The sequence below is a fragment of the Burkholderia sp. Bp9140 genome (assembly GCF_003853425.1).
GTDB lineage: Bacteria > Pseudomonadota > Gammaproteobacteria > Burkholderiales > Burkholderiaceae > Burkholderia.
The window spans coordinates 1-93363 of sequence record NZ_QTPQ01000034.1 but is presented as its reverse complement, the minus strand read 5'-3'; the positions used below and the strand labels follow the sequence as shown (position 1 = coordinate 93363).

The following is a 93363-nucleotide window of genomic DNA, read 5'->3' as shown; positions in this document are numbered from 1 at the left end:
ATCGGCTCGCGATTTACGCTCCACGCTTCCTCCCCACACTCGGTCACCCTCATGCAGTTGCGCTTCACTTCACTCGCTGTGACCAGCTCATCGCGGGACTTACACCCGCAGGAATGCGCCCATGCTGGGCGCACCACACGAACGGGCGCCATGCGGCGCCCGTTTTGCCTTTACGCGGCGTCCGCCGGCGCGCCGTCCGCGAACGCGCGCAGCGCATCGCCCGCGAGCCGGTAGCGCACCCATTCGCTCTGCGGCGCCGCGCCGACGCTTTCGTAGAAGCGGATCGCCGGCTCGTTCCAGTCGAGCACGCTCCATTCGAACCGCCCGCAGCCGGTGTCCACGGCGATGCGCGCGAGCGCCTTCAGCAGCCGCAGCCCGGCGCCCGCGCCGCGAAAGCGCGGCGATACGTACAGATCCTCGAGATACAGCCCCTGGCGGCCGAGCCACGTCGAATACGAGAAGAAATACACGGCGAAGCCGGCCGGCTCGCCGTCGACCTCGCAGATCAGCGCGCGCGCGGGCGTTCCTTCGCCGAACAGGCTGCGCTCGAGCGACGCGGGTGTCGCGACCACTTCATGCTCCGCCTTCTCGTAGATGGCCAGCTCGGTGATGAAACGCAGGATCTGCGGCACGTCCGCGACGGTGGCGGAACGGATGTCGATTTGCACGGTAGGGAGCCCTCCTTCGGCCCGAACTGAAAATGGAATGCGATGCCGCCCGCGCAAATGCGCGTAGCGTCGCCCGGATCGACATGCTACGTTCGTGGCTCAACTGCAGGAAGTGCAGTTTATTCATCCTGACATGAACATGATGCATCCCGACCTGCGCCGTCTCGACCTGAACCTGCTGCTCGCATTCGACGCGCTGTACCGCCACCGGTCGGTCGCCGCGGCCGCGCACGAACTGGCGATGAGCCCGTCCGCGCTGAGCCACGCGCTCTCGCGGCTGCGCGAAGCGATCGGCGACGCGCTGTTCGTGCGGCTCGGCAACGAGATGCAGCCGACCGTGCGCGCCGACGACATCGCCACCTGGGCCGGCGACGCGCTCGACACGATGTCGAAGGGGCTCGCGCGCGCGCCGCTTCGATCCCGCGCAAAGCGACCGTACGTTCGTGTTCGCCGCGAGCGACTACACGGCGTTCGCCGTGCTGCCGGCGCTGCTCGCGCGCATCGGGCAGGTCGCGCCGCGGCTGCGGATCCGCGTCGTCCATTCCGACCGAAAGATCTCGATCGACGAACTCGCGGCCGGCCGCATCGATTTCGCGCTCGGCTATCACGAGGAATCGGCCGCCGACGCGCCGGGCATCGAGGATTTCGACTGGTTCTCGGACGACTACGTGGTGATCGCGAGCGCCGCGCATCCCGACATCCGCCGGCGGCTGACGCTCGACCAGTATCTCGCCGCGCGCCACGTCGTCGTCACGCCCTGGAACGAGTCGCGAGGCGTCGTGGACTACGTGCTCGACCGGCTCGGCCTCGCGCGGCAGGTCGCCGTGCAGCTGCCGAGCGTGCTGGCCGCGCCGTTCGTGATCGCGGAATCGGCGTTGCTGATGACGGTGCCGAACCGCGCCGCGCAGGCACTGCGCCACGCGACGCCGATCCGCATCTTCCCCGCGCCGTTCGAGATCCCGCGCTATACGGTGAAGGTCTACTCGCACGCGAAGCACGCGCGCACCGATGCGCACCGCTGGATTCGCGCGCAGTTGCTCGAAGCACGGCCGGCGCCCGGTTGAGCAGCACGCTCATGGGCCCGCACGGCGTGCGGTGTCCCTTGTCGGGCTGGCGTTTCCGGCGCATTCGGGCGACGGCGACAGCCGCCCGATCATTACGAAATGCTGACTAATTCCGTCTCCCCGGTGCCTACGCCGGCGCCCCCGGCGACGTCAATAGTGGCAATCCTTGACCCATGACCGCCGAATCCATGTCTCCCTTGCTGGAGAAGGGTTTTCCGGGAGCCGGCTCCTTCTCGGGCACCTGCTGCGTACTCTGTTGCATGGCAATTTGGCGACACGTGTTAGTCAAACAACGATTTCCATCGCCACAAAATTGTATTTTTGCTAAATTAGTAACCAAAGTAGCAAAACGAAGTTCGTGAAATGTAGTTTAGCTTCACGACACAACAAGGAGACCCGCAAGCCGACCCGGCAGCGCGGGACCGCTCAACGGTGTTCCGTCCGCTTGCCCGCGTGCCACGCTTACCGGCCCTGCACGAGGTCTCCCTGGTTATCCCGCTTTTCGCTTTTGCCCGGCGCTCGCTGCGCCGGGCATCTCGTGCAGTCTGGGTTGACTTTTTGACAGGGTATGGAGGAGATGATGAAGAAAGCTTTGGTCGCGGCCGCGCTGATGGCTGCTGGAGTGGTAACGGCGCACGCGCAGAGCAGCGTCACGCTGTATGGTCGCCTGGATGCCGGCCTCGAGTACATGAACGGCCTGCAGGACGGCCATCGCTACCGCGCGGAGAGCGGCGACTGGGGCACGAGCCTGTGGGGCTTGAAGGGCAGCGAGGACATCGGCGGCGGCAACAAGATCCTGTTCCACCTGGAAGGCGCGTTCAACACGATGAACGGTGGCCTCGGCACGAGCGGCTCGATCTGGGATCGTTTCGCGACCGTCGGCATTACGAACGACCGCTACGGTACGCTGCTGTTCGGCCGCGAACTCGCGATCGCGAACGGCGTGTGGGACTTCGATCCGCTGGGCCAGTCGAGCTGGTCGTCGGCATCGCTCGTGCGCGGCCGCAACTGGAACAAGACCAGCAACAACGTGTCGTACCAGTCGCCGCAGTTCTACGGCCTCGACTTCTACGGCCAGTTCGCCTTCTCGAACTCCACCAGCTTCAACGGCAACACGACGGCCGGCCAGCCGGGTCGTGCGGCCGGCGCACAGATCACGTACACGAACTCGCTGTTCCAGTTGCGCGGCATCTACGACGAAACGCGCGACAGCAACGGCCGCTTCTCCGACGTGTTCAACTACTCGCGTGAATACTTCGCGGGCGCGAACGTGTTCCTCGGCCAGTTCAAGCTGCAGGCCGCCTACCAGGCGTCGCACGCGGACGGCAGCGGCGGCCCGGCCGTCAACAACGGTATCACCGGCACCCAGCAGGTCTGGGGCGGCGTGACGTGGCAGGCAACGCCGGCAGCAGCGCTGATCGCGGCCGTCTATCACGTGAACGCGAACCACGGCGGCGGCAACGCGAACATCTACACGGTCGGCGGTTCGTACAACATCTCGAAGCGCACGCTGTTCGACGTGCAGGTCGCGACGGTGCGCAACAGCAAGACCGCGAACTTCGGCCTGAACGCGAACGGTGCAGGCACCGCCGTGTCGACGGGCAACCCGCATGCGGGCGGCAGCCAGACCGGCGTCTACGCCGGCATCCAGCACCTGTTCTGATCAGGCGCCGTCCAGAGAACGATTCGACAACACTTTCCACGCTGCTGCGAGAGGCGCGTATCGGTGCGGTACCCACCCGGGTATCCGCACCGTTTTTTATTGGCGGGCGGGAATCGTGCGGCCCGCGGCCGAATCTGCCGCGTCCGCCGAATGGCCGGTTGCGGCGCTCAGACCGCCGCTTCGTTCTCTTCGCCGGTGCGGATGCGGATCACGCGCTCGACGTCCGACACGAAGATCTTGCCGTCGCCGATCTTGCCCGTGCGGGCCGCGCCGATCACCGCGTCGATCACCTGGTCGACCTGCGCTTCCGCGACGACCACCTCGATCTTCATCTTCGGCAGGAAGTCGACGACGTATTCGGCGCCGCGATACAGTTCCGTGTGCCCCTTCTGGCGGCCGAAGCCCTTCACTTCCGTCACGGTCAGGCCCGTGAGGCCGACTTCGGCGAGCGCTTCGCGGACTTCGTCCAGCTTGAACGGCTTGATGATGGCGGTGATGCGTTTCATGATGGTTGTCCCTCAATGCTCGTTTGGATGCAAAATCGCGATCCCGATTGTAAGCCGGCCAGCCGCGTACGGCCCAGCACGGCTCAGTCGAGACGTTCGGTAAAGCGTGACGTGATCGGGTAGCGCCAGTCGCGCCCGAACGCGCGATGCGTGACGCGAATGCCGATCGGCGCCTGGCGGCGCTTGTATTCGTTGATCTTGATGAGCCGCGTCACGCGCGCGACGTCGGCCTCGGCATAACCGGCCGCGACGATCTCCGCGAGCGGCCGGTCCTCCTCCATGTACATCCGCATGATCGCGTCGAGCACGTCGTACGGCGGCAGGCTGTCCTGGTCCGTCTGGTTCTCGCGCAGTTCGGCCGACGGCGCGCGCGTCAGGATCCGCTCGGGGATCACGTCACGCAGTTCGTAGTCGGCGGCCGCGTTCCGATAGCGGCACAGCCGGTAGACCAGCGTCTTCGCGATGTCCTTGATCACCGCGAAGCCGCCGGCCATGTCGCCGTACAGCGTGCAGTAGCCGACCGCCATCTCGCTCTTGTTGCCGGTCGTCAGCACGATCGAGCCGAACTTGTTCGACAGCGCCATCAGCAGCGTGCCGCGGATGCGCGCCTGGATGTTCTCTTCGGTCGCGTCCTCCGCGCGGCCCGCGAATTCGCCCGCGAGCGCCGCGCGGAACGCGTCGAACATCGGCGCGATCGCGATCTCGTCGTAGCGCACGCCGACGCGCCGCGCCATCTCCGCCGCATCGGTCGTCGAGATGCCGGCCGTGTAGCGCGACGGCATCATCACCGCGCGCACGCGCTCGGGCCCGAGCGCGTCGCATGCGACCGCGAGCACCAGCGCGGAATCGACGCCGCCCGACAGCCCGATCAGCACGCCGGGAAAACCGTTCTTGCCGATGTAGTCGCGCACGCCGGTCACGAGCGCACGATAGACCTGCGCGTCGGTCGGCAATTCGGGCGCGATCGCGCCGGGCAGCGGCCGCGCACCGTCGAATTCGACGATCGCGTGCCCTTCGTCGAACTGCGGCATCTTCGCGACGAGCGCGCCCTGCGCGTCGAGCACGAACGAGCCGCCGTCGAACACGAGCTCGTCCTGGCCGCCGACGAGGTTCACGTACACCATCGGCAGCCCGGTTTCGCGGATTCGCGCGCGCAGGATGTCGATGCGCAGCGCTTCCTTGTTCATGTGGTACGGCGAGCCGTTCGGAATCAGCAGCACCTGCGCGCCGGCGGCCTTCGCGATCTGCGCGGCCGACGCATGCCATGCGTCCTCGCAGATGATCACGCCGAATTTCACGCCGTTCAGCGCGAACACGAGCGGTTGGGTGTCCGTCGCGAAATAGCGCTTCTCGTCGAACACGTCGGCGTTCGGCAGATCCTGCTTGCGGTAGGTGCCGACGATCTCGCCGCCGACGATCAGCGACACCGCGTTGTAGGTGTCGGTCGGCGGCACGCCGCGCTCGATCGGGCGGTTTGCATTACCATCGACGGCTGGCGCGTGCGCATCGCCGCCCGCGCTGCGCAGCGGATGGCCGACCAGCACCGCGAGCCCGTCGAACGCGCGCAGCGCATCGGCGAGCGCGGCGAGCGCGGCGGCCGCCGCCGTGTAGAACGCGGGCCGCAGCAGCAGGTCTTCCGGCGGATAGCCGGACAGCGCGAGTTCGGGGGCGATCATCAACTGCGCACCATCGTTGTGCGCGGCGCGGGCGGCCGCGACGAGGCGCGCGACGTTGCCGGCGAAATCGCCGACGGTGACGTTGATCTGGGCGAGAGCGAGTCGGGTCTTCATGACGGGATCGGCGCAGCCCGGCGGCGCGCCCTGAACGGCTGACGAAATCGTCCCGGACGCGGGCCACGGCGGCACGCATCCGGCGGCATCCAACAATACGGATTCACGCTTGAAACACGAACGCATCGATTATCGCACGGGCATCCTGTCGTCCCCCGCGGAGGTGCCGGCCGACGAATGGAACGCGCTGCTCGAGCGCGACGCGCAGCCGACGCCGTTCCTGCGCCACGAATTCCTCGACGCGCTGCAGGTCGCGCGCTGCGCGGTCGACGATACCGGCTGGTCGCCGCACTTCGTCACGCTGAGCGATGCGCGCACGGGCCGTCTGGCGGCCGCCGCGCCCGTCTATGCGAAGCAGCATTCGTACGGCGAATACGTGTTCGACTGGGCATGGGCCGACGCGTACCAGCGCAACGGCCTGTCCTATTACCCGAAGCTGCTGTGCGCGGTGCCGTTCACGCCCGTGCAGGGCACGCGCCTGCTCGCGGCCGACGACGCCGCGCGCCGCCAGCTCGCCGCGACGCTGCTCGCGTTCGCCGAGCAGAGCGACGTGTCGTCGCTGCACGTGCTGTTCCCGACCGGCGACGAAGCGCGGCTGCTCGAATCGATGGGGATGATGCTGCGCGAAGGCGTGCAGTTCCACTGGCTCAACGACGGCTACCGCGACTTCGACGACTTCCTCGGCACGCTCGAGCAGAAGAAGCGCAAGAACATTCGCGCGGAACGGCGCAAGGTGCGCGATGCCGGCATCACGTTCCGGCGGCTCACCGGCGACCGGATCACCGATGCCGACTGGCGCTTCTTCTCGCGCTGCTACCGGCAGACCTATCGCGAGCACTATTCGAGCCCATACCTGAATCTCGACTTCTTCCGCGCGATCGGCGCGACGATGCCGGAGAACCTGCTGCTCGTGATCGCGGAAGCCGACGGGCAGCCGATCGCGAGCTCGCTCGCCGTGTACCGGCGCGGCGCGAACGGCGGCGGCACGCTGTACGGCCGCTACTGGGGCGCGCTCGAGCACGTGCCCTGCCTGCATTTCGAAACGGCCTACTACCAGCTGCTCGAATTCTGCATCGAGGCCGGGCTCGACACGTTCGAGGGTGGTGCGCAGGGCGAGCACAAGCTCGCGCGCGGCTTCCTGCCGACCGTCACGCATTCCGCGCACTGGCTCGCGCATCCGGCGTTTTCCGATGCGGTCGCGCACTTTCTCGAACGCGAGACCGAGCATATTCACACGTACGTCGACGAGTTGCGCGAGCACGATCCGTTCCGGCGCGCCGGATAACACCGGCCCGCCGGCGCACCGGCACGCGGCGACGGTCGAACGCCCCGCCGCGTGCCATCCGGTCGTCCGCTTCAGTGAGCGGCGAGCGTCACCGTCCGCGACAACGCCTGCGGGTCGCGCGACGACGCGGCCGCCGACAGCCCGTAGCTGCCTGCACCGATCCGCCATGCGTGCGCATCCGCATCCCAGACCGCGAAGCGCTGCGCGGGCACCGCGATGCTGACCGTGCGCGCCTCGCCCGGCTGCAGCGCGACCTTCGTCCAGCCGACGAGCCGCTTCGGCGGCTCGCCGAGCGAGGCGGGCAGCGCCGCGTAGATCTGCACCGTTTGCGTGCCGGCCCGCGCGCCCGTATTCGTCACCGTCACGCCGACCGTCACGTTGCCCGATGCGTCGGCCCGCGCGGTCATCGCCGACAGCGCATACGTCGTGTAGGACAACCCATGGCCGAACGGGAACAGCGGCTCGATCGCCTTCGCGTCGAACCAGCGATAGCCGTACGCGAGCCCTTCCGCATAGACGGTCTGCGCGTTCGACGGATCGATCGCCGGCTGCGGCAGGTCGGCCTCCTGCCTCGGGAACGTCAGCGGCAGCCGGCCCGACGGATTCGCATCGCCGAACAGCAGGTCGGCGATCGCCTGGCCGCCCTGCACGCCCGGATACCATGCGTCGAGCACGCCGTGCACGTTCGCGAGCCACGGCATCAGCACCGGACTGCCGTTCTCGAGCACGACGATCACGCGCTTCGCCTTCGCCGCCACTGCCGCGATCAGCGCGTTCTGGTCGTATTGCTGGTTGTACGGATCGGCCTTCGCGTCGGGCAGCGACAGGCTCGCGAGGTCGAGCCCTTCCGTCTGCCACTGCGTCGCGAACACGATCGCGACATCGGCCTGCGCGGCCGCGGACGCGGCGGCCGTCGCGTCCGTCCCGTCGACATAGCTGACCGACGCGTTCGGCGCCTTCGCGCGGATCGCCGCGAGCGGCGCGGACTTGTACCAGGTCGCGCAGCCGCCGAACAGCATGTCGGCCGGCTGCCGGCAGGTCGTCACCGCATTGCCGTCGATCGCCGGCACCGCGCCCGAGCCGCCGCCCGACAGCACGCCCGCGTCCGCGTGCCCGCCGATCACGACGACCGACTTGAGCGCACCGGCCGCGAGCGGCAGCACGGGCTGCGCATCGCCCGGCGCGGCCGCGTTCTTCAGCAGCACCGCCGATTGCCGCGCGATCGCGAGCGCGTCGGCGTTGCCGGCGGCTTCGTCGATCGCGCCGCCCGGCTTCGGCGGCGCATCCATCACGCCGATGCGGATCAACGTGCGCAGCTTGCGCTGCACCATGTCGTTCAGCCGTGCGACCGACACGCTGCCGGCCTGCAGCGCCGCGCGCAGCTTCGTATTGAAGTACGAGCCGAGCGGCGCGTTGCCGTCGTCGGCCGCGCCCGGCTGTTCCTCGTCGAGCCCCGCCTGCACGGCCGCGACCGTCGAGTGCGTCGCGCCCCAGTCCGACTGCACGACGCCCTTGAAGCCCCATTCGTTCTTCAGCACCGTCGTCAGCAGGTACGGGTTCTCGCACCCATACACGCCGTTCAGCTGGTTGTACGAGCACATCACGTTGCCCGGCTGGCCGTCCTTCACGCCGATCTCGAACGCGAGCAGTTCGGCCTCGCGCATGGTCCGCTCGTCGACGACCGAATCGATCGTCATCCGGTTGGTTTCCTGGTCGTTGAATGCGAAATGCTTGATCGTCGCGATCACCTTCCGCGCCTGCGTGCCCTGCGTGCGCGCGGCGCTCAGCGTGCCGGCCAGCACCGGATCCTCGCCCATGTATTCGAACGTGCGGCCGTTGCGCGGCTCGCGCGCGAGGTTCACGCCGCCGCCGAGCCCTTCCGCGAAGCCGAGCGCGCGCAATTCGAGCGCGATGCGCGTGCCGTAGGTGCCCGCGAGCGCCGGATCCCACGTCGCCGCGAGCGCGATCGGCGCGGGCAGCGCGGTCACGCGCGCGTTCTTCACGTTCACGCCGCCGGCCGAATCGGCGCTGCTGACGGCCGGAATGCCGAGCCGCGGCACGCCCGGGATGTAGCTCGCGCCGTTCAGCGCGTCGGCCGGAAACGGGCCGCCCAGGTCGAGCGCGGGCATGCCGGTGCCGTGCACGAGCTGCAGTTTCTCGTCGGTCGTCAGTTGCGCGACGAGCGCGGCCGCGCGCTGGTCGGCCGCGGCATCGAGGTCGACCGGCGCGGCCGGCCCCGCATGGATGTCGTCGCCGCCGCACGAGGCGAGCAGCACCGTGAGCGCGCACGCGGACGCAATCGTCGAACACCGGAACAGCGAAGTTTTCATTGATCCTCCTGAGTCGATCTGTTGTACTTGTCGCCACACTCCAGCGTCCGAGTCTATAAATCGACCGGTCACCATGCTTGACCGGCAGGAGCATGCGTTGACCTCTCGCAGCGGGGACAAACCCGAACGGCATGACGACAGGGAGACAGACATGGAGTTGCGACAGAAATCGGTATCCGTCCGGATCTACCGCGCGCTGTGCGAAGACGCGCGCGCGAACGGCATCGATCTCGCACCGCTTTACGAATCGCTCGGCATCGGGCCGGCCGAGCTCGCCGACGACACGCGCCGCATCGCCGGCGACCGCCACGTCGCCGCGATGCGGCTGACGAGCGGCTGGCCGCTGTCGTGGCCTCGCCCGCCGCGGCAGGCCGTATCGTGGCTCGTGCCGTTTCCCGAGCTCGCCGGCGTCACCTGCAACGCGGCCACGCTGCGCGACGCGCTGCGTCGTTACGTGCACTATCGCGAGCTGATCGGCAACGTCGACTGGGTGCTTGCGCGCGAGCACGGCGATGCGATCGCGTTCGAATACGTGAACGAAGGGGATGGCCGGCACGGGAGCAGCGCGTTCGCGAACCTCGCGATCCTCGCCGCGCTGGCGCGCCTGTACGATCCACGGGTGCGCGTCGACGACGCCGAATTTGCCGGCCGCGCGTTCGCGCCCGCGGCAGTGCTGCGCGACACGCTCGGCACGCCGGTGTCGTTCGATGCCGCGCGCAATCGCATCGTGCTGCGCTCCGCGCACTTCGACACGCCGTTCGAGCGCTACAACGCGCCGCTCGCGGAGATCCAGCGTCATGCGGCCGACACCGCGCGCGATCGCGTGCGCATGCGCTCGACCTTCGGCGCGTCCGTCGCGCAATGCGTACGCGACTGGCTGCGCAGCGCCGACGACGTCGACGTGCCAACCGACACGCTGATGCAACACGTGTGCACGCGCTTCGCGATGTCGCGCTGGACGCTGCGCCGGCGGCTGCATCGCGAAGCCGTCGGTTTTCACGCGCTCGTCGCGCAGGCACGGCTCGGCGAGGCCCGCGACCTGCTGCTGCATACGCAATTGCCGGTCGGCGAGATCGGCGTGCGCGTCGGGTTCCGTTCGACGAGCGCCTTCACGCGCTTCTTCACGCGCGAACTCGGCGCGGCGCCCAGCCGCTTTCGCGACGGGCACGGCGATCGGTGGCGTTGACGCACGCCAATTCTGAGACACTGACGGCTTCGCATCCCGCCGCCTTCCCATGTCCTGGTTTCTGTATCTGATCGAGTGCGCCGACGACAGCGTCTACACGGGCATCACGACCGACGTCGCCGCGCGCTTCGACGAGCACGCCTCCGGCAAGGGCGCGCGCTACACGCGCTCGCGCAAGCCGCGCGCGGTGCTCGCGTCGTTCCCGCTGCCCGACCGGTCGATCGCATCGCGTGCCGAGTACTGGGTGAAGCGGCTCACGGCCGTGCAAAAGCGTGAACTGGCGGCCGGGATCCGGACGCTCGAGTCGGTGTTGCCGGCCGGGATGTCGATCGACGGGAACGTCGAGGCGGCCGGGCTGCAGGACGGCACACGCGGAAAGAAGAAGGTGAAGGCGAAGCGCGCCGACATTGCGGCTCAGCCGGCCGAAACTGAAGAGGCCGGCGGGAAAGCCGCGAAGACCGGAACTCCCGGAAAAAAGTCCGGGTCCACGAAAACCGCGAAGCCCGCGAAACCCGCGAAACCCGCGAAACCCGCGAAGCCCGCACGAGCCGCAACGGCGCCAAAGTCGGCAAAGGCCGCGCCTGCCGCCTCGAAGCGTGCCAGGACTGCGGACGACGCGGAAGGAAAACAGGCGGCCTCGCGCGGCGTGCCGGCAAAACGGGACAAGCCGGCCACGAACCCGGCGCCGAAACAGAAAACGCCGGCAACCGGCGGCAAGCCCGCCGCGAACGGACTCGCCGCCCCCGCTTCCGCACCGGCGCGCGGCCGTCCGTCGGCAAGAAAGGCCGCCGCCGAACTCATCGAGGCCGCCCCTGTCCCTGCGCGCCGCGCAACGGGCGCGAAACGCGCGAAGGCCGCGCCGAATGCGGGCACCGTGCCCGCTCCCGCCCGCAAGAAAACCGCCGCCCGCGCCGCACCGCGCACAAAACAAAACCGCGCGGCCTCCTGAGGAGACACGCGCGGTTTGCGTTCCGAACGCACCGGCCGCGAGGCCGGCCAGCCGGCTTACTTCTTGTAGTTCGCGGCGCCGTCGGCGATTTCCTTGTGCGCGGCATCGATGCCGGCCCAGCCTTCGACCTTCACCCACTTGCCCTTCTCGAGCGCCTTGTACTGCTCGAAGAAGTGCTTGATCTGGTCCTTCAGGTACTCGGGCACGTCGTCGATCGACTTCAGGTTCGCCGTCATCGGGCAGACCTTGTCGTGCGGCACCGCGACCAGCTTCGCGTCGACGCCCGACTCGTCGGTCATCTGCAGCATGCCGAGCACGCGCGAACGCACGATCGAGCCGGCCAGCAGCGGGAACGGCGTGATCACCAGCACGTCGACCGGATCGCCGTCGCCCGACAGCGTCTGCGGGATGTAGCCGTAGTTCACCGGGTAGCGCATGCCGGTACCGATGAAGCGGTCGACGACGAGGAGACCCAGCTCCTTGTCCGCCTCGTACTTCACCGGATCGCTTTGCGCGGGGATCTCGATGATCACGTTGAAATCGTGCGGCAGGTCCTTGCCGGCCGGAACATGATTGAAGCTCATAGCGCTCTCTGTTGGTCGATGGGAATTCGGGACAGGGCGCCGCGGCCGATGCACCGCCGCGGGCGTCCCCGCAGGGAATGCGCCATTATAGCCAATCGACCGGTGGCGTCCGGATGACGATCGGCGCGATAATCGTTCCGGATGTCCGGCCACCGAACCATCGAACGACAGGGCCGCGTTGCACGTCGACCGCGAAGCATGGGACCCGAGCAAGCGCTGAAGCGCCAACTCGGGTCGACCGCGAAGCATGGGACCCAAGTAAGCGCTGAAGCGCCAACTCGGGTCGACAGGAGCAGGCATGGAAGAAGCGAAGCACTTCATCGCGGGCGAATGGACGTTGCCCGCGCAACTGGAGACGATTCCGGTCGTCGATCCCTCCGACGGCCAGCCGTTCGCGACGATCGCGCGCGGCACCGCGCCCGACATCGAGCGCGCGGTCGCCGCGGCCCGCGACGCGTTCGCGGGCCCGTGGGGCGCGGCGAGCGCCGCCGAGCGCGGCCGCGTGCTGATGCGGCTGTCGGCGCGCATCGCCGATTGCCTGGAGGAACTCGCGACGATCGAGGCGCGCGACACCGGCAAGCCGCTGAAGCAGGCGCGCGCCGACGCCGCCGCGCTCGCGCGCTACTTCGAGTTCTACGCGGGCGCCGCCGACAAGCTGCACGGCGAGACCCTCCCCTATCAAGCCGGCTACACGGTGCTGACCGTGCGCGAGCCGCACGGCGTCACCGGCCACATCGTGCCGTGGAACTACCCGATGCAGATCTTCGGGCGCAGCGTCGGCGCGGCACTCGCGGCCGGCAATGCGTGCGTCGTGAAGCCTGCCGAGGATGCGTGCCTGTCGGTGCTGCGCGTCGCCGAGCTGGCCGCCGAAGCCGGGCTGCCGGCCGGTGCGCTGAATATCGTCACCGGCTACGGCCATGAAGCAGGCGCCGCGCTCGCGCGCCACCCCGGCATCGACCACATCTCGTTTACGGGCTCGCCCGCGACCGGCAAGCTGGTCACGCAGATGGCCGCCGAGAACCACGTGCCCGTCACGCTCGAGCTCGGCGGCAAGTCGCCGCAGATCGTGTTCGCCGACGCCGATCTCGATGCGGCGCTGCCCGTGCTCGTGTCGGCGATCGTGCAGAACGGCGGGCAGACCTGCTCGGCCGGCAGCCGCGTGCTGATCGAGCGCGCGGTCTACGAGCCGCTCGTCGAACGGCTCGCCACCGCCTTCAACGGGCTGCGGGTCGGCCCGAGCCGCGCGGATCTCGACTGCGGCCCGCTGATCAACGCGAAGCAGCAGCAGCGCGTGTGGGATTTCCTGTCCGACGCGCAGCACGACGGCATTCCGATGGCCGCGCACGGCCAGGTCGTCGCCGACGCGCCGGAAAGCGGCTTCTACCAGGCCCCCGCGCTGCTGCGCGACGTGCCGCCTTCGCACCGGCTCGCGCAGGAGGAAGTGTTCGGCCCGGTGCTCGCCGCGATGCGTTTCGTCGACGAAGACGAAGCGGTCGAACTCGCGAACGGCACGCCGTACGGTCTCGTCGCGGGCATCTGGACCCGCGACGGCGCACGCCAGCTGCGCCTCGCGCGGCGCCTGCGCGCAGGCCAGGTGTTCATCAACAACTACGGCGCGGGCGGCGGCGTCGAGCTACCGTTCGGCGGCGTCGGCCACTCGGGCCATGGCCGCGAGAAAGGCTTCGAGGCGCTGTACGGCTTCACCGCGCTGAAGACGATCGCGATCCGGCACGGCTGAACTGGCTGAACGCGGCCGGCGACGACCGGCCGCGCACCGAAACACCACGCACTCTTCCAACACAGGAGACACACCATGCGGTTGAGCGGCAAGACGGCCATCGTCACGGGCGGCGGCTCGGGCTTCGGCGAAGGCATCGCGAAGACCTATGCGCGCGAAGGCGCGAACGTCGTCGTCAACGACCTGAACGGCGCGGCGGCCGAGCGCGTCGCGAGCGAGATCGCGCTGGCGGGCGGCAAGGCGATCGCGGTCGCGGGCGACGTGTCGCAGGACGCCGACTGGCGCGCGCTGCTGCAGGCCGCGCTCGACGATTTCCATGCGGTGCAGATCGTCGTGAACAACGCCGGCACCACGCACCGCAACAAGCCGGTGCTCGACGTGACGGAAGCCGAGTTCGACCGCGTGTACGCCGTCAACATGAAGAGCCTGTTCTGGAGCGTGCAGACCTTCGTCCCGTACTTCCGCACGCAGGGCGGCGGCGTGTTCGTGAACGTCGCGTCGACGGCCGGCGTGCGGCCGCGCCCGGGCCTCGTCTGGTACAACAGCACGAAGGGCGCGATGATCACCGCGAGCAAGTCGCTCGCGGCCGAGCTCGGCGCCGACCGGATCCGCGTGAACTGCATCAACCCGGTGCTCGGCGAGACGGGCCTGATGACCGAGTTCATGGGCTGCGAGGACACGCCGGAGAATCGCCGCCGGTTCCTGTCGACGATTCCGCTCGGCCGCTTCTCGACGCCGCAGGACATCGCGAACGCGGCCCTGTACCTCGCATCCGACGAAGCCGAGTTCATCACCGGCGTCTGCCTCGAAGTCGACGGCGGACGCTGCATCTAGCCGCACGACCGTGCTTGCGCCGCGCCGGCAGCGCCGGCCGGCACCGCATCCACGCATTGACATTGCTTCGCACGACACCGGATCGGGCGCCAACGCGCCGGCGCCGGCCCATGACAAGACAAAACAAGGATTGGAGACAACATGGCAACATCGACGCAGTCGCTGCCGGGCTCGTCCGGCGCATTCGAGGAAGCAACCTACCGCAAGGTGTCGTGGCGGCTCACGCCGCTCCTGCTGCTGTGCTACGTGGTCGCGTATCTCGACCGCGTGAACGTCGGCTTCGCGAAGCTGCAGATGGCGAGCGACCTGAATCTCAGCGACACCGTCTACGGGCTCGGCGCCGGGATCTTCTTCTTCGGCTACTTCCTGTTCGAAGTCCCGAGCAACATCATCCTGCACAAGGTCGGCGCGCGCGTCTGGATCGCGCGCATCATGGCGACGTGGGGCGTGATCTCGATCCTGACGATGTTCGTCACGACACCCGCGATGTTCTACGTGATGCGCTTCCTGCTCGGCGTCGCCGAAGCCGGCTTCTTTCCCGGCGTGATCCTGTACCTCACGTACTGGTATCCCGCACACCGGCGCGGCCGGATGACGACCTTCTTCATGACCGCCGTCGCGCTGTCCGGCGTGATCGGCGGACCGATCTCGGGCTTCATCCTGAAGGCGTTCAACGGCGTGAGCGGCTGGCATGGCTGGCAATGGCTGTTCCTGCTCGAAGGGATCCCGTCGGTGCTGGCCGGCGTGCTCGTGTTCTTCGCGCTCGACGACCGGATCGCGAAGGCCAAATGGCTCACCGACGAGGAAAAGGCGCTGCTCGCGCGCAACGTCGACGCGGAGGAAGCGACCAAGGAAGACCTGCCGCTCGGCGCGGTGATGTCGAGCCCGCGCGTGTGGCTGATGGCGCTCATCTACTTCTCGTTCGTGATGGGGCTCTACGGCGTCGGCTTCTGGCTGCCGACGATCATCAAGGCGACCGGCGTGACCGACACGTTCATGATCGGCCTGCTGTCCGCGGTTCCGTATGCGGCGGCGGTGGTCGCGATGATCCTGATCGCGCGCAGCGCGGACAAGCGCCGCGAACGACGCTGGCACCTTGCGATTCCGGCCGCGTTCGGCGCGCTCGGACTCGTGCTGTCGGTGATCTGGGCGCACCAGACGGCGCTCGCGATGCTCGGCCTCACGCTCGCGACGATGGGCATCCTGACGACGCTGCCGCTGTTCTGGAGCCTGCCGACCGCGTTCCTCGGCGGCGCGGCGGCCGCGGCCGGCATCGCGATGATCAACTCGATCGGCAACCTCGCGGGCTTCCTGAGCCCGTACCTGATGGGCTGGCTCAAACAGGCGACGGGCGCGAACGACGCGGGCATGTATATGCTCGCCGCGTTCCTCGTGCTCGGCGGGCTGCTCGCGCTGTCGGTGCCGAAGCGGCTGGTCGACAAGTGATGCACGACGCATGAATGCGCCGGCCGCACGGCGGCCGGACCGATCCTCGACGAGCAAAAAAATGCCCCGAAGGCCATCCGGCGTTCGGGGCATTTCCGTGTATGGCGCACGAGCGCCGCCGCGTCAGACCACGGTGATCGCGAGCGCGCTTTCGCGGTAGTGCTTCGCCGCCTTGTCGGTTTCGCCGAGATGCTCGAACAGGCGCGCGAGCGCACGGTGCGCACGCACCTTCAGCGCCTCGTTGTCGGCCTGCTTCAGCGCCGCCTCGAGGAACGACTGAGCCTTGCCCCACAGCTGCTGCTGCTGGCAGAGACGGCCGAGCGCGAACAGCAGGTCGGCATCGTCCGGGTGATCCTTCTTCCACCCTTCGGCCTTCTGGATCAGCGGCAGCGCATCGCCGCCAGCGGTATCCGGATAGCGGCGCAGCAGCCGCGCATCCCAGTTGTGCGCGAGCGCTTCCTCGACGATGCGGCGCGCCTCGGTGCGGCGCTCGAGCAGCACCAGCAGGTCGGCAGCGAGATCGGCGAGGCGCGGCGACTGGCGCTCGAGCGGCGACAGCGACTGCCACACCTCGAGCAGCGCGTCCGGGTCGTGCCGGCGTTCGCGCAGCAGGTTCTCCGCCGCCTGCTGGCGCAGCCGCACGGCCGCGGCCGGATGCAGCGCCTCGCGCTTCTCGAGCGCCTTCGCGAGCTTCAGCACCTCGGCCCAGTTCTTCAGTTGCTGCTGCGCGCGCAGGGCGACCTGCTGCGCATGGATGCGCTTGCCGCCCGCCTGCAGGTCGGCCAGCGCGGCGAGCGCGCCGTCCGCATCGCGTGCATCCGCGCGCATGTCGGCCGCGGCGAGCAGCCGGGCATCCTGCCATTCGGGCGCGTCGACCTTCGACAGCCAGTCGTCGCGACGCGTGTACTCGTGCATCCGGTGCGCGGCGGTCGCCGCGACGAGACTCGCGGCGCCCTGGTTCGCATCGACCGCGAGCGCGTCGCGCGCGGCCTTCTCGGCGCGCGAGAAGCGGCCCGCGTACAGGTTCGCGATCGCATCGCGCAGCGACGCCTGCGCCTTCTCGTTGCGTGAACGCGCGCGATACGCGGCGACCCGCTGCGGCATGCGCCAGATGTTGCGCACGATGCGCAGCAGCGCGTACACGACGATGAACAGCACGACGATGGCGATCACGAACAGGTTCAGCGACACGTCGATCCGGTACGGCGGATAGACGAGCAGCACCTGTCCCGCGTCGAAACGGCCGACGGTGGCGAGTGCCGCGGCGATCGCGAACAGGATCGCGAGCCAGACGATTCCTCGAAGCGTCATCGTTACCCCCGGCTCTTGAACTGCTGAACGGCGTTCAGGCTCGTGTTCAGGTTCGGCACCGCGACCGTCAGCGACGCGCCGTCGACCTGCTTGAGCAGATCCTCGACGGATTGCGTGTCCTTCGATGCCTGGTCGAAATACTTGCCGAGCGACGCCTGCGCGGCGTGCAGGTCGGCCTTCATCGCGCCGTCGTTGCGCGCGAGCAGGGACAGCCGCGCGGTGAGCAGGCGCAGCTTCACGTTCTCGCGCACGAAGTAGCCCTGGTCGGGCGATGCGAGCATCGCGTCGGCATTGTCGATCCTGCGCACCTGCACGAGGCCCTTCAACTGCTGGCCAAGCCCGGCCGAGAAGTCATGCCACCACACCTTCCAGCGCGGCGTATCCGCTGCGACCGGCGATGCGGCGTCGGCCGGCGCGGCCTTCGGCGCCGCGTGCGGGACGATCGCCTCGCCCGACAGCGGCAGCGCGTCGATCTTCGCGATCGCGTCGTCGAGCTTGATCGCGAGGCCCGTGAGGTCGGCCGACGGTGCGGCCTTCAGCTTCTCGATGTCCTGCGCGAGCGCCTTGCGCACCGTGACGGCCTGCGCGCTCTGCGACGTCGCGAGACGCGCATCGGCATTCTGCAGCGCGATCAGCGCAAGCTGCGTGTTGCCGGTCAGCTGCAGCTGCTGGCTCGCGCTCGACAGCATCTGGTCGACTTCCTCGAGCATCCAGGCATCGCGGTTGCGCGACAGGTCCTGGTATTGCTGCTGCAGCGCCTGTTGCGCGCTCTGCGCATCGGCGAGCTTGCCGTCGAGCTGCGCGAGCTGCGTGTCGACCTGGTGCGTGCTCGCGAGCGCCTGCTCGGTCTTCATGCGGGTCTCGGCCGTTTGCGTGTCGAGCGCCTTCTGGCGTGCGACGAACGAATCGTCGAGCCGGTCGACCTTGCGGTTCAGCGCGTAACCGCCGACGCCCGCCGCGCAGCCGAGCACGACGACGACGAACCACAGCGCCGCGCTGCCGCCGCGGCGTGCGGGCGGTTCGGCGCCCATATAGGCAGGACGGGACGGCGGTGCGGATGCAGCGGCCGGCTGGGAAGCGACGCTTTTGGAATCGTTGGTATCTGTCATGCGTTTAGTCACCGGTGCGGCTGTCGCCGGTTGGACGGCCTCGTCGGCCATCGTTCGAAACGCGCGGACGATGCGCTCATCGCCCGCGCCGGTCAGCGTAATCCTATCAAAACCCAATGCGCGCGCGGTCTGCTCGATGCGCGGGTGCGGTGTCACGAGCGGCGCATGCTTCAGCGCCTCGATCTCGGCGTCGTTCAGGTGCGCGCGCGCGAGTTCGTGCAGGTTGCGCACGCCTTCCGAGCTCGTGACGAGCCACGCGTGCGGCGCGCCGGCGAGCAGCGCATGCACGCGCTCCCATGCGACGATGCGCGGCTCGGGCACGACGCGCCGGTACGCGGCGACCAGCGTGACGTCCGCGCCGGCTTCGCGCAGCCGCTCGGCGAGCCATTCGCGCCCGCCGTCGCCGCGCACGATCAGCACGCGCTTGGCCGCGAGCGCCTGCGCGCCGCCGAACGCGGCCTCGATGCTCGCGAACAGGCTTTCCGAATCGTAATGCGGGGCGCCGCCGTCGGCGGGCGCCTGCGGCGCGATCACGCGATGCGCGGGCGCCGCGATCCCGTGGCGCTCGAGCGCCGCGACGCTGCCGGGGCCGACCACGCCGACCGGCAGCGCATTCGGCCAGATCGCGCCGTACTGCGCGAGCGCGCGGTCGATCGCGTTCGGCGACACGAAGATCACGAGCGCATAACGCCCAAGCGCCGCGAACGCGGCGTCGAGCGGCGCCGGATCGTCGAGCGGCGCGATGTCGATCAGCGGGAATTCGAGCACGTCGCAACCGGCCTCGGCCAGCTGGGCCGCAAGCGCGGCCGACTGGCCGTCCGGGCGCGTCAGGACGGCGGTGAACGCGCGCGCGCCGCTCGCCATCAGGCGTCGCCCTTGCCGGCCTGCGAGCCGGCGAGCAGTGCATTGACGATGTCGAGCGCGCCCTGCGCCTCGAGTTCGTCGGACACCGCGCGGCCGAGCGCGAGCGCGTCGGCAACGGTCATGACGGCGCCGCACTCCTCGGCGGTCAGCACGCGCTGGCCGTCGGTCGTCGACACGCGGCCCGTCAGGTACAGCTCGCCCGCTCGCCACACCGCGTGCGCGGCGAGCGGCACCTCGCAGCTGCCGCCGAGCGCGCGCGACACCATCCGCTCGGCCTCGACCGCGAGCGCGGTCCGCGGGTCGTGCAGCGGCGCGAGCCACGCGGCGACGTCCGTGCGGCGCGCGGCGATCTCGATGCCGAGCGCGCCCTGGCCGGCGGCCGGCGGGCTGTCCTCGACGTCGATCAGTGCACGGATGCGCGCGTCGAGACCGAGGCGCTTCAGGCCCGCTGCCGCGAGGATGATCGCCGCGTAGTCGCCGCGATCGAGCTTCGACAGGCGCGTGTCGAGATTGCCGCGCAGCGGCAGCACGTTCAGGTGCGGATAGCGCGCGCGCAGCATCGCCTCGCGGCGCAGGCTCGACGTGCCGACGACGGCGCCGGCGGGCAGCGCGTCGAGCGATGCGTAATCGTTCGACACGAACGCGTCGCGCGGATCCTCGCGCTCCATGATCGCGGCGAGCGCGAAGCCGTCGGGCAGCGCCATCGGCACGTCCTTCAGCGAATGCACGGCCAGGTCGGCGCGGCCGTCGGCGAGCGCATTCTCCAGCTCCTTCACGAACAGGCCCTTGCCGCCGACCTTCGACAGCGTACGATCGAGAATCTGATCGCCACGGGTCGTCATCCCGAGGATTTTCACGTCACAAGCTGGATATAATTTGCGCAGCGCATCACGCACGTGTTCGGCTTGCCACATCGCCAGGCGGCTTTCGCGCGAAGCAATCGTCAGCGTTGCAGGGGCTTGTGCCGATCGCGGCCCGGCCGAAAAGGTCTCGGAATTCATTGCTGGAACATCGAAGGACGGGATTGAAGATCGAACAATGGTAGCACGCACGCCCCAGCCCGCCCGGGCCCGGAGCCTGCGCCCGCCGCGCTTCGGCGCGGGCGGCGACATCGATGCGCGGATGTGCCGCACGTAGCTGGTTGCTTGACCGCAGTTCCCGTAGTTTCCGTAGTCCCCGCAGTCCCTTTTTGACTCGAGCTTTCCCAAGGAAACCCATCGTGAAGTCTTCCGGATCGGCGCGTACGGCGCGCCGCAATGCTGCCTTGCCCTCCCCCGACGCCCAGACGGGCACCGTCGCCACCGCCGCGAACGGCCGTGCGAAAACGGCAACGAAACCGAAAGACCCGATACGTCAGACGAAACGCGCGATCAAGACCGCCGGCCCGGCTGCCCGCGCGGCGAAGCCCGGCACGCGCACGCGCGAGGACAAGGACGGCCCGCTGTTCGAGGACATCCGCTTCCTCGGCCGCCTGCTCGGCGACGTCGTGCGCGAACAGGAAGGCGACACCGTGTTCGACGTCGTCGAAACGATTCGCCAGACCGCGGTGAAGTTTCGCCGCGAGGACGACAGCGAAGCCGCGCAGACGCTCGAGAAGAAGCTGCGCAAGCTGACCCCGGAGCAGACCGTGAGCGTCGTGCGCGCGTTCAGCTATTTCTCGCACCTCGCGAACATCGCGGAAGACCGCCACCACAACCGCCGCCGCCGCATCCACGCGCTGGCCGGCTCCGCACCGCAGCCCGGCACCGTCGCGTACGCGCTCGAACAGCTGAAGACGACCGGCAACGCGTCCAAGCGCCTGCTGCAGCGCTTCTTCGACGATGCGCTGATCGTGCCGGTGCTGACCGCGCACCCGACCGAAGTGCAGCGCAAGAGCATCCTCGACGCGCAGCACGACATCGCGCGCCTGCTCGCCGAACGCGACCAGCCGCTGACGGCGCGCGAACGCTCGTACAACGAATCGATGCTGCGCGCGCGCGTGACCGCGCTGTGGCAGACCCGCATGCTGCGCGACTCGCGCCTGACGGTCGGCGACGAGATCGAGAACGCGCTGTCGTACTACCGCGCGACGTTCCTCGACGAACTGCCGGCGCTGTACGGCGACATCGAGGCCGCGCTTGCCGAACACGGCCTGTCCGCGCGCGTGCCCGCATTCTTCCAGATGGGCAGCTGGATCGGCGGCGATCGCGACGGCAACCCGAACGTGACCGCCCCGACGCTCGACGAAGCGATCAACCGCCAGGCCGCGGTGATCTTCGAACACTATCTGGAACAGGTGCACAAGCTCGGCGCCGAGCTGTCGGTGTCGAACCTGCTGGTCGGTGCGAACGATGCGGTGAAGGCACTCGCCGCCGCATCGCCCGACCAGTCGCCGCACCGCGTCGACGAGCCGTATCGCCGCGCGCTGATCGGCATCTACACGCGGCTCGCCGCGAGCGCGCGCGTGCGTCTGGGCGAAGGCACGGTGCCGGTGCGCAGCGCCGGCCGCGGCGCGCCGCCCGTGCGGGCGATTCCATATGCGGATTCCGAAGCGTTCGTCGCCGACCTGAAGGTGCTGACCGCATCGCTCGAAGCGCACCACGGCGCGTCGCTCGCCGCGCCGCGCCTCACGCCGCTCGTGCGCGCGGCCGAGGTGTTCGGCTTCCACCTCGCGAGCATCGACCTGCGCCAGAGCTCCGACATCCACGAAGCCGTGGTCGCCGAGCTGTTCGCGCGTGCGGGCGTCGAGGCCGACTACGCGGCACTCGCCGAGGAAGACAAGCTGCGCGTGCTGCTCGCCGCACTCGCCGATCCGCGCCCGCTGCGCTCGCCGTACATCGAATACTCGGCGCTCGCGCAAAGCGAGCTGGGTGTGTTCGAGAAGGCGCGCGAAGTGCGTGCGCAGTTCGGCGCGCGTGCGGTGCGCAACTACATCATTTCGCACACCGAGACGGTCAGCGACCTCGTCGAAGTGCTGCTGCTGCAGAAGGAAACCGGGCTGCTCGAAGGCGCGCTCGGCGCCGCCCATGACGGCGCGCGCAACGGCCTGATGGTGATCCCGCTGTTCGAGACGATCCCCGACCTGCGCGACGCCGCGCGCATCATGCGCGAATACTTCGCGCTGCCGGGCGTCGACGCGCTGATCGCGCACCAGGGCGCCGAGCAGGAAGTGATGCTCGGCTACTCGGACAGCAACAAGGACGGCGGCTTCCTGACGTCGAACTGGGAGCTGTATCGCGCCGAACTCGCGCTCGTCGACCTGTTCCGCGACCGCAAGATCACGCTGCGGCTGTTCCACGGCCGCGGCGGCACGGTCGGCCGCGGCGGCGGCCCGACCTACCAGGCGATCCTGTCGCAGCCGCCCGGCACCGTGAACGGCCAGATCCGCCTGACCGAACAGGGCGAGGTGATCGCGAGCAAGTTCGCGAACCCCGAGATCGGCCGGCGCAACCTCGAGACGGTGGTCGCCGCGACGCTCGAGGCATCGCTGCTGCCGCAGTCGAACGCGCCCGCGCAACTGCCCGCGTTCGAAGCCGCGATGCAGACGCTGTCGGACGCCGCGATGGCGTCGTATCGCGCGCTCGTCTATGAAACGCCCGGCTTCACCGACTACTTCTTCTCGTCGACGCCGATCACCGAGATCGCCGAGCTGAACATCGGCAGCCGCCCGGCCTCGCGCAAGCTGCAGGATCCGAAGCAGCGCAAGATCGAGGACCTGCGCGCGATTCCGTGGGGCTTCTCGTGGGGTCAGTGCCGGCTGCTGCTGACGGGCTGGTACGGCTTCGGCAGCGCGGTGAGCGCGTATCTCGACGGCGCGCAGGACGCGGCCGAACGCACGAAGCGCGTGACGCTGCTCAAGAAGATGAACAAGACCTGGCCGTTCTTCGCGAACCTGCTGTCGAACATGGACATGGTGCTCGCGAAGACCGATCTCGCGGTCGCGTCGCGCTACGCGCAGCTGGTCGCCGACCGCAAGCTGCGCAAGCACGTGTTCGAGCGGATCGTCGCGGAATGGGAGCGCACGGCGCAGGCGCTCGCGGAAATCACCGGGCACGAAGGCCGCCTCGCGACCAACCCGCTGCTCGCGCGCTCGATCAAGAACCGCTTCCCGTATCTCGATCCGCTGAACCACCTGCAGGTCGAGCTGATCAAGCGTCACCGCGCGGGGGACACGAACGCGCGGCTGCGCCGCGGGATTCACCTGACCATCAACGGGATCGCGGCCGGCCTGCGCAACACGGGCTGATCCGCGCGCGGCGCGAGCCTGCCCCGCTCCGCGCCGGCATCGCGAAACGAAAGCCGCGATACGCAATTCACGCGTATCGCGGCTTTTTTCATCGAGAGGCGCGAAGGCACCGGCCGACGCGCCGCGTGCTCACTGCGCGTCGATCAGCAACGCATCGTGCTCGAACGATCCATCCGGCTGCACCGCGTAGTAGCCGCGCACCTCGTCGGGCGCATGCGCCCACAGCGCGCGGATGCCCGCGACGCTGTCGGCCGGCGTGCGGATCCGCTCGACCCACGTATCGAAATCGATCGGCAGGCGCCAGCGGCTCTGCACGTGCGCGTCGAAACCGGCACCGCGAAACATCGCGAGCCATTCGTCGGCGCGGTAATCGCGCACGTGCGACGCGTCGCGCAGCACTTCCGCGGCTTGCAGATACGTGTCGAGCAGCGGATGGTCGTTGCCCGCGATGTCGATCATCAGCACGCGGCCGCCCGGCTTCAGCACGCGCCGCACCTCGGCAAGCGCCGCGCGCACGTCGTGCCAGTGGTGCGCACTCATCCGGCTGACCACCCAGTCGAAGGTGCCCGCGTCGAACGGCAGCCGCTCGGCCGGGCCCTGCTGCGTGCGGATGTTCGCGTGCCCGCGCTCGCGCGCGGCGGCGTCGACGGTCGCGAGCATCGGCGCGGCGAGATCGTAGGCGACCACGTCGCGCACGTGCGGCGCGACCGCGAAGCTCGCGTGGCCCGCGCCGCAGCCGAGATCGAGCACCGCGCCATCGGGCGTCGCGCGAACGGCGTCGGCCAGTGCCTGCAGATCGGCGCCCGTCGCGTGGACCGTGCTCGTCAGGTAGGCGGCGGCCGTCGTGCCGAATGCGTCGGCGACCTGGTCGTGGTGTTTCATCGTTGGCTCCTTCCTTGGGTGGGGCGCGCGCTGCCTGCCAGCGCGTGAATCGCTACAATAGGGCCGCGCTTGTACCAGTACAAGTTAAGCAGTTATTCTGGTATTTGTTACACCTACCTGATCGCTGACCCGGTCCTCGCCGCGCATCCCGCGCCCCTTTTTGTCGTTTCAGCCGTTTTCCGCATGAACCAGCCGTCCTCCGCCCCCACCCCGCCGCTCGACGCCACACCCGCCCGCGCGCTCGGCGAATTCATCCGCGCGCACCGCGAACGGCTGTCGCCGCAGGCCGTCGGCCTGCCGCCCGGCCCGCGCCGCCGCACACCGGGGCTGCGCCGCGAGGAAGTCGCGCAGCTGTGCGGCGTCAGCCCGACCTGGTACACGTGGATCGAGCAGGGCCGCCCGGTGTCGGCGTCGGCCGACGCGCTCGCGCGGATCGCCGTCGCACTGCAGTTGTCGAAGGCCGAGCGCGCGTACCTGTTCGAGCTGGCCGCGCAGCGCGATCCGGCCGAGCCCGACGTCGCGGCCGGCGACCTGCCGCCGACGCTCGCGGCGACCGTCGCCGCGATCGCGACGCCGGCTTACGTGCTCGACCGGCAATGGAACGCGCTCGCCTGGAATGCGCCGGCCGCCGCGCTGCTCACGGGCTGGCTCGACGGCGAGCACGACCGCAACCTGCTGCGCTTCACGTTCATGGCGCCGGCCGCGCGCACGCTGATCGTCGACTGGGAAACCCGCGCGCGCCGGCTCGCGGCCGAATTCCGCGCCGACTCGATCCGCCACCTCGCCGACGCGCCGACCCGCGCGCTGATCGACGCGCTGATGGCCGGCAGCGATGCATTCGCGCAGTACTGGGCGTCGCAGGACGTGTTCGAGCGCGAAGGCGGCCTGCGGGAATTCGACCATCCGGCCGACGGCCGCGTCGTGTACCAGCAGATCACGCTGAAGCCCGCACATCGCGAGGACCTGAAGCTGGTCGTGCTCGTGCGCGACTGACGCCGGTTCCCGCCGACAAGGAAACCGGCGCCACGGCCGGCCCGCGCCGGCGAGGGCCGGCGGCCAGCCGCGCGAATGTTAGAATTCAAGGATTCCCTCGGCGGCGCACGCCGCCCAACTCCCCTTCGAAGAATCGCCATGACGTCCCAACTGCACAAAAAGGGCGAGGCCTGGTCGGCCCGCTTCTCGGAACCGATGTCGGAGCTGGTCAAGCGCTACACGTCGTCGGTGTTTTTCGACAAGCGCCTCGCGCTCGTCGACATCGCCGGCTCGCTCGCGCACGCGAGCATGCTCGCGGCGCAGAAGATCATCAGCGCCGACGACCTCGCCGCGATCGAACGCGGGATGACGCAGATCAAGGGCGAGATCGAGCGCGGCGAATTCGAATGGCAGCTGGATCTCGAGGACGTCCACCTGAACATCGAGGCGCGCCTGACCGCGCTGATCGGCGATGCCGGCAAGCGCCTGCACACGGGCCGCTCGCGCAACGACCAGGTCGCGACCGACATCCGTCTGTGGCTGCGCGGCGAGATCGACCGCATCGGCGGCCTGCTGAACGACCTGCGCGGCGCGCTGATCGACCTCGCGGAGCAGAACGCGGACACGATCATGCCGGGCTTCACGCACCTGCAGGTCGCGCAGCCGGTCACGTTCGGCCACCACCTGCTCGCGTATGTCGAGATGTTCACGCGCGACGCCGAGCGCATGCGCGACTGCCGCACCCGTGTGAACCGCCTGCCGCTCGGCGCGGCCGCGCTCGCCGGCACCAGCTACCCGATCGACCGTCACGCGGTGGCGAAGACGCTCGGCTTCGACGGCATCTGCGCGAACTCGCTCGACGCGGTGTCGGATCGCGACTTCGCGATCGAATTCACGGCGGCATCCGCGCTCGTGATGACGCACGTGTCGCGTTTCTCCGAGGAACTCGTGCTGTGGATGAGCCCGCGCGTCGGCTTCATCGACATCGCCGACCGCTTCTGCACCGGCAGCTCGATCATGCCGCAGAAGAAGAACCCGGACGTGCCCGAGCTCGCGCGCGGCAAGACGGGCCGCGTAAACGGCCACCTGATGGCGCTCCTCACGCTGATGAAGGGCCAGCCGCTCGCGTACAACAAGGACAACCAGGAAGACAAGGAACCGCTGTTCGACACGGTCGACACCGTCGCCGACACGCTGCGGATCTTCGCCGAGATGGTCGCGGGCATCACCGTGAAGCCGGACGCGATGCGCGCGGCCGCGCTGCAGGGCTTCTCGACCGCCACCGACCTCGCCGACTACCTCGTGAAGCGCGGGCTGCCGTTCCGCGATGCGCACGAAGCCGTCGCGCACGCGGTGCGGATCTGCGACGACCGCGGGATCGACCTCGCCGACCTGACGCTCGACGAAATGAAGCAGGAACTGCCGAACGTCGCGCACCTGATCGGCGACGACGTGTTCGGCTACCTGACGCTCGAAGGTTCGGTCGCAAGCCGCAACCACCCGGGCGGCACCGCGCCCGATCAAGTGCGTGCGGCCGTCAAGGCCGCCCGCGCCGCGCTCGGCAAGTAAGCCTGTCGTCACGGACGGACGCCTTCGGCGTCCGTTTTTCATTCGGGCGGCCGCTGTGCCGCCCATCGCCTTCCCCGCTTTCCGGATACCGCCGATGACCTTCTCCGCCGCGCTCTTCGACATGGACGGCCTGCTCGTCGATTCCGAGCGGACCATCATGAACACGTGGATCGACGTGTCGAACGCACACGGCGTCGTGCTGACCGAGATCGACTACCTGCAGATCGTCGGCCGCTCGTTCGCCGAAGGCCAGGTCATTCTCGCGCGGCTGATCGGCGACGCCGACACGTTCGACGCCGTGCGCATCCGCGTGCGCGAGCAGCTCGCGGCGCCCGAACCCCATCCGAAATTTCCGCTGAAGTCCGGTGCGCTTGCGCTGCTCGAGGCGCTCGCGCAGGCCGGCATCCCGTGCGCGGTCGCGTCGTCGTCCGCCCGCGACGTGATCCGTGCGCGGCTCGACGCGGTCGGCGTGCTGCCGTTCTTCCGCGCGATCGCGGGCGGCGACGAAGTCGCGCGCGGCAAACCCGACCCGGCCGTCTACCGGCTCGCGGCCGAACGCCTCGGCGTGCCGGCGCACGCGTGCGTCGCGTTCGAGGACAGTGACTTCGGCGCGCAGTCGGCCGCCGGCGCCGGCGCATCGGTCGTCACCGTGCCCGACCTGAAGGCGCCGACGCCCGAGATCGTCGCGCTGAGCCTGCACGTGCTCGGGTCGCTCGACGATGCCGTCGCGCTCGTGCCGTCGTGGTTCGGCCGTCTGGACACGCAGCAACCCGCGTAGCCGCCGCACGCGGCACGCGACACGCCAAAAGCAAACGGGCACCGTCGGTGCCCGTTTCGCGTTGCCGCGCCGGAACGCCGGCGTCGCGGCGATCCTTACTTGTTGCCGGCCGTCTCCGACAGCCGCTTCATCGTCGCGATGCGCGCACCGATCAGATCGACGCGTCCGTCCTCGCCGACGAGCGGCGCCGTCGCATCGCGGAACGCCACCCACGCGCGTTGCGCGCGCACGAGCGTCGCGGCCGAATGCGCGGGCATCTTGCGACGCAGCTTCTGGTAATAGCGGTTCAAGTCGAACAGCGCGTGCTCGCACGCGGCATCCTGCTCGCACGGCCGCACACGGCGGATCGCCGGATCGCGCGACGCGTTCGCCGGCTTGCCGGCGGCCGTCACGGCAGCGCCCGGCGCCACGCCCGCACCGCCCTGCGCATCGCTCGCGGCTGCCACCGGCACGGCGGCAGGCGGCGGCGCATAACGGTCGGCCGCCGCGCGCAGCGCGAGCGCGCGATCGCGCACCGGCTGCAGCTGCATGTCGGCGCTCGCCATCGTATACGCGGTGCCGCGCGTCGTGTCGTACACGGCCTTCAGCAACTGCACTTCATCCTTGCGCCACGTGACCCAGTGGCGCTGGCTGTCCTGCCAGCCGCGCTTCGCGTCGGCCGGCGCATCGTCCGACAGGCGCTGATACGCGCCGTCCATCACGGCCTGCCACTGCTGCTGCGCCTCCCCCATGCACTGGATCTGGCCGGCCGTCGACGACCGGTCGCGCCGCGCGAGACACTGCCGCATCGCGACGTCGATCGGGTCGGCCGCGGCCACTTCCGCATGCGCGGCATTCAGCCCCGCCGGCCCGGCCGACCACGCCGCCCAGGCGACGAGCGCGGCCAGCGCCGCGCGCATCGTCCGGATTCGTCCGTGGGTCGCCATCAGTCGCGCACGCAGTCGACGAAGTACTCGACGCGGCCGTTCACCTCTTCCGCGACGAGGCCGTGGATGTCGGTGTGGAAGCCCGGGAAGCGCTCGTTGAAGTCGCGCGCGAACCGTAGGTAGTTCACGATCGTCTTGTTGAAGCGCTCGCCCGGGATCAGCAGCGGAATGCCCGGCGGGTACGGCGTCAGCAGGATGCTCGTCACGCGGCCTTCGAGCTCGTCGAGCGGCACGCGGTCGATCTTGCGGTGCGCGAGCTTCGCGAACGCGTCCGACGGCTTCATCGCCGGCTCCATGTCCGACAGGTACATCTCCGTCGTCAGGCGCGCGATGTCGTTCGCACGGTACACGTCGTGGATCTGCGTGCACAGGTCGCGCAGGCCGACGCGCTCGTAGCGTGGATGCTGCGCGACGAACTCCGGCAGCACGCGCCACAGCGGCTGGTTGTTGTCGTAGTCGTCCTTGAACTGCTGCAGCTCGGTCACCATCGAGTTCCAGCGGCCCTTCGTGATGCCGATCGTGAACATGATGAAGAACGAGTACAGGCCGGTCTTCTCGACGATGATCCCGTGCTCGGCCAGGTACTTCGTGACGATCGCGGCCGGAATGCCCGTCTCGCCGAACTCGCCGTCGACGTCGAGCCCCGGCGTGATGATCGTCGCCTTGATCGGGTCGAGCATGTTGAAGCCTTCCGCCAGCGGGCCGAAGCCGTGCCAGTGGTCGTTCGGCTTCAGCATCCAGTCCTCGCGCGAACCGATGCCTTCTTCCGACAAGTCGTCCGGGCCCCACACGCTGAAGAACCAGTCGTCGCCGTACTCGGCGTCGACCTTGCGCATCGCGCGGCGGAAGTCGATCGCCTCGGCGATCGACTCCTCGACGAGCGCGGTGCCGCCCGGCGGCTCCATCATCGCGGCCGCGACGTCGCACGACGCGATGATCGCGTACTGCGGGCTCGTCGACGTGTGCATCAGGTACGCCTCGTTGAAGCGGTGCTTGTCGAACGTGCGGTTCTCGGAATCCTGCACGACGATCTGCGAGGCCTGCGAAATGCCCGCGAGCAGCTTGTGCGTCGAGTGCGTCGCGAACACGAGCGCGCCCGTGCGCGGGCGGCCGTCGCCGATCGCGTGCATGTCGCGGTAGAAGTCGTGGAACGTCGCGTGCGGCAGCCATGCTTCGTCGAAGTGCAGCGTGTCGAGCAGGTCGCCGAGCAGGTCCTTGATCATCTCGACGTTGTAGACGACGCCGTCGTACGTGCTCTGCGTGATCGTCAGGATGCGCGGCTTCATCTCCGGGTTCTGGCGCATCGCCTCGCGCGCGAACGGATTCGCCTCGATCTTCTTGCGGATGTTCTCCGGCTTGAATTCGTCGCGCGGGATCGGCCCGATGATGCCGAAGTGGTTGCGCGTCGGCGTGAGGAACACCGGGATCGCGCCCGTCATCGTGATCGCGTGCAGGATCGACTTGTGGCAGTTGCGGTCGACCAGCACGATGTCGCCCGGTGCGACCGTCGCGTGCCAGACGATCTTGTTCGACGTCGACGTGCCGTTGGTCACGAAGAACAGGTGGTCCGCGCTGAAGATGCGCGCGGCATTGCGCTCGGACGCCGCGACCGGGCCCGTGTGGTCGAGCAGCTGGCCGAGTTCGTCGACCGCGTTGCAGACGTCCGCGCGCAGCATGTTCTCGCCGAAGAACTGGTGGAACATCTGGCCGAGCGGGTTCTTCAGGAACGCGACGCCGCCCGAGTGGCCCGGGCAGTGCCACGAGTACGAGCCTTCGTCCGCGTACTTCACCAGCTCCTTGAAGAACGGCGGCGCGAGCGAGTCGAGATAGACCTTCGCCTCGCGGATGATGTGGCGCGCGACGAACTCCGGCGTGTCCTCGAACATGTGGATGAAGCCGTGCAGTTCGCGCAGGATGTCGTTCGGCAGATGGCGCGACGTGCGCGTCTCGCCGTACAGGAAGATCGGGATGTCCGCGTTGCGGCGGCGCACTTCGGTGACGAACGCGCGCAGCTCGATGATCGCGGTCGCCAGCTCGGGCAGCTCGCCGTCCGGGCCCGTCTCGCCGAGCATGAGTTCGTCGTCGTCGATCGACAGGATGAAGCACGACGCGCGGCTCGATTGCTGCGCGAACGACGTCAGATCGCCGTAGCTCGTGAGGCCGAGGACTTCGACGCCCTCCTTCTCGATCGCTTCGGCCAACGCCCGGATGCCGGAGCCCGAGATGTTCTCGGAGCGGAAATCTTCGTCGATGATGACGACGGGGAAACGAAACTTCATGGGCGATTCTCCAAAAAGAACGACCGCGGCGCGTCACGCGCAGCGGTCACCCGGAAACCGGTGAGACGTTATGCAACCAGATCAGGTTTTCGGCAGCGTGACACCGCGCTGACCCTGATACTTGCCGCCGCGATCGGCGTACGACACATCGCACACTTCGTCGCTTTCGAAGAACAGCACCTGCGCGACACCTTCGTTCGCGTAGATCTTCGCGGGCAGCGGCGTGGTATTCGAGAATTCCAGCGTGACGTAGCCTTCCCACTCGGGTTCGAACGGCGTCACGTTGACGATGATCCCGCAGCGCGCGTACGTCGACTTGCCGAGGCAGACCGTCAGCACGGTGCGCGGGATGCGGAAATATTCGACGGTGCGTGCCAGCGCGAACGAGTTCGGCGGGATGATGCACACGTCGCCCTTGAAATCGACAAACGAACCCTCGTCGAAGTTCTTCGGATCGACGATCGTCGAGTTGATGTTCGTGAAGATCTTGAATTCGTCCGCGCAGCGGATGTCGTAGCCGTAGCTCGACGTGCCGTAGCTGACGATCCGGCGGCCGTCCTCGGACGCGCGAACCTGATCGGGCACGAACGGCTCGATCATCTTGTGCTCTTCGGCCATGCGCCGAATCCACTTGTCGGACTTGATGCTCATGCCAGCCTCCGCCGGGCCGTCCCAAGGGCGTAGCAGGGAATTCGCAGAGCATCGCTCTGCGCCTGCGCAGCCGGCCGGCTTTGCAAAGCCGGCCGTGGGCGGCTGGCCGTCCCGTCGGGGGACAGCGAACGAAGTGAGCGTTGGGGTCGTTTCATATCGGGGCGCCTGGAAACGCTGCGTGACAGTCGGTGAGGGCCGCTCGCGCGAGGCGGCAACCCGGAAAGGCGCACATTTTACGCGATCATCGGCCTACGCACGCGGCGGCCGTCAACGGATCACGCCGCAGGCGAGCGCGGGCCCCGCGCCATGCTGCGGAAACGCGGGATCACTCGGGTCGCGATGCACCAGCGCCGAACGGTTCAGCGCGGAGCGCACGCCGTCGAGGGCCAGATCGGGCGCGACGATGAATCCGGCCGCGACGCCGTTCGCATCCGCATGGATGTTGCCGAGATCGCCGGCGACGCGCGCGCCCGCGCGCAGCCGGTCGGCGGCCGGCGCGAACACCTGGCCGGCGCTCGAGCCGTCACCCGCGTTGCAGTCGCCGCGCTCGTGCACCTGCAGCGCGTGATCGCTGTTCGGCGGCAAGCCGACCAGGTTGTACGTGACCTGGACGCCGTCGGGACGTTCGACGAACGTCACCGCGCCGCGTGCCTGCGAGCCGACGGTCGGCTGCAGTTGCGCGTCGGCGCGCTTTTCGTGCGACGAGGAAAAGGAGGTACAGCCGGCCAGCAGGCCCAGCGCGGCGGCGGCCAGCAGCGCGCGCCGCGCGCGGCCGGCGCGCACGCCGTGATGTCGTTGGTTCATTCGATCCTCATGCCGGCTGGCGGCCGTTTGACACGGCGGCCATGCCGGGCGGGTAAAGGGACCCGGGAAAAGTCGCCATGATACCGCGCCTCGCGACGCCGTAAACAGCGTGAGGCCCCGCCCCGCAAGGGTTTTACGTATTTTGAACAACGATCGACGGGAACTTCGACGTCATGTCGCGCGCGCGCTCGGCGATCGCCAGCGCGACCCCGCGCGCGATGTCGCGGTAACGCCGCGCCAGTGCGCCCTCCGGATCGGCCGCGACCGTCGGCGTGCCGCCGTCGGCGCGCTCGCGGATCGCGATGTCGAGCGGCAGGCTGCCGAGCACGTTCACGCCGTAGTCCTGCGCCATCCGCTCGGCACCGCCCGCGCCGAAGATGTGCTCCTCGTGGCCGCAGTTCGAGCAGATGTGAATGCTCATGTTCTCGACGATGCCGAGGATCGGAATCCCGACCTTCTCGAACATCTTCAGGCCCTTCTTCGCGTCGAGCAGCGCGATGTCCTGCGGCGTCGTCACGATCACGGCGCCGGTCACCGGCACGCGCTGCGCGAGCGTGAGCTGGATGTCGCCCGTGCCCGGCGGCATGTCGACGATCAGGTAGTCGAGCTCGCGCCAGTTGGTCTGCCGCAGCAACTGCTCGAGCGCCGACGTCGCCATCGGACCGCGCCACACCATCGGGTTGTCTTCCTCGATCAGGAAGCCGATCGAGTTCGCCTGCAGCCCGTGGCCGACCAGCGGGTTCATCGACTGGTTGTCCGGCGACTCGGGGCGCTGGCCGTGAATGCCGAGCATGGTCGGCAGCGACGGGCCGTAGATGTCGGCGTCGAGAATGCCGACCGACGCGCCTTCCGCGGCGAGCGCGAGCGCGAGGTTGACGGCCGTCGTGCTCTTGCCGACGCCGCCCTTGCCCGACGCGACCGCGACAATGTTCTTCACGTTCGGCAGCAGCTTCACGCCGCGCTGCACCGTGTGCGCGACGATCTCCTGCGACACGGTGACACGTGCATCGCGCACGCCCGGCACGGCCTTCAGCGCATCGGCGATGCGCGCGCGCACGTCGTCGTGCTGGCTGCGCGCGGGATAGCCGAGCACCACGTCGACCACCACGGCGTCGCCGTCGATCGCGACGTTGCGCACGCCCTTGTTCGCCGCGTACGGACGGCCGGTGTTGGGGTCGACGACAGCCGCCAGCGCGGCGTCGACTTGTGCCCGGTCAATGCTCATCGAAACTCCGTGAAAACGTTTTTCTCTCGCGCAAACGTCAAAAAATATCAAATTACGCAGCGAAAATCGGGAAAAGTGAAAGAATCTGTTGCACGCCATTGCGCGAACGCGCGCGGCGGCGCAATCTTCGCGTGCGGCATGCTATGGGGCCAAATGGGCCACCATCCGCCTATATTGTAGAGGCTGACGCGTCACCCTGTCCGGAACAGCCACGCTGGCGAACGGGGCATGCGGCCGCCTCGGCGGCTGCCGCGAGCACGGGCCTGCCCTCCTTTTTCGGGCGCCCGTGCAGGGAGCCGTAACTGTTGTTTGTCGTCGTTGTCGACTCGTTCAACCAAGAGAGGAATCCAAGATGAACATGAAAATCGCGACCCGCTTGTCCGTCTTCGCATTGGCCGGCGCCTTGCTGGCAGGCTGCGCCACGCAGCAAGGCAGCAACACGGCCGTCGGCACCGGCGCGGGTGCGGCGCTGGGCGCGGGTATCGGCGCACTGGCCGGTGGCGGCAAGGGCGCGGCGATCGGCGCGGGCGTCGGCGCCCTGGTGGGCGGCGTGACGGGCTACAACTGGCAAGCGATCAAGAACAAGCTCGCGCCGTCGGCAGCGAAGACGGGTACGCAAGTGACCGAGCAGCCGGACGGCTCGCTGAAGCTGAACGTGCCGAGCTCGGTCACGTTCGCGACGAACCAGTACACGATCACGCCGGCCTTCACGCCGCTGCTGAACGACCTGGCGACGACGCTGAACCAGAACCCGCAAGTGACGGCCTCGGTCGTCGGCTACACGGACAGCACCGGCTCGGCGCAGCTGAACCAGACGCTGTCGCAGAACCGTGCGCAGAGCGTCGTGAACGCGCTCGCGCAGCGCGGCGTCGCCGGCGGCCGCCTGTCGGCACAGGGCATGGGCCCGTCGAACCCGATCGCGGACAACGCGACCGAAGCCGGCCGCGCACAGAACCGCCGCGTCGAGATCTACCTGCGCGCGGCGCAACAGTAAGCATCGCATCGACAGGGAACGGGGGCGCGCGCCGGGCGCACGGCCCCGCCGCACAAGGCTTGCGGCGGGACCGGTAACAAATCGAAAAATTTTTCGAACTTCTGCCGCGGGCCGTGGTCTCTCTTTACGGTACGCGGCTGGCGCTGCCGGCGCGTCACCATTCTCCTCTTGTCGTTGTTGCTCCGGGGCCGTATCCGCCCCGGTTTTTTTTGCCCGCGAAAATTGTGCTGCATTGCAGCATGACGTCGCCTGGCATGCCGCCCCGACGGCCCCGCCCGTTCCGGCGCCCGATCCATGGCGCCCGCCCCGACTGGCCGGCCCGCGCCCCTGCTAGAATCGCAGTTTCCGTCGTTTCCGCCGTTCTTCTACAGACCCTATGTCCGCATCCGACCTCACTTCCGTGCAGGCCGCGGCGCCGCAAGGCAGCCGCCAGATCCTCGTTACGTCCGCACTGCCCTATGCCAACGGCCAGATCCACATCGGCCACCTGGTCGAGTACATCCAGACCGACATCTGGGTGCGGACGCTGCGAATGCACGGCCACGAGGTCTACTACATCGGCGCCGACGACACGCACGGCACGCCGGTCATGCTGCGCGCGGAGAAGGAAGGCCTCACGCCGAAGCAGCTGATCGACCGCGTGTGGACCGAGCACAAGCGCGACTTCGACAGCTTCGGCGTGTCGTTCGACAATTTCTACTCGACCGACTCGGACGAGAACCGCGTGCTGAGCGAGAACATCTACCTCGCGCTGAAGGAAAACGACCTGATCGCCGAGCGCGAGATCGAGCAGGCGTACGACCCGGTCAAGGAAATGTTCCTGCCGGACCGCTTCATCAAGGGCGAGTGCCCGAAGTGCCACGCGAAGGACCAGTACGGCGACAACTGCGAAGTGTGCGGCTCGACCTACCTGCCGACCGAATTGCTGAACCCGTATTCGGTGGTGTCGGGCGCGACGCCGGTGCGCAAGACGTCCAAGCACTACTTCTTCCGCCTGTCCGACCCGCGCTGCGAGTCGTTCCTGCGCAAATGGGTCAGCGGCCTCGCACAGCCCGAAGCCACCAACAAGATGCGCGAATGGCTCGGCGACGCCGGTGAAGCCAGGCTCGCCGACTGGGACATCTCGCGCGACGCGCCGTACTTCGGCTTCGAGATCCCGGGCGCGCCCGGCAAGTACTTCTACGTGTGGCTCGACGCGCCGGTCGGCTACTACGCAAGCTTCAAGAACCTGTGCGACCGCAAGGGCATCGACTTCGACGCGTGGATCCGCGCGGGCTCGACCGCCGAGCAGTACCACTTCATCGGCAAGGACATCCTGTACTTCCACACGCTGTTCTGGCCGGCGATGCTCGAGTTCTCGGGCCATCGCACGCCGACCAACGTGTTCGCGCACGGCTTCCTGACGGTCGACGGCGCGAAGATGTCGAAGTCGCGCGGCACGTTCATCACCGCGCAAAGCTACATCGACACGGGCCTGAACCCCGAATGGCTGCGTTACTACTTCGCCGCGAAGCTGAACGCGACGATGGAAGACATCGACCTGAACCTCGACGACTTCCAGGCGCGCGTGAACAGCGACCTCGTCGGCAAGTACGTGAACATCGCGAGCCGCGCGGCCGGCTTCCTGATCAAGCGTTTCGACGGCCGCGTGCAGGACAGCGCGATGAACCATCCGCTCGTCACGAAGCTGCGCGATGCGATCCCCGCGATCGCCGCGCACTACGAAGCGCGCGAATACAGCCGCGCGCTGCGCCAGACGATGGAACTCGCTGACGAAGTGAACGCGTACGTCGACGGCGCGAAGCCGTGGGAACTCGCGAAGGATCCTGCCAACGCGGTCGCGCTGCACGAAACCTGCAGCGTGAGCCTCGAGGCGTTCCGCCTGCTGTCGCTCGCGCTGAAGCCGGTGATGCCGCGCGTAGCCGAAGCCGTCGAGGCCTTCTTCGGGATCGCGCCGCTCGCGTGGGCCGATGCCGCGAAGCCGCTGTCGTCGGCGCAGCCGATCAAGGCGTACCAGCACCTGATGACGCGTGTCGATCCGAAGCAGGTCGACGCGCTGCTCGCCGCGAACCGCGATTCGCTGCAGGCCGACGCCGCCGGCGCCGCAGCCGCCGGGGCGACCGCGGCCAATGCCGCAAAGGACGCGAAGAACGCCAAGGCGAACGCAAAGGTCGCTGCCGCGAACGGCGCCGACGACGGCCCGATCTCGATCGACGATTTCGCGAAGATCGACCTGCGCATCGCGAAGATCGTCGCGTGCCAGGCCGTCGAAGGTTCGGACAAGCTGCTGCAGCTCACGCTCGACATCGGCGAGGAAAAGACCCGCAACGTGTTCTCGGGCATCAAGTCGGCCTATCAGCCCGAGCAGCTGGTCGGCAAGCTGACGGTGATGGTCGCGAACCTCGCGCCGCGCAAGATGAAGTTCGGGCTGTCCGAAGGGATGGTGCTCGCCGCGTCGGCTGCCGACGAGAAGGCCGAGCCGGGCCTCTACATCCTCGAGCCGCACAGCGGCGCGAAGCCCGGCATGCGCGTGAAGTAAGCGGCACACACCGCCGCCCGCGCAGGAAGGCCCCGCACGATGCGTGCGGGGCTTTTTTACGTTCGTGCCATGGGACGCGCGACCGGACAGGCGGGCCGCGGCAACGATCCCGATGCGCGCGCGGTACGCGCCGCCATCACCGCTGCCCGAACCACCGATCGAAGCGCCGCGTGTAGTTCAGGTCGACGCCCTGGAACGTGCCGCCATACGCGGACACCGACCAGAAGCGCGTCAGGTTGATCGTCGCCTTGAACGCGTTGCTCGCCGATTGCAGCCCTTGCTCGTAGCCGAGCACGAAACGCTCGTTGATCGCCTTCGAGATCTGCACGACCTGCGGATCGGTCAGGCCGACGTCGCTGCGGCCGATCGAAAATTCGTCGAGACCGATGCTCTGCGCGACGCGCTTGCCGGTCGCGCTGCCGAGCAGCGCGAGCGCGGCGGTCATCGCGTTCTGCTGGCCGACGTTGTTGCCCTGGTCGGTGCCGTGCCCGAACAGCAGCCACGACAGCTTCTCGTTGTCGGTGACGTTCGGCTCGGACACGAGCTTGACCGTCGGCGACTGGATCGTGCCGACGACCTGCACGCCGGCCTCGACCTCCTGGTTGCGCCGCATCGCGAGGATATTGATGCCCGGATTCGACACCGGGCCGTTGAACGTGAAGAAGCCGTTCTCGACCGCGAGCTTGCGGCCGAACGACGTATACGTCGATCCCTCCGTCACGCGCACGTTGCCGACCGCGCGCAGCGGCACGCCCGGCGCGCTCATCACGGTGATCGTGCCGCGCAGGCCGAGATCCGCGCCGTGGCCCTTGAAGCGGAAGTTGTTGCCGAGGCCGATGTCGATGTTCGCGCGCGGCGCGAGCGACGGCGCCGGCTTGTCGGTCGCCTTCTGCGGCTTCGCGACGGTCGTGCCGGTCGGCGTCTCGCCGCGCACCGTCCCGTCCGGCCGCACCACGACGACATCGTCGGACAAGTGCGGCGCCGCGTCCTCCGGCAGGTCGAACAGCGCGCGGTCGACGACGAACTTGCCGTCGATCGACAGCGCGCCGCGCGGCCCGTCGTTCGCGACGGTCGCCTTGCCCGACAGCGACAGCTTGCGGTCCGGCGCCGCGAACAGCTCGAGCTTGTCCGCGACGATGCTCGCGGTCAGGTCCGGCGCCTCGCCGTCGAGGCGCACGCGGCCAAGCGCGCGCAGCGTGCCGTCGCCGCCGTGGAACTCGACCTGCTGGAATTCGACGAGGTTCTCCGCGAGCTTCACGCGCACGATGCCGTCCTTCAGCTGCACGCCCTGGTCGACGAGCGTCGCGGACAGCTCGTCGCCCGTCAGCATCCCCGACACGTTCGGCTTCACCGGCGTGCCCGCGACCGTCAGCTTCAGCGCCGCGCGCCCGCCGAGCAGGTAGCTCGGACCGAACAGGTTGCCGGTCGCCTTCAGCGACGGGATGTCCGCGTCGATACGGCCCGACAGCGGGCCGTCGTCCACGATGCCGAACACGCCGTCGCGCAGTGCAAACGGCACGGTGACGTTCGCGTCGAGCGTGCCGATCCGGTTCGCCTTCGCGAGCGCCACCACGTTGAGCCGGTTGCCCGGCGCGAAGCTCGCGCGCGCGGACAGGTCGGTCAGCCCGAGCGACGCGATGCCGCGCCCGGACTCGATCGTCACGTCGCCGCCGCGCCGTTTCACCTGCACGTAGCCGGTCGCGTTCGCGCCAAGCGAGAAGTCCCAGTCGGCATCGAGCACGACGTCGGTGCGAATCGGCGGCCGCTGGCCGGTCAGCTCCTGGCGGATCTCGAGGAAACGCGCGACCGATGCGTCGCGCACGGAGCCCGCCGAGCGCATCTGGCCGTGATCGAACACGAACGACTTCAGGTCGATCGCCGCGCCTTCGAGCGTGAGCCGCGTCGCGCCGAGCGTCACGCGGCCGGCACCGGCCGACACCGTGAGCGGCGAGCGCAGCGCCACCGCCGGCGTGCCGCGGTTCGCGAGACGCGTGATCGTGCCGTCCCAGCGCATCCCGTCGCGGTTTTCGACCACGCCGCCGTTCGCCGCGAGCGTCAGGTCGACCACGCGGCCGCCGGCCGTCCCGATCGCCGACGCGTCGAGCGTGTGCTTCGCGCGCGTGCCGTCGAGATTCGCGCGCAGCGATTTCAACTGCAGCGAGCCGAGCGCGACGTCGGTCGCATCGACCGTGAACACGAGCGCGCCATGCGCGCCGTCGCGAATGTCGGCGCGGCCCTGCGCGGCGCCGATCCGGTTCGAGCCGACCACGACGTGCTGCGCCTTGTAGGTGGCCGTCACGTTCGGATGCGCGAAGCTGCCGGTCAGGTCGCCCTGCGCCTGCACGAGGCCCTGCATGCCGAAACCGAGCCGATCGAGCTCCGGCGCGTCGATCACGAAGCGCAGCCGGTCGCCAGGCGCGCCGAAACTGCCGCGCAGGTCGACGTGGTTGCCCGCGATCGACAGGGTCGCGTTGCTCGGCAGGATCCGCGAGCCGGCGAGCTGCACGACGCCGGCGCCGGTCAGCGGCACGCCGTCGTACAGGCTGTCGCCGAGCTTGAAGGTCGCCTTCGTCGACACCTGCGGCGCGAACGCGCCGGAGGCCGTCAGCGTGCCCGACACGCGCGTCTCGCCGCGCCTGGCCGGCGCCTTGGCCGCTGCCTTCGCCGCCTTGGCAGCCGGCTTGCCGCTGCCCGCGCTCGGCGCGTTCAGCGCGGCGAGCAGCAACGGATCGAACGCGGTCAGCGTCGCCTTCGCGTCGTAGCTCGAATGCGCGTCGTGACGGAACACGCCGGTCAGGTCGATGCGGCCCTTGCCCGCCGTCACGCGCGCATCGGTCAGCACCGTCTGCTGCGCCGTCAGCGCGACCTTCGCGCGGGCGCCGAGCGCGAGCTTCGGATCGTTCAGGTTGAAGTCGACGGTCGTCACGTCGCCGGCGAGCGTCACGCCGAGGGGGCCGCCGAGGCGCATCGGCCGCAGCTCGGCGACGAATGCATTGAGGTCGAGATTCGCGACCTTCAGGTCGAAGCGGCCCTTGCCGCCCGTCAGCGTGCCGCTGCCGGTCACGCTGCCGTCGCGGATCAGTTTCAGCGCGAGGCCGTCGATCCGCTGCGCGTGCGCGTCGAGATTGACGGTCGCATGCGCGTCGACGACCGGCAGCAGGTGCTCGCCGAGCGTGCCGGGCTTCGCGTTGACGATCGACACCGGGCCCGTCACCGCGAATCCCTGCGCCGGTGCGGCGCCGGCCGGCGCGCTCACGGGGGCCAGCTCCGCGCGCACCGCGAGATCGGCGGCCGGCGCGCCCGGCGAAATCGCCTGCGGGTTCACGTGATCGAACGCGAGCGACGCGCGCGTGAGCGGCACCGCGCCGAACGGCGCGGCCTCGACGTGCGCGCGCCCGTTCAGCTTCATCCCGCTCGCGGCGACGTCGGCGACGAGCGCTTCGAGCGAACCCGATACGTTCGCGCTCGCGTTGACCGGTTCGTCGGCGAGCTTGCCCACGTAGGTCGCATTGCCCGTCAGCGCGAACGGCTTCACGCCGTCGAGCTTCGCGCGCGCGGTCAGCGCGCCGTACGGCGTGTCGACGCCGTCGAGCGCGAGTTCATGGTGACGTCCGTCGCTGCGGCCGTTCAGCGCGAGATGGTCGAGCTGCGTCGTCGAGCCGCCTTCGTGGATCGCCAGGTGATCGACGCGCAGGTCGTCGATCCGCAACTGCAGCGGCAGGCTCAGGTCCTGCGGCGTCGTGGCCGGCGTCGACGGCCCCGGCGCGATCCGCACGTCGATCGTGCCCGCGCGCAGGTACGCGACCGACAGCCGCCACGGAGCACGGGTCAGCGCCCAGCGGCCGTCGAGCCGGTCGATCCGCACCTCGGTGCCGGCGCCGCCGGGGCTCGTCCACGCGAAGCCGCGCAGCCGCACGCCGGTCGCGAGCGCGCCGCCCTCCAGCGTGCCCGTCAGCCGGCCGCCCAGCACGCGCACGGCCGCCTGCCACGCGAGCCGCGTGCCGCGCTCGGTCGTCGCGGCGGCCAGCACGAGCCCGGCCGCCAGCACGACGAGCAGCACGACCGTCGCGAGCGTCCACGCGACGACCCGGCCCGCCCGAGCGCGGCGCGGCGCGCGCGGCGGCGCGTCGGGCGCGCGCTCGGGCGAGTCCGGATCGTGAGGCGGCGGCGTGTCGTTCGGGTCCTTCGTCATGCGATTCGTCGTGGATCGTGCAATAAGGTCAGAAAGCGATGCCGAGCGTCAGGTACGGGCGCACGCTGTGGTTGCGCAGCCCGTACGCGACGTCGACGTTGATCGGGCCGACGGGGCTGCGCCAGCGCGCGCCGATGCCCACGCCCGGATAGAACACCTTCTCGCCCCACGCATCGGTCGCGGTGCCGATGTCGAAGAAGGTTGCGGCGCCCCAGTCGCGGTTGAACCAGTGCTGGTATTCGGCGGTGCCCGTCATCAGGTATTTGGTCGGCAGCACGGAGCCGCCGACGCTGTTGCCGATGCTCTGGTAACCGTAGCCGCGCACGGAGTTCGAGCCGCCCGCGCGGAACAGCAGCGATGCCGGCACGCCGGTCGAGCTGCCGCTCGTGAACACGCCGCCGAGCTCCGCGCGGAACACGAACAGGTCGCGCTTGCCGACCGGCACGTACTGCTGGCCGCGCGCGTAGCCGCGGATGAAGGTCTGGTCGGTCAGCACGCCCTTGATGGCGAAGCCGGCCTCCGCATGGATCAGGTTGCCCGAACGCGGGAACAGCGGATCGTCGACATTGCGGCGCGTCCATGCCCACTGCGGCACGAGCGCGCGGCTCGTGGTCGGGCCGGCGCTGTTCTGGTCGAGCCGGTCCTGGTAGAACATCAGCGAGTACGCGTAGTCGATGAACTGGCCCGTGCGCGTGCGCTGCACGCCGACCCGCGCGCTGTAGATGCGCGTGTCCGACACGTTGGTGTTCGTGTACGACGCGAGCACGCTGTTGGTCCACCCTTTCTGGCCGGGCGGCATCGACAACTGGACCTGGCCGTACTGCTGGATCTGGTCGAGCCGGCCCGACACGGTGAGCGGCCACGCTGCGCCGAAGGTGTCGAGGTACGTGTACGAGCCCTGCACGTGCGGGCCCGTATCGGTCGCGTAGCCGACACCGCCGCGAATGTTGTTGTACGGGAACTCGCTGACCTTCACGTGCACGGGCGTGCGCTCGGGCTTGGCCGTATCGTCGCCGACGTCGATCGCGACGCTCGCGTAGTACGGCGTGTTCTGCAGTTGCCGCTGCAGCTCGGTGATCCGCCGCGCGTCGTAGATCTCGCCTTCGGACAGCGGATTGACGTTCGTGACGATCTTCTCCGGATAGCGGCGCACGCCGTCGACGTCGACCTTGCCGATCGTAAACGTCGGGCCGCTGTCGAACGCGACGGCCAGCGTCGCGCGCTGCGTGCGCGGATCGATGCGCGCCTCCGACGACACGATCTTCGCGCCCAGGTAGCGGCGCGACTGCAATTGCTTGAGCGCCGCCCCCTTCGCGCCGTCCCAGTCGGACTGCGTGAACGGGTCGCCCGGCTTCAGCGAGAACGCGAAGCGGGTCGCGGCCTCCTGCTTCGGATCCTCGGTGTCGACCGGGCCCTTGAACGTCAGGTCGACCGTCGACACGACGGTCTGCGGCCCCGGATCGACGGCGACGCGCACGTCGCGCTTGCCGTCGCGCGTGCGCACGTCGGTGCGCACGACCGGCGAGAAATAGCCGGCCGTCGCGGTCAGGTCGCGCACCTGCTGCGGCGTGGCGGTCACGAGGAAGTCGAACTGGTCGTCGCTGATGTCGTCGCGCTTCGCGAAGCGCGCGATGTCGAGATGGGCCTTGAGGAGCTTGCGGATCGAGCTCGGCGCGTCGATGGAGACGTCGTACTTCGCGTAGGCCGGCAACACGACGCACGCGGCGAGACAGCCCGCGAGGGCGGTCCGGGCCGCGGCACCGGCGCCGCGTCGTGCGCGATCACCGGGGTCACGGGCCGCGCGCGGATTGGCCTCATGCGCCGGATGTGCTTGCTGGTTCGCCTGACCCGCCAAATATGACCTCGCCCTCGGTTGTCTTGGTTCCGTGGAAAACCCTGTATTTGACCACAGGGCGCCGGCCGCGAAGCTTAATGTTTGTAAACCGCGCGCGGGCGGACATGACCGCGGCGCACCGCCTGCCGGCACCCGCTCTGGCGCCGGATGTGCCCCGGCCAGCGGATTCGACGCGTGATTGCCGCCGGCTGTTCCCCGCGATGCGGTAAAATCCCGCCATCGAGAATCCGGCGCACCGTGCGCCGCCCGAAACGGAAAGCCAAGCCATGCCGTATCAGTCCGACGTCACGCAATTCCTGAACCAGCTCAAGCAACAGAAGCCGACGCTCGAGGAAGAGCAGCGCAAGGGCCGCTCCCTGCTGTGGGACAAGCAGCCGATCGACCTCGACGAGCGCACCGAGCAGCAGGAATCGCGCGTGAAGCAAACGTCCTACGTCTACTACCAGAATTTCTGACGACGTGAGCGCCGCCGACGAGGCCAGCGCCGCCCGGCAGGACGACGCGATCGCCGCGCCCGCGGGCGCCGATTCGACGCCCGACACGGTAGACGGTGTCGCGGCGTTCGCACGCCTGTACGGCGAGCCGCTCTTCAAGCTGCCGCAGGACCTCTACATCCCGCCCGATGCGCTCGAGGTGTTCCTCGAGACGTTCGAAGGCCCGCTCGACCTGCTGCTGTACCTGATCCGCAAGCAGAACTTCAACGTGCTCGACATCCCGATGGCGCAGGTCACCGCGCAATATCTCGGTTATGTCGACCAGATCCGCACGTCGAACCTCGAGCTGGCCGCCGAATACCTGCTGATGGCCGCGATGCTGATCGAGATCAAGTCGCGGATGCTGCTGCCGGTCAAGAAGGCCGATACCGGCGAGGAAGCCGAGGATCCGCGCGCGGAACTCGTGCGCCGCCTGCTCGAATACGAGCAGATGAAACTCGCCGCGCAACGCCTCGACCAGCTGCCGCAGCTCGGCCGCGACTTCCTGCGCGCCGAGGTCTACATCGAGCAGAGCATCACGCCGCGCTTCCCCGACGTGAACTCGGACGACCTGCGCGCCGCGTGGGCCGACGTGCTCAAGCGCGCGAAGCTCGTCCAGCACCACAAGATCTCCCGCGAGGAGCTGTCGGTGCGCGAACACATGAGCCTGATCCTGCGCCGGCTGCAAAACGCGCGCTTCATGGAATTCGCCGACCTGTTCGACACGTCGCGCGGCGTGCCGGTCGTCGTCGTGAACTTCATCGCGATGCTCGAACTCGCCCGCGAATCGCTCGTCGAGATCACGCAGGCCGAACCGTTCGCGCCGATCTACGTACGCCTCGCTTACCTGCCCGCATAACGCGCGCCGCCGCGCCCGCGTCCCTCCCGCACACCGCGACACACCGCATTCCGCCGCCGGGCGCGCCCGCGCGGCTCGCCAGCGGCACGCCGGATTAAAAAGTGAACGATCGTTCTTTTTTCGATGCGTCCGGCGGCCAAATCCTCTACAATCCGCCGACGCCCGATGCGCCGCCCGCGCGCCGGCGTTCTCCGCTTCGACCCCGACGCCGCTGCTGCGGCGCCAACGCGCGCATGCGCGAGGAACCCGCTACCCGATCATGAAAGTCATCAGCTCGATCCAGGAACTGCGCGACCAACTGCGCGGACAGAACCGCACGGCGTTCGTGCCGACGATGGGCAACCTGCACGAAGGTCACCTGTCGCTGATGCGCCTCGCGCGCCAGCACGGCGACCCGGTCGTGGCGAGCATCTTCGTCAACCGGCTGCAATTCGGCCCGAACGAGGATTTCGACAAATATCCGCGCACGCTGCAGGACGATATCGAGAAGCTGCAGAAGGAAAACGTCTACGTGCTGTTCGCGCCGACCGAGCGCGACATGTATCCGGAGCCGCAGGAGTACCGCGTGCTGCCGCCCGACGACCTCGGCGGAATTCTCGAGGGCGAATTCCGCCCCGGCTTCTTCGCCGGCGTGTGCACGGTCGTCGCGAAGCTGATGTCCTGCGTGCAGCCGCGCGTCGCGGTGTTCGGCAAGAAGGATTACCAGCAGCTGATGATCGTGCGCCGGATGTGCCAGCAGCTCGCGCTGCCGGTCGAGATCATCGCGGCCGAGACCGTGCGCGACGAGGACGGCCTCGCGCTGTCGTCGCGCAACCGCTACCTGACGACCGACGAGCGCAAGGAAGCGCCCGAACTCGCGAAAACGCTGCAGCGCGTGCGCGACAGCGTGCTCGGCGGCGAACGCGACCTCGGCAAGCTCGAGCAGCACGCGTGCACGCACCTGGCCGAGCGCGGTTGGACGCCCGACTACATCTCGATCCGCCGCCGCGCGAACCTGATCGCGCCGAGCGCCGCCGAACTCGAAGCCGGCGAGCCGCTCGTCGTGCTCGCGGCCGCGAAGCTCGGCGCGACGCGCCTGATCGACAACCTGGAAATCTGACGGGCTGCCCGCCCTCGCCTCACACGCATCACGGAGATACCATGCAGCGTCATATGCTCAAATCGAAGATCCACCGCGCGGCCGTCACGCACTGCGAGCTGCATTACGAAGGCTCGTGCGCGATCGACGAAGACCTGCTCGAAGCGGCGAATCTCGTCGAAAACGAACGGATCGACATCTGGAACATCAACAACGGCGAGCGCTTCTCGACGTACGCGATCAAGGGCGAGCGCGGCAGCGGGATGATCTCGCTGAACGGCTCGGCCGCGCGCCGCGCGCAACTCGGCGACCTCGTGATCATCGCGGCATTCGCGATGGTCGACGAAGCCGAGCTGCAGGCCGGCTGGAAGCCTAAGCTCGTGTTCATCGACGAAGGCAACAAGATCAAGGGCCACCGCGATCACGTGCCGACGCAGAACTGGACCTGACGCGGCCGCCCGCCGGCGTGTCTCGACACGCCGGGTCGCTGTCGCGGCGCCCCGCGCGTCGTGACGGCCGGCATCGCGCAGCCGTATAAAAACAAAGGGCCTGATCCGGCGCGATGCCGGACCAGGCCCTTTGTTATTCACCCTGCCTTGCACGACCGTGCCCGGCTTGGCCCGGTTCGGCCAACGCGGGTCAGGACGCCTTGGCGACCTTCTCCGCTTTCGGCGCGCGACGCTCGGCCCATTCGACGATCGGTCGCCACTGTTCGAGATCCTTGTCGACGCGGCTCTTCGCGACGTCCCACAGCGTCAGGCCGTGCGCGGCGATCTGCACGTAGTTCTGCGTGTCGCGCACGTAGCCGAGCACCGGCAGCCCGAGCCCTTCGACGAAACGATGCAGCTGGTCGGACGAGCGCGTGCGCGCATCGACCCGCATCCCGACGATCCCGACCTCGACGTTGCCCTTGCGCACGGCTTTCTCGCCGGCGAGACGTTCCAGAAACTGCTGGGTCGCGAGGATATCGAACATCGACGGCTGCAGCGGCACGATCACCTTGTCGGCGAGCTGCAGCGCGACGTTGAGCCGGTTGCCGTGCAGGCCGGCCGGCGTGTCGATCACCGCATATTCGAGACCGCGCGGCGGCTTCGTCGGCGCGTCCGGATCGAGATCCCACGCCTCGATCGCCGGCAGCCCGGCCGGCCGCAGGTCGAGCCACGCATGCGCGGACTGCTGCCGGTCGAGATCGGCGAGCGCGACCCATGCGCCCTGCGCCGCGAAGTAGCCGGCAAGATTGGTGGACAGCGTGCTCTTCCCCACGCCGCCCTTCGGATTCGCCACCACGATGACCGTCATGAATTCCCCCGGAAAGGCCGCGCGGCGCGTGCCGCGTGGCAGGCGCCGCTCGATTGCGGATACAGGGAGCGATGATATCGGCAAACGGGGTGTCACCGGAACGGGTTGCGCCGATGCCCGCCCCCGTTCATGCGGTTCGCGTCGCGGCGCGCGGTGCGCCGATTGCGAATGCGCCGCCGCCCAGCAGCGCCTGCACGGCCAGCGTGACGGCCCAGAACGCCGGATATTCCCAGCCGCCGTGCGGCGACGCGAAGCCCCAGCCGTTCGGCAGATGCGCGGACACTGCGCCGAGCATGAACGGCAGCAGCACGAGCGCGGCGATGCGCACGCGGAAGCCCGTGAGCAGCGCGAGGCCGCCGGCCAGTTCGACGAAGGCCGTCAGGTACGCGAGCCAGCCGGGCAGGCCGATCGACGCGAAGAACTGGGCGGTGCCGGGCAGCGTGAAGACGAACACCTTCTGCGCGACGTGCGCGAGGTACAGCACGCCGAGTGCGACGCGCAGCAGCGTCGCGCCGAGATCGTTCAGGCGATGGGGGTTCATGGCGAATTCCTTCGTGAGTGGATGAGAATGGACCGCACTCTATTCGAATCGATTCGGCCAATAAACACGCGAACAGGCTTTAACTGATTCCCAACAAGAACGAATCGGGTCGTAAAAAAGGGGCATGACCGATCATGCCCCGATACCCGTACCCGATACGAACCTCAGCCGCCGCTCTTGCCTTGTGCGGCGTCGCCCGAGCCGGCCGGGCCGCCGCCCGGTGCGTACGAGTCGCACGCGTGCGCGGCCGCCGACGCGCCCAGCAGCACCGCGAGCAGCACGCTCAACCACCATCGAGCCTTCATCGTCGCGCTCCTTCGGGCGGACCTCCGCCCACCTGAGTTGTACGCGATCCGCCGCAAAATGCCAGACCGGCCGCGCCGCGCGTCAGCGGAACTCGGCGTAGAGCGCGCGCAGGTCGAGATGCGCGGCGAACGAATCGGCCAGCCGCTCCAGCGACGCCTCGCGCAGCGCCGGATAGTCGATGCGTTCCGCGCCGTCGAGCCCCGCCCACGCGAGCAGGGCCGCGCAGGCGTCGGGCGCGTCGAACAGCCCGTGCACGTAGGTCGCGAGGATCTGCCCGTCGGCCGACACCGCGCCGTCCGTGCCCGCGCCGCCCGGTGCGTCGCCCGCCGCCAGTTCCAGCGCGGGCGCCACGAGCGCGGGCCCGCGCGTGTCGCCCATGTGGATCTCGTAGCCGTGCACGGCGGCCGCGCCGGGCAGTGCGAGATGCCCGGTCACGTTCCTCAGCGTCTTGTCCGGCTGCAGCGTCGTGTCGAAGTCGAGCAGCCCGAGCCCCGGCACGCTGCCGGGCGCGCCCTCGAGGCCGAACGGATCGTCCAGCGTGCGGCCGAGCATCTGCATCCCGCCGCAGATGCCGATCACCTTGCCGCCATAGCGCAGGTGCCGGCGGATCACCGCATCCCAGCCCGCGTCGCGCAGCCACGCGAGATCGCGCTGCACGCTCTTCGAGCCGGGCAGGATCAGCAGGTCGGCGTCCGGCACCGGGCCGCTCTTCCAGTACGTGAATTCGACCTGCGGATGCGCGCGCAGCGGATCGAAATCGGTGTGGTTGCTGATGCGCGGCAGCGCGGGCACCACCACGCGCAGCACGCCGCCGCTGCCGCGCGCGGCGGCGCTGCGCGCCTGCGACGGCAGCATGTCCTCGGCGTCGAGCAGCAGCCCGTGCAGGTACGGCAGCACGCCGAATACCGGCTTGCCCGTCTGCGCGCGCAGCCAGTCGAGGCCCGGCTCGAGCAGCTTGAGGTCGCCGCGAAAGCGGTTGATGACGAAGCCGCGCACGCGCGCGCGCTCGCTGTCCGACAGGCACGCGAGCGTGCCGACCAGGTGCGCGAACACGCCGCCTCGGTCGATGTCGGCCACGAGCACGACCGGGCAGTCCACGCGTTCGGCGAAGCCCATGTTCGCGATGTCGCCTTCGCGCAGGTTGATCTCGGCCGGGCTGCCCGCGCCTTCGACGAGCACCGTGTCGTAGCCGGCGCGCAGCCGCGCGTACGATTCGAGCACCGCGTCGAACGCGACCGGCTTGTAGTCGTGGTACGCACGCGCATCGAGGTTCATGCGCGCCTTGCCGTGAATGATCACCTGTGCGCCGCGATCGCTCGTCGGCTTCAGCAGCACCGGGTTGAAATCGGTATGGGGCGCCACGCCCGCGGCAAGCGCCTGCAGCGCCTGCGCGCGGCCGATCTCGCCGCCGTCGGCCGTCACCGCGCTGTTCAGCGCCATGTTCTGCGGCTTGAACGGCGCGACACGCGCGCCCGCGCGGCGCGCGAGGCGGCACAGGCCCGCGACGAGCGTGCTCTTGCCGGCGTCGGACGTGGTGCCCTGGATCATCAGCGTGCCGCGCGGCTGCGGTTCGGGTGCGTTCATCGTATGCAAGGTCGTGGCGAGGCAAAGGCCGCATTATCGCCCGCGTGCGGCCGCCCGCGCCGTTACAATCACGCGATGATTCCGCACGACCTCACCTTCGTCCTCGGCGGCGCGCGCTCGGGCAAGAGCGCGCACGCCGAGCGGCTCGCCGCCGACAGCGGCCGCCCCGTCACCTATATCGCGACCGCGACGGCGACCGCCGCCGATGCCGAATTCGAACGGCGCATCGCGCATCACCGCGCGCGCCGGCCGGCCGACTGGGGCTTCGCCGACGCGAGCGTCGACCTCGCCGGCACGCTCGCGCGGCTCGACGATCCGCGCGCGTGCCTGCTCGTCGACTGCCTGACGCTGTGGCTCACGAACCTGCTGTGCCCGTTCGAGGGCGAACCGCTCGACGATGCGCAGTACGCGGCGCAGGTCGAGCGGCTCGAGCACGCGTTGCGCGGCGCGCGCGCGCAGGTGATCGTCGTCAGCAACGAAATCGGGCTCGGCGTCGTGCCGCTCGGGTCGGTCACGCGCCGCTACGTCGACGAGCTCGGACGCCTGAACCAGCGCATCGCCGCGCTCGCGACGCGCGTGACGCTGCTGGTGGCCGGGCTGCCGCTCGAGCTCAAGGCCGGGGCGCCGTCATGCTGATGCTGTCGCTGCCGGTCGTCGCGATGCTCGCGGTCGCGGCCGCGCTCGTCGATCGCATCGTCGGCGAACCGGCCGGCTGGCATCCGCTCGTCGCGTTCGGCCGGCTCGCCGCACGTATCGAAGGCGCACTGAACACGGGACGGCGCGGCCGCGCGGTCGGCGTCGCCGCGTGGGTCGCCGCGGTGGTGCCGCCGGTGGCCGTCGCCGCGTGGCTCGCGGCCGTGCTGCCCTGGCCGCTCGCGGCCGCGCTGCACGTCGCGCTGCTGTGGTTCGCACTCGGCGCGAAGAGCCTTGCCGACCACGTCGCGCCGATCGCCGCCGCGCTGCTGCGGCACGACCTCGACGCCGCACGCACGCTGACCGCGCGGATCGTATCGCGCGACACGAGCGAAGCCGACGAAGGCGCGCTGTCGCGCGCGGCCGTCGAATCGGCGCTCGAGAACGGCAACGATGCGATCTTCGGCGCGCTCTTCTGGTTCGTCGTCGCCGGCGGCCCCGGCGCGCTGCTGTTCCGGCTCGCGAACACGCTCGACGCGATGTGGGGCTACCGCACGCCGCGCTTCCTGACCTTCGGCTGGGCCGCCGCACGCCTCGACGACGCGCTCAACTGGATTCCCGCGCGCCTCACCGCCACGAGCTACGCGCTGCTCGGCGACACGGCCGCCGCATGGCGCTGCTGGCGCACGCAGGCGCGCCACTGGGACAGCCCGAACGCGGGCCCCGTGATGGCCGCGGGCGCCGGCAGCCTGAACGTGCAGCTCGGCGGCCCGGCCGTCTATCACGGCGAAATCGAAGACCGTCCCGCGCTCGGCACCGGCGCACCCGCGACGGCCGTGCACGTCGTCGCCGCGCTGTCGCTCGTCACGCGCACGCTCGCGCTGTGGCTCGCGCTGCTCGTCGCGAGCGGCGCACTCATCCTCGCTACCCATCATGTCTGACGCACGCATCCCGCACGGCGGCAACCTGCACGAAGCCGCGCGCCGCCACGGCATTCCGCACGACGCCTGGCTCGACCTGTCGACCGGCATCAACCCGGTCGGCTATCCGGTGCCGCCGGTCCCTGCCGATGCATGGCGCCGGCTGCCCGACGACGGCGACGCGCTCGCCGCGTGCGCGGCCGGCTACTATCACGCGCCCGATGCCGCGCACGTGCTGCCGGTCGCCGGCAGCCAGGCCGCGATCCGCGCGTTGCCCGCGCTGCTGCCGACCGGCGACGCCGGCGTCGCGGCGCTCGCGTATGGCGAATACGCGCCTGCCTTCGCGCGCCACGGCCATCGCGTCGTGCCGCTCGACATCGACGCTGACGTGCTGCCGGCAACGCTGCGCCACGTCATCGCCGGGAATCCGAATAATCCGACCGCCGAATGCGTGCCGGCCGAACGGCTGCTCGACTGGCACGCGCAGTTGTCGGCACGCGGCGGCACGCTGATCGTCGACGAGGCCTTCGCGGATACGGGCGCCACGCCATCGCTCGCGCAGTACACCGATCGTCCGGGTCTCGTCGTGCTGCGCTCGGTCGGCAAGTTCTTCGGGCTCGCCGGCATTCGCGCGGGCTTCGTGCTCGCGCATCCCGACCTGATTGCCGCACTGCGCGACACGCTCGGCGCATGGACCGTCAGCGGCCCCGCGCGTCATGCGGTCGCCGCCGCGTTCGCCGATCGCGCATGGCAGGCTGCCGCGCGCGATCGGCTCGCGGCCGACGGCGCACGACTCGCCACGCTCTTGCGCACGCACGGCTTCGCGGTGCACGCGACACCGCTCTTCAGCTGGACCGACGACCCGCGCGCCGCCGCATTGCATGCGGCGCTCGCCGCGCGCGGAATCTGGACGCGGCACTTCGCTCGACCGTCGAGCGTACGGGTCGGCCTGCCGGGCAGCGAAGCCGAATGGCAGCGCGTTGCCGACGCGCTCGCGCAGTGCGTCCCGACGCTGCAACGGGCATCGGCATGAACGTCCGCCTGTTCCGCCGGCTGCCGTTGCTCGCGACGCTGGTCGCGCTCGCGCACGCGCCTTTCGCTCACGCCGAGGTCACGACCCGCGACGATGCGGGCAATACCGTCACGCTGCCCGCGCCCGCGCAACGCGTGATCAGTCTCGCACCGCATGCGACCGAGCTGGTCTACGCGGCCGGCGGCGGCGCGAAGCTGGTCGGCACCGTCACGTACAGCGACTACCCGCCCGCCGCGCAGGCCGTGCCGCGCGTCGGCGACAACAAGGCGCTCGACCTCGAGCGGATCGCCGCGCTGAAGCCGGACCTGATCGTCGTCTGGCGGCACGGCAATGCCGAACGGCAGACCGATGCGCTGCGGGCACTGCACATCCCGCTGTTCTTCAGTGAACCCAAGCATCTCGACGACGTGGCGACGTCGCTGCGCCGGCTCGGCACGCTGCTCGGCACGGAACCGGTCGCCGACGCGGCCGCGGCATCGTTCGCGCGCGACATCGCGGCGCTGCGCGCGCGTTACGCGACGCGCCCGCCCGTCGCGATGTTCTTCCAGGTATGGGACCGGCCGCTGACGACGCTCAACGGCGCGCATCTGTTCAACGACGTCATCGCTCTATGCGGCGGACGCAACGTGTTCGCCGCGCTGAAGCCGCTTGCGCCGACCGTCACCGACGAGGCCGTGCTCGCGGCCAATCCGGAAGCGATCGTGACAACGAGCGCCGGCGCGACGCGCTCGGACGCGCCGCTGCCGAGCCTCGCGCGCTGGCGTGCATGGCCCGCGCTGACGGCGGTGGCGCGCAACAACCTGTTCGCGATCGACGGCGACCTGCTGACCCGTCCGTCGCCGCGGATCGCGCAAGGCGCGGCCGCGCTGTGCGAGGACCTCGACGCGGCGCGGGCGCGACGGCCGGCACGCTGATTCCGGGCTTCGGCGCCCTTCCGCGCTTCGGGCGCGAACGCGATCGCCTACGCGTCCCAGTGGACGACTTCCCACGAGCGCGCGGCATCATCCATACGCAGCCACACGACGCCGCCCGTCGGCACCGGTCGCGACAGCAGCGTATCGAGCGGCACGCGCAACGCGTGCGACGCGAGCGCGCGAATCACGCCTGCATGCGTGAGTGTCCATTGCGGCGCGTCGGTCCGCGCGACCGCGTCCGCAATCCGTGCGACACGCGCGGCGAACCGTGCGACGCTTTCGCCGCCGTGCGCGCACGCATGCATCAGGTCGGCCGCCCACGCATCGAGCGCGGCGCGGTCGATATCGTCCCAGCGCTGCAGTTCCCACGCCCCGAAGTCCATTTCCTGCCAGCCCGCATCGCGCCGCAGCGGCACGCCGAACGCCTGCGCGAGCCGTTCGGCGACCGACGCGCAGCGCGTCAGCGGGCTCGTCCAGACCTGCGCCGGCAACGGCGCCCCGAGCGCCGCCAGATGCTCGCGCACGGCCCGCGCGCCCGCATCGGCCGATGCGGCGAGCGGCACGTCGCTGCGTCCGTAGCAAACGCCCGGCTCGATATCGACGGCCGGATGGCGAATCAGGACGAGATCCATCCGAGCACCGAGAAGTAGATCGCCAGTTCGCCCAGTTGCTGCGCGAAGCCGAGACAGTCGCCGGTATAACCGCCGATCCGCTTCACGAAATAGCGGGCGACCGAGGCACGCACGAGCACGAGCGCGACGAAGGCCGCGGCGCCCGCGCGCCAGTCCGGCCAGAACAGCCACGGCAGCCCGAATGCGGCCGCGACCCAGGCCGAGCGCGCGCCCATGCGCTGCGCGACCGGCTTCGCCTTGCCCTCCGGCCGGACGTAGTCGAGCGACATCAGCAGGCTCACGGCCGCCGCGCGGCTTGCCGCGTGCGCGGCGATCATCGTCCACGCGGCGCGCAGCGGCGGCATGGCCGCGAGCGCCTGCCATTTCAGGCCGAGCGCGATCACGAGCGCGACCGCGCCGAACGTGCCGATTCGCGAGTCGTGCATGATGCGCAGCACGTCGTCGCGCGTATAGCCGCCGCCGAACGCATCGCAACTGTCGGCCAGGCCATCCTCGTGAAACGCGCCGGTGGCGAGCAGCGTCGCGGCCATCGACAGCCCGACCGCGATCGACGCGGGCAGCAGCCGCAGCGCCGCGAGATAGACGAGCGCGCCCCACGCGCCAACACATGCGCCGACCAGCGGAAAGTAACGCGCGGCCTGGTCGAGATCGCCGGCCGCGTAGCCGATCGCACGCGGCACCGGCACGCGGGTGAAATAGCCGAGCGCGACGAAGAAGTAGCGCAGTTCGGCGCGTACGCCGCGAGCACGCTCAGGCGTCACGATCGTCGACGCCCGCGGATTCGAAGCTCGCCATCTCGGTGAGGAACGCGGCCGCCGCCCGCACCAGCGGCAGCGCGAGCGCGGCGCCCGTGCCTTCGCCGAGCCGCAGGTCCAGCGCGAGCAGCGGCTTCGCGCCGAAATGCTCGAGCATGCGCCGGTGGCCGGCCTCGTGCGACGTATGCGAGAACACGCAGTAGTCGCGCACGCCGGGCGCGATGCGCTCGGCGACGAGCAGCGCGGCCGTCGCGATGAAGCCGTCGACGAGGATCGTCATTCGCTCGCTCGCGGCCGCGAGATACGCGCCCGTCATCATCGCGATCTCGAAGCCGCCGAACGTCGCGAGCACGTCGAGCGGCGCGATCGCATGCGAATGCCGGACGAGCGCGCGGCCGAGCACCGCGCGCTTGTGCGCGAGCCCCTGGTCGTCGAGGCCCGTGCCGCGCCCGACGCACGCGTCGATCGGCACGTCGAGCAGACGGCTCATCAGGCACGCGGCCGACGACGTGTTCGCGATCCCCATTTCGCCGAAGCCGATCACGTTCGTGCCGAGCGATGCATGAAGGCGCACGCGCGCCGCGCCGGCGGCGAGCGCCGTCCTCGCCTCGTCGTGCGTCATCGCGGGTTCGACCGCGAAGTTGCGCGTGCCGCGCGCGACCGGCAGCGACACGAGCCGGTCGGACACCGGCAGCGGCGACGCGACGCCCGCATCGACGATCTCGAGCACGCTCTGCGCGACGCCCGAGAACGCATTGATCGCCGCGCCGCCGGCCAGGAAGTTCGCGACCATCTGCGCGGTGACCGCCTGCGGATACGGGCTCACGCCCTCGGCCGCGATCCCGTGGTCGCCGGCGAACACGATCGTCACGGGACGCTGCACGTGCGGCCGCTCGGTGCGCTGGATCAGGCCGATCTGCAACGCGATCGCCTCGAGCTGGCCGAGACTGCCGGGCGGCTTGGTCTTGTGATCGATCACATGCTGCAGGCGCTTGCGCAGCGTGTCGTCGAGCGGCGCGATCGCGGGCGGGAAGTCGGTCGGTTTCGTCATCGGAAGATTGCCTCGCTGGCGCGGCCGGTGCCGCGCATCGAAAGAAGAAGGTTCATCGTCGCTCGGGCCACGCGGGCAGCAGCGCGTCGCGGCCGTTCTCGCGGATCAGCACGAGCGGGTAGCCGAACGCGTCGCTCGCGCGCGCCGGCGTCAGCACGTCGTGCACGGGGCCCGCCCACGCATGGCCGCGGCCATCGAGCAACAGCGCGTGCGTCGCGAAACGCCGCGCGAGATTCAGGTCGTGGCACGAGAACAGCACCGTGCGCGGGCCCGCGTCGAGCCATGCGCCCAGCGCGGTCAGGCCGTCGACCTGGTGATGCAGGTCGAGATGGGCGAGCGGCTCGTCGAGCAGCATCAGCGGCGCGTCCTGGCACAGCGTCGCGGCCAGCGCGACGCGCTGCCGCTCGCCGCCCGACAGCGACAGCACGTCGCGCGACGCGAGCGCGGCCAGCCCGAACGTCGCGAGCGCGTCACGCGCGGCCGCGCGGTCGCCGTCGCGCTCCCAGCCCCAGCCGCCGAGATACGGAAAGCGGTTGAGCAGAACCGTGTCGAATACCGTCGCGCTGAACGCGTCGTGCAATTGTTGCGGCATCAGCGCGCGGCGCCGTGCGAGCTGTTCGGGCGGCCATGCGGCGAGCGGCCGGCCGTCGATCTCGACCTGGCCGCCGGCCGGCCGCTGCAAACCCGCGAGCGTCGCGAGCAGCGTCGTCTTGCCTGCGCCGTTCGGTCCCGCGACGCACCAGATCTCGCCAGGCCGGAACGCCTGCGTGAAGCCGTCGAGCAGCGTCCGTTCGCCGGCCTTCAGTGTCAGGTCGAGCGCCGCGCAGGTCATGTCGCCGGCGGCATGCGGTGCGGCGTGGGTCATCGCATCGGTCTCCTCAGCAACATCCACAGGAACACCGGTACGCCGATCAACGCGGTCATCACGCCGACCGGCAATTGCGCGGGCGCGATCGCGGTGCGCGCGAGCAGGTCGGCCGCCATCACGCCGCCGCCGCCCGCGAGCATCGCGGCGGGCAGCAGCATGCGCTGGTCGTTGCCGAATGCGAGCCGCAGCGCGTGCGGCACGACGAGGCCGACGAAGCCGATCGTGCCGGCCGTCGTCACCGCCGCCGCGGCGGCCAGCGACGCGACGAGGTAGATCCGCATGCGCAGCCGCGCGACCGGCACGCCGAGCGCGAGCGCGGTCGCGTCGCCGCGCAGCAGCACGTTCAACTGCGGCGCGGCCGGCAGCGCGACGCCCGCGGCCAGCAGCAGCGCGCCCGATGCGAACCACGGCGCCGTCACGCCGTTCAGGTCGCCCGTCAGCCAGAAGAGGATGCCACGCAGCCGCGCATCGGGCGCGAGCGACAGCAGCAGCGTGACGAGCGCGCCCCATCCGGCCGCGATCACGACGCCCGTGAGCAGCAACCGCGGCGACGCGTCGCGTGAATCGGCGCGCCACAGCTCGCGGCGGGCTAGCCCGAGCACGAGCGCGACCGACACGAGCGCGCCGGCGAACGCGGACGCATCGACGAGCCACCAGGCGGCGCCCGCGATCATCGAGACGAGCGCGAAGCCGGCCGCGCCGCCGGACACGCCGAGCACGTATGGCTCCGCGAGCGGATTGCGCAACAGCACCTGCAACAGCGCGCCGGCAAGCGCAAGCAGCGCGCCGCACGCGAAGCCCGCAAGCGCGCGCGGCAGCCGCAGCGTGCGCACGATGTCGGCGAACAGCGCATCGCCACCGTGCGGCACGAGCGACGCGAGCGCCTGCCATGGCGACATCGGCACGCTGCCGATCGACAGCGACGCGACGAACAGCAGCGCGACCGCGGCCGCGAGCACGGCCCAGATCGCGGCGGCACGCGCGGCGCTCATGCGGTGCGCGGCATCGTGCACGATGCGCGACACGCCGGCTGACCGCTGTTGCGGGCCGAGTGCGGCATGGGCGTCGCGCCTCGGCGCGTTGTAGGCATACGCAAGCTCGTCATCCTTGTCGAACGGGTTGTTGCGCCGCGCGCCGGCCATACCGGCATGCGACGGCCGCGCCCCCTCGGGCCGCACCTTCGCGCAGCGGGCGTTCTGCGCAATATAGTGGAAGGCGCCGCATCGGGTCGATCGGCTTCCGCCGCAGTCTGCGCGACGGCGGCAAGCGGTGTGCCGCGGCGGGCGCCGAGCGCCGTGCGGACGATTGGGGTCAGCATCGAAGACAAGTCCCGTGAAACACTGCGCGCCCCGCTTCCCCGCAGGCCGCGCGTCATGAAGCCGTGCAGGCTCCTCGCCTCGGCCGGTATCCGGGCTGGCGGCGTACCGGCTCGCCTTCCCGCGCGTTTCACGCGCAGTGGCCCGCGCCCGCGTGCGACCTGCACGCGAAACGCGCCCGAGCCGGCCTGCATCATGCGACGCGGCCGCTTACCGTTGCGGGGGCAGCGCAGGTTGGCGATCTCCGGGCGGAGCGCGCGCCCTGCTTCCCGTTTAACCGCGCGACGCACGCGCGAGCACCGAGGCGGCGCCAGTTTAGGAGCGGGCCGCACGAGCGTCAAGAAAGCGGCCGGACGCGTGCCGGAAGCGCATCGCGCACGCGCCGGACCCGCGCATTCGCAGCAAGAAGCCGGGGTGTTACGACTGGAAACGTTACAGATGTCGGAATGCGCGTTATTCCGCGCTAAAATGCTGGGTCTTTAGAGGACGCAGCAAATGCTCAACGAACTCGAAACCTTATCTCAAAATATTGGCCGTCTGATCTCGCTGAACAAGCGCTATCACTCGGAACGGCTCGCGCTCGAGGAGCAGGTCGCGCAAATGCGCGCGGAAGCGGACACCGTCCGCGCGGAACTCGCGCAACTGCGCGACGAACGCAATGCGCTCGCGGCCGAGCGCGACACGCTGTCGGCAAAGATCGACGACGCCCAGGTCAAACTGAACGCGATTCTCGAAAAGCTGCCGCGCACGAAGAGCGTGGAGCAAGCCGACAACCAGCTCGACCTGCTGGATGCGCAGGCGCGCACGGATAGCGACGACGCGGCCAGCCACGGAGAACATGCATGAGCACCAAGCAGATCGAAGTCTCGATTCTCGGTCAGCCCTATCGGCTCGCCTGTTCGGCCGAGACCGAAGCGGCGCTGCTCGAGGCCGTCGCGCGCGTCGACGCCGAAATGTCGAAGATCCGCGCGAACAGCTCGGTGCGCGGCACCGATCGCATCGCGGTGATGGCGGCACTGTCGCTCGCATCCGAATTGCTGCGGCTGCAAACGAGCGTGCGGCACGGTGAAGCATTTCCGGCGGAAGAAATCCGTCGTACAATGCACCAGATGAACGAACAGCTCGGCGCGGTGCTCGCACAGCACGAGACGCAGTAAGGTTTGATCGATGCGTCGATTCCCCTTGATCTCGGCGATCAACGGTGGTCAAATTGGCGCAACGAAACACAGTTCAGTCAGCTTCCCTGCCTGGTTCGCCAAGGTCATATATTCCTTGAACCAATGCCATGTGCACGGTTGCGGAAATTTGTAGCACGGGCGCGCGCGTCACTCTGTCTGATGTACCCGATGTGCTGCTAACTGCGACCAATTCTGAACCTCAGGTTCAGGATGCCGGCCTAGCGGCCAAGGCGGGGACCTATTCAACGGCATCGGGCGAGTCCCGATGCCGTTTCCTTTTGCAGCGGCCCTTTCTGCGTCGATCACGATCCATGCAATACTGGCTGATGAAGTCCGAACCGGACGAAGCAAGCATCGACGATCTCGCGCACGCGCCGCAGCACTCGCTGCCCTGGACCGGCGTGCGCAACTATCAGGCGCGCAATTTCATGCGCGATACGATGACGGTCGGTGACGGCGTGCTGTTCTATCACTCGAGCTGCCCCGAGCCGGGCATCGCGGGCCTCGCCGAAGTCTCGTCGACGCCCTACCCCGATCCCACCCAGTTCGATCCGAAAAGCCCTTATTACGATCCGAAGTCGACGCAGGAAGCACCGCGCTGGCTGCTCGTCGACGTGCGCTTCGTGAAAAAGTCGCCGCTCGTGCCGCTCGCCGCGCTGCGCGAACACGACGAACTCGCCGACATGCGCGTGCTCGCACGCGGCAACCGGCTGTCGATCACGCCCGTCACGCGCGCCGAATGGCGCTTCATCACCGAAAAGCTGATGAAGTAGGCGCACGCGGTAAACGCACGCCAAACGTCAAATCCGGTCAACACGCGCCACCGCCACGGAACTCGCGGCGCGTTCGCGCGGCCTAAGCAACCGCTGTCGTCCGATCGGGCCGACGGCCGTTTTTTCGTCGCGCGGTACGCCCGCGTCGCGCACGCGTGATCCGCGTGCGCGCCCTCGCACAAGGAGTCCAACAATGACCAAGAAATCCGCACTCGCGCTGTCGCTCGCCCTCGCCGCCGCCATGCCCGTCGCGCTGACGCTCGCGTCGCCGGCCGCGCACGCGCAGACCGCGAACCCGCACTTTCCGGAGCCGGCGGGCGTGCTGTCGCTGTCGTCGCAGGCCAGCGCCGACGTGCCGCAGGACATCATCCACATCACGCTGTTCTACGAACAGCAGGCGAAGGATCCGGGCAGCCTGACGTCAGCGCTGAACCAGCGCGCCGATGCGGCGCTCGCTCAGGCGAAGGGCGTATCGGGCGTCAGCGCGCATACCGGCGCGTTCTCCGTGTATCCGAGCACCGATCGCGACGGCAAGATCTCCGCATGGCGCGGCCGTACCGAAGTCGTGCTCGAATCGCGCGATTTCGCGGCGGCGTCGAAGCTCGCGGGCCAGTTGTCGAACCAGATGCAGATCGCGAACGTCGAGTTCTCGCTGTCGCCCGAAGCGCAGCGCGCGGCCGAGCAGAAACTCACGACCGAGGCGATCAAGTCGTTCCGCGCACGCGCGGACGAAGCCGCGAAGGCCTTCGGCTACAGCAGCTACTCGATCCGCGACGTGAACGTCGGCGGCGGCCGCAACGTGCAGCCGTACCCGCGCATGATGGCGATGGCCGCGGCGCCGATGGACAGCGCGAAGATGAGCGCGCCGATCTCGGTCGAAGGCGGCAAGGCGACCGTGTCGGTCACGGTCAACGGCTCGGTGCAGATGAAGTAACGCGCATCGCGCTGCGCACGGCAGATGCGAAAACGCCGGCCCTCGGGCCGGCGTTTTTCGTTCGAGATTCCGCGATCGATGCACATGCCGATCTTGCGCATCGGCATCGCATCATGCGTCACGCGTCAATCACGCGTCATGCAGCTCGCGCATGACGCAACCGCATCACGCGGCCGCAGTCGCCGCGCGGCGGCGATACGCCCACACCAGCAACCCGATGCCCGCGAGGATCATCGGCAGCGACAGCCACTGCCCCATCGACAGGCCGAGCGCGAGCAGGCCGAGGAAGTCGTCCGGTTCGCGCGCGAATTCGACCGTGAAGCGCGCGAGCCCGTAGCCGATCAGGAACAGCGCGGACACCGCGCCCATCGGCCGCGGCTTGCGCGAGAAGAAGAACAGCACGAAGAACAGCGCAATGCCCTCGAGCGCGATTTCGTAGAGCTGCGAAGGATGGCGCGGCAGCATCTGGTACTGCATGAACACGTCGGCGAGATGCCACTTCTCGACGAGCGCCGGATGCTTCGGCAGCCATGCCGCGTCGTCGCGCATCGCGCCCGGGAACAGCATCGCCCACGGCGCGTTCGGATCGGTCACGCGGCCCCACAGCTCGCCGTTGATGAAGTTGCCGAGCCGGCCGGCCGCGAGCCCCGTCGGCACCATCGGCGCGACGAAATCGGTGACCTGCAGCCAGTGGCGCTTGCGCTGCCACGCGAACAGCGCCATCGCGAGCGTCACGCCGAGGAAGCCGCCGTGGAACGACATCCCGCCCTCCCACACCTTGAACACGTCGAGCGGATGCGAGAAGTAGAAGTCGGCCTTGTAGAACAGCACGTAGCCGAGGCGGCCGCCGAGCACGGTGCCAAGCACGCCGTAGAACATCATGTCGTCGATGTCCTTCGCGGTCCAGCCCTGCGCCGCGACATGCGGCAGCTTCAGGCGGATCCGGCCGACGACGATCGCCGCGATGAAGCCGACGAGATACATGAGGCCGTACCAGCGCACGGCCAGCGGCCCGAGATGGATCGCTACGGGGTCGAAATTCGGGTGAATGATCATGGGTTAGCGATGAAGTTTTCGAATGCGGTATGGCGCTCGCACCGGCGCCGCACCGCGCATTGGACGGCGCCGGCGCGCCATCGTTCGCATCACGCGGCGAGACCGTGCGCGCGCACGACGTCGATGAAGCCGGCGAGCACGGGGCTGACATCGCCCGTGCGCCACACGAGGCCCGTCTCGACGACCGGCGCGCCGCCGGCGAGCGGCCGGTAGACCACGCCGGTGCGCCGCAGGTTACACAGCGACTGCGGCACCAGTGCGACGCCCATGCCAGCCGACACGAGGCTGACGATCGTCTGCATCTGGATCGCCTCCTGGCCGATGCGCGGGGTTTCGCCTGCCGCGCCGTAGCAGCCCGTAATGATGTCATAAAAGCCGGGCGCCAAACGGCGCGGGAAGATCACGAGCGGCAGCGCGGCCACGTCGGCCAGATGCACGGGTTCGTCCTCGGGCAGGTCGGGCGCCGCGGCCGCCGGCATTGCGACCACCAGCGGCTCGCGCACGACCGGCAGGTACGACAGCCCGGCCGCGTGCCGCGGCGGCACCGGCGGAATCACGAGCCCCGCGTCGATACGGCCCGCGACGAGTTCGTCGATCTGCACGTCGCTCGTCGCCTCCGCGAGCTGCAGCCGCACCTGCGGATAGCGCGCGCCGAATGCGCGCAGCAGCGACGGCAGCAGTCCGTAATCGGCCGTCGACACGAACGCAAGCGACAGCGAGCCGGCTTCGCCGCGCGCGAGGCGCCGCGCGAGCGGCGGCAGCGCGTCGGCCGACGCGAGCAGCCGGCGCACGTCAGGCAGCAGCGCCGCGCCGACCGCCGTCAGCGCGACCGAGCGCTTGGTGCGCACGAACAGCGCGACGCCGAGCGCATCCTCGAGCGCCCGGATCGCCTGCGACAGCGGCGGCTGCGTCATCGACAGGCGCTCGGCCGCACGGCCGAAATGGCGCTCGTCGGCAACGGTCACGAAATAGCGCCACTGGCGCAGGTCGGGCGTCGGGTCGGCCATGCCTCACTCATTCGCAAAACGACTTAATAAGCGACAAATAATATATTGGACATTCCAAACGGGAAACTCCATTCTTGATTGATCCGAACCGGCGCGCCGTTCGCGGGCGTCGCCAATACAACGATGGAGTCCCCCATGCCGTACAACCGCCGCTCGAAGCACATCACGCAAGGCGTGGCCCGTTCGCCGAACCGCTCGATGTATTACGCCCTCGGCTACCAGAAGGACGATTTCGACAAGCCGATGATCGGCATCGCGAACGGTCACTCGACGATCACACCCTGCAACTCCGGCCTGCAGCGGCTGTCGGACGCGGCCGTCGCGGCGGTCAAGGCGGCCGACGCGAACCCGCAGATCTTCGGCACGCCGACAATCTCCGACGGCATGTCGATGGGCACCGAGGGGATGAAGTACTCGCTCGTGTCGCGCGAAGTGATCGCCGACTGCATCGAGACCTGTGTGCAGGGCCAGTGGATGGACGGCGTGGTGGTGGTCGGCGGCTGCGACAAGAACATGCCGGGCGGGATGATCGCGCTCGCGCGCCTGAACGTGCCGGGCATCTACGTGTACGGCGGCACGATCCGCCCCGGCCACTGGAAGGGCCGCGACCTGACGATCGTGTCGTCGTTCGAGGCGGTCGGCGAGTTCACCGCGGGCCGGATGTCGCAGGAGGATTTCGAAGGGGTCGAGCGGAACGCGTGCCCGACGTCGGGGTCGTGCGGCGGGATGTATACCGCAAACACGATGAGCTCGTCGTTCGAGGCGCTCGGCATGTCGCTGATGTACTCGTCGACGATGGCGAACCCCGACCAGGAGAAGGTCGATTCGGCCGCCGAATCGGCGCGCGTGCTGGTCGAGGCCGTGAAGCGCGACCTGAAGCCGCGCGACATCATCACGAAGGCGTCGATCGAGAACGCGGTGTCGCTGATCATGGCGACCGGCGGCTCGACCAACGCGGTGCTGCACTATCTCGCGATCGCGCACGCGGCCGAGGTCGACTGGACGATCGACGACTTCGAGCGCATCCGCAAGCGCGTGCCGGTGATCTGCGACCTGAAGCCGTCGGGCCAGTACGTCGCGACCGACCTGCACCAGGCCGGCGGCATCCCGCAGGTGCTGCGGATCCTGCTCGATGCCGGGCTGCTGCACGGCGACTGCATGACGATCACGGGCCGCACGATCGCCGAGGAACTGAAGGATGTGCCGGGCGTGCCGCGCGCGGACCAGCAGGTCATCTTCCCGATCGATCGGGCGCTGTACAAGGAAGGCCATCTCGCGATCCTGAAGGGCAACCTCGCGGAAGATGGCGCGGTCGCGAAGATCACCGGCCTGAAGAACCCGGTGATCACGGGCCCGGCGCGCGTGTTCGACGACGAGCAAAGCGCGATGGACGCGATCCTCGCCGACCGGATTCGCGCGGGCGACGTGCTGGTGCTGCGCTATCTCGGCCCGCAAGGCGGCCCCGGCATGCCGGAAATGCTCGCGCCGACATCGGCGATCATCGGCAAGGGGCTCGGCGAATCGGTCGGTTTCATCACGGACGGCCGCTTCTCGGGCGGCACCTGGGGAATGGTGGTCGGCCACGTCGCGCCCGAGGCGTTCGTCGGCGGCACGATCGCGCTCGTGCAGGAAGGCGATTCGATCACGATCGATGCGCACCGGCTGGTGCTGCAGCTGAACGTCGACGACGCCGAGCTCGCGCGCAGGCGCGCCGCGTGGAAGCAGCCGGCGCCGCGCTACACGCGCGGCGTGCTCGCCAAGTATGCGGCCCTGGCCCGCCCGGCGAACAAGGGTGCCGTCACCGGCTGATGCGGCGCGCGGGGCATGCGACCCCATTGCGGACGGCCGCCGCGGAAACGCGCAAAACGCGCGTTCCCTTTGCTTTTATAATGCGCGGACCGTGAAGCCGGCCGTCCCCGCCGGCGGAGAACTGCATGAAACAGACGATATTGCGCGCGCTGCTCGCGACGCTGCTGACCGGCAGCACGGCGGCCGCGCACGCCGACCCGGCCGGCGACGGGCTCGCGCTCGCGCAGCGCAAGAACTGCATGGCCTGCCATGCGGTCAGCAAGCCGCTGATGGGCCCGTCGTTCCACGACATCGCCGGCAAGTACGCGGCGCGCGCCGATGCGGCCGACTACCTCGCGCAATCGATCGTGAAGGGCAGTGTCGGGGTGTGGAGCAGCGTGCCGATGCCCGCCAATACACAGTTGACGAGCGCCGAAGCGCGCACGCTCGCGCAGTGGGTGCTGTCGCTGCATTGAACCGGATGAGCGGGCGCGTGCACGCGCGCTGCGCTTGTTCGCCGGGCTCGGCGCCGCGCGCCTCGATATGACCGGGTCGGCGAGCGTCATCGACGGTGACCGGAGCCGCGTCCGCGGTTCCGGCGCACGAAACGATCGTGCGCTCAGCCTGAACGACCGGTCCGGCGGCGCGCGATCTCTTCGTCGACCGCGTCGCGAACCCATTCCATCACTTCGGTTTCGAGTGCCAGTGCCACTTCGCGCGTGATCTGGCCGACCAGCCAGGCCGTATGGTCGTGCAGCGCGTCGCGGCAGCGGGCCTCGATGGCCTCGCGCCCTTCTCCGGTCAGATAATTCGTCAGCCGATTGCGCAGACGCTCGGCGATATGCTGCGCGTCCTCCGGCGTCAGCGCGGCGGCCGCATGCGTGGCCTGTGATGCACGGGCGAGGTGATCCACGACCAGTCCTTCGGCAGCCGGGACGATCGCCTGGGGCAGCACCGCTTCCTCGGCATGGCCGGCCGGCCCGGGCGGCGCCGCGGCAAAGCCGGAATCCTGCGCGTCGTCGTCGGACAGCGCGGAGCGCAGCGGCGCCTGCATCTCCGCCGACTCTTCGGCGACGACGTGCCCGGCGGCGCCGGGTTGCGCCGGCGCGTCGCTGTCGCCCGGCAGTTCGACGGTCGGGACGTCCGGCGTCGGTACCGGCTCGACCACCACGAATTCGGGGTCGGTTCCCGCCTGTTCCGATGCAGCCAACGCCGTGGCCGGACGGTCCGGCGCGACCACGTCGGTCAGCACCGGCACGGCGGCATCGTCGCGCGGCGGCGCATCGGGCGCGGACGAACGCGCCGGCACCGGCTTGCCCGGCACCAGCACGTCGGTCAGTGTCGGGATCGAGGATGATTCGGCTTGTGTCACGGGAAGGCTCCGTCGACGGTTGCGGCTAGCTGCCCTGCTTGTAGTTGTTCAGCGCGTAACCGCGATCGCGGTAGAAGCGGTAGCGGTCGCGGCCCGCGGCCAGTTCGTCCGGCGCGTTGCCGACCACTTCGAGCAGGCGCTCGAAGCGGGCGAACTGCGCGGGCACGGCCGCGCCGAGGTTCAGCAGCACGTGATGATGCGGCGTCTGGTCGAGATCGGCGGCCAGCACGATCGGCGTGCCGGCCGCGTGCGCGCTGTCGACGCCGCAATGCGGGATGAAATCGAGCGGCGAGAACGTCCAGAGCCGCTCGTCGAGCGCGCGCAGGCGCGCGGGTTCCGCGAGCACGACGACCGGCTGCCCGGCCAGGTAGGCCTTGCGCAGCAGCCGGCATGCATACGCGAGCGAATCGCCGACGTTCGAATGGAAATCGATTCGCGTCATTGCCCGCGGTCCCGCATCGTCGTGAGACCTGCCATCACTGGCCGGCGCGGTCGATCAGGAACTGCGCGAGCAGCGGCACCGGACGGCCGGTCGCGCCCTTCGCCGCGCCGCCCTTCCATGCGGTGCCGGCGATGTCCAGGTGCGCCCACGGATAGCTGTCGGTGAAGCGCGACAGGAAGCACGCGGCCGTCACGGCACCGGCCGGACGCCCGCCGATGTTCGCGATGTCCGCGAAATTCGACTTCAGCTGATCCTGGTACTCGTCGTCGAGCGGCATGCGCCATGCCGGATCGTTCGCTTCGCGCGATGCGTCGAGCAGTTCGCCCGCGAGTGCATCGTCCTTCGAGAACAGGCCGCTGTTGTGGGCGCCGAGCGCGACCACGCAAGCGCCCGTCAGCGTCGCCACGTCGATCACCGCGGCCGGCTTGAAGCGCTCCGCATAGGTCAGCGCGTCGCACAGGATCAGGCGACCCTCGGCGTCGGTGTTCAGCACCTCGATCGTCAGCCCCTTCATGCTGGTGACGATGTCGCCCGGCTTCGTCGCGTTGCCGCCCGGCATGTTCTCGCAGGTCGGCACGATCGCGACGACGTTGACCTTCAGGCCCATTTCGGCCACGGCACGCATCGTGCCGAGCACCGAACCCGCGCCGCACATGTCGTACTTCATCTCGTCCATGCCCTCGCCCGGCTTCAGCGAGATACCGCCCGTGTCGAACGTGATGCCCTTGCCGACCAGCACGACCGGTGCGGCCTTCGCGGCGGCGCCCTGGTAATGCAGCACGATGAACTGCGGCGGCTCCACCGACGCGCGCGCGACCGACAGGAACGAGCCCATCTTGAGCGCCTGGATCTGCTTCAGGCCGAGCACCTCGACCTTCAGACCCCAATCCTTCGCAATCTTCTTCGCGGTGTTGCCGAGATAGGTCGGCGTGCATACGTTGCCCGGCAGGTTGCCCAGGTCGCGCGTGAGATCCATCCCGTTCGCCAGCGCGACGGCCTGCTTGACCGCCAGCTTCGCCGCCTTTTCATCGGCCGGATCGACGCTGAACACGACGCGCTTGAGCGTGAGCGATGCCGGCTCCGGCTTGCTCTTCATCTGCGTGAAGCGGTAGGTCTCGTTGCGCAGCGCGAGAATCGCCGCACGCACGCCCCAGTCGGAGCCGCGCTCGTCGACCGGCAGCTGCGCGAGCGTGAACGTGACCTGGACGATCCTGGTCGCCAGCAGCGCGCGCCACGCGGCCGTCACTGCGTCGTTGTAGGCTTTCTGATTGAAAGCATCCTGCTTGCCGAGCCCGACGAGCAGCACGCGCGACGCGCCGATGCCCGACACCTCGTGCAGGAACAGCGTCTTGCCGCGCTTGCCGTCCATGTCGCCGGCCTTCACCACGCGCGCGATCAGCCCCTTGGTGGCCGTGTCGATGTCGAGCGCCGCGCCCGAAAGGGTCTGTGCCTCGAAGATGCCGAGCACGATGCAATCGGACTTCCCGGTCAGGAACCCCTTGGCCTCGCCTTTGCTCCAATCACAGCCTTTTATGCTAAAGTCCATCGCGCTTGTCCTCGGATAAAATCTGGGCTAAGGATGAAAGCCGCAATTATCCGCTATTTTTCCCGTGGCGGCGCGAGCGCTCCACCACGCGTGCGCAGCCTCCCGCCCTCTTCTCATCAAGAATGATCTTCGAACGCTCCCTCCAGCGCGAGCTTGCGTATACGGCTGGTGCCGTGTTCATGGTGCTGCTCACGATCATGCTCACGACGATGATGATCCGCATCGTCGGCTATGCCGCGTCCGGTGAAATCGATCCGAAGGACGTGCTCGTGCTGATCGGCCTGACCGTGATCGGCTATCTCGCCGTGATGCTCGTCGTCACGCTGTTCGTGTCGATCCTGTTCGTGCTGACCCGGTGGTACCGGGACTCCGAAATGGTGGTCTGGCTCGCGTCGGGCGTGAGCCTCACGCGCCTGATCAAGCCGATCGGCGTGTTCGCCACGCCGATCGTCCTGCTGATCGCGTTCTTCGCGTTCGTCGGCTGGCCGTGGTCGAACCAGCAGAGCAAGATGATCAAGGCGCGCTTCCAGCAGCGCGACGAGATCTCGCTGCTCGCGCCGGGCCAGTTCCGCGAATCGGCGTCGAACCACCGCGTGTTCTTCATCGAGAAGATGACGCCCGACCAGAGCAAGGTGCAGAACGTGTTCGTCACGTCGACCGAGAACGGCAAGGTCAATATCGTCGTATCGCGTACGGGCCACACGGAATCGAAGGACGGCGACCGTTTCGTCGTGCTGGAGGACGGCCGCCGCTACGACGGCACGCCCGGCCAGCCGAACTTCAAGATCATGGAGTTCCAGCGCTACGGCGTGAAGATCACGAGCACGCCGGTCACCAACGTGCCGACCACCAACAGCACGCCGACGCCCGACCTGCTGCGCAACCCGACGCGCGACAACCTCGCGGAATTCGCGTGGCGCGCGGGTCTGCCGCTGATCGCGATCAACCTGATGGTGCTCGGCATCCCGCTGTCGTACCAGAACCCGCGCCGCAGCCGCACGATCAACCTCGTGATGGCCGTGCTGATCTACCTCACGTACTCGAACCTGCTGAACGTCGTGCAGGCGCAGATCGAGCAGGGCAAGATGTCGTTCGTCGTCGGCCTGGTCGGCCTGCACCTGGTCGTCGCGGCGATCGTCGCGGTCATCTTCTGGTTGCGCGTGCGCAATCGTCCGCTGTTTACACGCGCGCTGTTCGGCCGCTCGGGAGCATGATCGATGCGGCTCTATGAAAAATACTTCGCGCGGCAGATCTACGTCACGTTCGTCTTCATCCTGTTCGCGTTCTCGGGCCTGTTCTTCTTCTTCGACCTGATCAGCGAACTGAACTCGATCGGGCACGGCAACTACAAGTTCGGCTACGCGGTACTGCGCGTCGCGCTGCAAACCCCGTCGCGCTTCTACGAGATCATCCCGGTCGCCGCGCTGATCAGCGCGATCTACGTGTTCGCGCAGATGGCCGCGAACTCGGAATTCACGATCTTCCGCGTATCGGGCCTCGCGACCAACCAGGCGTTGCGCTCGCTGCTGAAGATCGGCGTGCCGCTCGTGATCGTCACCTACCTGATCGGCGAATTCGTCGGCCCGTACGCCGACCAGCTGTCCGAACGCGTGCGGCTGCAGGCGCTCGGCGCGTCGGTGTCGTCGAACTTCCAGTCGGGCGTGTGGGTGAAGGACACGCTCGCGGCCCGCGAGAACGGCGAGCAGGTCACGCGCTTCGTCAACGTCGGCAGCCTGTCGCCCGATTCGACGATCAGCAACGTGCGCATCTACGAGTTCGACTCGAAATTCCAGCTGCAGAACGTGCGGATCGCGCAGACGGGCCGCTACGAGCCGCCCGGCCACTGGCTGCTCAAGGGCGTCACCGAAACCGAACTGACGCCGATCAAGCCGATCAGCGGCGCACCGGCCGACGCGCTGAACCCCGTGTACCGGTCGCAGCAGGTGACGCTGCCCGAATACCGGCTGCGCTCGGACCTGACGCCGCAGATCCTGTCGGTGCTGCTCGTGTCGCCGGAACGGATGTCGATCATCAACCTGTTCCGCTACATCCAGCACTTGCGCGAGAACCAGCAGGACACGCAGCGCTACGACATCGCGCTGTGGCGCAAGCTGCTCTACCCGTTCGCGGTGTTCGTGATGCTCGTGCTGTCGCTGCCGTTTGCCTACCTGCATACGCGCGCCGGCGTGGTCGGCGTGAAGGTGTTCGGCGGCATCATGCTAGGCATGAGCTTCCAGCTGCTCAACACGCTGTTCTCGCACATCGGCACGCTGAACACGTGGCCCGCGCCGCTGACCGCGGCGACGCCGGGTCTCATCTATCTCGCGCTCGGCCTGTTCGCGCTCAAGTGGGTCGACCGGCACTGAGCGCCGCGACGACGGAGGCTTCGACATGAGTTCGCACGGCATCGTCCTGTTCGGCCACGGCGCACGCGATCCGCGCTGGGCCGAGCCGTTCGAACGGCTGGCCGCACGGCTGCGCACGACCGGCGACCCTGCCCCGCATGTGTCGCTCGCGTTTCTCGAACTGATGACGCCGTCGCTCGACACAGCCGTCGCCACGCAGGTCGCGGCCGGCTGCACGCGCATCACCGTGGTGCCCGTGTTCTTCGGCCAGGGCGGCCATGTCCGTCGCGACCTGCCGCAACTCGTCGATGCCTGCCGCGCCGCGCATCCGGGCGTCGAGATCCGTTGCGCGACGGCCGTCGGGGAAGACGACGGCGTGCTCGACGCGATCGCACGCTACTGCATCGACCAGATCGGCCGCGACGCGTAAGCGAATCGGCAGGCCCAAACAAAAAAGCGCCGGCTTCCGAAGAAGCCGGCGCTTTTCATTTGGCACGCGGACCGACGGCAATCGACACATCTCTTGCCGCCAGGACCGCTACCGAGACTCAAGCGGCACTGCGCAACGTATCGCCCTCTTTCGCGAGCCGCGCGCGTTCGGCGAACGCATCGCCGATCATCAGCAGGCTCGGCTCCGCCGGATCGAGCCACGCCTGCGCACCACCCGCCGCCATCTGCCCGAGCGTCAGCGTCAGCGTGCGTTCGCGCGCGGTGCTGCATGCCTCGACGATCGCCACCGGCGTCGCGGGCGCACGGCCCGCGTCGATCAGTTCCTGCGCGATGCCGGGCGCGCTGTCACGGCCCATGTAGTAGACGATCGAATCGGCGCGCGCGGCCTCGCGAATCTCGTCGCTGCCCGGTGCGCGGCTGTGCGTCGCGAACGCGACGCTGCGCGACACGCCGCGCAACGTCAGCGAGCGCTTCAGCGTCGCCGCGCCGGCCAGCGCCGCGGTGATGCCCGGCACGACCTCATAGTCGATGCCAGCCGCCTCGAGCGCGCGCATTTCCTCTTCGGCGCGACCGAACAGCATCGGGTCGCCGCCCTTCAGCCGCACGACGCAACCATGCTCGCGCGCCGCGTCGACGATCTGCTTGTTGATGAAGTGCTGCGCGGTCGAACGCTGCCCGCAGCGCTTGCCGACCGCGATCTTCCGCGCGTTCGGCGCGCAGTCGAGCATCGCCGGCTCGACGAGCGCGTCATGCAGCACCACGTCGGCTTGCTCGAGCAGCCGGGCGCCGCGCACCGTGATGAGGTCCGCGGCGCCCGGCCCTGCTCCGATCAGATACACCTTGCCCATGATTGTCGCTTCGCTTGTCCTGCTCGTGCGGACGGCGGCCGGCCCGCGCCGCCGCGAGGGCGGCGCGGAATGCCGGTTACGCCGAGAATGCCCGGATCATGCCGGCGGCGACCGTGTGGTGCGTCGCCTCGTCGATCAGCACGAACGCGCCCGTGCCCGGATGCGCGTCGTACGTGTCGCAGACGATCGGCTTCTGCAGCGTCAGCGCGACGCGGCCGATGTCGTTCATCTTCAGTTCCTGGCGGTCGGTCGCGTGCGACAGCGTATGCACGTCGAGCACTTCCTTGACCGCGCCGATCTTCGCAAACACCGTGCTGGTGGTCTGCTTGAGCAGGTACTTGCGCTGCGGCGACAGCGGCGTCTCGTCGAACCAGCACAGGTCCGCCTCGAGCTTCTTCGCCGGCTCGACCGGCTCGGCGGTCGTGACGAACATGTCGCCGCGCGACACGTCGACATCCTCTTCGAGACGAATCGTCACCGTCTGGCCCGCGAATGCGTGCGCGACCGACGCGGTGCCGCCCGGCACCGGCGCGACGATCTCGGCGATCGTCGCGGTGCGGTTCGACGGCAGCACGACGATCGCGTCGCCGACCTTCACCTCGCCCGATTCGATCCGGCCCATGTAGCCGCGGAAATCGTCGGCCGAGCTGCCGTCCTGGCGTGCGACCCACTGCACCGGGAAGCGCAGCGCGTCATGCGCCTGCGTCTCGACCGGCAGCGATTCGAGCACGTCGAGCAGCGGCTCGCCCGCGTACCACGGCATGCGCTCGCTCGCGCCGACGATGTTGTCGCCCTTCAGCGCCGACACCGGCACGAAACGCACGTCTTTCAGGCCGAGCTGCTTCGCGAGCGCGACGTACGCGTCGCGGATCTCGTTGAAGCGCGCTTCGCTGTAGTCGACGAGGTCCATCTTGTTGATCGCGACGATCACGTGCTGCAGCGCGAGCAGCTTCACGATCGCGCTGTGACGCTTCGTTTGCGGCAGCAGTTGCGCGACGCCATTCTCGATCGTCACGCGCGTCGCGTCGACCAGGATGATCGCCGCGTGCGCGGTCGATGCGCCCGTCACCATGTTGCGCGTGTACTGCTCGTGGCCCGGCGTGTCGGCGATGATGAACTTGCGCTTCGCGGTCGCGAAGTAGCGGTAGGCGACGTCGATCGTGATGCCCTGCTCGCGCTCGGCCTCGAGCCCGTCCGTCAGCAGCGCGAGGTCGAGCTCGTCGCCGACCGTGCGCTTGTTCTTCGCGCGCGACAGCGCGGACAGCTGGTCGGACAGCACGGCCTTGCTGTCGTACAGCAGGCGGCCGATCAGCGTGCTCTTGCCGTCGTCGACGCTGCCCGCGGTGATGAAGCGCAGCACGCCGAGGTCTTCGGTGTTCTCGATGATGCTCATGATGTGATTGTCCTCGTGTGCTTCAGAAATAACCTTGCTTCTTGCGCTGTTCCATCGCGGCTTCGGAGGCCTGGTCGTCCATCCGGGTCGCGCCGCGTTCGGTGATCTCGGTCACCGCCGTCTCGGCGATGATCTTCTCGACGTCGTCCGCGTCGCTCTCGACCGGGCACGTGCAACTGATGTCGCCGACCGTGCGGAAGCGCACCTGCGCGAGCTCGCTGGTCTCGCCGTCACGCATCGGCGTGAGCGGCGTGACCGGCACGAGCAGCCCGTTGCGGCGCACGATCTCGCGCTGGTGCGCGTAGTAGATCGACGGCAGTTCGAGGTTCTCGCGCGCGATGTACTGCCACACGTCGAGTTCGGTCCAGTTCGAGATCGGGAACACGCGCAGGTGCTCGCCCTTGTGCAGGCGTGCGTTGTAGAGGCTCCACAGTTCCGGGCGCTGCGCCTTCGGATCCCACTGGCCGAATTCGTCGCGGAACGAGAAGATCCGCTCCTTCGCACGCGCCTTCTCTTCGTCGCGGCGCGCGCCGCCGATCAGCGCGGTGTAGCCGTGCTGTTCGATCGTCTCGAGCAGCGTGACGGCCTGCGCGGCGTTGCGCGAATCGGTTTCGCGGCGCAGCACGACCGTGCCGCGCTCGATCGAATCCTCGACGTGGCCGACCACCAGCTCGGCGCCGAGCTCTTGCGCACGGCGGTCGCGGAAGTCGATCACTTCCTCGTAGTTGTGGCCCGTGTCGATGTGCACGAGCGGGAACGGCAGCGTGGTCTTGCGGTTCGCGCCGAGGCCGAACGCCTTCAGGGCGAGGTGCAGCACGACGACCGAATCCTTGCCGCCCGAGAACAACAGCGCCGGCTTGCTGCACTCGGCGACCAGTTCGCGCAGGATGTGGATCGACTCGGCTTCGAGCCAGTCGAGGTGGCCCATGCGGTTATCGGCACCGGTGGGCGGGGCAAAGGCGGATTGCTCGAGCGTCGTGCTCATGATTTCAGTCCTTCTCTTCTGGGTTCGTGCCGCCCGCTGTCGCGGGCGGCGCAATATTCGGTTTCTTGTCGGCTGTCAGTGCGCGGCGCCGGCATCGGCCGCCGCGGGAATCGGCGTGATCGTGATGTGCAGCCCGCATTCCTTCGTGTCGCGCGACTCCCACCACCAGCGGCCCGCCCGGCTGTCTTCGCCGGGACGGATCGCGCGCGTACAGGGCTCGCAACCGATGCTCGGGTAGCCGCGCGCATGCAGCGGATTGACCGGCACGTCGAACGCCTTCAGGTACGCCCACACGTCGGCTTCCGTCCAGTCGGCGAGCGGGTTGTACTTCACGATCCCGCGCGCTTCGTCCTGTTCTTCCTCGTGCAGCTCCGCACGCGTGACCGACTGCTCGCGGCGCTGGCCCGTGACCCACGCGCCGACGTCGGCCAGCGCGCGGTTCAGCGGCTCGACCTTGCGGATGTGGCAGCACGACTTGCGCAGCTCGACGCTCTCGTAGAACGCGTTCAGGCCGTGCTCGGCGACGTACTGGTCGACCGCGTCCTGCCGCGGGTGGAACTGCTCGATCTCGTAGCCGTAGCGCTCGCGCACGCGATCGATCATGCCCAGCGTTTCCGCATGCAGGCGGCCGGTGTTCAGCGAGAAGATGCCGATCGACACGCCCTTCGACAGGATCGCGTGCGTGAGCAGCATGTCTTCCGCGGCGAGGCTGCTCGCGAACTTCACCTTCTCGTGACGCGCGCCGATCTGCGCGAGCAGCGCGTCGAGGCGCTCGACCTTCGCGGCGAGCTCCGGCGTCAGTGCGGCCGCGGTGCTCATGCGCTCACCTTGGCGTCTGCCGTGGCGGCACGGCGGCGGAACAGCGGCGCCGGCTCGTCGAACGCGCCCTGGTAACGCTGCGTGAACTCGCCGAACGCGTTCAGCGCGTCGTGGATGTCCTTGTCGGCACGCACCGCGAACGCGTCGAAACCGCAGCGCGACATGTACAGCAGCTGGTCGCGCAGCACGTCGCCGATCGCGCGCAGCTCGCCCGTCCAGCCGTGGCGCTCGCGCAGCAGGCGGCCGATGCTGTAGCCGCGGCCGTCCGCGAAGCGCGGGAAATCGACCGCGATCAGCGAGATCGCGCCGAAGTCGGCCACGAGATCGGCCGGCTCGCTGTCCGGCGCGAGCCACACGCCGAGTTCGTCCTTCGTCTTCGCGGCGACGAGCGCCGCGCGCTCGACCTGCCACAGGGTGAACGGCACCAGCACCTTGCCGGCCGGCAATGCGTCGACCGCGGGCAGCGCACCGTCTTCCGCCGCGCGCACGACCTGCCATGCGTCGTCGATCACTGCGCGGTTCTTGATAATCGAAGCCATCTGCAAATTCCTTCTACCCGGTTGGTTACGCGTTCACTGCCTGGCGCGCCGCATACACGCGCTCCTTGAACGGTGCGATGCCGATGCGGTCGTACGTGTCGATGAAGCGCTCGCCGTCGATGCGCGCCTCGACGAACGTGTCGATCAGCTTCGCGATCACGTCCGGCACTTCTTCCGCCGAGAACGACGGCCCGATCACGCGGCCGAGGCGCGCGCCGTTCCGGCCCGTGCCCTGCTCGCCGCCGAGCGACACCTGGTACCACTCGGCGCCGTCCTTGTCGACGCCGAGGATGCCGATGTTACCCACGTGATGATGACCGCACGAGTTCATGCAACCGGAAATGTTCAGCGACAGGTCGCCGAGGTCGTACACGTAGTCCAGATCGTCGAAACGCTGCTGGATCGCCAGCGCGATCGGGATCGACTTCGCGTTCGCGAGCGAGCAGAAGTCGCCGCCCGGGCACGCGATGATGTCGGTCAGGAGGCCGACGTTCGGCGTCGCGAAGCCGGCCGCCTTCGCCTTTTCCCACACCGCGAACAGGTCGCGCTTCTTGACGTTCGCGAGAATCAGGTTCTGCTCGTGCGACACGCGCAGTTCGCCGAGCGAGTACGCGTCGGCCCAGTCGGCCACCAGGTCCATCTGCGCGTCGGTCGCATCGCCCGGCGCCACGCGGTGGTCCTTCAGCGACAGCGTGACGGCGGCATAGCCCGGCACCTTGTGCGGTGCGACGTTGCGCTCGACCCAGCGCGCGAACGCCTTGTTCTCGAGCAGGTGCTGCTCGAACGACGCGTCGGTGTCGGCGAGCTTCTCGTAGACGGGCGGCAAGAAGTACTGCGACACGCGGTCGAGCTCGGCCTGCGTGAGCGTCGACGGGCCGTCCTTCAGGTGCTGCCACTCTTCCTCGACCTGCTGCGCGAACTTCGCGGGCGACAGCGCCTTCACGAGGATCTTGATACGCGCCTTGTACAGGTTGTCGCGGCGGCCGTAGCGGTTGTACACGCGCAGCACGGCTTCGCAGTACGTGATCAGGTGCTGCCACGGCAGGTCTTCCTTGATCACCGCGCCGACGATCGGCGTACGGCCGAGGCCGCCGCCCGCGAGGATGCTCGCGACCACTTCGCCCTGCTCGTTCTTCTTCAGGTACACGCCGAGGTCGTGGATCTGCACGGCCGCGCGGTCGTCCTTCGAGCCGGACACCGCGATCTTGAACTTGCGCGGCAGCCATGCGAATTCGGGATGGAACGTCGACCACTGGCGCAGGATCTCGGACCACGGACGCGGATCGATCTCTTCGTCCTGCGCGACGCCGGCGAACTGGTCGGCCGTGATGTTGCGGATGCAGTTGCCCGACGTCTGGATCGCGTGCATCTGCACCGATGCGAGCTTCGCGAGAATCTCGGGCGTGTCTTCCAGCTCGACCCAGTTGAACTGGATGTTCGAGCGGGTCGAGAAGTGGCCGTAGCCGCGGTCGTGCTCGCGGGCGATGCGCGCCAGCATGCGGAGCTGTTCGCTGCGCAGGTTGCCGTACGGAATCGCGATGCGGTGCATGTACGCGTGGCGCTGCATGTACAGGCCGTTCTGCAGGCGCAGCGGACGGAATTCGTCTTCGCTCAACTCGCCCGACAGGCGGCGGCGCACCTGATCGCGGTACTGTGCGACTCGCTCGTCGACGATCGTCTGGTCGTACTGGTCGTACTGATACATTCGGGGACCCCAGGGGTTTTCGTGGTGACCGCGCGACGTCCTAGCCACGTCGCGCCCGAATCTCCGTTCCGCCGCCACCGCCGGCCTTCCGCTGCCCGGCTGGATTGCTAATGACGAAAACAGATATCCATATTTGAAAAACTCCGGTGAATCGTAATAAACTCGCCTTATATTTCAAACGACTAAAAAATTCTGTTGATATGCGGAAGGGTTATAAATGAACCTGCACCAATTTCGCTTCGTGCGCGAGGCCGTCCGGCAGAATTTCAACCTCACCGAGGCCGCCAAGGCGCTGTACACGTCGCAGCCGGGGGTGTCGAAGGCGATCATCGAGCTCGAGGACGAGCTCGGCGTGGAGATCTTCACGCGGCACGGCAAGCGCGTGCGCTCGCTCACCGAGCCGGGCCGGATCATCCTCGCGTCGGTCGAGCGGATTCTTCAGGAGGTTGAAAGCCTTAAAAGGGTCGGGAAGGATTATGCCGCACAGGATCAGGGCAACCTGACCATCGCGGCGACCCACACGCAGGCCCGCTACTCGCTGCCGGCCGCGATCGCCGAGTTCAAGAAGCGCTTCCCGAAGGTGCATCTGTCGATCCTGCAGGGCAGCCCGACGCAGGTGGCCGAGATGGTGATCCACGACCAGGCCGATCTCGCGATCGCGACCGAGGCGATCTCCGACTACAAGGAACTCGTGTCGCTGCCCTGCTTCCAGTGGCACCACGCGGCCGTCGTGCCGGCCGACCATCCGCTGCTCGAACGCAAGCCGGTCACGCTCGACGATCTCGCGCAGTACCCGCTGATCACGTACGACGATGCGTTCGCCGGCCGCAAGAAGATCAACCATGCGTTCGCGCTGCGCGGGCTGTCGCCGGACATCGTGCTCGAGGCGATCGACGCCGACGTGATCAAGACCTATGTCGAGCTCGGCCTCGGCGTCGGGATCATGGCCGACATCGCGTTCAACCCGGAGCGCGACCGCAACCTGCGGCTGATTCCGGTGGGCCACCTGTTCGGCAGCAACGTGACGCGCGTCGCGCTCAAGCAGGGCGCCTACCTGCGCGGCTATGTGTATACGCTGGTCGAGCTGCTGTCGCCGACGCTGAACCGCAAGCTGATCGAGCAGGCGCTCAAGGGCGAATCCGAATCGTACGAGCTTTGACCCGCGTGTATAAACGACGGGGCGCATATCGCGCCCCTTTTTGTTGCCCGACGGAGATTCCCGCATGACGCTTCCCGCCCTGATGCGCCGCGCCGCCGGCGCCGCCCTCGTGCTCGCCTGCGCGGCCGCGCATGCCGACCTGAAGGTCGGCGTCGACCTGTCGTCGACCGGCCCGGCCGCCGCGATCGGCATCACCAGCAAGAACGCGATCCTGATGTGGCCGAAGACGATCGCCGGGCAGCCGGTGCAGGTGACGGTGCTCGACGACGCGTCCGACCCGGGCACCGCCGTGCGCAACATCCGCAAGCTGGTCGACGAGGATCACGTCGACGTCGTGGTCGGGCCGAACATCACGCCGGCCGCGCTCGCGGCGCTCGACGCGGTGGCGGCCGCCCAGACGCCGATGATCACGCTGGTCGGTTCCGGCACGATCGTCGAGCCGCAGGAAGGCGCGCGGACCTGGGCATTCAAGATGGCGCAGAGCGACAGCGCGATGGCCGACGTGATGACGCGTTACATGGCCAACCACGGCGTGAAGACGGTCGGCTTCATCGGCTTCGCGGACAGCTACGGCGATAGCTGGCTGAACGAATTCACGCGCTTCGCGGAGGTGCGCAAGATCCGCGTGATCGCGACCGAGCGCTTCAACCGCACCGACGCGAGCGTCACCGGCCAGGCGCTGAAGCTGATCGCGGCGAAACCCGACGCGATCCTGATCGCGGGCTCGGGCACGCCGGCCGTGCTGCCGCAGCGCACGCTGATCGAGCGCGGCTACAAGGGCGCGATCTACCAGACGCACGGGATCGCGACGCCGGAATTCATCAAGCTCGGCGGCAAGGACGTCGACGGGACGCTGTTCCCGACCCAGCCGGTCGTCGTCGCGCGCACGCTGCCCGCCGACCATCCGGCCCGCAAGGCTGCACTGGCATTCGTCGATGCATATGAGACGAAATACGGTGCCGGCACCGTCACGCAGTTCGCGGGCGACGCGGCGGGCGTGTACCCGCGCCTTGCCGACGCGGTCGGCCGCGCGCTGAAGACCGCGCAGCCCGGCACACCGGCCTTCCGCGCGGCGCTGCGGCGCGAACTCGAACGCGCACGCGAACTCGTCGTGCCGAACGGCATCGTCAATACGAGCGACAGGGATCACGTGGGACTCGACCAGCGTGCGAGCGTGATGGGGATCGTGAAACACGGCCAGTTCGTCTATCTGAGCCAGTAACGCACGGGCGGTCGCCGGACAGCTTGCCCGGTGCCCCGTTTTCCGCCATAATCCGCGTTTCGCCGCGCGCAATCGTATGTGCGGCCAGGATCAAAGCCCAGGTGGTGAAATTGGTAGACGCAGGGGACTCAAAATCCCCCGCCGCAAGGCGTGCCGGTTCGATTCCGGCCCTGGGCACCAGTCTTTCGCAGCGTCATGTGCTGCACCTGTCGAAACCCGCGCAAGCTCGCCGCTTCGCGGGTTTTTTGTTTTTGCCGCGCGCCGGGCACACCGCAACGCGCACCTCCCCCCGGCGGTCCAAGCATCAGGACACGCAAGCACGGAGGCCGCCCATGTCCACGCGCGTCATTTCAAGCCGGATCTGTCGCGGCGTGCTCGCCGCGTTGCTGTCGCTCATGCTGGGCGGATGCGACCTGCTGAGCGAGCCGCCCGTGCCCGACTGGCCGGGGCCGCATGCGCCCTACCCGTTCCCGGACAACATTCCGCACCGCACCGAGTGATCCGGCGGCGGCGTGCCGCCCGTCACGCTCAGGCCATCAACTCGCGGACGAAGTCGAGAAACACCCTCACCTTCGCGGCAACGAGGTTCGACGCGTGGTGATACGCATAAAGCGGGAAGGTCTCGTCCGTCCATTCCGGCAGCAGCAGGACCAGCCGCCCGTCGGCGAGGATGTCCCGCGCATAGAGTTCCAGCAGTTGCGCAATGCCGACGCCACCGAGGCAGGCGCCGAGCAGCCCGCCCGTGTCGTTGACCGTCAGCCTGCCAGCGGCGTCGACCGGCACGACCTCCTTGCCCCGGTGAAATTCCCATTCGTACGGCCGTCCGGTCACGGGATCGCGGATCAGCACGCAACGGTGCCCGTCCGCGAGATCCCGAGGGTGGCGCGGTTCGCCATGACGCGCGACATAGGCCGCCGACGCGCAGGTCAGCACGCGTGTCTCGAGCAGCAGCCGCGCACGGTATGACGACGGTTCCGGCACGCCGAAACGCACCGCGACGTCGAACCCGTCGGTAACGAGATCGCCCATCCGGTCGCGCACGCTGATCTCGACGGACAGTTCGGGGAAGCGGTCGAGGAATTCGGCCATCCTCGGCGCCAGCACGTAGTGGCCGAAGGTGCCGTCCACGTTGACCCGCAGCCGCCCCCTGACACGCGCCCGGGAACGGCCGGCGTCGACCGCCGCCTCCTCGATGCCGGCCAGCAGCGGCGCGACGGCCTCGTAGAAGCGCCGCCCTTCGTCGGTCAACGTGATCGCGCGCGCCGTCCGGTTGAAGATCCGGATGCCGACGCGCTCTTCGAGCCGCGCGACCGCGCGGCTCACCGCCGGCTGCGTCAGCCCCATCGCCTCGCCCGCGCGCGCGAAGGTACCGGCCTCGATCACCGCCGAGAGCACGCCGATACCGCTCAGGAGCCTGCTGTCAAAGGCCATGAGACATACTTTCAGTCATTCTTGATCTGATCATTATTCATTATTTTTATTTACCGAGGAAGCCTACATTTGTCCTGTCGCCGGATCGCCCGGCACTCACGAACCAAGGAGCAGGACATGAGCACATCGGAAAAGGTCGCCCTCGTCACGGGCTCATCGCGCGGCATCGGCGCGGAAATCGCCCGCCGTCTCGCCCGGGACGGCTTCCGGGTCGTCGTGAACTACGCGGGCGGCGCGGGCCCGGCCCGGGAGGTGGTCGACGCGATCGCCGCCGACGGCGGCGAAGCCATCGCGGTGCAGGCTGACATCGCCGACCCGGCGGCGGTCGCCGCACTGTTCGACGCGGCCGAGCAGGCGTTCGGGCGCATCGACGTGGTCGTCAACAGCGCGGGTGTCATGAAGCTCGGGGCGATCGCCGACTATGACGACACCACGTTCGACCAGACCGTCGCGATCAACCTCAAAGGCACCTTCAACGTCAGCCGCGAGGCGGCAAAGCGCGTGCGCAACGGCGGCCGCATCGTCAACCTGTCGTCGACGATGGTCGGCGTGCGCCTGCCTACCTACGGCGTGTACGTCGCGACCAAGGCAGCCGTCGAAGGACTGACGCAGGTCCTCGCGCAGGAGATGCGCGGCCGCGGCATCAGCGTGAACGCCGTCGCGCCGGGGCCGGTCGCGACCGAGCTGTTCCTGGAGGGCAAGAGCCCCGAACTCGTCGATCGGCTGGCAAAGATGAATCCGCTCGAGCGGCTGGGCCAGCCCGGGGACATCGCCGGCGTCGTCGCATTCCTCGCCGGCCCCGACGGCGCGTGGGTCAACGGCCAGATCCTGCGCGCCAACGGCGGCATGTGCTGACGGACACCGATGAATCGCGCGAACAGGCCGCCCGCCGCGGCTCGCGCCAACCCGCTCGCAGGAGATCGATCATGAAGGAAGTCATACTCGTCACGGGCGCGTCCAGCGGCTTCGGCCTGCTGACAGCCCAGGCGCTCGCCCGCGCCGGCCATACGGTCTACGCGTCGATGCGCGAGAGCGCCGGCCGCAACGCGCCGCGCGTCGCCGCCATCGCCGACTACGCGCGGGAGCACGGCGTCGACCTGCGCACCGTCGAACTCGACGTCGGCGACGACGCATCCGTCGCTGCCGCGATCGAGCGCGTGATCGCGGACAACGGCCGCCTCGACGTCGTCGTCCACAATGCCGGCCACATGGTGTTCGGCCCGGCCGAAGCGTTCACGCCCGAACAACTGGCGCAACTCTACGACATCAACGTCGTGTCGACCCAGCGCGTGAACCGCGCTGCGCTGCCACACCTGCGCAGCCGCGGCCGCGGCCTGCTCGTGTGGGTATCGTCCTCGTCGGCGCGCGGCGGCATGCCGCCGTTCCTTGCGCCCTACTTCGCCGCGAAGGCCGCGATGGATTCGCTCGCGGTGTCCTATGCGGCCGAACTCGCGCGCTGGGGGATCGAAACGTCGATCGTCGTGCCGGGCGCGTTCACCCGCGGCACGAATCATTTCGCCCACGCGGGCAAGCCGGCCGACGCGGCGGTGCAGTCAGCGTACGACGACGGCCCGTACGCGGGCGTCGCCGAGCACGCGCTGAAGGGCCTTGCCGCACTCGAGCCCGCGGATGCCGATGCCGCCGCCGTCGCGACGGCAATCGTCGACATCGTCGGCGCGCCGTCCGGCACGCGCCCGTACCGCGTGTTCGTCGATCCGTCGCAGGACGGCGCGGAGGAGGTATTCCGCGTCGGCGATCGCATTCGCCGCGAGATGTTCAGGAACATCGGACTCGCCGACCTGCTTGCGCCCCGCATCGGCAACTGATCCGCCGCGCGCCGGGCCGGCCGGCGCGCCTCAGTCTCGCTCGCAGAACCCGAGGATTGCCGCCGCGACCGCCGCCGGCGCCTCCCGCTGCGGGAAGTGCCCCACACCGTCCAGCACCTGTCGCGCGTAGCGCCCCGTAAAGAACCGCTCGCGACCGGCCGAGCCGTCCGGGTGATTGCAGGTATCCGCGCCGCCATGCAGCACGAGCGTCGGCACCGCCAGCACCGGTGCCGGGTTCAGCCGCGCGTCGTCGTCCGCGTAGGCCGGCGTGCCGGGCGCGAAGCCCCAGCGCTGCCGGTACGAATGCAGCACGACGTCGATCCAGTCGGGTCCGTCGAACGCCACCGCGGAGGCCTCAAATTCCGCATCGCTGTACCAGCCCGGCGGCGACCACGTGTCCCACATCAGGCGTGCGAACGCGCGACGGTCGTCGCGCAACGCACTCTCCCCGCGCGGCGTCGCCATGAACCAGTGATACCAGTAGTTGCGCGCCTGCTGCAGCGACAGCGGCTGCGCGGGATCGTTGGTGCCGTAGCCGACCGACAGCATCACCAGGTGCGACGCGACGCCATCGCGCAACCCGCATGCGTTCGCGGCCGCGCGGGCGCCCCAGTCGTGCCCGACCAGCACGGGCCGCTCGAGGCCGAGCACGTCGGCGAATTCGAGCACGTCGCGCCCGAGCGCCGCGAGCTGGCCGCTGCGCGGCACCGTCGCGTCGCGAAAACGGGTCGGTGCGAAGCCGCGCAGCGCGGGCGCAAGCACGCGATAGCCGCGGACAGCAAGGGCTTCCGCCACAGCCTCCCAGCCGACCGGGCTATCCGGCCAGCCGTGCAGCAACACGGCCACGCGTTCGCCGCGCGGATTCCATTCGAGATAGGCGAGTTCGAGCGACGCGGTCGTCGCAAATCGATAAGCGGTCATCGTGCACTCCGGTGGGTCAGTCTGAAGGTCGATGGTAGAGCCGCTTCTAATCACGATTCGCGGAGTATCATGATCCATTCTTCGAATATTGCGTTGAATCGACCGATGGAACCGCCGACCGATCCCGCGTCGACCGCCCTCGACATCGCGCTGTTGCGCACCTTCCTCGAAGTCGTCGACAGCCGCGGCTTCGCGCCGGCCGCGGAACGCCTCGCGCTGACCCCGTCCGCGGTCAGCGGCCACATCAAGCGGCTCGAACAGGCGGCCGGCACGATGCTGCTCGCGCGCACCACGCGCCGTGTCGCGCTCACGCCGGCCGGCGACACGCTGTACGCGTACGCGCGCAACATCGTCGACATGGAGCGCGAAGTGCGCGCCCGGCTGCGCGGCGCGCCCGCGCACGGCCGGCTGCGCGTCGGTGCGTCGGAAGACTTCGCGGGCACGTGGCTGCCGCAGGTGCTGCGCACGTTCCGCGACAGCCATCCGCGCACGTCGATCGAGCTGAAGGTCGGGATCACCGCGTCGCTGCTGCGCGAGCAGACGGTGGGCCGGCTCGACGTCGTGTTCGGCAAGCAATGCCGGCGGGTCGACGCACCGGGCGAACTGCTGTGGGAAGAACCGCTCGTGTGGGCGTTCGCGTCGGATACGGCGCTCGACGCCGAAGGCCACGTGCCGCTCGCGCTGTTTCCGGAGCCGTGCGTGTATCGGGAAGCCGCGGTGTCCGCGCTCGCCGCCGCGCTGCGGCCATTCCGCGTGCTGTTCGAAAGCGGCAGCATGGCCGGCTGCATATCGGCCGCCCTCGCCGGCTTCGCGGTCACGGCACTCGCACGCAGCCAGCTGCGCGACGGCCTGCGCGCGTGCGGGCCGCACGACGGTCTGCCGGCGCTGCCGGCCGCACGTTTTTATGCGTTCGCGTCCAGGCCTGACGGCGCCGGCGCCGCGCTGATCGACGCGGTGCGGGCCACCGGGCGCACCCGGCAATTCGCCGCGCAGGCCGGCTGAACGCGCGCGCCGGCCGCCATACCTGTCGCATACCGCCGGCACCCGCCGATCGCCGTCAGCGCGTTCAGGCACTGCGCCCGTCTTCAGTCGCCGCTCGCGGTCGCACCCGTGTCGTGCAGCGCATCCGCCATCAGCTCCCCGAACCACTCGATGAACGCGTTGAGCCGCCGCGACCGGTGCCGGCGATGCGGATATACGGCCGACACGTCCATCGGCGCGGCCCGATGGCCGGGCATCACCTCGACCAGCGCGCCGCTGTCGAGCAGGTGCACGACGTCGAAGCGCGGAATCTGGATCAGCCCCATCCCGGCCATGCAGCTCGCGATATAGGTTTCGGCGTTGTTGACGATCACGCGGCTCGGCAGCGCCAGCGTGTGGCGCCCGCCGTCCGCGCAGTATTCCCAGCCGAGCTCGCGCCCGGTCGTCGGCGACGCATAGCCGATCGCCCAGTGCCCGTGCGCGAGCGCATCCGGATGCTCGGGCACGCCGCATTCGCGCAGGTAGTCGGGGCTCGCGCAGTTGATCAGCGCGAACTGCCCGAGCGGCCGCACGACGAGACTGCTGTCCGCGAGCCGCCCGACCCGGATCGCGCAGTCGACACCTTCCTGCACGAGATCGATCGAGCGGTCCGTCGAGCCGAGCGACAGTTGCAGCTTCGGGTGGCGGCGAAACAGCGACGGCAGTGCCGGCGCGATCACGCGGCGCGCGATCCGGCTCGGCACATCGACGTTCAGCCGCCCGATCACGTCGCGATCGCGGCGCCGGAACAGCCGGTCGAGTTCGTCGGCTTCCGCGAGCAGGCGCCGGCCGCGCTCGAGCAGCAGCGCGCCGTCGGCGGTCAGCTGGACCTGCCGCGTCGTGCGGTGCAACAGGCGCGTGCCGAGCGCCGTCTCGAGCTGCTGGACAGCAGCCGACACGGTCGCGCGCGGCACGTCGAGCGCATGCGCGGCCTTGATGAAGCTGCCCATCTCGGCAACCTGAAGGAAGATTCTGACCTGGTCCAGCTTGTCCATCGGCAGGCGGAAAACGTGGGTTCAGACGCCCGTCACCGGCCACTGCCTCGCGTCGCGGCAGATCCCGGCGGCACAGACGAAACGGGCGCGCGGCTTCGTGCCCGCGCGCCCGTCCATTGTCCATGCAAACGGTCCATTGCGGGCCGCCGCACGCACGCGACGCCCCCTGCACGGCCCGTTACTTGGTCGTATAGCCGCCGTTGATCAGGATCGTCTGGCCGGTGATCCACCAGCCGTCGGTCACGAGATGGCGGATGAACGGCACGACGTCCTCGATGTCGGTGAGGCCCGTCTTGCTGAACGGCGACAGCGCGGCCGCCGTCTTGTGATACGCGACCGCGTCGGCGCCTTCGGCCGGATAGAAGAACGGCGTGTCCATCGGACCCGGCCCGACCGCCGTCACCGAGATGCCGCGCGCGCCATACTCCTTCGACGCGGCGCGCGTGAAGTGCTCGACCGGCGCCTTCGACCCTTCGTAGGCCGCATAGAACGGCGTGAACGCGCCAAGCAGCGACGTCACGAGCGTGACGAGCTTGCCGTGATCCTCGAGGTGCCGCCCCGCTTCCTTGATGAAGAAGAACGCCGACTTGCTGTTCACCGCGAACATCTCGTCGTATTCGGCCTCCGAGATTTCGGTGAATGGCTTCTTCAGCACCTTGCCGACAGTGTTGATCGCGATGTCGATCTTGCCGAAGCGCTGCTTCGCGTCGTCGAACAGCTTCTCGACCGCGGCGGCCGTCGTCAGGTCGGCCTGGAACGTCGCGGCTTGCGCGCCGGCCGCGCGCACGGCGGCGGCCGTCTCTTCCGCCTGCGCCTGCGACGCCGCGCTGTTGTAGTGAATCGCCACCGCCTTCGCACCGTGGCCGGCCAGGTCCCGGGCGATCAGGCCGCCGAGATTCTTGGCGCCGCCTGCGATCAGGACGACCTTGTCTGCGAGCGTGTGAGTAGCCACGGTTGACTCCTTTTAGCGTTGAATGAAGCTAGGAGTGTAGGCACGTGCGACGCGACGGTCAGCCGGGCGCGGCTGGATGGATTATCCAGAAAAACGATCCAATCACGAGGCCGGAACGGTGGCCTGCCCCACCGACGACCACCGCGAAATGTGCTCGATGCGGCATGACCCGATGCACGGCCGCCGGGTCGCGCGGGTCAGCGTGCGTACAGCACCGCGTCGATCTTGCCGAGCAGCCACTGCATGCCGGCCAGATGCTGCTGGTCGTGGCTGCACAGGTAGTGAAGGAGGCCGCGCACGGTCAGCGCACCGTAGCCTTCGAACTCGCCGGTACGTGCAAGCTGCGCGGGCGTGAGGCGTGCCACGAGGTCGAGCGTCTCGCGCCGTGCGTCGCGAATCGCCGCGAGCACGCCGGATGCATGCGCGGCGTCGTAGCGGCGTTCGAGCGCAAGCGCGTCGCCGTCGACCGACACGAGCAGCGGGTGATCTTCGTCGAGCATCCGCCGCAGCCGCACGTGGTAGCCGTCGATCTCGATGTCGCGCACGTGGCAGAGCTGCCCGAGCGGCGAGAAGTGCTCGCTCGGGATTCCGCTCCAGTCGTCGGGGGTCCAGCTCGCATAACCGTCCGGCACGGCGGCGAAATGGGCTTCGAGCTGGCGGGGAAAATCGGCGAGTGCATCGAACGTCATCGGATTCATGCGGCAAACCTCGTGTCGGATGAAGGCCGCGGCAGCCCGGGCACCGGCCTGCCGCCGCCGTGGCACGACTTCGCGCTGAAGCCGTACGCCCCTTGCCTGCGATGCCTGTCGGTCGCGAAGCATGAACGCGCGCGGCGCTCCGGCAGCTTACCAGCGCGGACGGGTTCGTGCCGCTGCCGGCACGCCGCTTGATAGAATGCGCGCGCTATGGATCTCGAAAGCATTCTCTACACGCAGGGCTTCGGCTCGCGCCGCCAATGCCGCGGCCTGATCGAAACGGGTCGCGTCACCGTCGCGGGCGCGAGCGCGACCGACCCTGACGCGTCGTTCGACACCGACGGTCTCGTGTTCACGGTCGACGACACCGCCTGGCCGTTCCACGCCCGCGCGTATCTCGCGCTGAACAAGCCGGCCGGCTACGAGTGTTCGCGCGAGCCGCAACACCACGCGAGCGTGTTCAGCCTGCTGCCCGCGCCGCTCGTCGCACGCGGCGTGCAGTGCGTCGGCCGCCTGGACCAGGACACGACGGGCCTGCTGCTGCTGTCCGACGACGGCCAGTTCGTGCACGCGTACACGTCGCCGAAGCGCAAGGTGCCGAAGACCTACGTCGCGACCGTGCGCCACCCGCTCGACGACGCCCAGCTGGACGCGCTGCGCGCCGGCGTGCAGCTCCACGGCGAGCCGAAGCCCATCGCGGCGGTCGCCGCCGACGCGCGCGACACGCGCGCGCTCGCGCTGACCGTCCTCGAAGGCAAATATCATCAGGTGAAACGCATGGTCGCCGCGGCCAGCAACCGGGTCGAGGCGCTGCACCGCGAAAGCATCGGCGGCTTCACGCTGCCGGACGACCTGGCGCCCGGCGCGTGGCTCTGGCTCGGGGAAAGCGACCTTTCAGCCCTGCGCAATCCCGTCAAAACCCTGTAAGGGAAAATCCGCACGACCGTTCGGTGTCCGGCCGCATCGCGGCCGCAGCATCCCCCGCTATACTGAAATCACAAGCTGTACGAGCAGCGATGCAGGGGAGACATCATGAACCTCAACCATTCTTTCGAACTGTCGTACGTGACGATCGCGTTCGCGGTCGCGGGTGCTCTCGTGATCGGCGGGCTGCTGGCCGCGATGCACATGAAGCACAAATATCATCCGAACCTGATCGGCGCACTGATCGGCGCGTTGCTGTGCTTCCTGCTGATCGAGGCGTTACCGGCGCTGACCTGACGTGCGGCCCGGCACGAGCGTTTGAAGGAATTCGTCTACGGTCGGATAGCGCAACGTCACGCACAATTCGGCCTTGAGCCGGGCATTGGACAGGCGCCGCGACTCGCGCATGAACGACAGGAGCGACGGCTCGAGCTGATGCTCGGCGTCCGCGCGGTTGATGCGCGGCGGCAGCGGCAGGCCGAACACCCGCGCGACCCGGTCGAAATACTCCCCCATCCGCAGTTCGCTGTCGTCCGACGCGTGCACGGCGCGCGCCGGCTTGCCGCGCACGGCCGCGCGGCGCAGGATCGTTGCGAGATCGTCCGCATGGATGTGGTTCGTGTAGACGTCGTCGGCCGGCTCGAGCGCCGGCGTGCCGCGCTCGAGCCGCGCGAGCGGCAGCCGGTTCGCCGCGTAGATGCCGGGAATGCGCACGATGCGCGCGGACAGCACGCCGCGCACCGTCGCCGCCCGCAGTTGACGTTCGGCCGACACGCGCCGGAACGCGCGCGGATTCGCGGGGCGCAGCGGCTGCGTTTCATCGATTCGCGCCCCGCCGCAATCGCCGTATACGCCCGTCGTGCTGGCGTAGACGAGCGTCGGTGCGCGAAGGGCGTCGGGTACAATACGCGCTGCCCGCCCCGGCACGCCGGCCTGTCGGGTCGCGGCGCGCAGCGTGCGAAGCCGGCCGACCGAAGACACCGACGGTGTGCAGGGTCGCCGTGCAGGCACGGACAATGCGGCGATCAGCGCACGGGTGCGGCGATCGTCGCGGCCGTCGGATTGCGGCGGCGCGAGATGCAGGATCGTGCGGGCGAGCCCCGCGATCCGTCCGAGCGTCGCCCGGCGATCGAGGTTGCCGACGATCGGCGTCGCGCCTGCCGCGCGCAATTCGTCGCGGCGGCCCGGATGGCTCGTCAGCGCGACGATGCGCAGGTTGCGGCGCGCGTCGCACCATTGCGCCACGCAGCGCAGGCCGACGTCGCCGCAGCCGACGATCAGTGCGCGCGGCCGGCGCAGGTTTCGAGTCGCGATCATGTTGGTTGCGAAATCAGTAGCCACCGTTGCGCGGCGCGCAACGGGCTTGCATTGTAGCTGCCGTGCGCGACATGCACGGTCCCCCACATTTTGTTCTTTTTGGTTCTATGGCATTCAACGTTACTCTCAAGCAAAGCGGCCGGCAGTTCCAGGTCGAGTCGGACGAAACCGTGCTGGCGGCGGCGCTGCGCCAGAACGTCCATCTGCCGTACGGGTGCAAGAACGGCGCGTGCGGCTCCTGCAAGGGCCAGATCGTGTCGGGCCAGATCGAACAGGGCCCGCACGCCGCGTCGGCACTGTCCAACGACGAACGCACGCGCGGGCTCGCGCTGCTGTGCTGCTCGAAGGCGCAATGCGACCTCGAGATCGACGTGCGTGAAATCGCCGGCGTCGACGGCGTGCAGGTGAAGAAGCTGCCGTGCCGGATCGCGGCGCTCGAGCGCCGCGCCGACGACGTGATGGTCGTGAAGCTGCAACTGCCCGCCAACGAGCGCCTGCAATACCTCGCGGGCCAGTACGTCGAGTTCATCCTGAAGGACGGCTCGCGCCGCAGCTATTCGATGGCGAACGCGCCGCACGAGGAAGGCCCGATCGAGCTGCACATCCGCCACATGCCGGGCGGCAAGTTCACCGACCACGTGTTCGGCGCGATGAAGGAGCGCGACATCCTGCGCTTCGAAGGCCCGCTCGGCACGTTCTTCCTGCGCGAGGATTCCGACAAGCCGATCGTGCTGCTCGCGTCGGGCACCGGCTTCGCGCCGATCAAGGCGATCATCGAGCACGTGAAGCATTCGGGCATCACGCGCCCGATGACGCTCTACTGGGGCGCCCGCCGCAAGAAGGACATCTACCTCGGCGAGCTCGCCGAGCAATGGGCGCGCGAGATCCCGAACTTCAATTACGTGCCGGTGCTGTCCGAGCCGGACGACGCCGACCAGTGGACCGGCCGCACCGGCTTCGTCCACCGCGCGGTGATCGAGGACCTGCCCGACCTGTCGGGTCACCAGGTGTACGCATGCGGCGCGCCGGTGATGGTCGAATCCGCGCAGCGCGACTTCACGCAGCACCACGCGCTGCCGGCCGACGAGTTCTACGCGGACTCATTCACGAGCGCCGCCGACCTCGCGCATCCGGTCTGAGCACCGGGCGCGCCCGCGCCCCGCTGCGCGCCGCCGTGTCACATCCGTGGCATCGCGGCGGTTTACAGTGGGGTGCGGGATGCCTTATGCTTGCGCACATGAACCGCTTCCTGTCCGCCCTTCGACGTCGCCGCTCGCCGCTCCGCCCGGATGCCGCCGGCTCGTCACGGACTCGCGCGTAACCCTCCTCCGCTTCACCGGTTACGCACAAGCTGTTCGACCCACCAGCCACGGCCTTCCGTGGCTTTTTTATTGCCCGTTTCCCTTTCAACGCCCGCTGGAGTCTGCTGCCATGCCCCTGAACGATTACCCGATCGACTCGCTGATGTACATCACGAACCGCCCCGACATCGTGTTTACGCACGGCAAGGGTTCGTGGCTCTACGATCACACGGGCAGGCGCTATCTGGACTTCATCCAGGGCTGGGCCGTCAACAGCCTCGGCCACTGCAACGATGGCGTGGTCGAAGCGCTGAAGAACCAGGCAGAAAAGCTGCTGAACCCGTCGCCGGCGTTCTACAACGAGCCGATGGCGAAGCTCGCGGGGCTGCTCACGCAGCACAGCGTGTTCGACAAGGTGTTCTTCACGAACAGCGGCGCCGAGGCGAACGAAGGCGCGATCAAGCTCGCCCGCAAGTGGGGCCGCAAGTTCAGGAACGGCGCGTACGAGATCATCACGTTCGACCACAGCTTCCACGGCCGCACGCTCGCGACGATGTCGGCCAGCGGCAAGCCGGGCTGGGACACGATCTACGCACCGCAGGTGCCGGGCTTCCCGAAGGCCGAGCTGAACGACATCAATTCGGTCGAGAAGCTGATCACCGGCAAGACCGTCGCGGTGATGCTCGAGCCGATCCAGGGCGAAGGCGGCGTGATTCCGGCGACGCGTGAGTTCATGCAGGCGCTGCGTGCGCTGACGAAGCAGCACAACCTGCTGCTGATCGTCGATGAGGTGCAGAGCGGCTGCGGCCGCGCCGGCACGCTGTTCGCATACGAGCTGTCCGGCATCGAGCCGGACATCATGACGCTCGCGAAGGGCATCGGCGGCGGCGTGCCGCTCGGCGCGCTGCTGTCGAAGGCCGACGTCGCGGTGTTCGAGGCCGGCGACCAGGGCGGCACGTACAACGGCAACCCGCTGATGACGGCGGCCGGCTATTCGGTGATCTCGCAGCTCGTCGCGCCGGGTTTCCTCGAAGGCGTGCGCGCGCGCAGCGAATACCTGAAGCGCAAGCTGCTCGAGCTGTCGGAGGAGCGCGGCTTCGAGGGTGAACGCGGCGAAGGCCTGCTGCGCGCGCTGCTGCTCGGCAAGGACATCGGCCCGCAGATCGTCGAGAAGGCGCGCGACATGCAGCCCGACGGCCTGCTGCTGAACGCGGCGCGCCCGAACCTGCTGCGCTTCATGCCCGCGCTGAACGTGACGACCGACGAAATCGACCAGATGATGGCGATGCTGCGGTCGATCCTCGACACGCTCTAAGGAGACCGCCGCGATGGATGCCGCTGCCGATGCCGTCGCCATCCGCCCGTTCGAACGCGCCGACACCGATGCCGTGCTGGCAGTCTGGCGCGACGCGTTCCCGCAGTACGACGAAGCCGGCGCGCCGCCGCACCGCGATCCGCTGCGATCGATCGAGCTGAAGCTCGCGACGCAGCCGGAGCTGTTCTTCGTCGCGACCTGCGGCGCGCGGGTCGTCGGCACGCTGATGGCGGGCTTCGACGGACATCGCGGCTGGCTCTACTCGTTCGGCGTGTCGAACGACGCGCGGCGACTCGGCATCGGCCGCGCGCTGATCGCGCATGCGGAACGCGCGCTCGCCGCGCGCGGCTGCCTTAAGATCAATCTGCAGGTGCTGCCCGGCAACGACGATGCGTGCTGCTTCTATGCGGCGCTCGGCTATCGCGTCGAGGCGCGCATCTCGTTCGGCAAGACGCTGCCGGCCGCGTGACGCCGCCGGCGGCCGCCGCCCTCAGCGCGTGATCGGCCCCGCGCCCGGCAGCGGGTTGCCGAGCGCGTCGGTCGGCACGGCCTGCTGCTCGAACGCCGCGAAATACGCGGCCCATTGCGACTCGCTCACGCGCACGATCAGCGCGCCGTCCTGCCACACGTCGTTGTGATCGTTGTGGTCATCGCCCGCGCGGTGCAGGTAGTTCGAGCCCGTCGAACCCTGGTTCATGTGCGTGTCGTGGATGCCGTTGCCTTCCCGATACGTGCGGCCGAACACGACGACGTCGAGCCCCTGCGACTGCGCGGCATTGACGAGCCGCAGCAGCGACGGGATCGGCTCCGCGTTCTCGGTGCCGTCCATCACCGCGCTCGCGCGCCATGCGCCCGTCTCGTTCAGGATGTCGCCGCGCAGATAGTCGAGCGCCGGCAGCGCGGCTTGCCCGGTGAGATCCGTGTAGCCTTCGGCCGCGGCCGCGAGCGTCGCCGTGACCGGATGGTGGAAATCGTAGACGAGCTTGTAGTTCAGCAGGTCGTCCGCGTCGTTGGTGCCGACGTTGATCGCGACGTCCCAGTCGCCCGCCGGCAACGCGAGCGTCAGGTGGATGTGATACTGGATCTCGCCGCCGTGCGGCGAGCCCTTCAGCTTCGCCACCGACGTCACCTTCGCCTTCACGAAACCGTAGTCCAGACTCATGCGTGCTCTCCGTGCCCGATGGATCGATCATGCTACGCAGCCCGCGTGTCGGTTTGCGGACGGCCGGTGGCGGACGGCCTTTACGCTACCGGGTCCCGCACCGCATGGCCGGCGTCACTGTCGAATGAATGGAGTCGCATCCGCGCGCACCGTTCGCCGCCGCGCGCGCCACACGAAAAAAAGGCTGTCACGGCATCCCGTGACAGCCTTTCGACAGCCCTTGCGCGGCACGCCGGCATCCGCCGTCGCGCCGCACCGGGCCCGCTCATTCACCCAGATACGCGGCCCGCACCTTCGGATCATCGAGCATCTGCTTCGCATCGCCTTCCATCGTGACCGTACCCGAATCCATCACGTAGCCGCGATCGGCCGCCTGCAGCGCCAGACGTGCGTTCTGTTCGACGAGCAGCACCGTGATGCCCTCCTTCGAGATCTCGCGCACCACTTCGAAGATCTTCTCGAC

The 93363-nt window shown here is 68.8% G+C and carries 84 protein-coding genes, 1 tRNA gene, 1 other RNA gene, 2 pseudogenes and 1 riboswitch; of the genes and pseudogenes, 44 read left to right on the top strand and 44 right to left on the bottom strand.

Annotation, left to right across the window (positions count from 1 at the left end; genetic code table 11):
• Nucleotides 1-170 precede the first annotated feature (170 nt).
• Nucleotides 171-668, bottom strand: coding sequence for a GNAT family N-acetyltransferase (locus tag DIE21_RS26395; RefSeq protein WP_124500452.1), 498 nt, complete (start codon nucleotides 666-668; stop codon nucleotides 171-173).
• A gap of 139 nt (nucleotides 669-807) precedes the next feature.
• Here DIE21_RS26395 and DIE21_RS26390 point away from each other — a divergent pair.
• Nucleotides 808-1732: pseudogene (locus DIE21_RS26390) on the top strand (LysR family transcriptional regulator).
• A gap of 577 nt (nucleotides 1733-2309) precedes the next feature.
• Nucleotides 2310-3395 carry a porin gene (locus tag DIE21_RS26385; protein ID WP_124500451.1) on the top strand — a complete coding sequence of 362 codons (1086 nt, stop codon included), beginning with the start codon at nucleotides 2310-2312 and terminating at the stop codon, nucleotides 3393-3395.
• Nucleotides 3396-3562: 167 nt separating this feature from the next.
• On the opposite strand, the gene DIE21_RS26380 is transcribed toward DIE21_RS26385, so the two are convergent.
• Both DIE21_RS26380 and DIE21_RS26375 read right to left on the bottom strand, forming a co-directional pair.
• The gene (locus tag DIE21_RS26380) at nucleotides 3563-3901 is read right to left on the bottom strand and encodes a P-II family nitrogen regulator (protein WP_006398637.1); all 339 of its coding nucleotides are present in this window, start codon (nucleotides 3899-3901) and stop codon (nucleotides 3563-3565) included.
• Nucleotides 3902-3984: 83 nt separating this feature from the next.
• The gene (locus DIE21_RS26375; RefSeq protein ID WP_124500450.1) at nucleotides 3985-5691 is read right to left on the bottom strand and encodes an NAD+ synthase; all 1707 of its coding nucleotides are present in this window, start codon (nucleotides 5689-5691) and stop codon (nucleotides 3985-3987) included.
• Nucleotides 5692-5800: 109 nt separating this feature from the next.
• Between DIE21_RS26375 and DIE21_RS26370 the strand changes: the two genes are divergently transcribed.
• Nucleotides 5801-6976 (top strand): GNAT family N-acetyltransferase, encoded by a 1176-nt coding sequence (locus tag DIE21_RS26370; RefSeq protein ID WP_124500449.1) that lies wholly within the window; start codon nucleotides 5801-5803, stop codon nucleotides 6974-6976.
• 71 nt (nucleotides 6977-7047) lie between these two features.
• On the opposite strand, the gene DIE21_RS26365 is transcribed toward DIE21_RS26370, so the two are convergent.
• On the bottom strand, nucleotides 7048-9306 hold the full coding sequence (locus tag DIE21_RS26365; protein WP_124500448.1) for a glycoside hydrolase family 3 C-terminal domain-containing protein: 2259 nt from the start codon (nucleotides 9304-9306) through the stop codon (nucleotides 7048-7050).
• 151 nt (nucleotides 9307-9457) lie between these two features.
• Here DIE21_RS26365 and DIE21_RS26360 point away from each other — a divergent pair, with 151 nt between their 5' ends.
• Both DIE21_RS26360 and DIE21_RS26355 read left to right on the top strand, forming a co-directional pair.
• Nucleotides 9458-10492: an AraC family transcriptional regulator gene (locus DIE21_RS26360; protein ID WP_124500447.1), complete on the top strand. Its 1035-nt coding sequence runs from the start codon at nucleotides 9458-9460 to the stop codon at nucleotides 10490-10492.
• A gap of 49 nt (nucleotides 10493-10541) precedes the next feature.
• Nucleotides 10542-11441: a GIY-YIG nuclease family protein gene (locus DIE21_RS26355; RefSeq protein ID WP_124500446.1), complete on the top strand. Its 900-nt coding sequence runs from the start codon at nucleotides 10542-10544 to the stop codon at nucleotides 11439-11441.
• Nucleotides 11442-11497: 56 nt separating this feature from the next.
• Here DIE21_RS26355 and ppa read toward each other — a convergent pair whose 3' ends face one another.
• The gene (gene ppa, locus DIE21_RS26350) at nucleotides 11498-12025 is read right to left on the bottom strand and encodes an inorganic diphosphatase (protein ID WP_011885693.1); all 528 of its coding nucleotides are present in this window, start codon (nucleotides 12023-12025) and stop codon (nucleotides 11498-11500) included.
• Nucleotides 12026-12323: 298 nt separating this feature from the next.
• On the opposite strand from ppa, the gene DIE21_RS26345 reads away from it, so the two are divergent.
• The 3 genes from DIE21_RS26345 (at nucleotide 12324) to DIE21_RS26335 (ending at nucleotide 16043) form a co-directional block, all read left to right on the top strand.
• Nucleotides 12324-13763, top strand: a complete 1440-nt coding sequence (locus DIE21_RS26345; protein WP_124500445.1) for an aldehyde dehydrogenase family protein — start codon at nucleotides 12324-12326, stop codon at nucleotides 13761-13763.
• Between the two features lie 75 nt (nucleotides 13764-13838).
• Complete coding sequence (locus DIE21_RS26340; protein WP_124500444.1) at nucleotides 13839-14597, top strand: SDR family oxidoreductase; 759 nt, start codon at nucleotides 13839-13841, stop codon at nucleotides 14595-14597.
• 141 nt (nucleotides 14598-14738) lie between these two features.
• Nucleotides 14739-16043, top strand: a complete 1305-nt coding sequence (locus DIE21_RS26335; RefSeq protein WP_124500443.1) for an MFS transporter — start codon at nucleotides 14739-14741, stop codon at nucleotides 16041-16043.
• Between the two features lie 123 nt (nucleotides 16044-16166).
• Here the strand turns inward: DIE21_RS26335 and DIE21_RS26330 are convergent, their stop codons facing one another.
• The 3 genes from DIE21_RS26330 to hemC are packed head-to-tail and all read right to left on the bottom strand — an operon-like array spanning nucleotide 16167 to nucleotide 20328.
• Nucleotides 16167-17354 (bottom strand): heme biosynthesis protein HemY, encoded by a 1188-nt coding sequence (locus DIE21_RS26330; protein ID WP_124500442.1) that lies wholly within the window; start codon nucleotides 17352-17354, stop codon nucleotides 16167-16169.
• Between the two features lie 2 nt (nucleotides 17355-17356).
• On the bottom strand, nucleotides 17357-19327 hold the full coding sequence (hemDX, locus tag DIE21_RS26325) for a fused uroporphyrinogen-III synthase HemD/membrane protein HemX (protein WP_124500441.1): 1971 nt from the start codon (nucleotides 19325-19327) through the stop codon (nucleotides 17357-17359).
• Nucleotides 19327-20328, bottom strand: a complete 1002-nt coding sequence (gene hemC / locus DIE21_RS26320; RefSeq protein WP_124500440.1) for a hydroxymethylbilane synthase — start codon at nucleotides 20326-20328, stop codon at nucleotides 19327-19329. The genes hemDX and hemC overlap by 1 nt, the downstream gene beginning before the upstream one ends.
• Before the next feature lie 218 nt (nucleotides 20329-20546).
• On the opposite strand from hemC, the gene ppc reads away from it, so the two are divergent.
• A complete protein-coding gene (ppc, locus tag DIE21_RS26315; protein WP_124500439.1) occupies nucleotides 20547-23552 on the top strand; it encodes a phosphoenolpyruvate carboxylase in 3006 nt (1001 codons plus the stop codon).
• 129 nt (nucleotides 23553-23681) lie between these two features.
• Here ppc and DIE21_RS26310 read toward each other — a convergent pair whose 3' ends face one another.
• Nucleotides 23682-24434, bottom strand: a complete 753-nt coding sequence (locus DIE21_RS26310) for a class I SAM-dependent methyltransferase (RefSeq protein ID WP_124500438.1) — start codon at nucleotides 24432-24434, stop codon at nucleotides 23682-23684.
• Nucleotides 24435-24617: 183 nt separating this feature from the next.
• Between DIE21_RS26310 and DIE21_RS26305 the strand changes: the two genes are divergently transcribed.
• The 3 genes from DIE21_RS26305 to DIE21_RS26295 all read left to right on the top strand — a co-directional run bounded on the left by DIE21_RS26305 (nucleotide 24618) and on the right by DIE21_RS26295 (nucleotide 27753).
• Nucleotides 24618-25427, top strand: a complete 810-nt coding sequence (locus DIE21_RS26305) for a helix-turn-helix transcriptional regulator (protein ID WP_124500437.1) — start codon at nucleotides 24618-24620, stop codon at nucleotides 25425-25427.
• Between the two features lie 138 nt (nucleotides 25428-25565).
• On the top strand, nucleotides 25566-26975 hold the full coding sequence (argH, locus tag DIE21_RS26300; RefSeq protein WP_059701917.1) for an argininosuccinate lyase: 1410 nt from the start codon (nucleotides 25566-25568) through the stop codon (nucleotides 26973-26975).
• Between the two features lie 94 nt (nucleotides 26976-27069).
• Entirely contained in the window at nucleotides 27070-27753 is a 684-nt protein-coding gene (locus DIE21_RS26295) for an HAD family phosphatase (protein ID WP_124500436.1), read from the top strand.
• Nucleotides 27754-27848: 95 nt separating this feature from the next.
• On the opposite strand, the gene DIE21_RS26290 is transcribed toward DIE21_RS26295, so the two are convergent.
• The 5 genes from DIE21_RS26290 to apbC all read right to left on the bottom strand — a co-directional run bounded on the left by DIE21_RS26290 (nucleotide 27849) and on the right by apbC (nucleotide 33638).
• Entirely contained in the window at nucleotides 27849-28679 is an 831-nt protein-coding gene (locus DIE21_RS26290; RefSeq protein WP_124500435.1) for a lysozyme inhibitor LprI family protein, read from the bottom strand.
• Nucleotides 28679-30958 (bottom strand): arginine/lysine/ornithine decarboxylase, encoded by a 2280-nt coding sequence (locus DIE21_RS26285; protein ID WP_124500434.1) that lies wholly within the window; start codon nucleotides 30956-30958, stop codon nucleotides 28679-28681. The genes DIE21_RS26290 and DIE21_RS26285 overlap by 1 nt, the downstream gene beginning before the upstream one ends.
• 81 nt (nucleotides 30959-31039) lie before the next feature.
• Nucleotides 31040-31609 (bottom strand): dCTP deaminase, encoded by a 570-nt coding sequence (gene dcd / locus DIE21_RS26280; RefSeq protein ID WP_006398615.1) that lies wholly within the window; start codon nucleotides 31607-31609, stop codon nucleotides 31040-31042.
• Between the two features lie 267 nt (nucleotides 31610-31876).
• Nucleotides 31877-32413, bottom strand: a complete 537-nt coding sequence (gene sodC, locus DIE21_RS26275) for a superoxide dismutase [Cu-Zn] (protein WP_124500433.1) — start codon at nucleotides 32411-32413, stop codon at nucleotides 31877-31879.
• Nucleotides 32414-32546: 133 nt separating this feature from the next.
• Nucleotides 32547-33638: an iron-sulfur cluster carrier protein ApbC gene (apbC, locus tag DIE21_RS26270; RefSeq protein WP_124500432.1), complete on the bottom strand. Its 1092-nt coding sequence runs from the start codon at nucleotides 33636-33638 to the stop codon at nucleotides 32547-32549.
• A 352-nt stretch (nucleotides 33639-33990) separates the two neighbouring features.
• On the opposite strand from apbC, the gene DIE21_RS26265 reads away from it, so the two are divergent.
• Together DIE21_RS26265 and metG are read left to right on the top strand one after the other, a co-directional pair.
• Complete coding sequence (locus DIE21_RS26265) at nucleotides 33991-34632, top strand: OmpA family protein (protein WP_124500431.1); 642 nt, start codon at nucleotides 33991-33993, stop codon at nucleotides 34630-34632.
• Between the two features lie 376 nt (nucleotides 34633-35008).
• Nucleotides 35009-37171: a methionine--tRNA ligase gene (gene metG, locus DIE21_RS26255; RefSeq protein ID WP_124500430.1), complete on the top strand. Its 2163-nt coding sequence runs from the start codon at nucleotides 35009-35011 to the stop codon at nucleotides 37169-37171.
• 136 nt (nucleotides 37172-37307) lie between these two features.
• Here the strand turns inward: metG and DIE21_RS26250 are convergent, their stop codons facing one another.
• Nucleotides 37308-41363 carry a translocation/assembly module TamB domain-containing protein gene (locus DIE21_RS26250; RefSeq protein WP_124500429.1) on the bottom strand — a complete coding sequence of 1352 codons (4056 nt, stop codon included), beginning with the start codon at nucleotides 41361-41363 and terminating at the stop codon, nucleotides 37308-37310.
• Between the two features lie 28 nt (nucleotides 41364-41391).
• Entirely contained in the window at nucleotides 41392-43218 is a 1827-nt protein-coding gene (locus DIE21_RS26245; RefSeq protein ID WP_124500428.1) for an autotransporter assembly complex family protein, read from the bottom strand.
• Nucleotides 43219-43484: 266 nt separating this feature from the next.
• On the opposite strand from DIE21_RS26245, the gene DIE21_RS26240 reads away from it, so the two are divergent.
• From DIE21_RS26240 to panD, 4 genes are all read left to right on the top strand, one after another.
• Entirely contained in the window at nucleotides 43485-43673 is a 189-nt protein-coding gene (locus DIE21_RS26240) for a DUF3460 family protein (protein ID WP_124500427.1), read from the top strand.
• A 4-nt stretch (nucleotides 43674-43677) separates the two neighbouring features.
• Nucleotides 43678-44550, top strand: a complete 873-nt coding sequence (locus DIE21_RS26235) for a ScpA family protein (protein WP_059450996.1) — start codon at nucleotides 43678-43680, stop codon at nucleotides 44548-44550.
• A gap of 259 nt (nucleotides 44551-44809) precedes the next feature.
• Nucleotides 44810-45649, top strand: coding sequence for a pantoate--beta-alanine ligase (gene panC / locus DIE21_RS26230; protein WP_124500426.1), 840 nt, complete (start codon nucleotides 44810-44812; stop codon nucleotides 45647-45649).
• 41 nt (nucleotides 45650-45690) lie between these two features.
• Nucleotides 45691-46077, top strand: coding sequence for an aspartate 1-decarboxylase (gene panD, locus DIE21_RS26225; protein WP_006754524.1), 387 nt, complete (start codon nucleotides 45691-45693; stop codon nucleotides 46075-46077).
• A gap of 190 nt (nucleotides 46078-46267) precedes the next feature.
• Here panD and DIE21_RS26220 read toward each other — a convergent pair whose 3' ends face one another.
• The 4 genes from DIE21_RS26220 to DIE21_RS26210 form a co-directional block, all read right to left on the bottom strand.
• Nucleotides 46268-46927, bottom strand: a complete 660-nt coding sequence (locus DIE21_RS26220) for a ParA family protein (protein ID WP_124500425.1) — start codon at nucleotides 46925-46927, stop codon at nucleotides 46268-46270.
• A 127-nt stretch (nucleotides 46928-47054) separates the two neighbouring features.
• Nucleotides 47055-47468, bottom strand: coding sequence for a DoxX family protein (locus DIE21_RS26215; RefSeq protein WP_124500424.1), 414 nt, complete (start codon nucleotides 47466-47468; stop codon nucleotides 47055-47057).
• 164 nt (nucleotides 47469-47632) lie between these two features.
• Complete coding sequence (locus DIE21_RS37345; RefSeq protein WP_185640696.1) at nucleotides 47633-47773, bottom strand: hypothetical protein; 141 nt, start codon at nucleotides 47771-47773, stop codon at nucleotides 47633-47635.
• A gap of 82 nt (nucleotides 47774-47855) precedes the next feature.
• Entirely contained in the window at nucleotides 47856-49358 is a 1503-nt protein-coding gene (locus DIE21_RS26210) for a cobyric acid synthase (protein WP_124500423.1), read from the bottom strand.
• 75 nt (nucleotides 49359-49433) lie between these two features.
• Between DIE21_RS26210 and cobU the strand changes: the two genes are divergently transcribed.
• From cobU to DIE21_RS26190, 4 genes are read left to right on the top strand one after another with little or no spacing between them, the layout of a single operon-like run.
• A complete protein-coding gene (gene cobU, locus DIE21_RS26205) occupies nucleotides 49434-49994 on the top strand; it encodes a bifunctional adenosylcobinamide kinase/adenosylcobinamide-phosphate guanylyltransferase (protein WP_124500422.1) in 561 nt (186 codons plus the stop codon).
• Nucleotides 49988-50932 carry an adenosylcobinamide-phosphate synthase CbiB gene (cbiB, locus tag DIE21_RS26200; protein WP_124500421.1) on the top strand — a complete coding sequence of 315 codons (945 nt, stop codon included), beginning with the start codon at nucleotides 49988-49990 and terminating at the stop codon, nucleotides 50930-50932. The genes cobU and cbiB overlap by 7 nt, the downstream gene beginning before the upstream one ends.
• Nucleotides 50925-51944, top strand: a complete 1020-nt coding sequence (cobD, locus tag DIE21_RS26195; RefSeq protein WP_124500420.1) for a threonine-phosphate decarboxylase CobD — start codon at nucleotides 50925-50927, stop codon at nucleotides 51942-51944. Before cbiB ends, cobD begins: the two co-directional genes overlap by 8 nt.
• Nucleotides 51941-52858, top strand: coding sequence for a cobalamin-binding protein (locus DIE21_RS26190; protein WP_124500419.1), 918 nt, complete (start codon nucleotides 51941-51943; stop codon nucleotides 52856-52858). The genes cobD and DIE21_RS26190 overlap by 4 nt, the downstream gene beginning before the upstream one ends.
• Nucleotides 52859-52905: 47 nt before the next feature.
• On the opposite strand, the gene cobC is transcribed toward DIE21_RS26190, so the two are convergent.
• The 5 genes from cobC to DIE21_RS26165 are packed head-to-tail and all read right to left on the bottom strand — an operon-like array spanning nucleotide 52906 to nucleotide 57156.
• Entirely contained in the window at nucleotides 52906-53490 is a 585-nt protein-coding gene (gene cobC, locus DIE21_RS26185; RefSeq protein ID WP_124500418.1) for an alpha-ribazole phosphatase, read from the bottom strand.
• Complete coding sequence (locus DIE21_RS26180) at nucleotides 53475-54251, bottom strand: adenosylcobinamide-GDP ribazoletransferase (RefSeq protein WP_124500417.1); 777 nt, start codon at nucleotides 54249-54251, stop codon at nucleotides 53475-53477. Before DIE21_RS26180 ends, cobC begins: the two co-directional genes overlap by 16 nt.
• Nucleotides 54241-55296, bottom strand: coding sequence for a nicotinate-nucleotide--dimethylbenzimidazole phosphoribosyltransferase (gene cobT / locus DIE21_RS26175; RefSeq protein WP_124500416.1), 1056 nt, complete (start codon nucleotides 55294-55296; stop codon nucleotides 54241-54243). Before cobT ends, DIE21_RS26180 begins: the two co-directional genes overlap by 11 nt.
• A gap of 52 nt (nucleotides 55297-55348) precedes the next feature.
• The gene (locus DIE21_RS26170) at nucleotides 55349-56161 is read right to left on the bottom strand and encodes an ABC transporter ATP-binding protein (RefSeq protein WP_124500415.1); all 813 of its coding nucleotides are present in this window, start codon (nucleotides 56159-56161) and stop codon (nucleotides 55349-55351) included.
• Nucleotides 56158-57156: an iron ABC transporter permease gene (locus DIE21_RS26165; RefSeq protein WP_124500414.1), complete on the bottom strand. Its 999-nt coding sequence runs from the start codon at nucleotides 57154-57156 to the stop codon at nucleotides 56158-56160. Before DIE21_RS26165 ends, DIE21_RS26170 begins: the two co-directional genes overlap by 4 nt.
• A 389-nt stretch (nucleotides 57157-57545) precedes the next feature.
• A riboswitch (cobalamin riboswitch) is annotated at nucleotides 57546-57799 on the bottom strand.
• 176 nt (nucleotides 57800-57975) lie between these two features.
• On the opposite strand from DIE21_RS26165, the gene DIE21_RS26155 reads away from it, so the two are divergent.
• The 5 genes from DIE21_RS26155 to DIE21_RS26135 all read left to right on the top strand — a co-directional run bounded on the left by DIE21_RS26155 (nucleotide 57976) and on the right by DIE21_RS26135 (nucleotide 60365).
• Nucleotides 57976-58326: an ATPase gene (locus DIE21_RS26155; RefSeq protein ID WP_124500412.1), complete on the top strand. Its 351-nt coding sequence runs from the start codon at nucleotides 57976-57978 to the stop codon at nucleotides 58324-58326.
• Complete coding sequence (locus DIE21_RS26150) at nucleotides 58323-58637, top strand: cell division protein ZapA (protein WP_011885730.1); 315 nt, start codon at nucleotides 58323-58325, stop codon at nucleotides 58635-58637. The genes DIE21_RS26155 and DIE21_RS26150 overlap by 4 nt, the downstream gene beginning before the upstream one ends.
• 80 nt (nucleotides 58638-58717) lie before the next feature.
• Nucleotides 58718-58899: non-coding RNA, 6S RNA (gene ssrS, locus DIE21_RS26145), on the top strand.
• A gap of 70 nt (nucleotides 58900-58969) precedes the next feature.
• Nucleotides 58970-59431, top strand: a complete 462-nt coding sequence (locus tag DIE21_RS26140) for an EVE domain-containing protein (protein ID WP_124500411.1) — start codon at nucleotides 58970-58972, stop codon at nucleotides 59429-59431.
• Nucleotides 59432-59624: 193 nt separating this feature from the next.
• On the top strand, nucleotides 59625-60365 hold the full coding sequence (locus DIE21_RS26135; protein ID WP_124500410.1) for an SIMPL domain-containing protein: 741 nt from the start codon (nucleotides 59625-59627) through the stop codon (nucleotides 60363-60365).
• Between the two features lie 165 nt (nucleotides 60366-60530).
• Here the strand turns inward: DIE21_RS26135 and lgt are convergent, their stop codons facing one another.
• Nucleotides 60531-61421, bottom strand: coding sequence for a prolipoprotein diacylglyceryl transferase (lgt, locus tag DIE21_RS26130; protein ID WP_124500409.1), 891 nt, complete (start codon nucleotides 61419-61421; stop codon nucleotides 60531-60533).
• Between the two features lie 89 nt (nucleotides 61422-61510).
• Nucleotides 61511-62428, bottom strand: a complete 918-nt coding sequence (locus tag DIE21_RS26125; protein ID WP_124500408.1) for a LysR substrate-binding domain-containing protein — start codon at nucleotides 62426-62428, stop codon at nucleotides 61511-61513.
• 135 nt (nucleotides 62429-62563) lie between these two features.
• Between DIE21_RS26125 and ilvD the strand changes: the two genes are divergently transcribed.
• Together ilvD and DIE21_RS26115 are read left to right on the top strand one after the other, a co-directional pair.
• Nucleotides 62564-64237, top strand: coding sequence for a dihydroxy-acid dehydratase (ilvD, locus tag DIE21_RS26120; RefSeq protein WP_124500407.1), 1674 nt, complete (start codon nucleotides 62564-62566; stop codon nucleotides 64235-64237).
• Nucleotides 64238-64362: 125 nt separating this feature from the next.
• Complete coding sequence (locus DIE21_RS26115) at nucleotides 64363-64692, top strand: c-type cytochrome (protein WP_124500406.1); 330 nt, start codon at nucleotides 64363-64365, stop codon at nucleotides 64690-64692.
• Between the two features lie 143 nt (nucleotides 64693-64835).
• Here the strand turns inward: DIE21_RS26115 and DIE21_RS26110 are convergent, their stop codons facing one another.
• Genes DIE21_RS26110 through DIE21_RS26100 form a run of 3 tightly spaced genes read right to left on the bottom strand, consistent with a single transcriptional unit; the run spans nucleotide 64836 to nucleotide 67576 of the window.
• The gene (locus DIE21_RS26110) at nucleotides 64836-65588 is read right to left on the bottom strand and encodes a DUF2486 family protein (protein ID WP_124500405.1); all 753 of its coding nucleotides are present in this window, start codon (nucleotides 65586-65588) and stop codon (nucleotides 64836-64838) included.
• 25 nt (nucleotides 65589-65613) lie between these two features.
• On the bottom strand, nucleotides 65614-66030 hold the full coding sequence (locus tag DIE21_RS26105; RefSeq protein ID WP_124500404.1) for a DNA polymerase III subunit chi: 417 nt from the start codon (nucleotides 66028-66030) through the stop codon (nucleotides 65614-65616).
• Nucleotides 66031-66064: 34 nt separating this feature from the next.
• Nucleotides 66065-67576: a leucyl aminopeptidase gene (locus DIE21_RS26100; protein ID WP_124500403.1), complete on the bottom strand. Its 1512-nt coding sequence runs from the start codon at nucleotides 67574-67576 to the stop codon at nucleotides 66065-66067.
• Between the two features lie 122 nt (nucleotides 67577-67698).
• On the opposite strand from DIE21_RS26100, the gene lptF reads away from it, so the two are divergent.
• Genes lptF through DIE21_RS26085 form a run of 3 tightly spaced genes read left to right on the top strand, consistent with a single transcriptional unit; the run spans nucleotide 67699 to nucleotide 70351 of the window.
• A complete protein-coding gene (gene lptF, locus DIE21_RS26095) occupies nucleotides 67699-68790 on the top strand; it encodes an LPS export ABC transporter permease LptF (RefSeq protein ID WP_124500402.1) in 1092 nt (363 codons plus the stop codon).
• A gap of 3 nt (nucleotides 68791-68793) precedes the next feature.
• Nucleotides 68794-69942 carry an LPS export ABC transporter permease LptG gene (gene lptG, locus DIE21_RS26090; protein WP_124500401.1) on the top strand — a complete coding sequence of 383 codons (1149 nt, stop codon included), beginning with the start codon at nucleotides 68794-68796 and terminating at the stop codon, nucleotides 69940-69942.
• A 25-nt stretch (nucleotides 69943-69967) separates the two neighbouring features.
• The gene (locus tag DIE21_RS26085; RefSeq protein ID WP_124500400.1) at nucleotides 69968-70351 is read left to right on the top strand and encodes a sirohydrochlorin chelatase; all 384 of its coding nucleotides are present in this window, start codon (nucleotides 69968-69970) and stop codon (nucleotides 70349-70351) included.
• A gap of 118 nt (nucleotides 70352-70469) precedes the next feature.
• Here DIE21_RS26085 and cobA read toward each other — a convergent pair whose 3' ends face one another.
• The 6 genes from cobA to DIE21_RS26055 all read right to left on the bottom strand — a co-directional run bounded on the left by cobA (nucleotide 70470) and on the right by DIE21_RS26055 (nucleotide 76660).
• Nucleotides 70470-71219 (bottom strand): uroporphyrinogen-III C-methyltransferase, encoded by a 750-nt coding sequence (gene cobA / locus DIE21_RS26080; protein WP_124500399.1) that lies wholly within the window; start codon nucleotides 71217-71219, stop codon nucleotides 70470-70472.
• Nucleotides 71220-71295: 76 nt separating this feature from the next.
• Nucleotides 71296-72612, bottom strand: coding sequence for a sulfate adenylyltransferase subunit 1 (locus DIE21_RS26075; protein WP_124500398.1), 1317 nt, complete (start codon nucleotides 72610-72612; stop codon nucleotides 71296-71298).
• A 22-nt stretch (nucleotides 72613-72634) separates the two neighbouring features.
• Nucleotides 72635-73597: a sulfate adenylyltransferase subunit CysD gene (gene cysD / locus DIE21_RS26070; protein WP_124500397.1), complete on the bottom strand. Its 963-nt coding sequence runs from the start codon at nucleotides 73595-73597 to the stop codon at nucleotides 72635-72637.
• Nucleotides 73598-73672: 75 nt separating this feature from the next.
• Nucleotides 73673-74416 carry a phosphoadenylyl-sulfate reductase gene (locus DIE21_RS26065; RefSeq protein WP_124500396.1) on the bottom strand — a complete coding sequence of 248 codons (744 nt, stop codon included), beginning with the start codon at nucleotides 74414-74416 and terminating at the stop codon, nucleotides 73673-73675.
• Nucleotides 74413-74955, bottom strand: a complete 543-nt coding sequence (locus DIE21_RS26060) for a DUF934 domain-containing protein (protein ID WP_124500395.1) — start codon at nucleotides 74953-74955, stop codon at nucleotides 74413-74415. Before DIE21_RS26060 ends, DIE21_RS26065 begins: the two co-directional genes overlap by 4 nt.
• 25 nt (nucleotides 74956-74980) lie before the next feature.
• Nucleotides 74981-76660 (bottom strand): nitrite/sulfite reductase, encoded by a 1680-nt coding sequence (locus tag DIE21_RS26055; protein ID WP_124500394.1) that lies wholly within the window; start codon nucleotides 76658-76660, stop codon nucleotides 74981-74983.
• Between the two features lie 217 nt (nucleotides 76661-76877).
• On the opposite strand from DIE21_RS26055, the gene DIE21_RS26050 reads away from it, so the two are divergent.
• The 4 genes from DIE21_RS26050 to DIE21_RS37340 all read left to right on the top strand — a co-directional run bounded on the left by DIE21_RS26050 (nucleotide 76878) and on the right by DIE21_RS37340 (nucleotide 79541).
• Nucleotides 76878-77819, top strand: a complete 942-nt coding sequence (locus tag DIE21_RS26050) for a CysB family HTH-type transcriptional regulator (RefSeq protein WP_085041128.1) — start codon at nucleotides 76878-76880, stop codon at nucleotides 77817-77819.
• A 64-nt stretch (nucleotides 77820-77883) separates the two neighbouring features.
• Nucleotides 77884-79041, top strand: a complete 1158-nt coding sequence (locus DIE21_RS26045; RefSeq protein ID WP_124500393.1) for an ABC transporter substrate-binding protein — start codon at nucleotides 77884-77886, stop codon at nucleotides 79039-79041.
• A 95-nt stretch (nucleotides 79042-79136) separates the two neighbouring features.
• Nucleotides 79137-79221 (top strand) — tRNA-Leu (locus tag DIE21_RS26040).
• A gap of 152 nt (nucleotides 79222-79373) precedes the next feature.
• Nucleotides 79374-79541, top strand: coding sequence for a hypothetical protein (locus tag DIE21_RS37340; RefSeq protein ID WP_185642842.1), 168 nt, complete (start codon nucleotides 79374-79376; stop codon nucleotides 79539-79541).
• A gap of 28 nt (nucleotides 79542-79569) precedes the next feature.
• On the opposite strand, the gene DIE21_RS26035 is transcribed toward DIE21_RS37340, so the two are convergent.
• On the bottom strand, nucleotides 79570-80472 hold the full coding sequence (locus tag DIE21_RS26035; RefSeq protein WP_124500392.1) for a LysR family transcriptional regulator: 903 nt from the start codon (nucleotides 80470-80472) through the stop codon (nucleotides 79570-79572).
• 117 nt (nucleotides 80473-80589) lie between these two features.
• Between DIE21_RS26035 and DIE21_RS26030 the strand changes: the two genes are divergently transcribed.
• Nucleotides 80590-81327, top strand: a complete 738-nt coding sequence (locus tag DIE21_RS26030; RefSeq protein ID WP_124500391.1) for an SDR family oxidoreductase — start codon at nucleotides 80590-80592, stop codon at nucleotides 81325-81327.
• Nucleotides 81328-81398: 71 nt separating this feature from the next.
• The gene (locus DIE21_RS26025) at nucleotides 81399-82298 is read left to right on the top strand and encodes an SDR family oxidoreductase (RefSeq protein WP_124500390.1); all 900 of its coding nucleotides are present in this window, start codon (nucleotides 81399-81401) and stop codon (nucleotides 82296-82298) included.
• Nucleotides 82299-82328: 30 nt separating this feature from the next.
• Here the strand turns inward: DIE21_RS26025 and DIE21_RS26020 are convergent, their stop codons facing one another.
• Nucleotides 82329-83219, bottom strand: coding sequence for an alpha/beta fold hydrolase (locus DIE21_RS26020; RefSeq protein WP_124500389.1), 891 nt, complete (start codon nucleotides 83217-83219; stop codon nucleotides 82329-82331).
• A 105-nt stretch (nucleotides 83220-83324) separates the two neighbouring features.
• On the opposite strand from DIE21_RS26020, the gene DIE21_RS26015 reads away from it, so the two are divergent.
• Nucleotides 83325-84221, top strand: a complete 897-nt coding sequence (locus DIE21_RS26015; protein ID WP_124500388.1) for a LysR family transcriptional regulator — start codon at nucleotides 83325-83327, stop codon at nucleotides 84219-84221.
• A gap of 83 nt (nucleotides 84222-84304) precedes the next feature.
• On the opposite strand, the gene DIE21_RS26010 is transcribed toward DIE21_RS26015, so the two are convergent.
• The 3 genes from DIE21_RS26010 to DIE21_RS26000 form a co-directional block, all read right to left on the bottom strand.
• Nucleotides 84305-85234 (bottom strand): LysR family transcriptional regulator, encoded by a 930-nt coding sequence (locus DIE21_RS26010; protein WP_124500387.1) that lies wholly within the window; start codon nucleotides 85232-85234, stop codon nucleotides 84305-84307.
• Between the two features lie 178 nt (nucleotides 85235-85412).
• Nucleotides 85413-86186, bottom strand: coding sequence for an SDR family oxidoreductase (locus DIE21_RS26005; protein WP_027785181.1), 774 nt, complete (start codon nucleotides 86184-86186; stop codon nucleotides 85413-85415).
• A 197-nt stretch (nucleotides 86187-86383) separates the two neighbouring features.
• Nucleotides 86384-86884, bottom strand: a complete 501-nt coding sequence (locus DIE21_RS26000; RefSeq protein WP_124500386.1) for a DinB family protein — start codon at nucleotides 86882-86884, stop codon at nucleotides 86384-86386.
• A 207-nt stretch (nucleotides 86885-87091) separates the two neighbouring features.
• Between DIE21_RS26000 and DIE21_RS25995 the strand changes: the two genes are divergently transcribed.
• Nucleotides 87092-87808 carry a pseudouridine synthase gene (locus DIE21_RS25995; protein WP_124500385.1) on the top strand — a complete coding sequence of 239 codons (717 nt, stop codon included), beginning with the start codon at nucleotides 87092-87094 and terminating at the stop codon, nucleotides 87806-87808.
• A 105-nt stretch (nucleotides 87809-87913) separates the two neighbouring features.
• Complete coding sequence (locus tag DIE21_RS25990; protein WP_124500384.1) at nucleotides 87914-88102, top strand: hypothetical protein; 189 nt, start codon at nucleotides 87914-87916, stop codon at nucleotides 88100-88102.
• On the opposite strand, the gene DIE21_RS25985 is transcribed toward DIE21_RS25990, so the two are convergent.
• Nucleotides 88085-89122, bottom strand: coding sequence for an NAD-dependent epimerase/dehydratase family protein (locus tag DIE21_RS25985; protein WP_124500383.1), 1038 nt, complete (start codon nucleotides 89120-89122; stop codon nucleotides 88085-88087). The two genes, DIE21_RS25990 and DIE21_RS25985, sit on opposite strands and share 18 nt — an antisense overlap.
• Before the next feature lie 107 nt (nucleotides 89123-89229).
• Between DIE21_RS25985 and DIE21_RS25980 the strand changes: the two genes are divergently transcribed.
• From DIE21_RS25980 to DIE21_RS25970, 3 genes are all read left to right on the top strand, one after another.
• Nucleotides 89230-90261 (top strand): CDP-6-deoxy-delta-3,4-glucoseen reductase, encoded by a 1032-nt coding sequence (locus tag DIE21_RS25980; RefSeq protein WP_124500382.1) that lies wholly within the window; start codon nucleotides 89230-89232, stop codon nucleotides 90259-90261.
• 292 nt (nucleotides 90262-90553) lie between these two features.
• Nucleotides 90554-91738 (top strand): acetylornithine transaminase, encoded by a 1185-nt coding sequence (locus DIE21_RS25975; protein WP_124500381.1) that lies wholly within the window; start codon nucleotides 90554-90556, stop codon nucleotides 91736-91738.
• A 13-nt stretch (nucleotides 91739-91751) separates the two neighbouring features.
• The gene (locus DIE21_RS25970) at nucleotides 91752-92207 is read left to right on the top strand and encodes a GNAT family acetyltransferase (protein WP_124500380.1); all 456 of its coding nucleotides are present in this window, start codon (nucleotides 91752-91754) and stop codon (nucleotides 92205-92207) included.
• 21 nt (nucleotides 92208-92228) lie between these two features.
• Here DIE21_RS25970 and DIE21_RS25965 read toward each other — a convergent pair whose 3' ends face one another.
• On the bottom strand, nucleotides 92229-92900 hold the full coding sequence (locus tag DIE21_RS25965) for a DUF2278 family protein (protein WP_124500379.1): 672 nt from the start codon (nucleotides 92898-92900) through the stop codon (nucleotides 92229-92231).
• 265 nt (nucleotides 92901-93165) lie between these two features.
• Nucleotides 93166-93363 (bottom strand): annotated as a pseudogene (locus DIE21_RS25960) (ABC transporter ATP-binding protein); the annotation flags it as partial.

What these genes read in the sequence shown, in the direction of transcription:
- DIE21_RS26385 (WP_124500451.1), top strand. Translation starts at nt 2,310, where the DNA reads ATGATGAAGAAAGCTTTGGTCGCGGCCGCGCTGATGGCTGCTGGAGTG.
- DIE21_RS26380 (WP_006398637.1), bottom strand. Translation starts at nt 3,901, where the DNA reads ATGAAACGCATCACCGCCATCATCAAGCCGTTCAAGCTGGACGAAGTC.
- DIE21_RS26375 (WP_124500450.1), bottom strand. Translation starts at nt 5,691, where the DNA reads ATGAAGACCCGACTCGCTCTCGCCCAGATCAACGTCACCGTCGGCGAT.
- DIE21_RS26365 (WP_124500448.1), bottom strand. Translation starts at nt 9,306, where the DNA reads ATGAAAACTTCGCTGTTCCGGTGTTCGACGATTGCGTCCGCGTGCGCG.
- DIE21_RS26360 (WP_124500447.1), top strand. Translation starts at nt 9,458, where the DNA reads ATGGAGTTGCGACAGAAATCGGTATCCGTCCGGATCTACCGCGCGCTG.
- DIE21_RS26355 (WP_124500446.1), top strand. Translation starts at nt 10,542, where the DNA reads ATGTCCTGGTTTCTGTATCTGATCGAGTGCGCCGACGACAGCGTCTAC.
- ppa (WP_011885693.1), bottom strand. Translation starts at nt 12,025, where the DNA reads ATGAGCTTCAATCATGTTCCGGCCGGCAAGGACCTGCCGCACGATTTC.
- DIE21_RS26345 (WP_124500445.1), top strand. Translation starts at nt 12,324, where the DNA reads ATGGAAGAAGCGAAGCACTTCATCGCGGGCGAATGGACGTTGCCCGCG.
- DIE21_RS26340 (WP_124500444.1), top strand. Translation starts at nt 13,839, where the DNA reads ATGCGGTTGAGCGGCAAGACGGCCATCGTCACGGGCGGCGGCTCGGGC.
- DIE21_RS26335 (WP_124500443.1), top strand. Translation starts at nt 14,739, where the DNA reads ATGGCAACATCGACGCAGTCGCTGCCGGGCTCGTCCGGCGCATTCGAG.
- DIE21_RS26330 (WP_124500442.1), bottom strand. Translation starts at nt 17,354, where the DNA reads ATGACGCTTCGAGGAATCGTCTGGCTCGCGATCCTGTTCGCGATCGCC.
- hemDX (WP_124500441.1), bottom strand. Translation starts at nt 19,327, where the DNA reads ATGGCGAGCGGCGCGCGCGCGTTCACCGCCGTCCTGACGCGCCCGGAC.
- hemC (WP_124500440.1), bottom strand. Translation starts at nt 20,328, where the DNA reads ATGAATTCCGAGACCTTTTCGGCCGGGCCGCGATCGGCACAAGCCCCT.
- DIE21_RS26310 (WP_124500438.1), bottom strand. Translation starts at nt 24,434, where the DNA reads ATGAAACACCACGACCAGGTCGCCGACGCATTCGGCACGACGGCCGCC.
- DIE21_RS26305 (WP_124500437.1), top strand. Translation starts at nt 24,618, where the DNA reads ATGAACCAGCCGTCCTCCGCCCCCACCCCGCCGCTCGACGCCACACCC.
- argH (WP_059701917.1), top strand. Translation starts at nt 25,566, where the DNA reads ATGACGTCCCAACTGCACAAAAAGGGCGAGGCCTGGTCGGCCCGCTTC.
- DIE21_RS26295 (WP_124500436.1), top strand. Translation starts at nt 27,070, where the DNA reads ATGACCTTCTCCGCCGCGCTCTTCGACATGGACGGCCTGCTCGTCGAT.
- DIE21_RS26290 (WP_124500435.1), bottom strand. Translation starts at nt 28,679, where the DNA reads ATGGCGACCCACGGACGAATCCGGACGATGCGCGCGGCGCTGGCCGCG.
- DIE21_RS26285 (WP_124500434.1), bottom strand. Translation starts at nt 30,958, where the DNA reads ATGAAGTTTCGTTTCCCCGTCGTCATCATCGACGAAGATTTCCGCTCC.
- dcd (WP_006398615.1), bottom strand. Translation starts at nt 31,609, where the DNA reads ATGAGCATCAAGTCCGACAAGTGGATTCGGCGCATGGCCGAAGAGCAC.
- sodC (WP_124500433.1), bottom strand. Translation starts at nt 32,413, where the DNA reads ATGAACCAACGACATCACGGCGTGCGCGCCGGCCGCGCGCGGCGCGCG.
- apbC (WP_124500432.1), bottom strand. Translation starts at nt 33,638, where the DNA reads ATGAGCATTGACCGGGCACAAGTCGACGCCGCGCTGGCGGCTGTCGTC.
- DIE21_RS26265 (WP_124500431.1), top strand. Translation starts at nt 33,991, where the DNA reads ATGAACATGAAAATCGCGACCCGCTTGTCCGTCTTCGCATTGGCCGGC.
- metG (WP_124500430.1), top strand. Translation starts at nt 35,009, where the DNA reads ATGTCCGCATCCGACCTCACTTCCGTGCAGGCCGCGGCGCCGCAAGGC.
- DIE21_RS26250 (WP_124500429.1), bottom strand. Translation starts at nt 41,363, where the DNA reads ATGACGAAGGACCCGAACGACACGCCGCCGCCTCACGATCCGGACTCG.
- DIE21_RS26240 (WP_124500427.1), top strand. Translation starts at nt 43,485, where the DNA reads ATGCCGTATCAGTCCGACGTCACGCAATTCCTGAACCAGCTCAAGCAA.
- panC (WP_124500426.1), top strand. Translation starts at nt 44,810, where the DNA reads ATGAAAGTCATCAGCTCGATCCAGGAACTGCGCGACCAACTGCGCGGA.
- panD (WP_006754524.1), top strand. Translation starts at nt 45,691, where the DNA reads ATGCAGCGTCATATGCTCAAATCGAAGATCCACCGCGCGGCCGTCACG.
- DIE21_RS26220 (WP_124500425.1), bottom strand. Translation starts at nt 46,927, where the DNA reads ATGACGGTCATCGTGGTGGCGAATCCGAAGGGCGGCGTGGGGAAGAGC.
- DIE21_RS26215 (WP_124500424.1), bottom strand. Translation starts at nt 47,468, where the DNA reads ATGAACCCCCATCGCCTGAACGATCTCGGCGCGACGCTGCTGCGCGTC.
- DIE21_RS37345 (WP_185640696.1), bottom strand. Translation starts at nt 47,773, where the DNA reads ATGAAGGCTCGATGGTGGTTGAGCGTGCTGCTCGCGGTGCTGCTGGGC.
- DIE21_RS26210 (WP_124500423.1), bottom strand. Translation starts at nt 49,358, where the DNA reads ATGAACGCACCCGAACCGCAGCCGCGCGGCACGCTGATGATCCAGGGC.
- cobU (WP_124500422.1), top strand. Translation starts at nt 49,434, where the DNA reads ATGATTCCGCACGACCTCACCTTCGTCCTCGGCGGCGCGCGCTCGGGC.
- cbiB (WP_124500421.1), top strand. Translation starts at nt 49,988, where the DNA reads ATGCTGATGCTGTCGCTGCCGGTCGTCGCGATGCTCGCGGTCGCGGCC.
- cobD (WP_124500420.1), top strand. Translation starts at nt 50,925, where the DNA reads ATGTCTGACGCACGCATCCCGCACGGCGGCAACCTGCACGAAGCCGCG.
- DIE21_RS26190 (WP_124500419.1), top strand. Translation starts at nt 51,941, where the DNA reads ATGAACGTCCGCCTGTTCCGCCGGCTGCCGTTGCTCGCGACGCTGGTC.
- cobC (WP_124500418.1), bottom strand. Translation starts at nt 53,490, where the DNA reads ATGGATCTCGTCCTGATTCGCCATCCGGCCGTCGATATCGAGCCGGGC.
- cobT (WP_124500416.1), bottom strand. Translation starts at nt 55,296, where the DNA reads ATGACGAAACCGACCGACTTCCCGCCCGCGATCGCGCCGCTCGACGAC.
- DIE21_RS26170 (WP_124500415.1), bottom strand. Translation starts at nt 56,161, where the DNA reads ATGACCCACGCCGCACCGCATGCCGCCGGCGACATGACCTGCGCGGCG.
- DIE21_RS26165 (WP_124500414.1), bottom strand. Translation starts at nt 57,156, where the DNA reads ATGAGCGCCGCGCGTGCCGCCGCGATCTGGGCCGTGCTCGCGGCCGCG.
- DIE21_RS26155 (WP_124500412.1), top strand. Translation starts at nt 57,976, where the DNA reads ATGCTCAACGAACTCGAAACCTTATCTCAAAATATTGGCCGTCTGATC.
- DIE21_RS26150 (WP_011885730.1), top strand. Translation starts at nt 58,323, where the DNA reads ATGAGCACCAAGCAGATCGAAGTCTCGATTCTCGGTCAGCCCTATCGG.
- DIE21_RS26140 (WP_124500411.1), top strand. Translation starts at nt 58,970, where the DNA reads ATGCAATACTGGCTGATGAAGTCCGAACCGGACGAAGCAAGCATCGAC.
- DIE21_RS26135 (WP_124500410.1), top strand. Translation starts at nt 59,625, where the DNA reads ATGACCAAGAAATCCGCACTCGCGCTGTCGCTCGCCCTCGCCGCCGCC.
- lgt (WP_124500409.1), bottom strand. Translation starts at nt 61,421, where the DNA reads ATGATCATTCACCCGAATTTCGACCCCGTAGCGATCCATCTCGGGCCG.
- DIE21_RS26125 (WP_124500408.1), bottom strand. Translation starts at nt 62,428, where the DNA reads ATGGCCGACCCGACGCCCGACCTGCGCCAGTGGCGCTATTTCGTGACC.
- ilvD (WP_124500407.1), top strand. Translation starts at nt 62,564, where the DNA reads ATGCCGTACAACCGCCGCTCGAAGCACATCACGCAAGGCGTGGCCCGT.
- DIE21_RS26115 (WP_124500406.1), top strand. Translation starts at nt 64,363, where the DNA reads ATGAAACAGACGATATTGCGCGCGCTGCTCGCGACGCTGCTGACCGGC.
- DIE21_RS26105 (WP_124500404.1), bottom strand. Translation starts at nt 66,030, where the DNA reads ATGACGCGAATCGATTTCCATTCGAACGTCGGCGATTCGCTCGCGTAT.
- DIE21_RS26100 (WP_124500403.1), bottom strand. Translation starts at nt 67,576, where the DNA reads ATGGACTTTAGCATAAAAGGCTGTGATTGGAGCAAAGGCGAGGCCAAG.
- lptF (WP_124500402.1), top strand. Translation starts at nt 67,699, where the DNA reads ATGATCTTCGAACGCTCCCTCCAGCGCGAGCTTGCGTATACGGCTGGT.
- lptG (WP_124500401.1), top strand. Translation starts at nt 68,794, where the DNA reads ATGCGGCTCTATGAAAAATACTTCGCGCGGCAGATCTACGTCACGTTC.
- DIE21_RS26085 (WP_124500400.1), top strand. Translation starts at nt 69,968, where the DNA reads ATGAGTTCGCACGGCATCGTCCTGTTCGGCCACGGCGCACGCGATCCG.
- cobA (WP_124500399.1), bottom strand. Translation starts at nt 71,219, where the DNA reads ATGGGCAAGGTGTATCTGATCGGAGCAGGGCCGGGCGCCGCGGACCTC.
- DIE21_RS26075 (WP_124500398.1), bottom strand. Translation starts at nt 72,612, where the DNA reads ATGAGCATCATCGAGAACACCGAAGACCTCGGCGTGCTGCGCTTCATC.
- cysD (WP_124500397.1), bottom strand. Translation starts at nt 73,597, where the DNA reads ATGAGCACGACGCTCGAGCAATCCGCCTTTGCCCCGCCCACCGGTGCC.
- DIE21_RS26065 (WP_124500396.1), bottom strand. Translation starts at nt 74,416, where the DNA reads ATGAGCACCGCGGCCGCACTGACGCCGGAGCTCGCCGCGAAGGTCGAG.
- DIE21_RS26060 (WP_124500395.1), bottom strand. Translation starts at nt 74,955, where the DNA reads ATGGCTTCGATTATCAAGAACCGCGCAGTGATCGACGACGCATGGCAG.
- DIE21_RS26055 (WP_124500394.1), bottom strand. Translation starts at nt 76,660, where the DNA reads ATGTATCAGTACGACCAGTACGACCAGACGATCGTCGACGAGCGAGTC.
- DIE21_RS26050 (WP_085041128.1), top strand. Translation starts at nt 76,878, where the DNA reads ATGAACCTGCACCAATTTCGCTTCGTGCGCGAGGCCGTCCGGCAGAAT.
- DIE21_RS26045 (WP_124500393.1), top strand. Translation starts at nt 77,884, where the DNA reads ATGACGCTTCCCGCCCTGATGCGCCGCGCCGCCGGCGCCGCCCTCGTG.
- DIE21_RS37340 (WP_185642842.1), top strand. Translation starts at nt 79,374, where the DNA reads ATGTCCACGCGCGTCATTTCAAGCCGGATCTGTCGCGGCGTGCTCGCC.
- DIE21_RS26035 (WP_124500392.1), bottom strand. Translation starts at nt 80,472, where the DNA reads ATGGCCTTTGACAGCAGGCTCCTGAGCGGTATCGGCGTGCTCTCGGCG.
- DIE21_RS26030 (WP_124500391.1), top strand. Translation starts at nt 80,590, where the DNA reads ATGAGCACATCGGAAAAGGTCGCCCTCGTCACGGGCTCATCGCGCGGC.
- DIE21_RS26025 (WP_124500390.1), top strand. Translation starts at nt 81,399, where the DNA reads ATGAAGGAAGTCATACTCGTCACGGGCGCGTCCAGCGGCTTCGGCCTG.
- DIE21_RS26020 (WP_124500389.1), bottom strand. Translation starts at nt 83,219, where the DNA reads ATGACCGCTTATCGATTTGCGACGACCGCGTCGCTCGAACTCGCCTAT.
- DIE21_RS26015 (WP_124500388.1), top strand. Translation starts at nt 83,325, where the DNA reads ATGGAACCGCCGACCGATCCCGCGTCGACCGCCCTCGACATCGCGCTG.
- DIE21_RS26010 (WP_124500387.1), bottom strand. Translation starts at nt 85,234, where the DNA reads ATGGACAAGCTGGACCAGGTCAGAATCTTCCTTCAGGTTGCCGAGATG.
- DIE21_RS26000 (WP_124500386.1), bottom strand. Translation starts at nt 86,884, where the DNA reads ATGAATCCGATGACGTTCGATGCACTCGCCGATTTTCCCCGCCAGCTC.
- DIE21_RS25995 (WP_124500385.1), top strand. Translation starts at nt 87,092, where the DNA reads ATGGATCTCGAAAGCATTCTCTACACGCAGGGCTTCGGCTCGCGCCGC.
- DIE21_RS25990 (WP_124500384.1), top strand. Translation starts at nt 87,914, where the DNA reads ATGAACCTCAACCATTCTTTCGAACTGTCGTACGTGACGATCGCGTTC.
- DIE21_RS25985 (WP_124500383.1), bottom strand. Translation starts at nt 89,122, where the DNA reads ATGATCGCGACTCGAAACCTGCGCCGGCCGCGCGCACTGATCGTCGGC.
- DIE21_RS25980 (WP_124500382.1), top strand. Translation starts at nt 89,230, where the DNA reads ATGGCATTCAACGTTACTCTCAAGCAAAGCGGCCGGCAGTTCCAGGTC.
- DIE21_RS25975 (WP_124500381.1), top strand. Translation starts at nt 90,554, where the DNA reads ATGCCCCTGAACGATTACCCGATCGACTCGCTGATGTACATCACGAAC.
- DIE21_RS25970 (WP_124500380.1), top strand. Translation starts at nt 91,752, where the DNA reads ATGGATGCCGCTGCCGATGCCGTCGCCATCCGCCCGTTCGAACGCGCC.
- DIE21_RS25965 (WP_124500379.1), bottom strand. Translation starts at nt 92,900, where the DNA reads ATGAGTCTGGACTACGGTTTCGTGAAGGCGAAGGTGACGTCGGTGGCG.